This window comes from Idiomarina sp. ST10R2A5 (assembly GCF_051842325.1).
GTDB classification, from domain to species: domain Bacteria; phylum Pseudomonadota; class Gammaproteobacteria; order Enterobacterales; family Alteromonadaceae; genus Idiomarina; species Idiomarina abyssalis.
On sequence record NZ_JBNIEX010000001.1, the window covers coordinates 1 to 115,343 of the forward strand.

Below are 115,343 nucleotides of genomic sequence, written 5' to 3' on the forward strand. Positions count from 1 at the left end.
AGTGGTAGTTCAGTTGGTTAGAATGCCGGCCTGTCACGCCGGAGGTCGCGGGTTCGAGTCCCGTCCACTCCGCCATTTAGTACGCCCCCAAGAATTTTGCGGAGTGGTAGTTCAGTTGGTTAGAATGCCGGCCTGTCACGCCGGAGGTCGCGGGTTCGAGTCCCGTCCACTCCGCCATTATTCTGTTTAATCTCCCTGTTTTATAGATTTGCCTTACCATTTTATCCATTACAGTACGCCTGTATTTCCGTGATCACAGTTTGTTTCACATTTTTACCCTGCAGATCATGCTTTTTGCCGTTTAACTCTTGAGCCAAAGCTTTCCTGGGGCTAGAGTATTGTCACCAAAATCACAATGACATAACAAAGACAACGGGAGATACCCATGCGTAAAACTTTACTGGCTGTAGCTGTGGGCGCAGCAGTATCGTTGGGAGCTTGCAGTGATGCAAATAACTCATCAACTACTGAAAACCAAGCTGCATCTGCTGACAGCAGTCAACAAGCAACAGCATCAAACCCTTTCTTCGAGGCAAGCTCATTGCTTTATCAAGCTCCTAATTTTGATGCCATTGAGTTCAAACATTTTGAACCTGCATTTGAGCGTGGTATGGAAGAGCACATGGCCGAGATTGAGGCTATTGCGACAAACTCAGAAGATCCTACGTTCCAAAACACCATTGTTGAGATGGAAAAAGCGGGAGAAATTCTTAGCCGCGTAAGTTCAGTATTTTATAACCTTTCATCTTCTAACAGCAGCGATGAAATTCGTGAATTACAAGGTAAGTTAGCACCTAAGATGGCGTCGCACCGTGACAATATCATGCTAAACGCAGATTTATTTGCGCGGGTTAAGCAGTTATTTGATAACCGTGAATCATTGGAACTGGACTCTGAATCTGAGCGTTTGCTGGAAGACACTTATAAAGGCTTTGTTCGTGCTGGTGCGGAACTGAACGATGAGCAAAAGCAGCAAATTCGAGATATCAACAAGGAACTTTCAAGTTTAACCACTGAGTTCCAGAAGAGCTTGATGGCGTTGACGCAGGAAAACGTTATTGTCGTAGATACTAAAGAAGAGTTGGCCGGATTAAGCGACAGCCAGATTGCTTCTTTGGCAAGTGCGGCAGAAAGTCGTGATATGGAAGGCAAGTATGCAATTACTCTGACAAACACCACTCGTCAGTCAATTCTTACTGATCTGGAAAATCGCGAATTACGTCAGAAAATCTGGGAAACCTCAGCGAATCGTGGCTCAGGTAATACCGCGACTGATACTCGTCCTATGGTTCAGCGTTTAACTAAGCTTCGTGCCGATAAAGCAAAACTTTTAGGCTATGACAGCTGGGGTGACTACGTACTAGCCGATAACATGGCGGGTACTCCAGAAGCTGCTCAGTCAATGCTGCGTGACCTGGTTCCGGCTGTTGTCAGCAACGTAGAGAAAGAAGCGCAAGAAATTCAGGCAATGATTGAGGCCGAAGGCGAAGATTTTGAGTTGAAGCCTTGGGACTGGTTCTATTACGCTGAGAAAGTGCGTGAAGAGAAATACGCAATTGACGCAGACGAAGTAAAACAATACTTCGAATTTAACCGCGTATTAGAAGACGGTGTCTTCTACGCAATGAACCAATTGTTTGGTATCACCTTTGAAGAGCGCAACGACATTCCGGTTTATCATGACGAAGTGGTTGTATATGAAGTAAAAGACGTTGACGGCTCAAGTATTGGCTTGTTCTATGCCGATTACTTTACTCGCGACAGCAAGCGTGGCGGTGCCTGGATGAGCTCATTCCGTACTCAGTCTGAGCTGATGAACCAGAAGCCAGTTATCCTGAACAACATGAACATCACTAAAGCGCCGGAAGGTGAACCAACCTTAATCAGCTTTGATGAAGTATCAACTATGTTCCACGAAATGGGACATGCCTTGCATGGTATGTTCTCTGATGTTAAATACCCGTCTCAGGCTGGTACTTCAGTACCTCGTGACTACGTAGAGTTTCCATCCACTTTCCAGGAAGACTGGACACTGAACGAAAAAGTTATCGCGAAGTATGCGAAGCATTACGAAACCGGTGAGCAGATACCTGACGAACTACTGCAAAAAGTACTGGATGCACGTAACTTCAATCAGGGCTTTGATACCTTAGAGTATCTCTCTGCTGCATTACTTGACCTTGAATACCACACTGTGGAGCCAGGAACTGAGATTGACGACGTTGCGGCATTTGAGCAAGAGGCACTGGAGAAAAACGGTGTAGCCGTTGAAGCTGTACCACCACGCTATCGTTCGACTTACTTTGCTCACGTATTTGCCGGCGGTTATTCAGCGGGCTACTACGCATATATGTGGAGTGAAGTATTGGCTGCCGATGCGTTTAAGCATATGGGAAATAATGGTGGCTTAAGCCTCGAAAACGGTCAGGCTTTCCGTAAGGAAATTCTGTCGAAAGGCAGCAGCAAGGATCCTATGCAGCAGTACATCGACTGGCGCGGTCAGGAACCGACTGTTGAAGCTCTGCTTGAACGTCGCGGATTGACAGATCCAAGTATCGACTAAGTCATACTGAAATAATTTCGACTGAACAGTCGTTATCTAAAGCCACTGGCGTTATCATCGTCAGTGGCTTTTTTATTATCTGCAGATAGGCGAGGCACAAATGCAAGAACGGATTGTCATTGTTGGTGGTGGTGCAGGTGGACTGGAATTAGCGACCATGCTGGGGAGAAAGCTGGGTCGTAAAAAGAAAGCAAAGATTACCTTAATTGATCGTAATAGCACTCATTTATGGAAACCGCTATTACACGAAGTTGCTTCAGGTGCGTTAGATTCGCGCTTGGCTGAGCTGGATTATCGCGGGCAAAGCGCTCGCGAAGGCTTCCAGTTTCTGGTTGGCACTTTAGAGTCGGTGGATAAAGATGAAAAGTCGATTCAATTAGCGGCGATAAAAGATGAACAGGGTCATGAAGTGTTAGCGCCGCGAAGCATTCACTACGATAGATTAATTCTTGCGATAGGCAGTGTTACCGCGGACTTTGGAACCCCCGGAGTTGGCGAGCACTGTTATTTCCTGGATTCATTGCGCCAGGCAGATGAGTTTCACGAACACCTGCTAAATGAATTCTTACGGGTAAATCAGTCAATTGAAGATGGTAAGGAAACGAAATTATCCTTGTCTATCGTTGGCGGCGGCGCTACTGGAGTTGAATTGGCAGCGGAGTTAATTCACTCGGTTTCGTTGCTATCGATTTATGGTTTGTCTTATCTGGACCAAAAGCATTTTGAAGTACGTTTAATTGAAGCCGGTAAAAGATTATTGCCTGCTTTGCCTGAACGCCTGTCGAAGTCAGTGGAGAAAAAACTAAAGTCGCTTGGCGTCGAAGTTATTCTGGATAACCCAGTGACAGAGGTTAAAGACAACACACTAGTTCTGTCGGAAGGCGAACCGGTTCAGGCAAACCTAATGGTTTGGGCGGCAGGAGTCAGGGCGCCGGATGTGGTTAAGGAATGGGGCCTGACTGTTAGAAAAAATAATCAGATTGAAGTTAACGAGTACCTTCAGTCGGTATCTGAGCAAAGTATTTATGCCATAGGCGACTGCGCGGGCTGCAAAATCGATGATGAGCGCTGGGTGCCGCCCAGAGCACAGTCTGCGCATCAAATGGCTGAGTGTTTGTATGACAACATTGTTCGTGAATACAAAGGCAAGTCAGTCAAAGCGTTTGAGTATAAAGATCGCGGCTCGTTAGTTTCTTTAAGTCGCTTTTCTGCTGTTGGCAATTTGATGCAAAGTAAAAGTTTATCAATGTCGCTTGAAGGCACGCTGGCGCGTTGGGCTTACGCCAGTTTATACCGGATGCACCAGAGGGCCCTACATGGCTGGTGGAAAATGTTGCTGTTGTTGATGGTGGATAAACTGAACCATGTGGTAAAACCGCGCCTGAAGTTACACTGACGATATACTTCGAAAGCCGCTTAAGGCACAATAAAGGCCATAAAATGATAACGAAAAAAGCCAGACTGTATTCGTAAAATGACTGCACCAAATTTTGTTCACCTAAGAATTCATAGTGACTTTTCCATGATAGATGGCCTGGCGAAAGTTGGGCCCATTTGTGAAGCGGTTGCTGATGCTGGTATGCCGGCATTGGCCATTACTGACCAAATGAATTTTTGTGGTTTAGTTCGCTACTATGGCGCGGCGCATAAGCTTGGATTAAAGCCCTTAATTGGCTGTGATTTCTGGGTACAGGCAGAGTATCCTGAATCCGAGCTTTTCCGGCTAACAGCTCTGGCGATGGACAATGAAGGCTATCAGCAAATTACACAGCTGATTTCCAAGGCGTATTTAAGAGGTAATATTAAAGGTAAGCCAGTTATCGACAAGGACTGGCTCAAAGAGCATAACGAAGGCATTATCCTTCTGTCGGGCAGTCGGCAAGGTGATGTTGGACAGGCTCTGATTAAAGGGCATGACAGCCAACTTGATCTTGCTCTGGATTTTTATCAGCAGTACTTTCCAAATCGCTATTATCTTGAGTTGGTGCGTACAGGGCGCCCTCAGGAAGAAGATTACCTGCATAAAGCGGTTGCCTTAGCTGGTCAAACGGAACTCCCGGTCGTAGCAACTAACGAAGTTGTTTTTCTTAAAGAAGAAGACTTCGATCCGCACGAAATTCGCGTGGCCATTCATGACGGTTACCAGCTAGAAGACAAGCGTCGTCCTAAAAAATATTCTCCGCAGCAATACCTCCGCTCCAGCGAAGAAATGATAGAGCTGTTTTCTGATATTCCTGAAGCAATAGAAAACACGGTTGAGATAGCCAAACGCTGTAATGTTACTGTGCGTTTAGGGGAGTATTTTCTTCCCAAGTTTCCAACGGGCGACCTGACTACTGAAGCATTTCTCATCAAAGCTTCAGAAGAAGGTCTGGAAGAGCGTTTAGAGTTTTTATTTCCAGACGCAGAGGAGCGGCAACAAAAGCGTCCTGAATACGATGAACGGCTGAAACGCGAGCTGGGCGTTATTAACGATATGGGCTTTCCCGGTTATTTTCTTATCGTTATGGAGTTTATTCAGTGGAGTAAAGATAACGGTATACCCGTAGGCCCGGGCCGGGGCTCGGGTGCGGGCTCTTTAGTGGCTTATGCGCTTAAAATTACCGATCTTGATCCGCTTGAGTTTGACCTGCTTTTTGAACGATTTTTAAACCCAGAACGGGTTTCCATGCCCGATTTCGATGTCGACTTCTGTATGGATCGCCGTGACGAGGTTATTGACCACGTAGCTGATCTTTACGGGCGTGGAGCGGTCTCGCAGATTATTACTTTTGGCACCATGGCGGCTAAAGCGGCCATCCGTGACGTTGGCCGGGTGCTGGGCCATCCTTACGGTTTTGTCGACAGAATTTCAAAGCTGGTACCGGGTGACCCGGGCATGACTCTGGCTAAAGCCTTTGAGGTAGAGCCTCAACTTGGTGCTGCATACGAGCAAGACGAAGAAGTTAAGGCCATTATAGATATGGCCCGTATTCTGGAAGGTGTGACCCGTAATGCCGGTAAACATGCTGGTGGTGTGGTTATTTCTCCAACCAAAATAACTGACTTTTCGCCACTGTATTGTGACGACGAAGGCAACAACCCGGTTACTCAATTTGATAAAGACGATGTTGAATCAGCGGGTCTGGTTAAGTTTGACTTCTTAGGCCTCAGAACGTTGACCATTATCCAATGGGCTGTGGACATGGTAAACCGGCGCCACGCTAAAAGTGGCAAAGACCCTATAGATATTACAGCAATTGATTTAACCGATCCGGCTTGTTTTAAATTATTGAAGAAGGCCGAAACAACGGCGGTCTTCCAGTTAGAGTCTCGTGGCATGAAAGAGCTGATTAAAAAGCTTCTGCCGGACTCCTTTGAAGACATTATCGCTTTGGTTGCGCTGTTTCGTCCAGGGCCATTGCAATCGGGAATGGTTGATAACTTTATCGACCGAAAGCACGGTCGTGAAGAAATCTCTTACCCGGATGTTAAGTATCAGCATGATAGCTTGCAACCGATACTGGAGCCTACCTACGGGGTTATTCTGTATCAAGAGCAGGTAATGCAGATAGCGCAGGTTCTGGCAGGTTACACGCTTGGTGGTGCAGATTTACTACGTCGCGCAATGGGTAAGAAAAAGCCAGAGGAAATGGCCAAACAGCGCGAGATTTTCCGTGAAGGGGCCGCTAAAAATAACATCGACCCTGAACTGGCCATGAAAATCTTCGATTTGGTTGAGAAGTTTGCCGGTTATGGCTTTAACAAGTCGCACTCTGCCGCTTATGCGTTGGTTTCTTACCAGACTTTATGGATGAAGACCCATTACCCCGCAGAGTTTATGGCTGCGGTGATGTCAGCAGACATGGACAATACCGATAAAATTGTCACTTTAGCTGATGAATGCGAACGCATGGGGCTTGATTTATTACCACCCGATGTTAATAAAGGTGAGTACAAGTTTACTGTCGACGAGCAGCAGCGAGTTGTGTACGGCATTGGGGCCATTAAAGGTGTCGGTGAAGGGCCAATTGAATCGATCATTAAGGCGAGACAAGAGGGTGGTCCGTTTCGGGATTTATTTGATTTTTGTTGTCGGGTTGACCTGAAGCGTATGAATAAGCGTATTCTCGAACGCTTAATTCGCGCCGGCGCAATGGACAACCTTGGACCGCACCGTGCGGCGTTGATGGCAACGTTGGAAAAAGCGATTCGCCAGGCAGAGCAGCACCTTAATGCTGAGAAAATTGGTCAGTCTGACATGTTTGGGGTTCTGACGACCGAACCTGAAGCGGTTGAACAAGAGTTTGTCAGCGTGCGCAAATGGTCAGAAGCGGTATGGTTAGAGGGTGAGCGTGATACTCTGGGGTTATACTTAACCGGACACCCGATCAATCGCTTTCGTAAAGAGCTCAAGCACTACATTAATAGCACGCTGTCCAATGTTACTCCTACGCGCAAAGATGAAAGTATCGCAATTGCGGGGCTGGTCATCGATATTCGCGTATTGACCAATAAACGTGGTCAGCGTTTTGCTATAGTTACTTTAGATGATAAAACAGCGCGCATGGATGTGCGTTTATTCAGCAATGAGTACGAAAGTTATCAAGAATTGCTAGAAAAAGACCGAATTTTGTGGGTAAAAGGTGAGGTCAGATTTGATAACTTCAGTAATAGCAATACAATGACAGCCAGAGAAGTGATGGCAATTGAGCAGGCTCGGGAAACGTATCTCAGACATATAGCAATTACAGTCACGGATGAGCAGCTCACTAATGGCCTTGCCAGCAAACTGGAAAAGCTATTAAAACCCTTTGCTGAAGGGACTTGCCCGATAAAAATGCGGTATCAGTCGGAACGTGTTGAAGCCACTTTAAATGTTGGCGCACAATGGTATGTGAATCCGTCTGATGAACTACTATACGAATTACAGAACTTGTTGGGAACTCAGCAAGTTTCACTCGAATTTTAAAGGAAATGACAGCGAATGAGCCTTAATTTTCTGGATTTTGAACAGCCGATTGCAGAACTTGAAGCGCAGATTGAAGAACTGAAATCTGTTGGTGACCGCGGGCAACTGGATCTCAACTTAGAAGAAGAAGTCCAGCGGCTGACCACAAAAAGTCAGGAGCTGACAGAGAAAATCTTCTCTGATCTCGGTGCGTGGCAGGTAGCACAACTGGCGCGTCATCCGCTACGTCCATACACGCTTGACTATATCCGTATGATCTTCACCGAATTTGATGAAATGGCGGGTGATCGCTCTTTTGCTAATGACGAAGCAATTGTCGGTGGTATTGCACGTTTGGATGGCAAGCCGGTGATGGTTATTGGTCAGCAGAAAGGGCGTGAAACGAAAGAAAAAATCCGCCGTAATTTTGGTATGCCAAAACCGGAAGGTTATCGGAAGGCATTGCGGCTTATGGAGACGGCTGAACGTTTCAATATGCCGGTAGTAACTTTTATTGATACGCCCGGTGCGTATCCTGGAATTGGCGCTGAAGAGCGCGGGCAAAGTGAAGCAATTGCTCGTAACTTAAAAGTTATGGCTCGTTTAACCGTTCCAATTGTTTGTACTGTTATAGGCGAAGGCGGCTCGGGTGGAGCACTGGCTATTGGTGTTGGCGACCGGGTTAATATGCTGCAGTACAGTACCTATTCGGTTATTTCTCCTGAAGGTTGTGCCTCAATTTTATGGAAAAGTGCCAGTAAAGCACCTTTAGCCGCAGAAGCTATGGGGGTAACTGCGCAGCGTAGTAAAGAGCTCGGTTTAATCGACGCTATCATTCCTGAACCTCTGGGCGGTGCGCATCGCCATCAGGAAGAAATGGCAACGCGACTGAAGCAGCAGTTGGTGTCAGACTTAGAAAGTCTAAAAGATCTAAGCCACGAAGAGTTGCTGGACCAGCGTTATCGTAAACTGATGTCTTTCGGTTACTGCTAATTTCCAATGACAGTTGACGGTCTATATGACCTATTTTGTGACGCTTTAGAATCTCTCGCTTTAAAGCCGGGGCAGCAATTGGTTGTTGCCCTTGGTGGCGGGGCCGACTCGCAAACCGTTCTTGATTTGCTGATGCGTTATCGCCGGCAGCATCCTCAGTATGACTATCTGGCGATTCATTTAGATCACAGTTTCCACCCAAGCTCTGCTGACTGGTCCTCGACCATAGAGGAAGCAGCAAAGGCTTACGGTATTCCAACTATTTTCGAGCCACTCGACGTTCCTGTTGCAAACAGGCAGAGCAAAGAAGCCGCAGGTCGTGAAGGGCGCTACCAACGGATGGCTGAACTGACTCAAAATGACGCCGTGCTGCTGCTTGGTCAGCATCGTAACGATCAAATTGAAACCTTTTTTCTGCAGTTAAAGCGTGGTAGTGGTCCTAAGGGCTTATCTTCTATGGCACGTATTCAGGCGTGGGCAGGAAAACGTCGATTATGTCGACCTTTGCTGAGTGTCAGTAAAGAGCAAATTTTAGATTACGCAACGCAGCGTAATTTGACCTGGATAGAAGACGATACCAATTACGATACAAGCATTGAGCGAAATTTTCTCCGACATGATGTCGTTCCTGTACTGGAACAGCGTTGGCCTCAGTTTGGTCAAAGTGTTTTGCGCGCCGCAAAGCTTTGTGCTGAACAACAGCAGGTTATGGATGAACTGTTGTTAGAAAAATTACATAACCAACAGAGCCATATCTATCACTTTCCTATCTTGTTACTAAATCAACGCTCAGAAGCAATGCAACGTGCATTGCTACGTACTTGGCTGCAAGAGCAGAAAAAGCCGTTACCAAGTTACGAGCAGCTAGAACAAATCCGCCGTCAGGCACTTACAGCAAGCGATGATAGTCAGCTCCAAATACATTGTGACGGTTACGTTGTACGGTATTTTCAGCATGCGCTTTGGTGTGACGTTAAGGTAGCCGAATTACCCGGTGATTCTTTAGTAACTGAAACGAACGTCGACTTGGGCAAGTGGGGTAAACTGACTGTTCCGACTGAGCTTGTCAACGGCAGTAATCAGCTAAAACTAACCTTTTCATTGCCCGCGGAAAAACTGGCAAAGCCCGGACGTCAGGGACGAAAAAAACTTAAGGAGTGGCTAAAGCAGGCCGGTGTTCCGCCCTGGTTAAGACAAAGACGACCCATACTTGAACTCAATGAAAAATACCTTTGGGTTGCCGGTATGGGTTGGTTCAGTTTCCAGACCGAAGAAAGCATAAGCCTGCCGGAACCGGTGTGGTTTAACTCAGATGCTGACCTTTTCCCGCTACTTTAGCGGCGTAAAGACGTCTGTCGGCTTCATCAATAATGTCTTGTGCGCTGTGAAAGCTTTCCATGGCCAGACTGCCGGCACTGACACCAATGTTAAAAGTGGCAAGTTTAATGTCGTTATTAAGCGCATTACGTATACGTAGGAATACTTCCTCTGCTTGTTCCGGCTGAGTGTTTTCGAGTATGAGTACGAATTCGTCACCACCGTAACGAAACACTCGGTCGGTATCTCGCAGCTGATGTTGTAGTAATTGACCAAACTGTTTAAGTACTTCGTCACCTTGTTGGTGACCGTGGCGATCATTAACCGCTTTGAAGCCGTCCATGTCCAATAGCATGACAATATGAGACTGGCTGTTGTCCCGTTTTAGGCGAGCACTGAGGTGTTCCAATGTCTCGTCTAAAAGAGCTCTGTTGCCTAAGCCGGTTAAATGGTCGCGCACCGCAACTTTCCGTAAACGAGAGAAGTGTATTGCATTTCTCAGCGGGAAGGTCAGTTGCTTATGCATTTGCTCCAGCCGCATTTTGTTAACGTAAGAAGGGGTGCGTTTAAATTGATAAACCATTTGTCCTAAGTATTCGTTATCAGCGTAAAGCATGACCGAGTACTCACTATTTTGGTCCTGGTAATTACCAACCAAGTTAATAATTTGGTCGTCTGAGATGAATTGTAATGCGCTAACAGGCAATCGTTGCAGCATATAGTCGGCATAAATTGACAGCACTTGATTTAAGTCGAGAGAGGTTTGCAGACGCTCGCTGAGCGGAGCCGACTTGGACTTTAGTTCTGTTGATGATGTTAATTGACTGATAATCGCCTGAGTTTTGTTCTCAGTTGTTTTAGTCTCAGCTTTAGCGACAGCTCTGTTTAACATGACAAACCTTTGTGCCTGAATTTAATAATTGAAATTAACCTTGCAAAATTTGCGCCAAAATAAAAATCTTTATAATTTACAAAACTTTATAAGAGCTAGTTTTTCTGAAACAAAAGAGTGTTACTATTTTGACACTACAAAAACAAAACGACTCAGGAGCTTCTGAATGAACGGTACTTTTTCCAGTCTGCTGCTTTTATTAGCCGTTGCTGTGATTCTGGTCTGGTTGTTCCGGAGAATTAAGTTACCCGCAATTTTGGCTTACTTAGTTGCAGGTATTATCGCAGGCCCAGATGTAATGGGTTGGATAGCCGATCCCGATGATTATCATCTGGTCGCAGAACTGGGAATTGTGTTGCTGTTGTTCTCGCTCGGCCTGGAGTTCTCGTTGCCTAAAATGATTGCAATGCGACGCTGGGTATTCGGATTAGGAGCCGCGCAGGTTCTTGGTTCATTGCTGATATTCTTGCTCATAGCCTTTATTTGGTTAGATGAATGGGCAGCTTCGTTAGCAATAGCCGGTGCGCTCGCTCTGTCATCGACGGCGGTTGTTATTAAGCAGTTGAAAGAAAGTGCACAAACCTCCACCCGGCGAGGGCAGATGAGTGTCGCTATTCTGCTTTTTCAGGATATAGCCGTTGTTCCTCTGCTTATTATCATTCCATTATTAGCATCCGATGACGGCAATATTGGAGCCACTTTATTGTTTGCCTTAGCTAAAGGTGCGGCGGTTATTGCTGTACTTATGACCATTGGGAAATGGGTATTACCTTACTTATTTAAGGAAATAGCTAAGCAAAGAACCGATGAGCTTTTTGTTCTTGCTACCTTACTGGTTGCTCTGGTCGCCGGCGGTATGACGCATATCTTTGGGCTTTCCATGGCGCTGGGGGCTTTCCTTGCAGGTATGATGCTGGGTGAAAGCCAATATAAACATCAGCTAGAAGCCGATATTCGTCCCTTTCGTGACATTTTGATGGGGCTCTTTTTTACTACCATTGGTATGCAGCTTCAGCTTTATGGTTTTGTTCAAAATTTTCACTGGATACTTCTGGCGCTGGTTATTATGGCGGTGATTAAAATTGCCCTGATAAGCTCGGTTGCACGCTTTATGGGTGAGCGAGATGAAGATGCCTGGGGCAGTGGTATTTCGCTGTTCCAAATGGGGGAATTCGGTTTCGTTATTGTGGCATTAGCAAGCACTCATGGTTTACTGAATAAAGAAATTGTTACCAGCATGATAGGTATTGGCGTGCTGAGTATGGCCATGACCCCCATAATCATTCATCGTCTTAAACCCCTGGTTAACCTAGTGGTTCGTCACCCTGATCCGCTAGTCGATATAGAGAAGCAACGCACAACGAGTGGCGAGGGGCTCGAAAATCAAGTACTCATTTGCGGTTTTGGTCGGGTTGGTCAAACCATGAGCCGGTTCTTGGATGCTGAAGGAATTACACATATTGCCGTTGACAATGACCCTATGAGGGTTCAGGAAGCAGTCGCCGGTGGCGCCCGGGTTTATTTCGGAGACAGTGCCCGTAAAGATATTTTACGAGCCGTAGGAGCTGAAACGGTGGACTTGATTATTATTAGCTTCGCCGATGATCTACGCGCCCTGGATGTATTGAAAGAACTGCGTCAATTGAACCCTGATGCTTACATTATTGTGCGCAGTAAAGATGATATGAGATTGACTCAGCTGCAGGAAGCAGGCGCTTCTCAGGTGGTACCGGATACATTGGAAGCAAGCCTAATGCTTATTTCTCATGTGTTGAACCGTAGCGGAATTCCGATACGCCGTATTCTTGCCCGGCTGGATAAAGAACGTCGTAACCACTATGGAGAGATGCACGGTTTCTTCCAGGGTTCGGAAACCGATATGGATCCTGAGCTCTCTGATAAGCTGGAGTTTCTGAAAGCGTTAACTTTGCCGGAAGGTGCCTGGGCTATAAGTAAACGCATTGATGAGCTCGACTGGGACAAGCATCAGGTTCAGTTGAAAGCTTTGCGACGTGATGACGAGGAGTTTCCTGAGCCCGACAGTGATACTGAGCTGCAATCGCAGGATGTGGTTCTGTTAATGGGTAAACCGCGTTATGTAGAGGCTGCTGAACGTTGGTTACTGGAGGGTTGAAACAGTCCGTTACAACTTTCCTGGGTATTAACACAACTGGCAACAGTTAACGTCTAACATTTTACAATATTAACAGCGATAATAAGGCTGTGAATTAATCAATAAGAGCAGAACAATAAAATGAAATTTCCAAAACGCGCCTTTATTCCACCTTTAATCATTGTGGGTGCTATTGTTTTATCAGTCTTGGCCAGTATGACTGCTGAGCCTCCAAAGCAACGCGACCAGACAAAGCCTGCAGCAATGGTTGAGGTTCTCGAAGTCAGTCCCCGCGACATGACTTTTATTGTTGATTCCCAGGGAACAGTAAGACCTAAGCATTCCACTATGCTGGTGGCTGAGGTTACCGGTCAGATTGTAGATGTGGCCGATAACTATAATGCCGGCGGTTTCTTCAAAGAAGGTGATATGCTGATTCAGGTGGATCCTTCTGATTACGAAGTCGCTGTCCAACAAGCTCGGGCAGCATTGTTGCAAGCTCAATCGGAACTTGAGCAGGAGAAAGCACGGGCAAGAGTTGCAGAAGAAGAATGGGCAGCATTTGAAGAAGGTAAGGCCCCCGAATTAGGTTTACGTAAGCCGCAACTGGCCAGTGCTATCGCGGCGGTTGAATCTGCAGAGGCAAACCTTGCAAAAGCAGAGCGTGATTTAGAACGTACAACCATTAAGGCACCATTTGACAGTGTATTAAGAAGTAAAGAAGCAAATTTAGGGCAGTTTGTTTCAACCGGCAGCCAAATAGCCTTGGTGTTTGACACTCGGAGTGCAGAAATTCGCTTACCTCTGAGCGACCTTGATATGACTTATATTCTGGATCCGGCAATTGCCGAAGAGAAGCCTCGCGTTCAGCTAGAGTCGCTCGTCTCGGGTCAGTCGGCGACGTGGCAAGGCAGACTGGTTCGTACCGAGGGCGTATTAGATGAAAACAGCCGTGTCATTTATGGCGTTGTTCAAATCCCTGACCCTTATAACTTAGAGGGTGAAACACACCAAGTGCCATTGCGCTATGGCAGATTTGTCCAAGCCCAGGTTGAAGGCAGATATGCGCAAGGTTTAATGGAAGTTCCTACCTATGCTTTGAATCCAGATAGCTCTGTATGGATTGTTCCGGAAAGTCGTGAACTGGAAAAACGCGATGTAGAGGTAGTGCGTACTCAAGGTAACAAGAGCCTAATAAGTTCTGGTTTGGAAAGTGGCGACAAAGTGGTGCTTACTCAGCTCAAAAATGCCTTACCGGGTATGAAAGTGCGTTTGCCGGGCGATCCTTTACCAGAACAAATGGAAACAGCAGCCAAGTCAGATAACGGTGACAAAGAAGACACTGACTCTGAAAATGTAGGCGGGTAAGTATCATGACGACAGAAAAACAGACTGGCCTGATTGCGTGGTTTGCACGCAATACAGTGGCCGCAAATCTATTAATGATCATTATTCTGGTTGCTGGCGCGTTATCGGTGTTTAGTGTACGCAAGCAAATGTTTCCAGAAGTTGAATTAAATATTATCAGCATTCAGGTGCCATTTCCCGGCGCCGCACCTCAGGAAGTTGAACAGGGTGTGATTATGCTGATAGAAGACGCTATTGAAGATGTTGACGGTATTGAAGAAATGACATCGCAGTCCAGAGAGGGCGGCGGTAGCGTCACGTTAGAAGTGGAGCCTGATTATGATGTGCAGGTTGTCATGGATGAAGTCAAAATGCTGGTGGACGCTATTCCTAATTTCCCTCAGCAAATTGAGAAGCCGAATATTTACCGGGTTCGACCTCAGCGACAAGTTATCTGGATGTCAGTATACGGTGACCTGGATGAGAGGGGGCGCAAAGAACTGGCCAAGGAAGTTCGCGATGAACTGAAGACGGTGGGCGGCATTACCAAAGTTGATGTTGTTGGTGACCGTGATTATGAAATTTCAGTCGAAATTTCGCAGCAAGATCTTGAGCGTTATGGACTGACTTTCTCGCAAATAGTTGAAGCGGTGCGTGGTACCTCAATTGATGTGGCTGGCGGCTCAATTAAAACGCCTAATGGCGATATTCTATTGCGCGCGAATAACCAGGCTTATGTTGGTGGCGAGTTTGAAAAAATCGTTTTGTTAAGTAGGGCTGATGGTACTCGTTTAACTTTGGGTGATATTGCTAAAGTGCAAGACGGCTTTGTGGAAGAGGAGTCTTACACTCGTTTTGACGGTAAGCCGGCAACCTTTGTTCGGGTGCAGTCTGTTGGTGATCAGAATGACCTGAAAATTGCTGAGTATGTTCGCGGTTACGTTGAACGCAAAAACAAAGAGTTACCGGATGCAGTTCAACTGGCGCAATGGGGAGATTCCTCTTATTACCTCCAGGGTCGCTTAGATCTTATGCTAAACAATATGTGGATGGGTGGTTTGCTGGTCTTCCTCATGTTGTCGCTTTTCCTGCAGTTGCGTTTGGCGTTCTGGGTCATGATAGGTATTCCTGTCTGTTTCCTGGGAACCATTGCATTAATGCCACTCCCCATGTTTGACGTTTCTATTAATATGATATCGCTGTTTGGCTTCATATTAGTGCTAGGGATAGTGGTGGACGATGCCATAGTCATAGGGGAGAGTGCTTACACCGAAATAGAAGAAAACGGCAAGACAGTTGATAACGTTATTGCGGGGGCTAAGCGAGTTGCTATGCCGGCAACCTTTGGCGTGTTGACTACCATGGTTGCGTTCGTACCCATGTTAACTGTTGAAGGTGGTATGGGCGCAATCTGGGAGTCTATTGCCTGGGTCGTTATTCTTTGTTTGGCGTTTTCATTGGTCGAATCAAAGCTGATTCTGCCTGCGCACATCAGCAAAATGAAATACTCCAAGCAAGAAGGTGAAAAAGCGAATGCGTTTCAGCGATTCCGCAATAAATTTGCCGGTGCCATTAAATCTTTCGTAGAAAATTATTACCGGCCGTTTCTTAAAAAGTGCCTGCATTATCGCTATACAACATTAGCGAGCTTTGTTGGTCTGCTGATTTTAATGATAGGCCTTATGAGCGGCGGTATCGTTCGCTGGGTTTTCTTCCCGGATATTCCGAGTGACTTTGTTCAGGCAAATGTAGAAATGCAGCCTGGTACGTCAGAAACACGGACTATTGAAGTTTTGAATAGTGTGGAGCAGTCTCTGACGGCAGTTGATAATCGTATTAAAGAAACAGAGGGTGACGGAGCTGTCAGACATACCAATATCTGGATGAACGGCACTACAGCAGGTACGGTTTTTGTTGAGTTGAAAAAAGGCGAAGATCGCCAGATAGACGGTTTTGAAATTGTAAATCAATGGCGTGAGGCGGTGCCTGAACTGGCCGGTGTAAGAGCGCTTAACTTCCAGGGAAGTATAGGTGGAGGTAGTGGCTTTGACATTGAATTTCAGCTAGTAGGTGAAGACCTGAACGAACTAAAAGCCGCAGCGGATGAACTGAAGCTCGTACTTGCCGAATACGATGGTGTCTTCGATATAGAAGATACCTTTGGGGACGGTAAAGAAGAGATTCTCTTACAGACTAAGCCATTGGCTACAGCCATGGGTATTAATCTGGCTGAGTTGGCTACGCAGGTTCGCTACGCATTTTATGGGGCTGAAGCACAGCGTATCCAGCGGGGAGACGAAGAAGTAAAAGTCATGGTTCGTTACCCTCGTGATCAACGCGAGTCTGTTGGTAACTTACAGGATATGAAACTGCGCGCTCCGGACGGGTCTGAAATTCCATTTACCGAACTGGCGGATATTGAGTTTGCTGAAGGTTACAGCACCATTACTCGTATAGACCGTCAACGTTCTGTGAATGTTCGTGCTCGTGCGGATAAAGATAAAGTTGAGCCTTTCCGCATTGTCGAAGAGGTTCGTAAAGAGAAAATCCAGACTATTCTGGATAAGTATCCAAGTGTCAGCTTTGAATTACAGGGCGCTACTCAAGACGAGGCGGAAGCAACTGGTTCGTTGGCAATTGGTGGTTTGTTGGCGATGTTTGCAGTCTATGCGCTAATGGCTATTCCATTGAAATCATACAGTCAGCCGTTGATCATTATGTCGGTGATACCTTTTGGGGTTATCGGTGCGGTTATCGGGCACTGGGTAATTGGTATGCCGGTTAGCATTTTGAGCTTGTTCGGTATCATTGCGCTGGCTGGGGTTGTGGTAAACGATAGTTTGGTTATGGTCGACTATGTTAACCGTGCACGTGAAGTGGGAACCGACTTACGTAAGGCTGTTCTGGATGCCGGTTGTCGCCGTTTTCGGGCCATTACCTTAACCTCGTTGACCACCTTCTTTGGTTTGCTACCGATTGTACTGGAGAAGAGTCTGCAGGCGAAAATAGTGATTCCAATGGCGATATCTTTGGCATTCGGTATTATCTTTGCCACCGTTATCACCTTATTGTTGATACCTTGCCTGTATCTCATTCTGGCCGATAGTAAACGGGGCTTGCGTACTATGTTGTCCTGGTACGGGTTGGCAAAACCGCCGGAACCCAAAGATATGAGTACGAAAGAGGCATTAGAAAACTACTAAGTGCCTGAGAAGAGAAAATAAAGCCGGAGCTAAGTCTCCGGCTTTATCGTATGGGCGGTCATAAACTGGTAAACTAATGTCATTACACTATTTAATAAATGGATCATTTCATAGGAAACGCTGACATGTTGCTGTCACTTCTTGATCTTAGCGCTTTACTGTTTTTCTTTTTTTGCTGGATAGGCTACTCATTGTTTGCACGTAAGCGTGCCAGAACCACTCACTGCCTATCGAGTATCCTGTGTTCATTACGAATTGATTGGTTTAGTGCCGTGATGCACAAGGACAACCAGGTTGCCGATGCGTCTTTAATTGGCAATGTGGAGCGTACAGTGACTTTCTTCGCATCTTCTACGATTTTGGTGCTGGCTGGTGTCATTACTGTATTAGCTCATGCCGATGAAGTCGTTTTGGTCTTAAATGAAATTCCAATGAGTCCGGATACGGTTCCTATTTTAGTGCAGTTTAAGCTGTCGGTTCTGGCGCTCATTTTTATCTATGCCTTTTTTAAGTTTACCTGGTCAATTCGTCAGTTTGGCTTTGTATCGGTGCTGTTAGGAGCTTCAGTCGAGTACCATCAGGAGAATAAACCTGAGGAGGAGCGTCAGCGTTTTGCTATGCATGCAGCCAAAGTACTGGATCAATCAGGTCACGAGTACAATAAAGGCTTACGTACCTACTACTTTGCTTTGGCCTATTTATCCTGGTTTCTACACCCCGTCATGCTGATCATTTCAAGCACTATTGTTGTTGCAGTTCTGTATCGTCGTGAGTATCGTTCGCGCGTATTACGCGAGTTATTGGCGACTAAAGGTTATGTACCGGGAAAAAAATAATAGGAGAACGTTGTGATTAAGGTCTTTTCTGATTTTCTTGCCTGGACTCGCGAGCACGAGTGGGGCTGTGATGAAAGTCATGATTTAACGCTTGCCGATGGCACGAAATTGTCGGTTTGGGACAGTGGCGTACTAGAAATTACTCCAAAAAATCCAGGCCGGAAGGACATTATTTTATCTTGTGCAGTGCATGGTAACGAAACGGCTCCTATCGAAATTTGCCGTGACATTATTAACGATATTATTAATGAAAAGCAGACAGTGACACATCGCACTCTGTTTCTAATTGCAAACCCGGCTTCAATTAATAAAGGCGAACGCTTTGTTGAAGAAAACATGAACCGGTTATTCAGCGGTGCGCATAGTAAAGGTGATACCCAGAACAAAGAACGAGAGCGGGCGGCCAAAATTGAGAGTTACGTAGAGCGGTTTTACCTGGAAGCCCCAGATGGCTCCCGAGAGCGACTGCACTATGATTTGCATACAGCAATTCGGGACTCGAAACGCGAGAAGTTTGCCGTGTATCCGTTTACACACGGAGCACCTTATAGTCGGAAGCAGCTTCAGTTCTTACTGGCCTGTGGGGTCGATACCGTTTTATTAAACCAGGCGCCGACAACCACCTTTTCTTACTTCAGTGTCAGGCAGTTTAATGCGCAGGCATTTACGGTTGAATTAGGTAAGGTGCGTCCATTTGGAGAAAATGACCGTACTCAGTTTGCCGCCGCCGAAAATTCCCTGCGTAAATTGATTTCTGAAATGGAGCTGGAATTTGGTCCCTTTGAGCCAGAACAACACTATGTATTTAAAGAAGCACAAACCATTAACCGCACTCAGCAGGACTTTGAGCTAAACTTTGCGGATAATGTTGCTAACTTTACCTCTTTTAATAAAGGGGATTTACTAGCACGGGACGGTGACAAAAAACATTACGCTCAGCACGATGGTGAACATATTATTTTCCCCAATGCCAAAGTGGCGCTGGGACATCGGGCGCTATTAACTGTGGTACGGGTACCGACAGAATCGCTCGACTTGGTCTGAGACTCACTGGTCTAAGTAGTCAGGCTTTGTTGTTATTACTGTTCGTTTCTATTTACACTTAGCGCACTCAGTTTTCATTAGTGTGTGGTTTGCATGTCACTTTACGTAAAGGTAAAGTAGCGGCAATTTTCCACCCAGCTTAAAACCGAAAGAGAAGGTTATGGCCAAGGATAAAAAACACAACACAGAGATTGTGACCAAACCGAAATGGTTTGATAAAGACTCAGTCACAATTCCAATGCTGCAAATCTTAAAAGAAGATGGCAGTTTCCATAAAGATGCCGATATGCCGGAGTACGATAAAGAGCTGATCGTGAAAATTCACGACACTATGCAATTTATCCGTATTCTTGATGAACGCATGATTGCCGCTCAGCGTCAGGGTCGTATCAGTTTTTACCTGGCCTCCCGGGGTGAAGAAGCCGAAAGCGTGGCTTCTGCCGCCGCGCTGGATGCCGGTGACATGATCATGGGCCAGTACCGTGAGCAGGGCGCTTTAGCATATAGAGGTTTTACCGTTGAACAGTTTATGAATCAGCTGTTTTCTAACGAGAAAGACTTAGGTAAAGGCCGTCAGATGCCGGTTCACTACGGTTGCGCTGACTTAAACTTCATGACCATATCGTCGCCTTTGGGAACGCAAATTCCACAGGCAACAGGTTATGCGTTTGGCCAGAAAATGGATAAAACCGAAAAGTGCACTATCTGTTACTTTGGTGAAGGCGCAGCATCTGAAGGTGACTTCCACGCCGCTCTGAACATGGCATCAGTTTATAAAGTGCCGGTTATCTTTTTCTGCCGTAATAATGGTTACGCTATTTCTACACCAGCGCAAGGCGAGCAGTATGCTGGTGACGGTATCGCACCGCGTGGTATTGGTTATGGTATGAAAACCATACGTATTGATGGTAACGACGTTTTCGCTGTGTTGAAGGCAACGCAGGAAGCTCGTCGTTTAGCTGTAGAAGAAAACGAGCCTGTATTGATTGAAGCTATGTCATATCGTATGTCAGGTCACTCTACGTCAGATGACCCTACAGGTTATCGTACTCGTGATGAAGAGGCAGACTGGCAGGCCAAAGACCCACTTGATCGTTTGCAGAAGTGGATGATGAATGAAGGCTGGTTGGATAAAGATCACGTCGAAGAGCATCACGCAGAAGTAAAAGCGAAAGTTCTGGCAGCATTAAAAGAGTCAGAAAAAGTACCGGTCCCGCACATTGATGAACTGATCAATGATGTTTACGACGAACCGACTGACATGCTGAAAGAGCAGTTAGACGAGTTAAAAGAGCACATCCGCAAATACCCGGATGCCTACAGTAAAACGTCGGGGAGACTGGACTAATGGCTAAAATGAATTTACTACAGGCCATCAACAGCGCGCTAGACCTGGCGATGGCCAAACATGACAACGTATACAGTTTTGGTGAAGATACTGGTGGTTTTGGCGGTGTATTCCGTGCAACCTCAGGTTTGACCGAAAAATACGGCAAACATCGCAACTTTAATACACCCTTGGTTGAACAAGGCATTATTGGTTTTGCCAATGGTCTTGCTTCGCAGGGTAGCTTTGCTATTGCTGAAATTCAGTTCGGTGACTACATATTCCCGGCATTTGACCAAATTGTGAATGAGACGGCCAAGTTCCGTTATCGTTCAGGTAATGAGTTCAACGTTGGTGGTTTAACCATTCGTACACCGTACGGTGGCGGTATCGCCGGTGGTCATTACCACTCACAGTCTCCGGAAGCCTACTTTGCGCATACGCCGGGTATAAAAATTGTGACTCCACGTAACCCTTACGAAGCAAAAGGGTTACTGCTGAGCGCTATTTTTGATAAAAACCCGGTGTTATTTATGGAGCCGAAGAGGTTGTACCGTGCGTCAACAGGCGAGGTTCCTGAAGAAGAATACACTATTCCATTAGGCAAAGCTGACGTGGTCAAAGAAGGTACAGATATTACCGTTCTTGGCTGGGGCGCGCAGATGGAAATGACCGAAAAAGCAGTTGAAAAAGCCGAAGAAGATGGCGTTTCATGCGAAGTGATTGACTTGCGCACCATCTCCCCGTGGGATGTTGAAACTGTGACTCAGTCAGTTTTGAAAACTGGCCGCTTGGTCATTAGCCAGGAAGCACCTATTACCGGTGGTTTTGCCAGCGAAATCGCGGCAACCGTTCAGGACAAATGCTTCTTGTATCTTGAGTCTCCAATTGCCCGTGTTTGCGGTATCGATGTACCGTATCCGCTGTGTCATGAGAAAGAGTACATGGCTGATCATTTGAAGATTTATGAAGCGATCAAACGCTCAATGAACTACTAAGGACCCATCGACATGAGTAAAGATTTTATTCTACCCGATATCGGGGAAGGGATCGTAGAGTGCGAAATCGTTGAGTGGCTGGTTGCCGAAGGTGACGAGGTTAAAGAAGACCAACCTGTGGTTGAGGTAATGACCGATAAAGCCATGGTTGAGATCCCGGCTAAAGACGACGGCGTTGTAGAAAAGCTGTATTACCAGAAAGGTGATATCGCTAAGGTCCACGAACCGTTATTTGCCATTAAACCAGCTGACGGCTCTTCTGATGAGTCGCCGGCCAAAGAAAAAGACAGCGCGCCGGCTAAAAAAGAAGAATCGAAAACTGAGCAAAAACAATCCTCGGCCGGTGGCGATACAACCGACTTTATTTTGCCGGACATTGGTGAAGGTATTGTTGAATGCGAAATCGTTGAATGGCTGGTGTCTGAAGGCGATGAAGTAAAAGAAGATCAGCCGGTTGTTGAAGTCATGACGGACAAAGCAACGGTTGAAATTCCTGCTAAAGACGACGGTACCGTGGTTAAGCTGTATCACAAGAAGGGTGATATTGCGGAAGTGCACAAGCCGTTGTTTGCGTTGAAGCCTGCTGGCGGCGTTCAAGAATCGGGTTCAAATGCTCCGCAGAGTCATCTTGAACCTGAGTCTAAGACTCCGTCATCTGATTCCAAAGCAGAAGCTGAACCGCCAGCCAAAGCACGTCAGGGCAAAGCCATTGCAAGCCCGGCAGTACGCCGTCTGGCACGTGAAAACGACATTAATATTGCGGAAGTATCGGGTTCAGGTAAAAAAGGCCGGGTTCTGAAGCAAGATATTGAAGCCTTTAAGTCAGGTGACCAGAAAGCGCAGAGAACAACTGATAGTCAGCAGTCACAAAAAACGGCTACTAGCGGTGGTACTCGCACCGAAGCGATACGCGGTGTGAAAGCGGCTATGGCTAAGCAAATGATGAGCTCGGTCAGCACCATTCCTCATTTCACTTACGCGGATGAGTTTGATGTTACTGAGCTAATCGCACTGCGTGAAAAGCTGAAAGAGCAGTACAAAGAGAAAGGTATTCGTTTAACTGTAATGCCATTCTTCATTAAAGCCCTTTCGCTGGCACTGAAAGAATTCCCGGTGATGAATGCACAGGTGAATGAAGACTGTACAGAGATCACTTACTTTGATGATCACAACATTGGTATGGCCGTTGATACCAAAATTGGCCTGTTAGTACCTAACGTCAAACAGGTACAAAACAAGAGCATTATTGATGTAGCCAATGAAGTCACTCGTCTGACTCAGGCATCGCGCGAAGGCAAGTTGCCGCAAGCCGATATGAAAGGCGGTACTATCAGCATTTCAAACATTGGTGTTATTGGCGGTACGGTGGCAACACCTATTATCAATAAGCCGGAAGCTGCGATTGTGGCTTTAGGTAAAGTGCAGGAACTGCCGCGCTTTGATGCTAACGGCAACGTGGTTGCCCGTAAGATAATGACGGTAAGCTGGTCAGGCGATCATCGTATTATCGATGGCGGTACCATTGCCCGTTTCAACAAACTCTGGCAGGAATACCTCGAAGACCCAACCAGCATGCTGGTTAACATGGTCTGAGATAAAGGCTGAGGCTCCTACGGACATTGCGCTCCGCTAGGAGCCAAGACCCTCTGCTACAGGAGACGCTACGAGCTCATCCATGAGGGCTTGACGAAGGCCATCCTTGGCCTTCGACACTCCTGTATCAGAGGGTCTTAACTCCTGGCGCTACACACAATCCCCGTAGGAGCCTTAACACTTCCTTTCTATTTATTATTTTTAGCTGTGCTATGGTTTTCTTATCTGAGAAGCATTGAGAGCCAGCATGTTTGAAACTATTTACCTTTCTTTAGCGGTATTGTTGATGGTGCTCACATTGGCTCCGTTATCGTGGTCGCAGGTTTGGTGGATACGGGGTCTGGACTTTCCGCGTTTGCAGCTGTCGGTGTTATTAGTGGCCTTGCTGGTTGTGGGTCTGGTTGTTATTCGTGGCTGGACGTCTGTTACTGCTATTGCTTCGGGGCTCCTCATTGGTTGTTTAGTTTGTCAGCTATGGTGGGTTGTGCCTTATACGTTTTTCTTTCCTAAGGAAGTTGAAGCTGTCCGGGCGGGTAGTCATTACGAGCGTCTGCGCATTATGACGGCCAATGTTCTTACCCCTAACCATAATAGCGATGGCTTGATTAAGCTTGTTCATGATTTTACGCCAGATGTACTGGTCACGCTTGAGTCGGATGACTGGTGGCAGGAACGGTTAGATGTAATTGAAAAGGATTATCCGTATACGGTAAAGGTACCTCTGGACAACCTCTATGGCATGCATGTGTATTCTCGTTATGTTTTGTCTGACGTTAGTGTCGAGTATTTGGTAGAAGATGATAAACCCTCAATACATTGTTTTATCGAACTGCCTTGCGGACAGAGAGTAAAAGCGCATTTTGTGCATCCGGCGCCACCGAGTCCTTCTGAGAATGAAGAGTCGGAAGAGCGGGATGCCGAACTGGTGCTGGTTGCTCGTAGGGTAGAGCCGGAGAAATACCCAACCATAGTCACTGGAGACTTGAACGACGTTGCCTGGTCACGTACCACGCTTCTTTTCAGGAAAATCAGCAGCTTGTTAGACCCTCGAATTGGGCGCGGTATGTTCAATACCTTTCATGCGGAATATTGGTTTGCCCGCTGGCCGCTCGACCATATTTTCCACAGCCACCATTTTGCTTTGGTCTCAATGACGCGTTTACCGGGCTTTGGTTCCGATCACTTTCCGTTACTGACGGAACTTGCTTTGGCACCGGGAGAGAACGGTGTGGATGACGGCCCTTCACCAGATGAAGAGGACAAAGAAGCCGCCGATGAGATTGTGAACAAGGCTATGGCTTAAGCTTACGCCGAAAGTGAATACGTTGAACTAACAGCCCGAAGATAATCAGCATAAGGCCAACAAGGGTGCTTGGATAAATGGTTTCGCCAATCACTACTGAGAGCAGCAACAGCGAGATAAAGGGCGAAATAAAAATTAGATTACTGATAAGCGCAGTATTGGTGGCTGTCTTCATGGCTTTTAACCAGAATAAAAAGGTTATTCCCATTTCAAATAGGCCTACGTAGCTTACCGCTGCCCAGCCCTGCCAGGGTATTGCAGACCAGTCACTCCAGATAAAACTAGCGACAATGAGTATGGGTAAAGCCAGGCCGAAGGAAAGCACTAAGCTCACGACGGAGTCGGCGTTGCGGCGTGTATTCAGGATCCAGTAACCAGCCCACAAGAAAGTGGAAATTAACGCCAGTGTAACGCCCCAGGGGTCACTGAAGCTAAGAGCCAGCACATTACCTCGTGTGGCAATAACCAAAACGCCAAAATAACCTAAGGCGCAGGCAATCCAGTCGCGACGACGTATGCTTTGTTTTAAAAACAGCGCGGCCATAATACTAAGGGCAATGGCCCAGGTGTAATTAAGTGGCTGGGCTTCGGAAGCCGGCAATAGTTTATAAGCCTGAAAAAGCACCAGGTAGTAAATTAGTGGATTAATAAGCCCCATCAGCAGGTAATACAGAGGCATTTTACGCAGCTCAAGTATCAGCTCAGAGGTTTTTTTCTGAATAAAGCAGACCAGCGCTAGAATGATAAAAGATACCGTGCTGGCGGCCGTGACCATCTGCAGTGGTGTCATGTACTGAAGAGTTATTTTAAATGCAGTAGCGACCGTTGACCATAACAGTACGGCGATGATCGCATAAACAAAAGCTTGTTTATCAGCGGCTATGGTGTGATGGCATGGTGTCCCCTTAACTCATACGTCGATGAGCACTGCAGCTTGTTGATGTTCAATCCAGACCAGCGCATTCTGCTGGTACTCTCGTGCCAGGTCAATGGCTGTTTCCAGACTGAGTCCTAAAATCATAAAGCTGGCTTCCGGCGGCCATTGTTGTTCGCGGTCCTGTCCTGCACCAGAAAAGCAGTAAACTTGGCTGAATTTCTCTAAATGAGTCGCTAATTGTTTGTTTCTGCGTTTATTTTCGTCATCTTTGAGCAGTTGGCTTCGCGGGTTACAGGCGGTGATAAAAGCACCCGTAGTGCAGCCGAAACGTTCACATAAGCGGTCAAAGTCATTATTCTTCCGCCCTATATTCAGAGTGATTGTCTTGTCATCAACTGTGAACCAGTAATCTGTATTCTTATAATGGCTTAGCAGTTCTTTATCCATGTTTTGACCGGAGTATCAATGTTGATTAGAGTACATTGTAAGAGTTTAGCCTTAATCGTGAAGAGGTTCTATGAACCCCAGTATTAGTGTGATCACCTTAGGCGTTGATGATTTGAAACGTTCGTTGGCGTTTTATCAGGACGGCCTGGGTTGGGAAACCGACGGCATTATAGGTGAAGAGTTTGAGCATGGTGCCGTGGTGTTCTTTAAATTACCCAGTGGGCTCAGATTGGCGTTATGGCCACGTAAAAGTATTGCGGCAGAAATGGGCGTTGATGTCGCTCGTGCGGCTAATGAAGTTCTGCTGAGCCATAATGTCAGTTCCCGGAGTGCGGTTGATGAAGTTATGGTGGAAGCGGAACGAGCAGGAGCTGAGATTATTAAACCTGCAAAAGACTTATTCTGGGGCGGCTACGGGGGCTTTTTTAAAGACCCGGATGGGCATATTTGGGAAATTACCTGGAACCCTGCCTGGAATTAAAACCGGTAAGAGAACTCACCGGTTAGCCAACATTTTTCTGAGTAAACCCGGGAAGAATCGTTGTAGTAGCGGTGCTACTTTGCTCATGCCTTTGCCGCTAATGACTTCCGCTTTATTGCTTTCAATAGCGCGGATAATATCGGCGGCGCATTGCTCAGGACTAATGCCGCTGGCGTTGTCCTGGTCTTCTTTACCTCTTAAAGAGCCGTCGCCGGTCAATGCGTTGTGCGCTATTTGTGTATGTACAAAGCCGGGAAGCACCGTGGTGCAACGCACATTGTGCTCGGCCATTTCCGCTCGCAGGCAGTCCATATAGCCAATGACTGCGAACTTAGCGCCTGAATAACCACTGCGTAGTTTGGTTCCAACTTTACCTGCCACACTAGAAACGGTGACAATATGGCCATTACGGCGCTTTACCATGTCAGCTAATACCACCTGGTTTAACGCCACTACCGAGAAGTAATCGACCTCCATCAGCGTTCTGTATACAGTGAGATCAGTTTCCATAGCCGGGCTGCGCTGAGAAACACCGGCGTTATTAATAAGTATATCGACCGGTGTATTTCTCAATGCCGCAGACGCTGTTTCTTTGGCTTTCTCAGGCTGATTTAAGTCCAGAGCTAATACCTGATGCTGTTCGCTGTTTGGAAGGCTTTGTCGTAACTCTTCCAATTGTTGCTCACGGCGTGAGGTTAAAATCAGTCTGGCACCCTGATTGGCTAACTGACGTGCCAAAGCCAGACCGATGCCCGAAGAAGCACCGGTTAGCCAGACTGTTTTATTGTTAACAGAGGTCATGAGTTTAGCCCGCCGGGTAAACGTAGTTAGCCTGAATACCGAGTGGGAACCCAAGTGTCCAATATAAAATCAGGAACGCTGACCACAAAATCAACAGAGCGATAGTGTATGGCAGCATCATCGCAACCAATGTGCCAATGCCGGTGCCTTTTACGTAACGTTGGCAGTAAAGCACAACCAGCGGGAAGTAGGGCAGCAACGGAGTAATGATATTACTGGATGAATCACCGACACGATAAGCAGCCTGAGTTAAATCCGGTGAGTAACCCAGCTGCATTAGCATAGGTACAAAAATTGGTGATATCAGTGCCCATTTTGCTGAAGCTGAACCCACAAATAGGTTGATAAAGGCTACCAGAATGACGATGCCGACCATGGTAACTCCACCGGACAGCTCCAGGCTGGCCAAGAAGTTCGCGCCTTTAACGGAAATTAGCGTACCGAGCTGAGAGTCACCGAAGGCTTTAATAAATAAGGCACAGAAGAACGCCATGACCATATAGTAAGCCATACCTTCCATCGACTTGGTCATTGCGCCGATAACGTCCTGCGAGTTGGTAAAGTTACCGGAAACGTAGCCATGAACAATGCCCGGAATAATAAACAGCAGGAAAATAAGCGGCACAATCATGCCCATAAGAGGGGCTGAGTAGGATGCCAATTCACCCGTTGCCGGGTCAGCTAATGGTGTATTTTCAGCCGTTGCGGAAAAATACAATAGGGCCAAACCTACTGCCATGGTGATTACGCCAGCGTAAAACGCTTTGCGGTCACGCGGGGAAACATCATCCAGTGCAGGCATGTCATCGGCATCACCGTCAATTTCGGCACCGCGTAAACGAGGTTCAACCACCTTATCGGTCAGGAACCAGCCAATAGCGACAACGATAACTGACGAAGCGGCGGTAAAGTAATAGTTGTTTAATGGGTTTAACTGCATATCCGCATCAATAATTTGTGCGGCACTTTCAGTAAAACCTTGCAGTAACGGGTCGATAGCGGAAGGAACAAAGTTGGCACTGAAGCCACCGGAAACACCAGCGAAAGCGGCGGCGATACCGGCCAATGGATGTCTACCAGCAGCGTAGAAAATAACACCACCCAAAGGAATAACCAGTACATAGCCGGCATCAACGGCGGTATGGCTGACAATAGCAACCAGAATCAGCACTGGCGTCAGCAACATTTTGGGCGTGACGTTCAGCATTAACTTAATGGCGACATTAATAAAACCTGAGCGCTCGGCTACGCCGACACCTAACATGGCAACCAGCACAACACCTAAAGGCGCAAAGCCCATAAAGGTGTCAACCATATTGGCAAGGAATGCGGCCATTTCGGTACCACTTAATAGGTTAGTAACGCCTATTGTGTCCCCGGTTAGCGGGTGTTTTTCGTCAAAGCTGACGCCGGATAATAGCCAGGACATTGCCCAGACAATAACGAGCAGGCCAAAAAACATAACGGCCGGGTCAGGTAGTTTATTACCGACCTTTTCAACGCCATCAAGAAGGCGGTTAAGCAGACTGTCCGGTTTTTCCTTTTGCGAACGGTCTGGTTGTGGAGATTGAGCCATGGTGTAACCCCTGATTGTTATTTTATTGGTCTAATTATTATGCGCAGGTATCATAACCATTATTGTGCAGCGGAACAAAGCAAACAGGGTGAAAAAAGTGTCAATGATTTGTGGTACAGATGAAGCCGGTCGGGGGCCTATTGCAGGGCCGGTTGTGGCGGCAGCGGTGATACTGGATCCGGAGAATCCAGTTGAAGGGCTAAACGACTCGAAAAAGCTGAGCGAGAAAAAGCGCGAGAAGCTCAGTCTGGAAATAAAGGAAAAGGCGCTTTACTGGGCTATTGCTCAATCTGATCCTGATGAAATTGAGGCTATTAATATTCTCTGGGCGTCGATGAAAGCCATGCAAAGAGCCATTGAAGCACTTCCGGTTAAGCCTGACATGGTTTTAGTGGACGGTAACCGGGTGCCTGAATTAAACGTCCCTGCAAAAGCTGTAGTGGGAGGAGATGCGAGTGAACAGTGCATTGCGGCAGCATCGATTTTAGCGAAAGTGGAACGGGACAGACAGATGCTAAAGTGGCATGAACTCTACCCACAGTATGAATTTGACAAGCACAAGGCTTATGGCACTCCCAAGCACCTTGAACTATTAGAAAAATATGGGCCGTGCCCTATACATCGCAAGGGCTTTAACCCGGTGAAGCGTGTGCTCGCAAACTTGTGATTTAACCTGAATATTCATACAATACAGGCCTATTCATTGAGCTCTTTTAGGAAGTTGGAAGCCACCATGCAGTCTATCCCGCACGTTGATATGCGTCGTTACCATGACGACTTTGATGCCTTTACTCAAGATGTAGGCAACGGTTATGAGAAATATGGCTTTATTGCCTTAACTCAGCACGGAGTTGATACAACGCTTATTGAACGGGCACTGGATACCTGCCGTGAGCTTTTCGCGTTACCGGAAGACATTAAGAAGCAATATCATCGTCCGGGCGAGGGTGGTGCGCGCGGCTATACTCCTTTTGGTACCGAGGTTGCTAAAGACGCGACGCATGTTGACTTGAAAGAGTTCTGGCATGTGGGCCGGGAAGTGGAAGGTGAGCCGGCTTACCCACAGTTGTTACCTAACGTGTGGCCGCAGGAACTGCCTAAGTTTAAGGACGACATGCTCGCTATATACGCGGCATTAGATAAGCTGGGTAATCAGGTACTGGATGCTTTAGCCGTTTATTTAGGCCAACCGCGGGACTTTTTCCGAAATAAGGTCAACAACGGCAATTCAATTCTGCGTCCTTTGCATTATCCGCCTATTATTGATGAAGATACCCCTTCTGTTCGTGCCGGCGCACATGAAGATATTAACGTTTTAACCTTATTAGTGGGTTCGCGTGAGCCGGGGCTGGAAGTTTTAGCCAAAGACGGGACGTGGGTACCAGTAACAATTATCGAAGGTGCTATTATCTGTAATGTGGGTGATATGCTACAGCGGCTAACCAATCATGTGTTGCCATCCACGACGCATAGGGTAGTTAACCCTCCCGCACCATACAATGCTAAATCACGTTACTCTATTCCGTTCTTTTTGCACTTTAATCCGGATGTGATGATTACGCCTTTGGAAAGCTGTATTTCCGAAGAAAATCCGCAGCGCGATGAACCGATTACTGCGGATGACTATCTAATGCAACGCTTACGTGAAATTGGGTTGATAAAAGACTAAAAGGATCAGCTGGTGAAAACAGGCGAGTTTAATTTAAAACGTATGGTTCGAGGGTGGACGGCTGTTGCAGCTTCTGCGCTGTTAATCAGTTGTGCCTCTGCTCCTCAGGAGCCCCAAAGCAATAAGTTCCAATTAACGCTGTTACACATTAATGATCATCACTCCACTTTGGCGCCAAAACAGCAAACTCTGGTTTGGGGTGATCAGGAGTGGCAGGTTGAAGCAGGAGGTTTCCCAAGGGTCGCGGCTCAAATTAAGGCCCTGCGAGAAGCGAATAACAATGTGCTGACCCTGCATGCTGGCGATGCTCTTACTGGTAGCTTGTATTTTACGTTATTTGGCAGTGAAGCCGACGCCCGTATGATGAATAACGTGTGTTTTGATGCTTTCACGATTGGTAATCACGAGTTTGATAATGGCGATGCAGGGCTGGCCAAGTTTCTGCAGCAGTTGGGCACTGAACGTTGTCCGACAGCTAAGCTGGGGGCGAACATTAAGCCTAAAGTGGGTGACTCTCCTTTAACACCGAACCGTGATTGGGAGATGTTCAAACCCTATACCGTTGTTGAGCGTAATGGTGAGGAAATTGCCATTATTGGTCTGGATATCGCCAGTAAAACTAAAAAATCGTCACAGCCCGATGAAACTACTGAGTTTTTAGATGGACTGGAAACGGCGCGTAAATATGTTGCCGAAGTTCAACAGCAGGGCATTGAGAAAATTGTCCTGCTGACTCATATTCAGTACGAACGTGACAAAGAGCTGGTGCAGCAACTGCCTGGCGTCGATATCGTCATTGGCGGTGACTCACACACCTTACTGGGTGATTTCAGCGGTTTTGGAATGGAATCTGATGGACCCTACCCAACTGAGTTAACAAATGCCGATGGCGACAAAGTTTGTCTTGCTCATGCTTACCAGTATTCACTCGTAGTTGGTGAAATGCAGGCGTTTTTTGACGGTGACAAAATTGAAGAATGCGGCGGCCGGCCACACTACCTTTTGAATAATGATATTCAAGTGAGTGACGGCATTGTGACAACTTATGAACCCATCAAGACTGCATTGGAAGAAAGTGGTGTGTTCAGCTTTGTCGAGCCGGATGCTGAGCTGCAAAATATGCTGGAAGATTATCAAAGCAAAGTTGAGGACTTTTCTGCTGAAGTGTTAGCGCAAGTTCCGCAACAAATTTGCAGTCAGGAAATTGATTTACCACGACGCGACGGCTGCGCTGATGTAATGAGTTCAGGTGCTCATCGCCTGGTAGCCGAAGCCTTTTTGCATTCAGTGCCAGAGGCCGACTTTGCGATACAAAACGGTGGCGGTGTCCGTTCTGATATTCGTCAGGGAGATTTCACAGTAGGTGACGCATTTAACGTACTGCCTTTTGCGAATACGCTGGTGAAACTGGAGCTCAGTGGTTCTGAGTTCAAACAGGCAATGGAAGAAGCGTTAGCTTATTCCGTCTCTGACGGCGGCTCAACACGAGCTTACCCTTATGGTGCCGGTATTCGTTACTCGGTTGATTTAACCAAAGAAAAGGGCAGCCGTGTGTCTAATTTGCAGGTTTGGGATAAAGGCAGCAACAGTTGGCAACCAATGACGGCAAGGGCAACCTATGTCATGGTCACCAATAGCTTTATTGCCGGTGGTCAGGACGGTTATGATACGTTTTATCGTGTCAGTGAGCGAGGTCGGGCCCGCAATACAGGAATAGACTACGCTGAGTCTTTGGTGAATTACGCCCGTACTCAGGACGTATTAAAACGCCCACAGGATTTTGCAACACAGTCTTACGTTCCTGCCGGAGATAATTAGTGGCTCGACAGTTCGAGCCTGCACCTGTTTCAGATAACGCCAGATTTGGTTTTATTGTTGTCATTCTGGCGTTATTGACGGCTTTTGCCCCGCTTTCCATCGATATGTATCTGCCTGCATTCAGCGCTATTGCCTCTGATTATGCGACCGATACACATCACGTTGAATTATCGCTTACCGCTTTTTTCTTCGGTCTTTTTATTGGTCAGTTACTTTACGGTACTGCGACCGATAAGTTCGGACGCAAGAATCCGTTGTATATCGGGCTGGCAATCTACGTTGTGACGTCTATTGGTTGTGCTTTTGCCCCGGACATTCAGTGGCTTATTGTTTTACGCTTTTTCCAGGCTATTGGAGCCTGTGCCGGTATTGTTATTGCCCGGGCGGTGGTGCGTGACTTATACACACCACAAGCGTCAGCCAGAGTGTTTTCTTTTCTCATTCTTGTTATGGGCGTTGCGCCTATTCTGGCGCCGCTGTTTGGGGCTTATGTAACGGAATGGATGGGTTGGCGAGCCTTGTTTTTGATTGTGGCTGCATTGGGCGTTGCGTCAGCGGTAACCATTCACTTTGTCATGCCGGAAACGCGGGGGCGCCGCTACGATGTGCGTATGCGGAACACCGGCAGCACCTATTGGTCAGTGCTTCGCGATCCGTCTTTTCTTCGTTATTCGTTAACAGGCGCTATTGCTCAGTCAGGCCTGTTTGCTTACATCACTGGTTCGCCGAAAATGTTCATTGAAGTTTTCGGTCTTTCGCCAACTCACTATAGTTGGTTATTTGGTCTGAATGCTATTGGTATTATCGGGCTTTCTCAATTAAATGGTTGGTTGTTGAAGTACCATTCCTCTCGCAAAATTCTTAATGTTTCTTTGCCTATGCTGGCAATAGTCTCGGTCATAATGTGTGTTATGGCTTACTTAAATGCGAGCTTCTGGGGAATTTTGCTGCCTCTATTCGCCTATATTTCAACGCTTGGTTTGGTTTTCCCCAATGCTATGGCCGGGGCTTTGGCAGAACAAAAAGAGCGGGCGGGCTCAGCCTCGGCAGTGACCGGTAGCTTACAGTTTTTAATTGCGGGTTTGGTGTCTGCCGGAGTGAGTCAGGCTGGTTCTTTTACTGACTACGCTATGGCGTGGGTGATAGGTGTGGCCGGCTTATTAGCGGTTATTGCATACCGCGTAATGCGCCGGCCAGAATAGCTTTTTTAGTTATAGAAAGTTGGTGCTGCAGGCCCAACAGGGAAGCCGAACACAAACACCCACAGGAAGAAGAGTACTGACCAACCGACAAAGAAGACCATAGAGTATGGCAGCATCATGGCAATCAGGGTCCCTATACCCAGGTCTTTCTTATAACGAGCGGCGACTGCCAATATCAAACCGAAGTAGCTCATCATAGGGGTAATGATGTTCGTTACCGAGTCACCAATACGGTAGGCGGCCTGGATAACCTCCGGCGAGTAGCCAATCAGCATAAGCATAGGTACGAAGATAGGCGCAGTAATAGCCCACTGTGCCGAAGCCGAGCCCAGCATTAAGTTAACGAAGCCGCAAACCATAATGAAGAACAAGAAAATGATAGGGCCGGTCATGCCAATATTGGTCAGGAACTCGGCGCCGTTAATCGCAAAAATTGTCCCGAAGTTAGTCCATTTAAAGAAGTTGACGAATTGCGCGGCAAAAAATACCAACACAATGTACATGCCCATAGTACTCATACTGTGCGACATAGCGTCAATGACATCACGGTCGGTTCGCATGGTTTCAACGGTGCGACCATAAACATAACCCGGAATGGCAAAGAAGAAGAAGATGTAAACCACAACGCCCTTGAGGAACGGCGAACCTGCGACCTCGCCGGTTTCAGGGTGGCGCAGAATGCCCCAGTCAGGCACGACCGTTAACGCCAGAATGCCGGCGAGAATCAACACACTAATACCAGCGTAAATTAGCCCGCGTTTTTCCTGTTTGGTTAAAGGATCCATTGAAGATTGATCGGATAAATCAATAGAAGCTTCGTCTTTGTTGTATTTGCCCAGTTTTGGCTCAACAATTTTGTCTGTGATCAAAGCACCCATAATGGCAATTAAGAAGGTGCTGACCATCATAAAGTACCAGTTGGCTTCGGCGCCGACGGTATAGCTTGGGTCGATTATTTTAGCTGCTTCTTCGGTAATACCCGACAGTAAAGGGTCAACGGTACCAATTAACAAGTTGGCACTGTAACCGGCAGAAACGCCGGCAAATGCTGCGGCAAGACCGGCAAGAGGGTGACGGCCCAGCCCATAAAAAATCATGGCAGCAAGAGGTACCAGAACCACGTAACCAAGCTCGGCCGCGGTATTGGAAACGACACCGGCGAATACCACAACAATGGTAATAAGACGTGGTGGGGCTTTCATAACCAGTCCGCGCATGGCGGCTGAGATTAAGCCCGAACGTTCAGCAACGCCTACACCCAGAAGAGCAACCAAAACCGTACCTAAAGGCGTGAACCCGGTAAAGTTGGTGACCAGGTTGGTAACAATGCGTTGTATTCCTTCAGCATTCAGTAAGCTGACAGCTTTTATAACGGTTTCGCCGTCTCTGGGGTCTATTGCGCTGACACCGAAGTAAGCGGCAATGCCACTAATGAAAATAATGAAGAGACAGAACAGAGCGAATAGGGTAATTGGGTGGGGTAATAGATTACCGAGCCACTCAACGGTATCAAGAAAACGGGTAAACCAACCGCGCTTGCTGGTTGCGTTGTAGTCGTTATTGGGAGACTGCATAACTCACGCCTTTATTATAAGTTTTTAAACCAGCGCAAGATTCTAGCATAAAAAAAAGGCGCCGCTGAAAGCAGGGCGCCGTTTTTACTTAGAGGTTAGCGATTATGCCGCTTCACCTTTCTTTAGGTTTTTTAATGCGTATTCAAACGCTGCTTTACCGGCTAACAGATCTTCCGGAGCAAAGTCATCAACATTGATGGTACGTAAGCGACCCACTTCAGTGCGCTCTAGTAACGCAACTTCATCATCGCTCAGTACGCCCAGCTCTTTGCCTTTAGCACCAATTTGGTCTAACTGAGTAAAGGTAAAGCGTTTACCGGCTGCTTTGCAGACTTTGTCGTACAGCGGCTCGGCAGCAATGACGTCTTGCAGTGTTTGCTCAAGGAAACCGAAGTGACCTTCAGGGCTCAGGAACTGGCCTTCGCCTAAGCGTGTGCGTACGTCATTAGGTGACATTAGCATACGAGCTATTTGGTGGTCGTTCTTGTCTGAAGGACGTTTAGCAATGCGGCCTAACGGGTACATTACTGCACGCATGAAGCTACCAACACCACCAAAGTTTGCCAGCATTTCTAACTGTGCTTCCTGCAGCTTATGCAAGGTATCCTGCATAGCCCAGTGAACCAATGGCAGGTCTTCTTTAATGCGACCCTGGTCATGGAAACGTTTCAGAATACAAGAACCAATGTACAAGTAGCTAAGCATGTCGCCTAAGCGTGCAGAAACGCGCTCTTTACGTTTGAGGCTGCCACCCAGTTTACCCATAGCAATGTCTGACAATAATGCCATGTTGGCACTAAAGCGGTTCATCTGCTGATAGTATTTACGGGTTTCGTCGCTTGCCGGAACAGAGCTCAGACGGTGACCACCAAAGCCATAAAATACCGAGCGAACGAAATTACTCATGGCAAAGCCAATATGACCAAATACGGCTTTATCAAACTTTTTCAGAGCTTCAGGCCCTTGCTCCGCTGATGCTTCCATTTCTTTTAAAACAAATGGGTGGCAACGGATGGCACCCTGGCCGTAGATCATCATGCTACGAGTCAGGATGTTGGCACCTTCAACCGTAATAGCAACCGGAACACCCTGGTAACCACGGCCTAAGTAGTTATTCGGACCTAAACAGATGCCTTTACCACCATGGATGTCCATAGCGTCGTCCATGCAAGAACGTAACTTTTCAGTCATGTGGTATTTTGCAATGGCGCCGATAACCGAAGGTTTCTCGCCTAGGTCAATACCTTTGGTCGATAACATGGTGACCGCGTCCATCAGGTAAGCGTTACCAGCAATGCGTGCCATTGGCTCTTCAACACCTTCCATTTTACCGATAGGTAATTTGAACTGACGGCGGATGCGCGAATAAGCACCCGTTGCCAGAGCAATTGACTTGATGCCACCGGCGCTATTTGACGGCAGAGTGATTGAACGACCAACTGACAGACATTCAACCAGCATACGCCAACCTTTACCAGCGTTCTTCTGACCACCAATAATGTAATCTAATGGAACGAATACGTCGTTACCGCGAATAGGACCGTTCTGGAACGGGACGTTAAGCGGGAAGTGACGGCGACCGATTTCAACACCTTTGGTGTCACGAGGAATAAGGGCACAGGTAATACCCAACTCTTCTTCTTCACCAATAAGGTTGTCAGGGTCGTACATTTTGAATGCCAGACCTAGTACGGTAGCGACTGGCGCTAACGTAATGTAGCGCTTGTCAAAGTTCAGTCTGATACCGACGATTTCTTCGCCGTTCCATTCGCCTTTACAAACCACACCTGAGTCAGGAATAGCACCCGCGTCAGAACCGGCTTCCGGGCTGGTCAGTGCGAAACATGGAATTTCGTCACCGCTGGCCAGGCGAGGCAGGTAATGGTCCTGTTGTTCTTTGGTACCATAATGCTGCAACAGCTCGCCCGGACCTAATGAGTTAGGTACACCGACGGTTGAAGCCAGTACTGTACTCACGCCTGCCAGTTTCTGTAACACACGAGACTGCGCGTAAGCAGAAAACTCCAGACCACCGTATTCTTTCTTGATGATCATGGCGAAGAATTTCTCATCCTTCAGGTACTGCCAGACATGCTCGGGCATATCGGTTAGCTCGTGCGTGACTTCCCAGTCGTTCAGCATTTTGCAGACTTCTTCACATGGGCCTTCTAAGAAAGCTTTTTCTTCAGCCGTTAATTCGGCCTTAGGTACGTCGTGAAGCTTTTTCCAGTCAGGGTCGCCGCTGAACAAGTCACCATCCCACCATACGGTGCCGGCTTCCAGTGCATCGCGCTCGGTGTCAGACATTTCTGGCATTACCTTGCGATATGCGCTAAGAATAGGCTTAGTCAGCAGATTCAAACGAATCGGTGCTAAGTTGAGTGGTACCAGCACAATGGCTAAGATAACCCAAAGAACTGGGCCAACAATGTCGATTGCGCTACCAATAGCGAACATAATAACTAAACCGGCGCTGAACATGGCCAGGCTGGCTCGTTTGTAAATTAATGCAGCCGCAACTAAAACAGTAGCGACAATCCAAAGTGCAATACTCATAGTGTAATACTCCGACTTGGAGGTCTGACCAGTGATACTGTGCAAGTTAGATCAACGAGCGGTTATTTTCAAGCAAAAATTGAACGGGCGTTTGAATTTTGTTGTCAATATAAACGTCCAGTAGTGAATAAAGTGGAGAAGTGAAAGTGAAAAGGACAGTCAGTTGGCTGGTATCGAGCGTTTTAGTAGGCAGTATGACAATGAGCTCTGCCAGCGCCGATAACCATCAAAATGCCGAGCAGTCTATCGAACAGTCAATGAAACCTTATCAGGCTGATTATTTGATCACGCGTGGTGATAGCGAATATGGAGAAGGCTATCGTTACCTGGAAGTGTCGCCTGAGGACGAATGGCAGTTGCGAACGAAGTCCGACATTTCCTGGTTTATTTTGTCCGATACGCGTGAAGCTCGCTCCGTATTTATTGTGGATGAAAAAAATAGCCGATTGGAACCGCGCGAATTTATTTATATGAGAACCGGAACGGGGTCGGATAAGTCCTTTCATGGCGAATTTATAGCGGATGAGAAGAAAGTCCGTAACGTTGATACCGGGCGCATGCTGGATGTGAACTGGGAAGATGCCTTGTTAGATGAAGCCAACGTGACGGAGCAGTTGCGTGTTGATTTAGCCAATGGTTCTGAAGTCTTCGAATACCGGCTTGTTGATGAAAAAGGGAACGAAGATGAGTACCGTTTTGAGGTATTAGCGCGAGACCAGCAGTTATCTTTACCTTATGGTGAGGTTAAAGCAATAAAAGTAGGGCGCATAAGGGATAATAACCGGCGTCAGACCTTTTTCTGGTTTGCGCCGGAGCTAAACTATGTGATGGTTAAAATGCAGCAGTTTAAAGAAGGTGACGAGCAAGCGACCATGTCGCTTAAGAGCTTGTCTATGTAAATTAATCTGCTGCGTAGCCTTGGGCGCCTAGCACTTCGCCATCGAGGGTGACGCGCCCACCTTCCAGTTTCAGACGCCCCTGACAGAACCAGTTAACCACCAGTGGATAAATACGATGTTCCTGCTCGTGAACCCGGGCCTGAATATCTTCTACCGTGTCGCCTTCGAAAATAGGAACCTTAGCCTGCAATGCGACCGGACCCCCATCCAGCTCTTCTGTTACAAAGTGCACACTCACACCATGTTCGGTATCGCCTGCGTCCAAAGCTCTTTGGTGCGTATTCACCCCTTTGTATTTGGGTAACAAAGATGGGTGAATATTAAACATGCGGCCTTCGTAGTGGCGCGTAAATTCGCCTGTCAGAATACGCATAAAGCCGGCAAGTACGACCAGATCGGGCTGGTAACTGTCTATCAATGTCTTTAACTCAGCGTCATAAGCTTCACGAGAGTCAAACTCTTTGTGGCTTAACACTTCGGTATCAATGCCTTTAGACGAAGCTTTCTCTAAACCTTTAGCGGAGGCTTTATTGGAAATAACCGCAACAACTTTACCGGCGACTTTACCGTCTTCGCAGGCCTGTTGAATGGCCTGCATGTTACTGCCCGTGCCTGAAATTAGTACAACAATACGCTTCATTAGTGAGTCTCGTCGGCCAGAATGTCGACTTGCTCTTCACCTTCAGCTGCATTGGCAATACGGCCAATTTTCCAGGCGTCTTCGCCAGCATCGGTCAGAATGTGGATGGCTTTGTCTGCGTGCTCGTTTGGAACCGCAATAACCATACCCACACCACAGTTAAAGGTGCGGTACATTTCTTTCATGCTGACATTGCCGTTTTCTTTTAACCAGTCGAAGATAACCGGCCAGTCCCAGCTGTTGCCATCAATAACGGCTTTACTACCTTTAGGCAATACGCGAGGGATGTTTTCCCAGAAGCCACCACCGGTAATGTGTGACAACGCGTGTACCGGTACGTGTTTAATCAATTCCAGAACCGATTTCACATAAATGCGTGTAGGTTCTAATAGGTGGTCTGCCAGTGTTTTCCCTTGCAGGTGAGACTCTAAATCTGCGCCGCTGACTTCAATAATTTTCCGAATAAGCGAGTAACCGTTCGAGTGAGGACCACTTGATGCTAGGGCGATTAGAGCGTCGCCGTCGGCAACTTTAGTGCCGTCGATAATCTCTGACTTTTCGACCACACCCGTACAAAAACCGGCTAAGTCATAATCGCCGCCTTCGTACATGCCTGGCATTTCTGCGGTTTCGCCACCAATCAGGGCACAGCCTGATTGCTCACAGCCGTCACCGATACCGGCAACCACATCGGCTGCTACGTCAACGTCAAGTTTGCCTGTTGCGTAGTAGTCGAGAAAGAACAGAGGCTCAGCACCCTGTACAATAAGGTCGTTAACGCACATAGCAACCAAATCGATACCCACACCACGGTGACGTTTAAGATCGATAGCTAAGCGTAATTTGGTACCAACACCGTCGGTTCCGGAAACCAGAACCGGTTGCTTATAACCCGCCGGAATTTCACACAGAGCACCAAACCCACCAATGTTACCCATGACTTCAGGGCGGTGCGTGCGCTTGGTAACGCCTTTAATACGTTCAACCAATGCATTACCAGCGTCAATGTCGACGCCCGCGTCTTTATAACTTAAAGAAGGTTTTTTATCGCTCACAGAATAATCCCGACTGGCAAAATTTGCGCGCAAGTTTAACACGATTTAGGTGATAAAAGGTAGCTCATGCCGGCGCTTATTGAATCACTATTTTTGAGCAATAAATCGATAACCGACACCGGGTTCTGTTTCTATATACTGGGGATGTGCCGGGTCGTCTTTCAGTTTTTTACGAATCTGACTGACGAAAATGCGTAAGTAATGGGTGTCTTCGTGGTGAGTGTGTCCCCAAATTTTTTCCAATAGCTGTTGCTGCGTCACCAGTTTCTGTGGGTGGCTGGCCAGGAAGTCAAGCAGGGCGTATTCTTTACGAGATAAGTTAACGACCTGATGTTGCAAAAACACTTTATGTTGCTCACGGTCAATTAGCAGCTCACCAAAACGAAACTGGGTTTCAGCAGTGGGCTGTTGTTGATCTGAAAGGTCGCGCAGTAGAACATGAATACGAGCCATCAGCTCACGAATGCCAAAAGGTTTGGTCAGGTAATCATTGGCCCCGCCTTCCAGCAGTTTGACCTTCTGCAGTTCGTCATCGCGTGCCGTTAATACCAGCACGGGTACCTGACTCCATTCGCGCAATTGTTGCATCACTTCATAACCGTCAGCGTCCGGCAGACCTAAATCCAGAATAACCAAATGAGGATTCTGACTGGTAATTTGTTTTATCCCTTGCTCGGCAGTTGTCGCCTCCAGATAAGCATAGCCTTCGGCGGTTAGTGAAGCGCGCATAAAACGCCGTATCTGCGGCTCGTCGTCAATGACTAAAATGCGGGTTCCAACGGTGTTGGTTTGAGCATTCATTTGACTTCCTCGGTAATGATGGCCCACGGCAAAGCAATTCGGATTAAACAACCATTGTTGCTGTCTTCAATGCTAATTTGGCCATTATGAATATCGATAATTCCTTTCGCAACGGACAGCCCCAGACCTGTGCCGCCGGTGCCTGAGTCTTTTTCTCGAGAAGAATAAAAAACGTTGAATACTAATGCCCGCTTATTTGAATCAATACCGGGACCTTCGTCTTTAATATCGATAATGATAGAGCTATCAGTTTCGTATAGCTCTATAGAAACAGGGGCTGTGTCGCCGGAAAAGCGCAGAGCGTTATCAATGACATTAAAAAGAGCTTGTTCAAGCAATGAAGACTGCACTTCAACCATAGCGTATTGCAGGCTGTCATGGACTAATAGTCGCGACTGAGCGGGAAAACGAGCAATCGTTTTACTGATAACCGGGCGTATATCCTGTACTGCGTGCGTTAAACGAATTTCACCATGCTGTAGCCGCGTGGCTTGTAGCAGGTTTTCAATGTAGCGATGCAAACGGTCGCTTTCATCCAGAGCGCCCTGGAGAAGTTCAGCCCGCTCTTGTTCGGGTAAACGTTCCTGATAAGCTTGTAAAGTACTTAAGTTGCCTATGACGCTGGCAAGCGGCGTTCTCAAATCGTGTGATACTGACAACAGAATATTTGAACGTAGCTGAGCTTGACGTAAGCTCTCCTTCTGGAGTCTGAACGATGTCGCTAAGTGACTGGTAATAACGGCTACGGTAATAAAGACAATTGCTGTCACAATTTCATCGATGTCGGTCATGTGCAGTGAATAGCGAGGCTCAGTAAATAGAAAGTTGAACAACAGTAAAGCTGCAATTGCCGCCAATAAAGCAGCACGAAAGTTGGTCAAAAATGCGACCAATAATACGGCTAGTTGCAGAATCAATACCGTGCCCGATGTCGGTAGTAACCAGTGATCAAGCAAGTAAGAAAGGCCTGCAGCTATGCCGGTAATGACAATAGCTGCAATGTAGCCCAGCCAGGGTTGCCTACTCATTTGTTAATCTCATCTGTTAATCTCGCCAAAACTGAGGAAGTAGCAATGTTAGCAAAGTAAAGTATTCAAGGCGTCCTAAAATCATAGCCAGAGTTAGCACCCAAGTGCCACTATCACTTACTGGAATGAAGTTACTCGAAACTTCACCAAAACCCGGACCTAATACGTTTAAACAGGCTGAAACAGCGGTAAATGCTGAAAAGAAGTCGAGTCCCGTCAGCATAAGTATAACGGTGAATATTAAGGAGCTAATAGCAACTAATAACATAAAACTCATAACGGCCTGAATGACGTCTGTGGTAACTGCTTTACCCTGATAAACCACTTTTATAATGGCACGCGGATGTATTGCTTGTAGCATTTGGTGCTTGATTACGCGCATAGTAATGACATTGCGGATGAACTTATTGCCTCCTGCAGTTGAACCGGCACAACCTCCAAGATAGCTTGCGGTGACTAGAAAACCTGCTGTTGCAGCTGGCCAGACCGAAAGATCATCAGCTCCGTATCCGGTGCTGGTCATAAAGGAGATAACATGAAAAACCGCTTGGTTGAGTGATTGCGAGAACGAGTCGTGAGTTTGTGAGTTAAAAGCCAGAGCAGTGAGAATAACACTGAAAATGGCTAATGCGATTAAAAACCAACGGGTTTCCTCATCCTGCCAGTATCCGCTTAAAGCTCTACTTGAGAAAAGTTTATGGTGAAGTGCAAAGCTAATGGCACCAAGAATCATAAATACGTCTGCGACTATTAAAATAGCCGGTTGCTGAAAGTGACCCATACTCGCGTCGTAAGGCGAGAAGCCGCCGGTAGAGACAGTAGTCAGGCTATGGGCTATAGCGTCAAAAGCCGACATTCCGGCTAACCAGTAACTGCTGGCGCAACCTATTGTGAGACACAGATAAACCAGCCACAGGTAACGACTGGTGCTGGCAACTCGAGGAGCCAGTTTATCATTCTTAATAGGCCCCGGAGTTTCAGCTTTTAATAAGCGCATGCCGCCGACATTTAACATAGGAAGAATGGCGACCACAAAGATAACGATACCAAGCCCTCCCATCCACTGCAGGAATTGGCGGTATAGCAAGAAGCTTCTTGGCATCTCATCCAGACCGGTAAGAATAGTTGCACCGGTGGTGGTCATGGCACTTACGGATTCAAACACGGCATCGGTGAAACTGACACCCGTAACGGACATGATGGGCAGAGCACCTAAAACACCCATGAGGATCCAGGTAAAAGAAGCAAAGGCTAATGCTTCCCGGAAAAATATTTTTTTCTGTTCACCGCGGTCAGTCCGGATAAAGAGAAAAAAGGCCAGGATAAGACACAGCAACGAGGGGTAAATAAAGTCGGTAAAGGTTTTGTCCCTAAAAACAAAAACTGAGAGTAAAGCAAAAAAGAACTGAATAGAGGCTATCCAGATCATCGGCCAGGTCAGTAGGCGCAAAGTTGCTTTTAAATTCACGATAACCTCGTTTGCTGAACCTGATTGGTCTATTAATGACAATAATCTTTGCGCGCGTAAATTCTCTATACCGAAAACCTCTTTAGGCGTAAAATCTGCGTAAAATTAAGGGGTTTTTAATATGGCTTGTATTCAACCTGCGCGGAATGAGCATTTAGATGCGGTAACTGCGCTGGAAGCTCTTACTTTCCCCGAAGATGCTATTAGTAAGCGTAGCTTTCGGCGGTTCATAGAGTCATCCACTGCAGACTTTCATGTGTTGGTGGCCGATGCCCGGGTAATTGGCTATACCGTTGTTCTATATCGAAATAATACTAATCTGGCTCGGCTCTATGCGCTGGTTGTCGATGAAGGCTGCAGGAGTCGGGGGTATGGACGGAGTTTGCTACAAACTGCAGAAGAGCTCGCGGATAAGCGACATTCACTGTTTCTGCGCACCGAAGTAGCCACCTCTAATACGGTTGCGCAACAGTTGATGAATAGTGAAGGGTTCCGTGCGATAGAGCTGCGCGAGGCGTATTTTCCTCCTTCATCTTCACAATCCACCGACGCATTAGTTTTACAAAAGCTGCTTCCCCGATATGAAATGGGCGAGGACTCCGGTGTGGGGGCAACGGATGAATATGTTCCTATGCTGACTCAGTCGACAGAGTTTACCTGCGGACCAGCCAGCTTGTTAATGGCGATGGATTATTTCGGCCGGCCGAGCAGCGATCCGCAAGCTGAAGAGCTGGAAATTTGGCGTCAGGCAACCACCATTTATATGACCTCCGGACATGGTGGTTGTGGGCCACATGGGCTGGCGCGCGCGGCGTATCAACGTGGCTTGAAAGTACGGGTGGAAGTTAATACCGAGCAGCCCCTGTTTGTAGATTCAGTTCGTCAGGAACAGAAAAAGACTGTGATGCAGCGTATACAGCAGGCCGATATGACCTATTTACGTGAACATGATGTGCCCATTGTTGTACGTGATTATGACGTTAATTTAATAAAAGAAGATTTGAGTCAGGGTTGTTTAATTATGGCGCTGATTTCAACTTATCAGTTCGACGGTATTCGCGCTCCACACTGGGTTTTAATTTGCGCCGCAGACGATGACTTTATTTACATCAATGACCCGGATTACGATACGTTACCCTGGGAATCTCCAACTGAACGTCAATATTTGCCTGTGCCTATAAGTACTTTCAGCAAAGCCTTTGGCTACGGCGGTCGTAAGCAAAAAGCGGCGGTTGTGCTTTGTGCTAATTAGGTAACAAAGTGATCAATTGCCCTTGAATTATCCGTAATTATGCTCAAAGTCATGTAACAGTACCAGATGATAAAGGAATTCCTTATGAGCTCAGCATTTGATGATTTTGAACTAAAAGGCCACAAACTGGAAAACCGTTTTGTCGTCGCCCCAATGACACGAACCAGTGCCGATAAAAAAGGTAAGCCAACCGAGTTAATGGGTGAATATTACGAACGCTTCGCCAAAGGTGGCTGGAGTATGATCATCAGTGAAGGCGTTTACACTGACCGCCAGGCAAGTCAGGGTTACGAAAACCAGCCGGGTATTACCGATGCTCCTCAAACCGATGCCTGGAAAGAAATTGTCGAGCGTGTTCACAAGCACGATTGCAAATTCATTATGCAGTTGATGCATGCTGGCGCCCAGTTTCAACACAATGAATACACCGATACGCCAATTGCACCTAGCGAAGTAAAGCCTAAGGGCGAGCCATTAGATTTATATGGTAAAACAGACGGCTGGCCTGAAGTGAAAGCCATGGATGAGACCGATTTTGATGCTGTTATGAACGGCTTTGTTGGTGCAGTAAACCGCGCTAAAGAAGCTGGTTTTGATGGTATTGAGCTGCATGCGGCTAATGGTTATTTACTGAACGAGTTTTTGAGTGATTACTTTAACCAGCGCCCGGACCAGTGGGGCGGTAGCATGGCGAAACGTATGCACTTTCTTGAGTTGGTAGTTAAGGCGGCGAAATCGGCAGCCGGAGACGACTTCATTGTTGGTGTGCGACTCAGTCAAATTACGGTGACGGATTCAGAATATCAGTGGCCGGAAGGTGAAGACGCCATGATAAAAGTGGTTAAGGCTATGGATAAAGCTGGTGTGGATTACATTCATACAACAGACACTGATGTTATGCGTAAACCGTTTAAAGGTGGAAGCAATAAAACGTTGGGTGATGTTGTACAAGAGTTCTCAGATATTCCGTTAATTGTTAATGGCGGCATTAGTGAGAAAAACTATGAGCATGTAGCGGCACATTATCCGAATGCGTTACTGGCTATGGCGAAAACGTCATTGGCGAATCCGGATTTTCCAATTCGGATAAAGTCTTCTGAGCCATTACGCCAGTTAGATTTTGCCATGCTTCAACCAACCGCTACACTTGAAAATGAGTGGAAATGGCGGGACGAAAATGACGCGCACATTGAACTGGATTGAAGCGGTTTTTAAGTAGCGGACAGGAGGTTTCTACGATGAAAAAAGTAGCAGTTATTTTATCCGGCTCCGGTGTCTTTGACGGCGCCGAAGTGAACGAAACGGTATTGACGTTATTGCATATAGCGAAGCAAGGCGCAAGCTACGAATGTTTTGCGCCAGATATAGAGCAGATGCACACCATTAACCACCTTAAAGGTGAAGAAAGCGGTGATAAACGCAATGTGCTTGAGGAAGCCGCGCGCATTACCCGTGGTGAGGTCCGGCCGCTAAGCGATTTAGATTCAACTGAATTTGATGCGTTAATTTTGCCAGGCGGCTTTGGTGTGGCGAAGAACCTGTGTGATTTTGCTGTAAAAGGCGCCGATATGACGGTCAATGACGAGGTTTTAAAAGTTGGTAAGGCTTTTGTCGATGCCAAGAAACCTGCGGGCTATATGTGTATTGCGCCAGTGTTATTGCCGCATATTTACGGGAAAGGGGTCAAAGTCACCATCGGTAACGATGGCGAAGTAGCCAGCGCTATTAATAAAATGGGCGGCGAGCATGTGAACTGCGGTGTTCGCGATATTGTTGTGGATGATAAACACCAATTAGTTACCACACCAGCCTATATGCTGGCCGAAAACTTGCCAGACGCAGAAGAGGGCATCAGCAAATTGGTTGAAAAAGTCTTATATATGGCGGCCTAGTAGCTGAATTAAAGCCCAATAAATAACCGCTTGAGTGCGGAACTTATAGCACTTAAGCGGTGTCTGAGTTATAGTACACAGATTACGTAAGTAATAGCTTTGGGGCTGATCTGGATTCGACGGGATACACGAAACCCAAGGTGCATGCCGAGGTGAGGCAGGCCTCGTAAAAAGCCTCAACCTAATAGTTGCAAACGACGACAACTACGCTCTAGCGGCTTAATAACCCGCTAAGCCCATCCCCCGGCGCTTTGTCTGCGAGACCGGACCAGGATGGCTCAACCTAATGTAGACTCGCGTGGATGCTTTGTCCGGAGCTGAAGCGTTAAACTTAATCGGACTCGTCAGTTGTGAAGCCTGTCAGTCGGCGTCACACTGATTAACTAAAAGACTGACTAAGCATGTAGGACCGAGGATGTAGGTATTGCGGACGCGGGTTCAACTCCCGCCAGCTCCACCAATTCCATAAGAAGGCCGCTCATTTGAGCGGCCTTTTTTTATAGCTTTGGTTCTTTCCTAGCTTGGCATCTCACTTCAGATGCTGAACTATTGCCTTGTTTTCCACGGGCCAAATGCAATGAAATAGAGAAGGATAATATTGGCAAAGGGAATCAGAATTAATATTCCTAACGGGCCCGGATAACCGATGCGCTGACATATTCGCCATGCGGGAATGACGAAAATAATACCAATCACTAACATCCATAAAAATCCCATACCACCAAACATTTCGTGACTCATTGGATTTTCTCCTTGTTTAACATACGTATCAACCAAGTTAGACTCTAATTAATTAATTTGCAAAGTATAAGCTCTGCGTGCGTGCTTGTATTCTCAAGTAAGCGACTATAACGGCTGTACAGGCATGGCACTACGTCATTGTTCTGTAGTTTCGGTATTATTTGTGGGAGGAAACTAGGCAGTGAAGGTCTTTGCAACTACTTTATTAAAAAGCAGGAATGAATCTGGTAGGAGTATTATTTTAATTCGCTGATCGAATTAAAACCTAAAAGCTGGGATCCGATAATGACTGAGTACAGCCATGAACACGAAAATCAAGATGGTTACCGTAAGAATAGTTTAAGTCTCTGGGGTGCAGTTTCACTGGGAACCGGTGTGATGATTGGGGCCGGTATTTTTGCACTTACCGGACAGGTTGCTCAGCTGGCGCGTGAATGGTTTGTTTTGGCTTTTATTTGCGGCGGCATTATTGCCGGATTTAGTGCCTACTCTTACGTCAAATTAGCTCAGGCATATCCGTCGGCCGGGGGCATCGCAATGTTCCTTAGCAAAGCTTATGGTAAAGGCAGTATTACGGCGATATTTGCTCTTTTGATGTACTTCTCAATGGTAATTAATGAGAGTTTAGTTGCTCGTACATTTGCCTCGTACACGAGCCAGTTAATTCTTTTTGAAGCGCAATGGCTCATTCCGGCACTAGCCGTTGGCCTGCTAATTATCGCATTCCTGATTAATATTTTAAGCAATGAGTTTATTCAGACCTTTTCCTTTTTTATGGCGTTTGTTAAAGCTGCTGGCTTAGTTGTTTTAGCGGCAGGCGGGTTGTGGGCGTCTGGTGTTCAGTTTGAGTCAATATCAGCTATTCCGGAAGAGGCTTCAACAGGCGGCATATTAGCGGGCATCGCACTGAGTATTTTGGCCTATAAAGGGTTTACTACGATTACCAATAGTGGTGGTGAAATTGTTGATCCGAAAAGAAATGTTGGGCGTGCAATCATTATTTCACTTGCTGTTTGTGCTGTTATCTATGTGCTTGTAACCCTCGCCGTTGGCTCAAGCCTGTCAATAGACGAAATTGTGAAAGCTAAAGATTATGCGTTAGCTGAAGCTGCTCGCCCGGTTTATGGAGAGACGGGGCTATGGATTACAGTAGCCTTCGCAATTGTAGCCACGGTATCGGGAGTTATAGCCAGCGCTTTCGCCGTATCCCGAATGCTGGCAATGCTAACGAATATGAAGCTGGTTCCTCATAGCCATTTTGGCATGCCCGGATCAATTCAAAAACACACTCTTGTTTATACCATTGTTATGGCAATGATATTGGCGGCGTTCTTTGATTTGACCCGAATCGCTTCGTTAGGAGCTATCTTTTATATCGTTATGGATATCGCCATTCACTGGGGCGTATTGAGACACCTTAGAAAAGAGGTTAAGGCAAATGTTTTTATATTGCTGAGCGCAATTACTTTGGATATTATTGTTTTAGCAGCGTTTTTATGGATTAAGTGGAATAGTGACCCATTGGTTATTTGGGCTTCACTAATTGGAATGGCACTGATTACAGCCGGAGAAGTTTTGTTCTTACGTCGGAAACGTATTTAAAAATAGCGCTAAGCGCTCTTTTTAGAACATGGAAATAAACATCCAGACAGCCATTGCTACCATCATGATGTTTTCGGTTAATGATATAAAACCCAAGGGCACATTACCTGATCCGCCCACACACGCACATTTAAGTTCTCTTTTATCAATATATACAGCTTTGAATACTGATACAGCACCAATTGAGCCGATGAAAAATGCAACGGGAATAGATATAACGCTCGCAAATTCGGCAGCCATTAATAAACCGGCTAGGCCTTCAGCAAAAGGATAGATCTTTCCGTAAGGAACCCATTTTTTTGCGAGTAAATCGTAGTTTAGAAACATGGTTGAGAAAGCTTCTACGTCTTGTAGTTTGAGCAGTGCCAACACAACCATGGAAAAGCTAATAAACCACTCAACAGTTTGTATGGATAAAAAGCTGCCAAATGCAAGCCAAGAAGCAGCAATAGCAAGCAGGGCTGTCATTGCGAATAAAGCAATAACCGGTTGATAGCTTTTCTCGTCTGGATCCGGGAGAGGCTTTCCTAAGTGCTTCCGAACTTCTTCGTAACCTCCAATTCTTTTGTCATTAATGTAAACCTGTGGAGTCGTTTGTACATTTTGTTTTTCTTTAAAGCGGTCGGTTTCTTCACGGCTTGTTAATAGCTGATCATCGACAGTGTAGCCATTTGATTTCAACAGGTGTTTTGTCTTTAAGCCATAAGGACATTGATGCTCAGCCGTGGACATACGGTAGAGTGTTGCTTCTTTTTCTGTGTGACTCATAGGTAAACGCCTCCTTAAATGATTACTTTGAGGGTAGTAATCTTTCCTGCATTCGGAAAGTCTTGTAACTGTGGGAGTTAGGAGGTTGATTTGGGTCAAACGTTCTATGGCGAGATTGTCTATACTTAACTTGAACCCCCCTTTACTAGGAGTTTTTATGACAACCAAACGTGGGAACTGGACTGGTCTGCATGGAACCTCTGTGATTGTTCTAATCGGCGTAGCGCTTTACTTTCTCTTCGTGGAACACGCAAATCATGTTCTGCCCTATCTACCTTATTTCATCTTATTGTTATGTCCGTTGATGCACTTATTTATGCACAAGAGCCATAGCGGAAAGAAACATGACGATGCAGATCAGAGTATAAAAGATGCTTATCAACGAGGCCTGGAAGAAGGGCGAAAACAGTCAACTGAGAATTCCAAAGATTAAGTGAGATTTTAGCGAACGGCTATTCTTTGAGTTATCGCCTGAAGGAGAATTATGAACAGTCCAAAAAAAGATAACAGGAATCAGGTAAAACTCACTGTGCCGGGTATGGGCTCGGATCACTGCGCAGGTATCGTTCGGAAAACGTTGGAGCGATTAAAAGGTATCGAGCATATCGAAACGAGTATTGCCAGTCACAAGGTGTACGTGACATTAAGTGACAGCGGACCAGACGCTAAACAGCTTAAAGAGGCTGTGGAAAAGGCCGGCTATGATGTTGCTCAAGTATCGACCTCGAATGACAGTGAGCGAGATGAGGATGCAGCAATTGAAGAGGCGTATTTAACGAAGGCTGGAAAGCGACTGTGGATTGCTGGGATCCCCACCACGCTTATCATGCTGTTGATGGTGCCGCATATGTTTTGGCAACCGATCCCAGGTTATCTAGCCATTATAGCTGTACTGGCATTTCCTGTCGTATTTCTGTATGGCGGAGCTGCGACTCATAAGTCTACCTGGCGTTCGCTCACCAACCGAACATTTAATATGGATGTTCTGATTTCTCTTGGGAGTGTTCCCCCTTATATCATTGGTCTGGTCGGCTTTTTCTACACCATGACCTCATTTATCGAAATGGCTGCCACCATTATGACGTTTCATTTGCTGGGACGTTATCTCGAAGCAAAGGCTAAAGGGCGCGCGTCTCAGGCAATTCGTAAGTTGATAACCTTAGGTGCAAAAACTGCTCGTGTAGAGCGAGATGGTAAAGAGTTAGAAGTACCTGTTAAAGAGCTAAAACCCGGCGACATTATGGCGATAAGACCGGGCGACAAAATACCGACAGACGGTGAGGTTGTGGATGGTGAAAGCCATCTGGATGAATCCATTGCCACTGGCGAGTCAGTTCCCGTTTACAAGTCCGAAGGGGATACTGTCATTGGTGCAACGATTAATAAAGAAGGCCGTTTACGGGTAAAAGTTACCAAAGTCGGCGACGATACCTTCTTATCTCAGGTCATCAAGCTCGTTGAACAAGCCCAGGGCTCGCGGGTTCCTATTCAGGAATTTGCTGACCGTATGACTGGCCGCTTTGTCCCCATCGTTTTGTTCATTGCATTGGGAAGTTTCATTGTATGGCTGCTTGCGGCAGATACCTTGCGACCCATATTGGAATGGGGAGCCGGTTTTCTGCCCTGGGTTGACCCTAATGCCAGCAGTTTAGTATTGGCTATATTGTCGGCAATTGCGGTATTGGTTATTGCCTGCCCCTGTGCGTTAGGTTTGGCAACGCCCACGGCTTTGATGGTTGGGTCAGGCATTGGTGCAGAGCGGGGGATTTTAATTCGCTCTGGCGAAGCTATTCAAACCTTCAAGGATATTAAAGTCATAGTGCTGGATAAAACCGGTACGATTACCCGTGGCGAGCCTAAGTTGACTGAAGTAGTAGCCGCAAAAGGTATTAATGAGCAGGAATTATTGCAGTGGGCGGTGACAGTGGAAAACGCCTCCGAACACCCAATTGCCAGGGCCATTGTTGAAGGGGCAGGTGAGCGTAATGTAACGCCGGGAGAGGTTACTGAGTTTCGTTCAACGGGTGCGCGAGGTGTTTCCGGCAAAGTTGATGGTGGCTTTGTTTTAATTGGTAACCGTAGGTTGCTGGACGAAGAAAATGTTTGTGGTTTGACGGATTTAGATCCGGAGTTGAATGAACTGGAAGGCAAGGGGCGAACAGCCGTTCTGGTTGCGGTTGACGGCAAAGCATGCGGTATTGTTGCTGTTGCCGATACCATCAAGCAGGAGTCGGTAGCAGCCATCCGCGGTATGCACGAGCTTGGTCTTCATGTGGTTATGATTACCGGTGACAATGAGCGCGCGGCACGTGCAGTGGCTAACGAAGTGGAGATCGACGAAGTGCAGGCCGGAGTTCTACCCGCTGGAAAAGTTGATGCGGTGCGCGCTCTACAGGAAAAATATGGTAACTACGTTGCTATGGTCGGTGACGGTATTAACGATGCTCCAGCGCTCAAGCAAGCTAACGTCGGTATAGCCATTGGAGCCGGTGCCGATGTCGCGATTGAGGCTGCCGATGTAACTTTAGTACGGGGCGAGCTTACTGGTGTTGTAGACGCGATGCATTTGTCGCGGGGCACTTTCGGTAAGATTGTTCAAAATCTAATCTGGGCTAGCGCCTATAACGTCGCTGCCATTCCCATTGCTGCAATAGGCTTGTTGCACCCCATGATCGGTGTGGTTGCGATGACGGCCAGTTCGTTGTCAGTAATTGGTAATTCACTGTTATTAAAGCGGCAATTTTCAAGTAAAAATGAGCAGCGCTGAGTTTGGGGAGTCGTAGGAGATAAGCATGAGCGATAATGAACATCGTGTAGGAGTAAAAGAAGTCAATCTGGTGATACGTCATTTAAAGTTGGAGTCGACGAGTCCGGCAGATATAAAGGCTGCTATTGTCGAGATTGATAAGCTATTCGGTTTAGATGCTGTGTCGTTCGATGAAAAAGCGCAGGTTTTGAACCTGGCTTATGATGCTTCGCACCTAAGCCTTGATGCGATAGAGGATGTACTGCACCGTTTTGATATTGAAATAGGTCATGACTGGTGGACACATATTAAAGAGGACTATTACAAGTACGTAGACCAGAATGTAAAAGACAACGCAAGCCATACTCCCTGGAGTTGCCATCAAAGCCCTCCCGGAGCAGGTAGCAAGCGAAAATAGAACGCGGATGTAGAGGAGCAATATAATGCAAGTTGAAACAATAAGAGATGTGCTGAATTGGACGGTTTCGTTTCATCAGAATTTGAAGGACTGTTTAAAGCACTGCTCTAAGCAAAATAAGGATGAGCGTTCGCAAATGATTCTAAGCTACCTGGCTGAACACGAAGGCAGTTTAGAGCGTATGGTCAAAGGGTTTGAAAATACGGCTGATGAAAAGGCTTTGAATACATGGTGTTACGATTATATCGAAAAACATCCAATTGTTGAGCATGGCCATTGTGACTCTCCCTATAAAGAATTAGATATGTCGCACATTATGGAAAAAACGGTGAACCATCACGAGCAAGTAATTGAGTTATATACTCATTTATATTCTCGTGTTGATACAGACGGGGCGAAAGGGCTGCTTGATACCATAAAAGATGTTGAGGAAAACGAGATAAAACGGATGGTACAAACAGCTAACCGTTTTTCAGATATGTAGTTGGGAAAATCGAGCCTGGCCGACCAGGCTTTTTATCCGAAACGTTATGATCCAATTCCCCTTTATAAGAACTACTATTCAACACATGTTTTAGTTAAAGGACTGCGATCATGACTGATAAAATTAAAGCGTTAAGACTGAAAGAGCCATTCGGGCTTGATAATATTCAGGTGACAGAAATGTATGATCCAGGCCAGCCAGGGCCTGGAGAAATTCGTGTAAAAATAAAAGCGAGTTCGCTTAACTTTCATGATTACGGTGTCGCGGCCGGCTTTATACCGACCGAGGATGGGCGTATTCCTATGTCAGACGGAGCCGGTGTAGTGGAAGCTGTTGGCGACGGAGTGGAGGAGTTTAAGGTAGGGGACAATGTCGTTTCTACCTTTTTCCCGTACTGGCAAAGTGGGCCGGCGCCTGTTGGCGACTTCCGCAATACACCGGGTGATGGAATTGATGGCTACGCCAGGGAAGTCGTAGTGCGCCCAACTCAGTTCTTTACTCACCAGCCTAAAAATTACAGTCATGCTGAATCAGCTACCCTGACCACGGCCGGGCTTACTGCGTGGCGTGCTCTGGTGGTAGACGGCGGCATTAAACCGGGGAACACGGTGCTGGTACTGGGTAGTGGCGGCGTCTCCGTATTTGCCTGCCAGCTAGCAAAAAGCCTGGGTGCGACCGTATTTGCAACTTCGTCTTCCAATGACAAGCTGGAGCATTACAAGAGGTTGGGAGCGGATCACCTGATCAACTATAAAGAAGACCCTGAATGGGGTAAAACAGTTCGCAAATTGACCAATGGCCGGGGCGTTGACCACGTCATTGAAGTCGGCGGGCCGGGTACTTTGCCTCAGTCTATTAATGCTGTCGCTATTGCAGGTCATATTGCGCTAATTGGTGTGCTAACCGGAAGTGAAGGTGAAGTTCCAACTGCAAAACTCATGGCTAAACAAGCTCGTTTGCAGGGACTCATTGTAGGCAGTTGTGACCATCAAAAAGACTTTGTGCGCGCCTTAGAGTCCAATGGCGTTAAACCGGTGATTGATAAAACCTTTGCGTTGGAAGAGTTGGCTGACGCCTTTCGTTATGAGGAATCAGGCAAACACTTCGGTAAAATTTGCATAGAGCTTTAGGCTCAGATAGCTTTTGTGCACGCGAAAGCCCCTGAGATTCAGCCAGGGGCTTTTTTATATCAATTGAAAGCTTACTAATAAAGCTAACGCATACGAAACCTGAGTATGAAAACCCTATTGGCGGCTAGATAATATTTTAGTAGGATTGTTGCTAAAATGTTATTTTTTCACGCTAATGAATACATGGAGGTCGATGTGCGCTTTTTGGGTTTATTGCTGCTTGCGCTTGCGTTTACAAGTCATGCTGAAGTTACCGATTGGATCCCTTTTGAGTTAGACAGTGGTCACGTAAGAATTACCGTTGAAGTCGATGGCATTGAAGGCAATGCAATAATTGACTCAGGTTCTCAGCTCAATGTTATTAATAAAAAATTTATAGAAAAGCATGATTTAGAGTACGAAATTTCAACTTTTACGGGCGTTAGCGGCGTTCATCACAAGTCGCGTCAACCTATATATGAAAGCGTTCCGACCCAACTCTTTGGCTCTGAAATGGAGCTTAACCTGGTTGGTGCAGACTTTGGTCACTCCGGTAATGCTCTCATCATTGGTGCTCCATTTTTACGAAACTTTATTGTGCAGTTTGACTATCCTAACGGGCGCTTACGCCTTGCCACTCGTGATGCTCTTAATCTGGATGAAGTTGCTAACTTGCCTATGAGAGCTCAAAAAGGGTCGGGTAGGCCATTGGTCCGGGTTACTCTTAATGATGAAAAAGATATTTGGATGATTCTTGATACCGGTAACAGCGGCGGAATTTATATGAAACGAGGCATTGCTGCCCGCAGGGGATGGCTCGATGAGTTTGCGCTGGGTAAGACCATGTCACGCGGTGTAAACGGTATTGCTTACACCGACACCTTTACTTTACCGTCCGTTATTTTTGGACCGTTCAAAGTGAAGAATGTGGATGTGGCTGTACCTGTTGCCGGTGAAGAAGCAGACTTTGGCGAACGTTACAAAATTCAACACAGTCGCATAAGAGGCGTTAAGGTTGAGGGGCTAGTCGGCTATGGTGTCTTTAAACACTTTGTCGTTACGCTTGACTATCAAAGTGGCAAAGGGCACGCAGAGCTGCCCTAATTACCTGATGTTCGGCTAACGAACCGAATGCTTCATTATTCGAGCCTTCTGGCGTTGCCAGTCGCGCTCTTTAATGGTGTCGCGTTTATCGTGTGATTTTTTACCCCGGGCTAAAAAGACTTCCACCTTTGCCCATGGACCTTTCCAGTACATAGTTGTTGCTACTATGGAATAGCCTTCACGCTCTGAAGCGCCAATAAGTTTATCGAGCTCGCGGCGCTTTAAAAGCAGCTTACGGCTGCGGTCGGGTTCGCAATAAACGTGGCTTGAGGCTTGGTTCAGTGGCTGAATTTCGGCACCCAAAAGGTAAGCCTCGCCATTTTTAATAATGACGTAGCTGTCGCTAATGTTGACCTTGCCAGCCCTTATGCTCTTAATTTCCCAGCCTTGCAAACTAATACCTGCCTCGAACTTGTCTTCAAGGAAGTATTCATGCCGCGCTTTTTTATTACGAGCGATGGTATTGGACGATTGTTGTGGTTTCTTTTTACTCATGGCGGCTATTATACCTATGCGCACTGAAAAGAAAATTGCTTTAAGGGCTTCAAAGCGTTTCTGGTTGCGTTATTATTGCGCAGTTGATTTTTGTTGTAGGGAAAAAAATGCCCAGTATCCAAAAAAGTGCCTTAGTTTCGTACAGCGCCAAACAAATGTTTGATCTTGTTAATCATGTTGAAGCTTATCCGGAGTTTGTTCCCGGTTGTGCTGCGTCGCGTGTGCTGGAGTCATCTGGCCAGCAAAAAGTGGCTTCGCTAGACATCAGTAAAGCGGGTATCAGTAAAACCTTTACGACCCGAAATACGCTGCACGAACCCGAACGTATTGATATGGACTTAGTAAACGGACCATTTAAAAAATTGACCGGTGGTTGGGTGTTTACACCACTGGCAGATGACGCCTGCAAAGTTGAACTTAAGCTGGATTTTGAATTTTCGAGTCGTTTGCTGGGTATGGCCTTCGGTAAAATATTCAGTGAGGTAACCTCGCGCATGGTTGATGCTTTTGTTAAACGAGCCGAGCAGGTTTACGGCAACCAACATGGATAAGAAGTTAACCATAGAAGTGGCTTATGCGACGCCCGAAAAGCAGGTGTTACTGACGGTGCACCCAAAAGAGGGCGCGACGGTGGAAGAGTGCATTAAAATGTCGGATGTGTTCGAACACTTTCCGGAAATTGATCTTGAACAGCAAAAAGTGGGTATCTGGAATAAGACGGTGAAATTAGATGCAAAGCTAAGAGACGGCGATCGCATTGAAATTTACCGTCCGCTAATTGCCGATCCCAAGGCTGTACGTAAACGCCGTGCGGAAGAAGCCAAGCAGTCAGGTCGTGCTGATCGTGTTACCGGCGGCAGACCTGATGCAAAACGCCGAGCGCAGGCTGAGGAGTCTAAGCCAGAATGAAGCTGTATATCATGCGTCATGGTGAAGCGAACTACCCACAGGGCAGTTATTCTGACCGCGAACGCCGTTTAACAACCAACGGTGAACGCGAAGTAATGACAACAACCACCTGGCTGATAGACAAGCAGCCAGAAGTTGACTGTGTTTATGTCAGTCCCTACCTGCGGGCCCAGCAAACGGCTTCTATTTTACTGTCACACTTGAAAACCGGGCAACGCCAGGATTGCGATGACATTACGCCCGACGGCCATGCTGCTTCGGTTGTCAGTTGGCTTGCTGCGGAAATTCAGGAGCATAACTTTAACAGCGTTGTGCTGGTGTCGCACATGCCATTAGTGAGTTACTTGGTGCATGAACTGGATGCCAGCGTACAGCCGCCTATTTTTCCAACAGCCGGCATTGCCGTTGTCGATTTTTCGCCGGAAACCTTACGCGGTAAATTTCAGCAGTTATTAATAGCGGAGCGCTGTGCGGGTTAAATGTTAGCTCGCAACTTTTAACAAAACCAGCAACGAGGCTGCGCCACCCCATTCCAGTGGCGCCTGATGAAACGCCCGAACATGCGGGTGTTGCACTAACCAGTGCGGCAGTTGTTGTTTTAACTTACCACTGCCGTGCCCGTGCATAATGCAGCAGCAGTCTATATGTTCGCGCTCACATGCCAGTAATAATGCCGCCAGCTCCTGGCGTGCCGTGGCCAGTGTCATACCGTGTAAGTCCAGCAACAACTCGGGCGTGTAGTCTCCCCGACGCAGTTGTTTTACCAAATAAGCAGACTCACCTTCCGCAGCAAAACGCACGGGGCCTTCACCAAAATGAGCTTCAAAATCATCGGAAAAGTAGTGGCTGGCAGAGCGGCTTGTGTCTGCAATCTGTTGCGCGCTGGGGTGTTGTGATAATTGTCGACGTTTGCGCAGCTCTGCAATCTTTGGTGACTCGGGTGGCAGTTTATCCTGCTTAATACGGGCAGCACCTTTCGCGGCTTCACGAAAAAGCTCAATATCGTCTTCAGAAAGTGATGAGGACTGACGTTTGTTTGCAACCATGATTGATGAAAACCGCGCTGAATTAAGGTATCTTTAAGGCATTAAGTTTATTCAGTATAAAACATTCAGTGGTCGGGAGACAGCCTTTGCAAGTGCGTAATCTGGAACAAGCCATTCAAGAGTTAGTGAGTATTGATGACATTATCCGCTGGAGCGTAACACAGCTGAACCAGTCCGATGTGTATTATGGCCATGGCACGGACAACCCAATTGACGAAGCACGGGCTTTATTAAGCTATGTATTACAACTTACCACTGTTCAGCTGGCTGACATGGGTCATTGCCGACTGTTAACTGCTGAGAAGCACGAGTTTACTGAATTGCTGAAGCAGCGTATTGAGCAACATATTCCGGCAGCTTACCTTACGCATCAGGCCTGGTTCGCGGGTTTGCCCTTTTATGTTGATGAGCGAGTGCTGGTACCACGCTCGCCAATAGCTGAGCTTGTCGAGAACGGCTTTCAGCCGTGGCTGACGCAACAGCCGCGCCGCGTTTTAGATTTATGTACGGGTGGAGGGTGTATTGCGATAGCCTGTGCTTACGCTTTTCCTGAAGCAGAGGTGGATGCGTTGGATATTTCGACCGAAGCCCTGGAAGTAGCGGAATTTAATATTGAGCAACACGGTTTAACCCATCAGGTAACGCCTATTCAGTCTGACTTATTTGAGGCGGTTAAAGCTGAGAAGTACGATTTAATTGTCAGTAATCCGCCGTATGTGGATGCAGAAGATATGGCTGACTTGCCGCCGGAATATCATCATGAACCTGAGCTTGGCTTAGCTGCAGGCAATGACGGCTTAATTCTGGTGGATAAAATGCTGTTAGAAGCACCTGACTTACTAAACGATGGTGGCTTGTTTGTCTGTGAAGTGGGTAACTCGATGCCGGCACTTGCCGAAAAGTACCCACGAACGCCTTTTACCTGGCTTGAGTTTGCCAATGGTGGAGACGGCGTTTTCCTTCTGACAAAAGAACAGCTTATTGAACATAAACAACGAGAGACTAAGGTCAGCTAATGCCAGGAAACAGTTTTGGGCAGTTATTTAAAGTAACCACTTTTGGTGAAAGTCACGGCCCTTCGCTGGGCGCGGTTGTGGACGGCTGTCCGGCTGGCCTGGCGCTGACGGAAGCTGATTTACAAGAAGCACTGGATCGCCGTAAACCGGGTCAAAACCGTTACACCACGGCTCGCCGCGAGTCTGACCAGGTAAAGATTCTTTCCGGTGTTTTTGAAGGTGTCACAACCGGCACGCCTATTGGTCTGCTGATAGAAAATACCGATCAACGAAGTCAGGATTACTCTGATATAAAAGATACTTTTCGCCCGGGTCATGCCGACTACACCTACCAGCATAAATACGGTGTAAGAGATTATCGGGGTGGCGGTCGTTCTTCCGCCCGTGAAACCGCAATGCGGGTAGCTGCGGGTGCTATAGCGTACAAACTGTTGCAGCAGCAGGGCATTGAAGTTCAGGCCGCGTTGACACAAATGGGTGATGTTGTGGCCAGTAACATTGACTGGCAGCAAGTACGTGATAATGAACTGTTTTGTGGCGATGCCAATGCGGTAGAGCCTATGCAGGATCTTATTCGTCAACTGAAAAAAGAAGGCGACTCGGTTGGCGCAAAAATTCGCGTTCGGGCCACCGGTGTTCCGCCGGGTTGGGGAGAGCCGGTTTTTGACCGGTTAGACGCTGATTTAGCCAAAGCTCTCATGAGTATTAATGCGGTGAAAGCGGTCAGTATTGGCGACGGTTTTGACGTGGTCAGTCAGCGGGGCAGTGAACACCGTGATGAAATGACGCCGGACGGATTTTTGTCGAACCATGCTGGCGGCGTTTTAGGTGGTATTAGTAGTGGGCAACCTGTGTTTGCCGATATTGCGTTAAAGCCGACATCCAGCATTGCCATTAGTGGCCGGACAATTGACCGCTGGGGCAAAGAGCAGGCTATCGTCACCAAAGGCCGTCATGATCCTTGTGTTGGTATACGTGCGGTTCCTATTGTTGAAGCTATGACCAGCCTGGTCCTGGCGGACCATTGGTTACGTCAGCGCGCGCACAACTTGTTAGCACAAACTGAAACGCCGGATATTAGTCGTTAAGCGGATATGAGTCAGAAGTCAGAACATCATTACCAGCGCTTAATTCAGGTGTTTAAGCGCTGTTTCAAAGAAGATTACAACACCTTATTGGTTGCAGGCGAGGACGAGCCTTATTATCAACCAGCAAGGCATGAAGGCGAGTATAACCAGGTGGTGTTCGCGCATGGTTTTTTTGCTTCAGCACTGCACGAAACGGCTCATTGGTGCATAGCCGGTGAAGCTCGGCGCAAGCAGTTTGATTACGGCTATTGGTATGAACCCGACGGACGAAATGAAGCCCAGCAAAAGTCTTTTGAGCAGGTTGAACGAAAACCGCAAGCGTTGGAATGGTTATTTTCATTATGCTGTGACTTTCCTTTTCAAGTCAGCGTAGATAATCTCAATGGCGTGGAAGTAGACAGGCAGGCTTTTACCGAAAAGGTGGCAGAGCAACTCACTCAATTGCTGGAAACTGAGGCGCTACCAAAGCGTGCGGTAACGTTTGCAAAAGCGTTGTGTCGGGAGTTTAATTGTAGCTGGCCTAACCGCCAAAAAGTTCGTATTCATTATTAGTTAATAACAAGGAGTTACTTATGTTCTTAAGAGCGTTATTAGTTGCTATAGCGGTATTAGGCTTATCTGCCTGCGAAACGATAGAAGGCGCGGGGCGTGACTTAGAAAAAGCAGGCGAAGCGATTCAAGATGAGGCTAACGACGAATAAATAATGGAAGTGAGCAGTAAGCTGACCGTTGGTCTCATTATAAACCCCTATGCGGGGATTGGCGGCGCCTTAGCTTTGAAAGGAAGCGATGGCGCCGATATTCGCGAAAAAGCATTATCTGCCGGCGCTGAAAAAAAGGCATCGAAACGCGCAGAAACCGCATTACAATTACTCCAACCATACAAGCAACAGTTGAATTTTGTCACCGCTGAGAATGAAATGGGGGCAGACAGTCTAAATACCCTCGGTTTCTCTTTTGAGTCGGTTTATTCAGCTGCAGAATCGCCATCTTCGCCTGAAGACACTAAAAAGGCAGTGTCAGCAATTATTGCTCATAAGGTCGATATCCTTTTATTTGCCGGAGGTGACGGTACCGCGCGCGATATTTATGAAGTGGTGCCTGAACAACAACTGGTATTGGGTATACCCGCTGGCGTAAAAATCCATTCTGGAGTTTATGCTATTAGCCCTACAGCCGCGGGGCGAGTTATTGAGAAAATTCTTCAGGGAGAGTTATCAAGTATTCACAATGCCGACGTTATGGATATTGACGAAGAGGCTTTTAGAAAAGGTACGGTAAAAGCCAGACGTTTTGGTGAAATGTCTGTACCGGCGGAGCTGGAATACGTTCAGGCAGTAAAAATGGGCGGCAAAGAAAGTGATGAACTGGTTCTGGACGATATTGCTGCAGAGATTATTGAACGGGTTGATGATGAACTTTTAGTAATGGGGTCGGGTTCTACAGTGGAAGCCGTTATGCAGGCAATGGGGCACGAGAACACTTTACTTGGCGTTGACTTGGTTCAAGACGACAACTTATTAGCCAGCGATGTTACTGAAAGCCGTTTGTATGACGAAGTGAGCCAGCATAAAACGGGAAGCATTAAATTGGTTATTACCCTAATAGGCGGGCAAGGTCATTTATTTGGCCGGGGTAATCAGCAGTTGAGTCCTAGAGTTATTCGCCATATTGGTAAAGACAATATATGGGTCGTTGCTACTAAGACTAAGCTACAGGCACTGAACAATAAGCCGTTGCGGGTCGATACGGGCGATGCTGAATTAGACAGTTCGCTTTCAGGAACTATCCGGGTAATTACCGGCTACCACGACGAAGTTCTTATGCCGGTGGCAGCCGTCAATTAGTCTCTCTAATCTATTTAGAACTGAGACTTAGGCATATGAACAACTAAGCCGTCCAGCTCGTCAGTTATTTCTATTTGGCAGCTAAGCCGACTGTTTTCCTGTGGCTCCATGACCATATCGATCATATCTTCTTCCTGCTCTGACGGAGCAGGGAGCTTATCCTGCCACTCAGGCGGAATGTAGCAATGGCAGGTTGCACACGACATAACGCCGCCGCACTCTCCAATAATGCCGTCAATAAAGTTCTCGACTGCGGCTTCCATAACGTTGGTTCCCGAGTCGACTGTGGCTTCAAACTGATTCCCATCGGCATCGACGAAATAAACGGTTGGCATGATAAATTCTGTATCCTGTTTAAAAAATAAAAAGTGAACAACAAATTACGCGGCAATTAGGATAAAATACCTGCCTTTTAACCACAACGCCAAACTTTCAAGGTTTCTCATGCTGGAAAAGCTGTTTTCAATTAAAGCAAGTGGTAGTTCTGTTAAGTCAGAGATTATTGGTGGACTGACAACTTTCCTGACCATGGCTTACATTATCTTTGTTAACCCGTCTATTTTGAGCGAAACGGGTATGGATTACGGCGCTGTATTTGTCGCCACTTGTTTAGCGGCAGCTATTGGTTGTCTGATTATGGGGTTGTGGGCGAACTACCCAGTAGCACTGGCGCCGGGAATGGGGTTAAACGCCTTTTTCACTTACACCGTTGTATTTAGCATGGGGTATACCTGGCAAACGGCATTGGGAGCTGTATTCTTCTCCGGTTGTTTGTTCTTTTTACTTTCTGCTTTTCGGGTGCGCGAGTGGATAATAAAATCCATTCCTACCACCTTACGTTTGGCTATAGCCGCCGGTATTGGTGCATTTTTGGCGTTAATTGGCTTGCAGAATGCGAACATAATTGTCGCCAACGACGCAACAATGGTGAGCTTAGGCTCTTTATCTGAACCCTCTGTGCTGCTGGCAGCCGCAGGCTTTTTTCTAATCATTGGGTTAGTTGCGCGACAAGTACAGGGAGCGGCGTTAATCAGTATTTTGCTGGTCACACTTATTGCTTGGGCAACGGGGTTAGTTGAATATAATGGCATTGTATCGGCGCCTCCAAGTCTGCTTCCAACCTTTATGCAAATGGACTTAGCGGCAGCTTTCGATATTGGTATGCTGTCCGTTATTTTTGCATTTCTGTTCGTGGACTTATTTGATACCTCAGGCACTTTGCTGGCCGTTGCACAAAAAGCGGGTCTGGCAAAGGCTAACGGTGAAATGCCCCGGCTGAATAAAGCACTAATGGCGGACAGTACTGCCACCGTCGCGGGGTCAATGCTGGGTACTTCAACCACCACCAGCTACATAGAATCTGCAGCAGGAGTTGCCTCAGGCGGCAAAACCGGGCTTGCTGCGGTGGTGGTCGGTATTCTCTTTCTTTTGGCAATGTTTTTCGCGCCGTTGGCTGGTATGATCCCAGCTTACGCAACGGCCGGGGCAATAATTTACGTTGCTGTTTTAATGTTGTTTACACTGAAAGACGTAAAGTGGGATGACATTACGGAGGCCGCACCTGTTGCTGTGGTTTTATTGATGACACCACTGACATTTTCAATAGCAGATGGTATTGCGTTAGGTTTTATCAGTTACGTTGTGGTGAAATTACTCGGCGGACGCTATCAAGATTTAACACCGAGCGTAATTTTCTTAGGCGCGCTTTTTGTCGCTAAATTTATTTGGTTAGGGTAACGAAATTATGGGATGGCATTCAAACCGCGAGTTTTTTGTATCATGGGAAGAGTTGCATCGTGCGACGCGTGAACTGGCGCGCCGTCAATTACCGGCGGAGCAATATAAAGGTATTATTGCGGTAAGCCGTGGCGGCTTAGTGCCAGCGGCTATTGTGGCGCGTGAGCTAAATATTCGTGTGGTCGACTGTGTGGCGGTGAGTTCCTATGATCACACCGAGCAACGAGACGACTTACAGGTAATGAAAGACGTTACCGCAACGACTGATGGTGAAGGCTTTTTGGTTGTAGACGATTTAGTTGATACGGGCAATACCCTGAAGTTTTTACGTGACCGCTTACCAAAAGCAAAGTTTGTTACGGTTTATGCAAAACCGGCAGGAATGGAGTTGGTTGATGATTTTGTTGCTGATTTAGCACAAGACACCTGGATTCACTTCCCCTGGGACATGCACTTACATTACATTGAGCCGTTGGCAGGGCAAGAATCTTAAAACTCGCTCTGTTAAGGTAAAAAGGCCTGATAGTTTTGCTATCAGGCCTTTTACTTTATTTATTGAGCTTAAAACTGCTGTTTAATGAAGTTAACGCAGTCGTCTAAACTGACTTTTTGCTTCTCGCCGCCTTTACGACTCTGGTACTCAACCTGGTTTTCATCCAGGTTACGTTCACCAACAACAACCTGATGTGGAATACCTATGAGCTCCATGTCCGTAAACATGACCCCAGGACGCTCTTTACGGTCGTCAAACAGAACATCAATACCTTGAGCCTTCAAGTCTTCGTAAAGCTTCTCAGCGGCCGCCTGAACACGTGCTGACTTATGCATGTTCATTGGCACAATAACGACCTGGAAGGGCGCCAGGGCATCTGGCCAGCATATACCACGATCGTCGTTATTCTGTTCTATTGCTGCAGCAACAATGCGCGATACACCAATACCATAACAACCCATAGTCAGAGTTTCATGTTTACCGGTTTCAGACAGTACACCAACTTTCATGGCATCACTGTACTTTGTGCCGAGCTGGAAAATATGGCCGACTTCAATGCCTCGGGCAATTTTCACTTTACCCTGACCACAAGGGCTTGGGTCGCCGGCAACAACATTGCGAATATCCACTACGGTAGAGTCCGAAGTGTCGCGCTCCCAGTTGACGCCCGTCAGCCAATGACCATTTTCATTGGCGCCACAGGCGAAATCGGCCAGGTGAGCGGCACTGCGATCAACCAGCAATGGGAGCTTTGACTTAACTACGCCAATGTAAGGCGCTTCTATACCCGTTGCTTTTTCAGTTTGAGTCAGTATTTCCAACGGAGCCGCGACTTGTTCGAGTTTTTCCGCTTTTACTGTATTCAGTTCATGGTCCGCGCGTAATACAAGTTGAATGTACTCGGCTTCAATGTCATCTGATGCTTTGACAATAACGGACTTAACAGCTTGCTGACTTTCTACAGATAGTGGCTGTAATACAGCGGCCAGTTCATCACCATGTACTTGATGTTTTTCCATTTTTTGCGTTGCAGCAGGGCGTTCTCCTGCAGGGGCCAAAGCTTCGGCCATTTCCACATTGGCGGCATAATCTGATGAGTCAGAAAATGCGATAGCGTCTTCGCCGGAGCTGGCCAAAACGTGGAACTCGTGCGAGTGACTTCCGCCAATAGAGCCTGTGTCTGCAATAACCGGACGATAATCCAGACCCAGGCGCTCAAAAATACGGCTGTACGCTTTGTACATGTCATCGTAAGTTTTTTGCAGCGACTCGTCAGTGAGATGGAAAGAGTAAGCGTCCTTCATCATAAACTCACGTGCACGCATAACGCCAAAACGAGGGCGAATTTCGTCGCGGAATTTTGTCTGGATCTGGAATAAGGTTAATGGCAGTTGCTTATAGCTACTGACTTCCTTGCGTACCAACTGACTGATAATTTCCTCGTGGGTTGGGCCCAATAAGAAGTCACGTTGATTGCGATCCTTGATACGCAATAACTCCGGGCCATAATCATCCCAGCGTCCAGATTCCTGCCAGAGATCGGCCGGTTGTACCATCGGCATTAAAATTTCCAATGCGTTAATGGCTTCCATTTCCTCACGGACAACATTCTCAACTTTACGTAGTACACGCAGGCCGGTGGGAGTCCAGGTATAAAGTCCGGCGGCGACCTTACGGATCATGCCTGCCCGCAACATAAGCTGATGACTCACGATCTCAGCGTCAGAAGGTGTTTCTTTAAGCGTAGATAATAAATATTGGCTGCTGCGCATAGTCCGGCATCTCTGCAATTTATAGTGGTCAAAAATTAGAGCGAAGTTTAGCAGTGTCTGACTCAGCTCAAAAGCCTTTTACGGCTGTTTTAATGAGATTTCTTCAACAAAAACGGTGTTTTGTTGTACATACCAACGAATATTATAGTTTAAAAGTGCGGTGCCGTAAGTTCTCTGGGGTGACTGCGCTTTGTGATAGGCCGGCCTAGGGTCCTGATTAAGTACCTCAGTAACCAGTGTCCTTAGGCCGGAAGAGCTCGAATGTGCGCTTTTCAACACTGCCTCGGCGGCGTCCGAAAATTGTACTTTCATACGAGACTCAGGCTTTTCTTGTGCAAATCCCGCTCGGGCATCGGTAATAGAGTCAACGTAGGGAATATACGGCTTTATATCGACAATTGGCGTTTTATCGACTAAATCTGCTCCGCGAACAGTCAAGACGACATTAGGTTCCGTTTGTACCGCAATCAGCTCGACAACGGACAAACCCAACTGGTTAGGCCGAAACGGAGAGCGTGTGGCAAATACCCCTAACTGTTGGTTACCTCCCAGACGCGGCGGCCGGACTCTTTCCTGCCAGGTATCGTGCTGATGAAACTCGAAAGTTAGCCAAAGGTGTGAAAACTGCTCGATGCCTTCTATGGCTTGTGCGTGTTGGTAGTCACCAACCAGTTCCACTTGAGCGAGTGCAGAAGGAACCAACCCCGGCTGTCGGGGAACGCTGAATTTCTCAGGAAAAGGCGTACGGATAACCGCAACCTGTGTCAGTTGTTGCTGGCTTTTCATATCGCCTCCGTTAGTGAACACGCGAAATACAGGTAGCCAATTTCACCACATAGTTAGCTATTTCGCTAACTGATTACTTTTCGATTTATTTAAGCATTTGATATTAAAAGGTTTTAATCTTTGGCATAAGCGTTGCAGAGCTAATCAATAAATTACATGACGTGCTTTAGAGTTTGGCATGAACGGTTTTAATAACAATAGGAAAAGAAAAATGATGAAACATAAAATTTGGCCTTTAACTTTAGGCTTTATCGGCTTAGTTACGCTTAGCACAGCGGCTTTCTCTGCAAATGATCGCGAGCGCACTCTGACTGACAGCTATATTGTCAGCAGCGATACAGAAATTCGCCTGGATGCAACGGTCGGGACTGTTGAGCTAAGAATTACTGAAGGTGAGGCGGTTGAAATTGAACTGCGCGTTGAATCTGATGATGACGGCTGGTTTGCCAGTGGTGGTGATTTGTCAGAGGTGCTCATAAAAGGGGAGCGTAGCGGTAATCAGTTGGAAATATCCGCCACGCCGCACGATGATATGTCTCAACATTGGAAGGTGTCAGTTCCTCGCTCACGGTTATTAGAAGTAAATTTGGGTGTTGGCGAAATATCCGGTGACTTGCCATTCAACAATGTAAAAGTAGATTTGGGCGTAGGCGATGTGTCACTGAACCTTGCCAACGGTGAGTATGGTTTGGTTGAAGCTTCAGTAGGTGTTGGCGATACCAGCTTGAGAAACTTCGGTAATACTCAGGAAAACAGAATGTTAGTAACTTCGGAATCCAGTTATCGGGGTAATGGTTCGACGGATGTTCAGGTTGAAGTTGGGGTAGGTGACGTGACGTTAACCAGAAGCAACTAATCACGCCACCGAATTGCACGGCCTACACAGCTGACTTCACTGTAACAGATGGAGTCGGCTTTAGGTTTTAATGAAAAACACTGGGTTTCAATGACGGCATGTGCTTTAAATCGAACAGCGTCGACCCGTAGAGCTTGAATAGCTTTGTTATCTGACGCCGGTTCACCGTTAAATTGCCGCTGGCAGCTTTCACCATTTACAACACTAACGAGCTCGTACGCCCGCGATGGCGTGTCGCCTGTATGGTAAATTCTGATGTCACCCGAGTCGATTTGATTAAAGCCTCCTGGCATCTGAGGTAAGATGCTGCAGGCAGAAAGGCCGAATAATGGCGTTAATACGAATGCTATGAAACGATAGCGCAATGTCGATCCTTGCCAGTTTGAATTTTCTATAGCCTAATCAAGCTGAGTCTATTGTTCAACAAAAAGCGTAGTCTTGATTAATTATTCATCGCGACTACGCATAAATTCGTCTTATTACTTAATTAAAAAAGACTCTAAAGGTTTGCCATTATCAATCGCTGTTTTCATAGCTTTTGGCATGCGCCCCTGACCGGTCCAGGTTTGCTTTTCACCATTTTCATCAGTGTATTCGTATTTAGGCGGCTTAGGCGCTCTTTTCTTGCGAGTTGTTTTAACAATAGGCTCTCCACCCAGCTCTTGCTCTAATATGTCTGAAAGCTCGATACCGGCGTCTGCCATTGCACTTTTAAACTCTTCAATTTTCTTTTGTTTGGCTTCATGCTGGCGCAGTTTCTCAGCTTCTTCTTCACGACGCTGAGCGATAACCGAATCGAACTTTTCTTTAATGCTTTCCAGTTCATTTAAGTTAAGTTCTTTTAGTGCAGCTTTTAAACGACGCTCATGACGCAGAATATTAATGAAATCACTCATTGATTCTTACCTTATTTGATTGACTTAAATTTCATGTTGATTTGTATTCATTATAGCGAGATAAAGTATTTTAATTGAAGTTTATTATTAATTAAAAATTATGTGTCAAACGGAAAAAGCGGATCATTGATCCGCCTTTTATACACTCAGTTATTAACAATTAATTGTTACCATTGTCGTCATCGTTATTATCGTCGTCTTTGTCTTCACTCTTATCTGAGTCGTCAGACTTATCTTTAAGCGATTGGCGTTTTTCTTTCATTTTTTCTTTTTCTGATTTACGTTTCTCTTTCATCGATTTCCATTTCTCTTTTTTCTCAGCTTTGTCTTCCTTGCGCTCTGCTTTTTGTTGTTTCCGTTCCTCTTTACGTTCTGCCATTTTCGCTTTTTGCTCGTTGCGCATAGCTTCCATTTCAGCTTTTTGCTCGTTTCGCATGGCCTCCATGTCAGCTTTTAAGTCGTCTTGCTGCTTGCGAACTTCTTCGCTGCGCTCTTGTTCTTCATTGTTATTATCTTCAGATTGCTGAGCCAGAGCGAAAGGGGAGGCTAATAAAGATAATATTGCTAAGGACGTTAATAGTTTCATAATACACCTCGTTTAAGGGACACTTAGGACTTAAATAAGTCGACAGGTTAAAAATTTACAAGTTCCTAAAATAAAAAAAACACCAAAACATTTAGCATGCTTTGGTGTTTTTTGTTATGAGATTTACACTTTACTTACATATTAGGATAAGTTGGTCCGCCACCACCTTCCGGAACAACCCAGGTAATATTCTGACTGGGATCTTTAATGTCACAGGTTTTACAATGTATACAGTTTTGAGCGTTAATCTGGAAAACTTGTTTCCCGTCCTCTTCAACAACCTCATAAACGCCGGCGGGGCAATATCTTTGCGCGGGCTCGGCGTATTTCGGTAAATTAACCTCTAAAGGAATATCAGCGTTTTCCAGCTTTAAATGACAAGGCTGATCTTCAGCATGGTTAGTATTAGATAAAAAGACAGATGATAAACGATCAAATGTGAGTTTATTATCAGGTTTAGGATAGTCAATTGCCTTAAAATCTTCGGCTTTACCGGTGGCTTTATAATCCGGTGTCCACTCTTTAAATTTAAAGGGTAATTTGCCGCCAAACCAATTTTGGTCAACCATGTTGTATGCGCCGCCTAACATGGTACCTAACTTATGAACAGCGCCGCCAAAGTTGCGAGAGCGGTATAACTCATCAAATACCCATGAGTTTTCAAAGGCGTTTTTAAAGCTACTGATGTCGTCGTTGGCTTTGCCATTTTTAAGTTGTTCAAAGACGCATTCAGCGGCAACCATGCCCGACTTCATGGCAGTATGGTTACCCTTAATTTTGGCAAAATTCAAAGTGCCGGCGTTACAGCCGACAAGTAAACCACCCGGGAATGTCATTTTCGGCAACGAGTAATAACCACCTTTGGCAATGGCTCGAGCCCCGTAGGATACGCGCTTACCGTTTTCTATCACGTTTTTAATTGCAGGGTGTGTTTTAAAGCGTTGGAACTCCTGAAAGGGGTTCAGATAGGGGTTTGCATAGTTGAGGTCCACAATTAAGCCTAAATACACTTGCCCGTCTTCAGCGTGATAAAGGTAACCACCACCGCTGGCATTACTATCGGTTAGCGGCCAGCCTGCGGTGTGAACCACTTTCCCGGGTTCATGCAGCTCTTCTGGTATATCCCAAATTTCTTTAAAGCCTAAACCGTAGTGTTGAGGTGTACTGTCTTTATCCAGTTCAAACTTATTAATCAGCTCTTTACCTAAGTGTCCACGGCAACCTTCTGCAAACAAAGTGTATTTAGCACGCAGTTCCATACCTGGCATGTAGCCATCTTTTTCACTGCCGTCTTTAGCAACACCCATGTCACCAGTTTGAATACCGGCAACGCTGCCGTCTTCGTTGTATAGGATTTCTGAGGCCGCAAAGCCCGGGAAAATCTCTACACCTAGTTGCTCTGCCTGTTCTGCCATCCAGCGACAAAGGTTACCCATACTGGCAATATAATTGCCTTTATTATGGAAGGTTTTTGGCACGGTAAAGTCAGGTAGACGAGTGTGACTATCTTCGTCTTTTAACAGCAGAATATCATCGCCGGTGACTTCCGTATTAAGCGGCGCGCCGCGCTCTTTCCAGTCAGGGAAAAGTTCATTTAAGGCACGTGGTTCAAAAACGGCACCTGATAAAATATGCGCGCCAATATCGGCGCCTTTTTCAACAACGCATATCATGAGCTCTTGCTCACTTTCTTGTGCGAGTTGACCGAGTCGACAGGCGGTTGCCAGCCCAGAAGGGCCTGCACCAACAATTACGACATCAAACTCCATACTTTCGCGTTCCACGTTAACCTCCGCTATATTCAGGCAATCTGGATAGGGATAAGCCCTTTATACTGCTGTAATAATTGGGTGATTTGTCGTGCCGGTACGGGTTTACTAAAAAGGAACCCCTGGCCGGTACTACATTCACGCTGTAATAAAAATTCGACTTGTTCTTCTGTTTCAATACCTTCTGCAACCAGTTGAATATTCAGGTTGCGTGCAAGACTAATAATAGCCTGCGTAATGGTTGCGTCATCTTCGTTGTGGGGCAGGTCTTTAACAAAGGAGCGATCAACTTTTAATGAAGTCACCGGGAAGTTCTTAAGATACGACAATGAAGAGTAACCGACGCCAAAATCATCGATTGCCAGTGACATTCCGTGTTCACGTACCGAATGCATAAAGCGGGTATGTGACTGAATATTTTCAATAAAGACTTGCTCAGTAAGCTCTAGTTCGACTTTGTTTGGTGGTATCTGAGCTTCATTTACGCGCTCCATAATATCATCAACCAGCTCAGGTAAGTGTAGCTGCTTTCCTGAAATATTGATCGCGATACTGAGCTCTTCAAATCCGATATCGTGCCATTGCTTCAACTGGAGAAACGCTTCTTCCATAACGTATTCCGATATCGGAATAATCAAACCGGTATCTTCAGCCAATGGAATAAACTCATCCGGTGGAATAATGCTGCCGTCGTCGTCAACCCAGCGCACCAAGGCCTCAAGGCCGCTGATACGGCGACTGCTTAACTCAACCTTAGGTTGGTAATAAACCGTTAATTGTTGTTTAGAAACAGCATGGCGCAGTCGTTTAACGAGTTCCAGCTTCTTGGTCAAGTCTCTGTGTATGGCTTTATCGTACACTTTATAAGTGTTACGGCCATGCTCTTTAGCCTGGTAAAGCGCTGTGTCGGCATTACGAATAAAGTATTCAGCGTTAAAGTCGGCATCCTCAGCAAAGGTAATACCAATGGATGCACTAATAAATAACTCGTACACATCAACAAAGAAGTGGGTGTCGAGAGCTTGCAGTAACTGTTCAGATAGCTTTATAACGCTCTTGCGACTGTCCGGCTCTGCTATAGCGAGTAAGAATTCATCACCACCAGCCCGGGCAAGAACACTGGACTTAGGAGCCAGCTTCGTAATACGGCGCGCAACTCTGCGTAAGAGTTCGTCACCAACGGTATGCCCCAGCGCGTCGTTAACTTCTTTAAATCTGTCTAAGTCAATGAAAAGCAAAGCTGCTTTCTTATGCGGTGATTCAGTTTCCAGCCATTCACCCAAAATACGTTTTAGCGCATTACGGTTTACCAGTCCAGTGAGCGAGTCGTGTTCGGCCAGGTATGCCATTTGCTTTTCAATGCGCTCTCGCTCGTCAATTTCACTATAAAGCTCAATGTTTGAATCGGCCAGTTGTTGCGCCTTAAAGCGGCTTTGCCCCAGAATATAAAGCACAAAAGTCAACATACTGGTAACCAGGAGCCCGGCAATTAAGGCCGCTACTGAGATACCACCGCGCAGCTGTTCCAAATGATTCGTCGTAGGCCAAACCGAAAGCTCCCAACTGTTGCCGACCAACTGTAATGAGTGATAATGGGACCATTCATCACGTAACGAAGAGTCTCCGGCAAACTGGAAAAGGACGTCGTCTTCACTTCGTACACTCAGTTGAAAGCCTTCACTAATATTACTGCGAACAACATTGCTGAACAGACTCTGTAGGCTAATGATGAACCCCAGAAAGCCTGGATTTTGCTCTCGTTCAACCCGGACGAAAATGGCAATGTCGCTGCTAATACGACCGAGATTTCCGGCAGGCCCCATCATGGCATGCCTATTACCTTCAGATGCTTCCAGTTTTCCAACCAGTGAAGTTTTAGAGAAAGAGGTGCCTAATAACTCCGGCTGTTCATTTTGGGGATAGATTAATTCAATGTTGAGGTCGTCATTAAGCCAGGCGATACCTTGCACGTTTTGATAGTACAAGGTAACGATATCGGCATTTTCCTTCCAGCGTTCCTTTATGGTCAGATCACTGCGTTCCCACTCTCTCGCCAGAAGTTCAGCGACAAATAAATGTGAAACCAGACTTTGCCGGATATCACGCTGTAAGCTGTAAGTTTCAGCTTCCAGTGCGTCGTGGACAACTTGGTTTTCTTGGTAACGCAAATAGCTAAAAGCGGTAACCGTAATAACCAGGCCTACAATGGCTGCTACGACCGCCTGCCGTGATCCGTGCAGGAACATCATGGATTAACGCAACTCCTCTCTATCACGGAAGTAATCCAGTGCTTCTGGGTTTGCCAGAGCATCTGTGTTTTTAACAGGCTCACCGTGAACCACATTACGTACCGCTAATTCAACTATCTTACCGCTTATAGTACGGGGTATATCGTCAACCTGCAAAATTACAGCAGGAACGTGACGTGGAGTCGCGTTTGCACGAATGGTTTTTGCAATGGTTTGACGCAGCTCGTCGTTAAGCTCTATACCTTCTCTTAGCTTAACGAAAAGAACGACACGCTCGTCATCGTGATATTGCTGACCAATAGCGATACTTTCCAATACTTCATCAACTTTTTCTACCTGACGGTAAATTTCAGCAGTGCCAATACGCACGCCGCCAGGATTAAGAACCGCATCAGAGCGGCCGTAAATAATCACGCCATCGTTCTGAGTTAGCTCGGCGAAATCACCGTGGGCCCAGGTATTTTCAAAACGGGCAAAGTAGGCGTTGTAATAGCGCTCGCCGTCATCATCTCCCCAAAAGCTCACTGGCATGCAAGGGAAGGAATTTTCGCAGACAAGTTCGCCTTTTTCGCCACGAACCGGCTTGCCGTTATCGTCATAAACATTCACGGCTAAACCAAGCCCGCGGCACTGCAATTCACCACGGTAGACAGGCAGAATAGGGCAGCCAAGGGCAAAACAAGAAACAATGTCAGTACCACCCGATATAGACGAAAGACAAAGGTCTTTTTTAATGTCGCGATATACGTAATCAAAGCTTTCTGGCGGTAGTACAGAACCGGTTGTTAAGATACTGCGCAGTTTTTCCAGGTTGTGACTTTCTCTTGGTTTAACGTCGGCTTTTTCAAGTGCCGCTAAGTATTTTGCGCTGGTACCAAATACGGTAATGCCTTCTTCGTCTGCAACGTCCCATAAAAATTCAGGTTCCGGTGCAAAAGGAGAGCCATCAAATAAGGTGAGGGTAGCGCCAACAGCTAAACCGCTGACTAACCAGTTCCACATCATCCAGCCACAGGTGGTGAAATAGAATAGGTTATCGTCACGGTCTAAGTCGGTATGCAGGCCGTGCTCTTTTACATGCTGCAATAGCGTGCCACCGGTACCGTGAACAATACATTTAGGTACGCCCGTGGTGCCAGATGAAAACATAATATAGAGCGGATCATTAAAATTACGAGGAACAAAGTCTATTTGTGTTTGTTCGGCATCGCCAAAATCATTCCAGGCAAAAATATTTTCACCTTTAAGGCGGTCTTTTTGCTGACTGAAATTGACCACAACGGTGGCTTCAATGCTTTTTATTTCTTTTATAATATCCGCGGTTTTGCTTTTTATGTTGAGGTTTTTGCCATTATAAAAATAGCCGTCAACGGTTATCAGTACTTTGGGTTCAATTTGACCAAAGCGGTCAAGCACGCCCTGAACACCAAAGTCCGGAGAGCAGGATGACCAGATAGCACCGATACTGGTAGTTGCCAGCATACCAATAATGGTTTCAATGCAATTGGGCATCATGGCAGCAACACGGTCACCAGCTTCGACTCCGCGTTGACGCAAGCCCGCGGCAAAGGCGGCCACTTCGTGGTTTAGTTCAGCATACGTGAGTTGTTGTCTTACGCCGTTTTCACCACGAAAAATAAGCGCAATGTGATCATCTTTATGGCGTAATAGGTTTTCAGCAAAGTTTAGTTTGGCTTCAGGAAACCATTTGGCACCCGGCATTTTTTCTTTATCGGTAACGACGGTAGAACCTTTTTCGCCAATAACATCAAAGTAGTCCCATACCATCGACCAGAAGCTTTCGTCGTTGTCGACCGACCACTGGTAAAGGTCATGATAATTGGCCAGTGCTACATTTTTTTCTGTATTCACCTGTTGCAGGAAATCCGTCATGCGGGCATTGGCAATGGTATCTGCTGACGGTTGCCACAATGCTTCTGAAGTCATGTTTAATCCCCTTGTTTTGCCAATTCTGCTATCGCGACTTGTGAACGGGGGCCATGCGCTAAATGCTGACAAATATCGGCCCCGGCTGCGATTAACTTGTCCAGATCAATACCGGTTTTAATTCCCATACCGTTTAGCATGTACACCACATCTTCGGTGGCAACGTTACCACTGGCACCTTTAGCGTAAGGGCATCCGCCTAAACCAGCAACGGCCGTATCAATAGTGGCAACGCCTAATGGAAGGCAAGCCATAATATTAGCTAAAGCCTGTCCGTAGGTATTGTGAAAGTGCAATGCAAGCTTTTCCATGGGCACTTTTTCGGCTACCGCAGCGAGCATTTCCTGTGCTTTTAAGGGGGTTCCGACACCTATGGTATCGCCAAGTGAAACCTCGTAGCAGCCCATGTCATAAAGTGCCTCAGCAACTTTGACAACATTTTCCAGCGGCACCTCACCCTGATAAGGACAACCTAAAACACAGGAAACATATCCCCGAACGGGGATGTTTTTTTCTTTGGCGGCTGCAATTACCGGCTTAAACCGCTCCAGCGATTCATCAATACTGCAGTTTATGTTTTTTTGTGTAAAGGCTTCCGACGCCGCACCGAATACGGCAACTTCGTCCATATTAGCCGCAACGGCTGCTTCAAAGCCTTTCACGTTGGGTGTTAAACCCGCGTAGGTGATGCCCGGGCGGCGCGTTATTTGTTCCATAACGGCACTGCTGTCGGCCATTTGTGGCACCCATTTAGGGCTCACAAAGCTGGCACTTTCAATGTAGGAAACGCCAGCATCAGCCAGCGCTTCAATCAAAGCAACTTTTGCATCGACAGAAACGGCCGTTTCATTTTGTAAGCCGTCACGCGGACCTACTTCGACGATCTTTATCTTGTCTGCAAGGGTCATTGTTACTCCGCTTCATTAACTGCTATAAGCTCGTCACCGTCACTGACTAAGTCACCAGCGGCGAAGAAAATGTCGGTCACCTCACCTTCATGCCCGGCGCGAATGGTGTATTCCATTTTCATGGCTTCCATGATGACAAGCGGTTGGTCTTTTTCAACAGTATCGCCTTTTTCTACCAGCACTTCCATGATGGTACCGTTCATTGGCGCAACATGGCCACCATGAGCGGCGTCATCGGAAAGGGTGTCTGCCACACGGTGCCGATGGAAAATGACAGGGCCGTTGTCAGTAAATACGGTAATTTGCTGATCATCGGCGCTGACATAACGATGATAACGCATACTGCCCGCAGTCAGCGTGAGCTTGTCGTCGGTTAAAGACGCCTGCCAGCGAATGCTTTCCTCATCAACTTTCTGCAGGAATTCGCCTGAGGCAGTTTCAATGAGCGATATCGCATAGGTTTCTTCGCCAAATTGCAGTGGAACTGTATGTGTAGCTGCTGAGTTCATTCTAAACGCATTACCACTTTGCCATGGTGAACTGCCACGTTGCTGCTGACGCTGACTAATATCAAATAAAGCGGCTTCGGTCGCAATTTGTTGATAATTCACTGAGCTATCGGGCAGCAGGTCTTCCTGATATTGCTGGATAAACTCTGTTGTCAGGTTGGTTTTCACAAATTCTGGGTGTGAAGCCAAACGATGCAAAAAGTCGACGTTCGTCGTCAGGCCGGTTAAACGGTACTCACGTAAGGCCTTTTGTAAGCGCAGCAGAGCACGAGTACGATCCGTGTCCCAGACAATCAGTTTCGCAATCATAGGGTCGTAGAAGGCGGAAATTTCATCGCCTTCTTCAATACCTGTATCAATGCGAACGCCGTTTTCTTCTGCCGGAGTGCGCAAGTGTTTAATGGTACCGGTGCAAGGTAAAAAATCGTTGTCCGGATCTTCTGCGTAAATACGTGCCTCAAACGCGTGACCGTTTACCTGAATGTCATTCTGAGCCAGAGGTAGTGGTTGGCCTGAGGCAACCAGGAGCTGCCATTCGACCAAGTCCTGCCCGGTGATCATTTCCGTCACCGGATGCTCAACCTGTAAGCGGGTGTTCATTTCCATGAAGTAGAATTCACCACTTTGGTCAAACAGAAACTCAACCGTACCGGCGCCAACGTAGTCTATTGCCTGAGCGGCGCGAATGGCGGCTTCACCCATTTCGGTGCGCGTTTTTTCGGTTAATGCCGGAGCCGGAGCCTCTTCAAGCACTTTCTGGTGACGACGCTGTACCGAACAATCGCGCTCTGCCAAATAAACAGCGTTACCGTGTTCATCGGTAAACACCTGAATTTCTACGTGGCGAGGGTTACGAATAAAACGCTCCATCAGCATTTTATCGTTACCGAAAGAGGACTTAGCTTCGCGTTTCGCCGAATTCAGAGCTTCATCAAATTCGCCCATGTTTTCGACCACACGCATACCTTTACCACCGCCGCCGTACGCCGCTTTCAGCAGTAGCGGAAAGCCGACTTTTTCAGCTTCTGCTTTTAAGGTTTCGATGTCTTGCTCGCTACCATGATAACCCGGAACCAGTGGAACGCCGGCGTCCTGCATAATAGATTTAGCCGCGCTCTTAGAGCCCATAGCAGCAATGGACGATACCGGCGGGCCAACAAAGATAATGTCATTAGCCTGACATTGGTCAGCGAAGTCTTCATTTTCCGAAAGAAAACCATAACCGGGGTGAATAGCTTCGGCACCGGTTTGTTTAGCCGCAGCAATGATTTTGTCGCCCCGGAGGTAACTTTCAGTACTTGCTGCCGGACCAATATGTACAGCCTGATCGGCCAGTTTAACGTGGCGCGATTTGCGGTCGGCGTCAGAGAATACCGCTACGGTGCGAATTCCCATTTTTTTAGCTGTGGCAATAATACGACAGGCAATTTCACCACGGTTCGCAATCAATAATGTTTTGATCATAATGAGACCTGTTGTTAACTCTGTTTAAGCCAGGCGGCGGGGCGTTTTTCAAGAAACGCACTGAGGCCTTCCTGACCTTCGTCCGACACGCGAATTTCGGCAATGGCTTTAATGGTGTGTTCACGTACGCCTTTATCGATTGGTCGTGAACCGACATTGCGAATCAGTTTCTTACAGGCACCTACCGCTTGTGGACTGTTCGCTAAAAGCGCTTCCAAAAGTTTGTTCAGGGGCTCATCGAAGTCTTCAACAACGTCATTAACTAAGCCCAGTTCCTGCGCTTTATCGGCAAAGAAACGTTCTGCTGTCAGCATATAGCGACGCGACTGGCGCTCGCCAATGGTGCGGACAACATAAGGACTGATAACGGCAGGAATCAGTCCAATTTTCACTTCACTCAAACAAAAGCTACTGCGCGGTTGCGCCAGTACAATGTCACAGCAGGCAGCAAGGCCTACGGCACCGCCGAAAGCGGCACCCTGGACTAAAGCAATGCTGGGCTTGCTGAGCAAGTCCAGACGCTCCATTAAAAGCCCAAGCTCTCCGGCGTCATCAACGTTTTGTTGGTAGTTTTTATCAGCCATGGAGCGCATCCAGTTGAGATCAGCCCCAGCTGAGAAGTTTTTGCCTTCTGAGCGAAGTACCAGCACGCGCGCGCTATCACTTTCCTCAACTTCTGTTAATGCCTTCAGGAGTTCCGCAATCATCACATCGTCAAAAGCGTTGTGAACATCCGGGCGGTTTAACGTCAGCGTCGCAACGCCTTGGCTGTTGATATCAAGCTCTGTGTATTTTGCCATGATTAACAACCTCCGATTACATGCGGAAGACGCCGAAACGGCTGTCTTCAATCGGTGCATTTAATGAAGCAGCAAGGCTTAGTGCCAGAACTTCGCGTGTTTGTGCCGGGTCAATAATGCCGTCGTCCCATAAGCGGGCAGACGCATAATACGGATGACCTTGTTTCTCGTACTGCTCAACAATCGGCTTTTTCAGCGCTTGTTCTTTTTCTTCACTCAGGTTTTCGCCTTTACGGGCTAAATTATCTTTGGTGACCTGCGCCATAACGCCTGCAGCTTGCTCACCACCCATTACCGAGATACGGGCATTTGGCCACATGAACATCATGGTCGGGTCATAAGCGCGGCCACACATGCCGTAGTTACCGGCGCCATAGCTACCACCAATTAAGACGGTAAACTTAGGAACTTTCGCACAGGAAACGGCCATAACCATTTTCGCGCCGTGTTTGGCAATGCCTTCGGCTTCGTACTTTTTACCGACCATAAAGCCGGTAATGTTTTGTAAGAACACCAGTGGAATTTTACGTTGCGCACAAAGCTCAATGAAGTGAGCACCTTTTTGTGCTGACTCGGAGAACAAGATGCCGTTATTCGCGACAATACCAACGGGGTAGCCGTCAATGCGGGCAAAACCCGTCACCAGCGTATTACCGTAGTTGGCTTTAAATTCATCAAAGTCAGAATCATCAACAATGCGTGCAATCACTTCGTGGACGTCATAAGGCTTGCGCAGGTCGGTACCGACAATGCCGTACAGCTCTTTTGCGTCGTAACGCGGTGGTTTTGATGGTTGACGATCCAGCTTAGTTGGCTCGCCTCGGTTAAGGCGTGCTACCGAGCGGCGTGCTAAAGCTAAAGCATGCTCATCGTTGTGAGCAAAATGGTCGGCAACACCGGAAATACGTGTGTGCACGTCGGCGCCGCCAAGCTCTTCGGCTGAAACTTCTTCACCCGTTGCCGCTTTAACCAAAGGTGGACCTGCCAGGAATATGGTGCCTTGCTCTTTAACAATAACGCTTTCATCCGCCATCGCGGGTACGTACGCACCGCCAGCAGTACAAAGGCCCATAACCACCGCAATTTGAGGAATGCCTTTGGCTGACATATTCGCCTGATTAAAGAAAATGCGGCCAAAGTGCTCTTTGTCAGGGAATACTTCGTCCTGACGGGGCAGGTTGGCACCGCCAGAGTCCACCAGGTAAATACAGGGCAAGTGACAACGCTCGGCAATTTCCTGAGCGCGCAAGTGCTTCTTCACGGTCAGCGGGTAGTAGGTGCCGCCTTTCACAGTGGCATCGTTGGCGATGATCATGCACTCAGTGCCTTCAACCTGACCTATGCCAGCGACAACGCCGGCAGCAGGAACGTAATCTTCATAGCATTCCCAGGCGGCAAACTGGCCAATTTCTAAAAATGGCGAGCCAGCGTCCAGCAACTTATTAATACGGTCACGAGGCAGTAATTTACCACGGGATAAGTGGCGCTCCTGATACTTAGGACCACCGCCCTGATGAATCTTTGTCGCTTTTTCTTGCAAGTCGTTAACGACGTCCTGCATAGACTCACTGTTAGCCGCAAATTGTGCATCGCGGGTGTTGATTTTACTGGATAAAATCGCCACGGCGTTGCCTCCTTATTATTTTGATTCAGTGAACAGTTCGCGACCAATAAGCATACGACGAATTTCCGACGTACCGGCACCGATTTCATAAAGCTTCGCGTCGCGCAGCAGGCGGCCTGTCGGATACTCGTTAATGTAGCCGTTACCACCTAATAACTGTATAGCGTCCAGCGCAAGCTGAGTCGCTAATTCGGCTGCGTAAAGAATTGCGCCTGCGGCGTCTTTACGGGTAGTTTCACCACGGTCACAAGATTGAGCCACTGCGTAAACGTAAGCACGCGCGGCATTAGTGCGAGTGTACATATCAGCAACTTTGCCCTGAATCAGCTGGAATTCGCCGATCTCTTTACCGAACTGTTTGCGATCGTGAATATAAGGTACGCAAGTATCAAGGCAGGCCTGCATAATGCCTAAAGGGCCAGCAGCAAGAACAGCGCGCTCGTAATCAAGGCCGCTCATCAACACTTTAACGCCTTCGTTAAGTTCGCCCAGAATGTTCTCTGCAGGCACTTCGACATCTTCAAACACCAGTTCACAGGTGTTTGAACCACGCATACCAAGTTTGTCGAGCTTTTGTGCCTGGCTGAACCCTGGCGTGTCTTTTTCAACAATAAAAGCGGTGATACCACGAGAGTTCTTTTCGGGTTCGGTTTTTGCGTAAATAACAAAGACGTTCGCTTCAGGACCGTTTGTGATCCACATTTTGTTGCCGTTCAGAATGTATTTATCGCCTTTTTTATCGGCGCGTAGTTTCATACTGACAACGTCAGAGCCGGCGTTAGGTTCACTCATTGCTAAGGCACCAACGTGTTCACCAGTACATAACTTAGGTAAGTATTTTTGCTTCTGTTCTTCATTACCGTTGCGATGAATCTGGTTCACACACAAATTGGAGTGTGCCCCATAGCTCAGGCCAACAGAGGCTGATGCACGGCTAATTTCTTCCATAGCGATAACGTGCTCAAGGTAGCCCATGCCAGAACCACCATACTCTTCGGCAACGGTTAAACCGAGCAGACCCATATCGCCAAGCTTGCGCCATAAGTCGCTGGGAAACTCATTTTTCTCATCGATTTCAGCGGCGCGAGGGGCAATTTCGTCACGCGCAAAGGCATTAACTTGCTCACGGATCATGTCGGCTGTTTCGCCGAGCCCAAAGTTAAAGGTGGTGTATTGACTGATCATAACGACTCCTGAGAATGAACTTCTGAAACTGATGAGCTAATGGTCTTAAGCTCGTCCTGACAACGTTGCTCAAGACCGCTTAACTCGGTCAGTAACACATTAATATCTTCCATCTGTTGTTTGAGCGAGAGCTTTTTCTCACCGATGAGCTCAAGTACTTTTTGTAACTGCGCCGCGCTGCTGTTATCTGCATCGTACAACTCAAATAAACGGCCGGTTTCAGCCAGAGAAAAGCCCAGCCGTTTACCGCGTAGAATCAGCTTTAAACGAACCCGGTCTTTATTGGTGTAAATGCGCTGTTGGCCCTGGCGTCTGGGAGAGAGCAGACCTTCGTCTTCGTAAAAACGAATGCTGCGAGTGGTAATGTCAAATTGTTTTGCCAGTTCACCAATACTGTAAGTTACTTTATTGTCCATCGGTACTTGCTTTTTGGTTGCTCTGGGATCTAAGCTTAGAGGAAGTTTACGTTAACGTAAAGTGCATTTGGAGGAAAGATGTCAAGCGATTCCATCGTGATTGTGGCGGCCAACCGTACGCCAATGGGCGGTTTTCAGGGTTGTCTGAGTGAAGTTTCTGCTCCTAATTTGGGTGCAGTAGCCATTAAGGCAGCACTGAGTAACAGCGGTTTGAAAGCCGATGATATTTCGGAAGTTATCATGGGTAATGTTTTGCCGGCAGGCTTAGGTCAGGCTCCGGCTCGTCAGGCGATGCTTTATGCTGACTTACCTCGTTCGACCGGCGCTACAACGATAAACAAGGTTTGTGGCTCGGGCCTAAAAGCCGCGATGATGGCTCATGACTTAATCAAAGCCGGTTCTGCTGACGTTGTACTGGCGGGCGGTATGGAAAGCATGTCCAACGCGCCGTATATGCTACCTAAAGGTCGCAGCGGCTATCGCATGGGGCATGGACAAGTGCTGGATCACATGATGTTCGACGGCCTTGAAGATGCTTACGAGAATAAAGCCATGGGAAGCTACGCGCAAAGTACTGCTGATGAGTACGGTATTGATCGTGAAGCAATGGATGAATTTGCGATTCATTCTTTAACCAAAGCGCAGACAGCCATTAAAGACGGCTTGTTTAAAGATGAAATTACAGCGGTGACTTACTCAACTCGTAAAGGTGAAGTTACCGTAGATACCGATGAACAGCCGGGTAAAGCACGACTGGATAAAATTCCTCAGTTACGTGCGGCGTTCAAAAAAGACGGTACTATCACCGCGGCTAACTCAAGCTCTATTTCTGACGGTGCTGCGGCGCTTATCTTAATGCGTGAAAGCGAAGCAAAAGCCAAAGGTATGCAGCCGTTGGCCCGGGTGATGGGTCACACAACGCACTCGCAGGCACCGTCTGAATTCACTATTGCACCTATTGGCGCAATGAATTCATTGTTGAGCAAGCTGGACTGGACAAAAGACGACGTCGATTTATGGGAAATTAACGAAGCCTTTGCCATGGTAACCATGCTGGCAATTCAGGAAATGAAACTGGATGCGAGCAAAGTGAATGTGCATGGCGGAGCTTGCGCGTTAGGGCATCCTATTGGCGCAAGCGGTGCACGTTTGCTGGTAACGCTGTTGCACGCCTTAAAACAAAAAGGCCAGAAACGAGGCATTACTTCGTTGTGTATCGGTGGCGGCGAAGCTGTCGCTCTGGCTGTGGAAATGATGTAGTCGGGCTTTGCCGGTATAGGCTAGCCTGCGGGTTTCAGCTTTTGAACCCGCCCGGCTAGCCAAACGGCAAGCACTATGATCAAAGCACCAATGCTTAAACGGGTGTAGTCAAAGGACTGTTCCCAGAATAAGACATTAACCAGAATTCCGGCGGGAATTAAGGCATTGTTCATAGTGGCAAGCTGTCCGGTGTTGACCCATTTACTGGCAAGGTTCCAGCCAAGGTAACCAAGGCCTGAGGCGACAATACCAAGCCACAGTAAAATGCCCCACTGGAGGTTAGTTGCAGGCATCATGTTTAGGTCAGCAAAAAGCAAAACACCCAGGCCGGCAATAACACTGGCACCAAAGAAAAACGCAGCAAACTGCTGACTTTGTGCCAACGTCTTACCGGTCGGTAAACGTTTATAAGCAACTTGACCTAAGGCAAAGCAAGCATTAGCTGCCTGAATTAAAAAGAAACCAGTGATGAAATCATCCGACAGCGGTTGATACCGAATTATGGCAGCGCCGCAAACGGACACTGCCGCAGCAATCCACCATAAAAGAGGTAAATGCTTGCGGTTAAGTATGAGTTCGTCAATGAGGGTTATGTAGAGCGGTGTAAAAATAGTGAACAAAAGCACTTCGGCAACGCTCAAATACAAAAACGCATGGTAAAGAAACAAATACATGGCGCCAATTTGTATAGCGCCAATAACGGCCAGTTTAGCCAGTTGAGGTAGCTGCCCACTTTTGGGAGACAAATGCCGCCAACGAAATAACGGTAACACGGTTATCAGTGCTAAAATCATGCGGATAAACACAACAATATAACCGTCAACCTGGCCGGCAAGATAAACGCCGATTAGCGAAAAACTGGCGGCCCAAAGTAAAGTAATCAGAATTAAGAGGGTCACGTTAAGGCTCACTTAACTAAATTTAGCTCATCAATAGATGACAAAATAACACAATAAGAAGGTGAATTATGTCTAAGAAAGTGCCTCTGTATATAGATGGCGAATTTGTCGCCTCGAAGTCAGAACAGTGGATTCCTGTCACCAATCCTGCGACACAGGAAGTTATCGCACAAGTGCCAGTTGCTACCCAGAGTGAAATGGAAGCAGCGGTTGAGAGTGCACGCGAAGCTTTTAAAACCTGGAAAGAAGTGCCTGTTTCTGAACGCGCTCGTGTCATGATGCGTTATCAGGCCTTGTTAAAAGAACATCAGGAAGAAATAGCAGAAACTCTGGCGCAGGAAACCGGCAAAACTTTTGAAGATGCAAAAGGTGACGTCTGGCGTGGTATAGAAGTGGTTGAACACGCAGCCAATATTCCTTCGTTATTAATGGGTGAAACTGTTGAAAACGTTGCCCGTAAAATTGATTCTTACAGCTACACTCAGCCACTTGGGGTTTGCGCAGGTATTACGCCATTTAACTTTCCGGCCATGATCCCACTGTGGATGTTCCCGCTGGCAATTGCTTGTGGTAACACCTTTATTCTTAAACCTTCTGAGCAAGATCCATTAACGCCAAATCGTTTGGTGGAATTATTTGAACAAGCTGGCGCGCCTAAAGGTGTGTTGCAGGTCTTGCATGGCAATAAAGATCAGGTTGATTTTCTGCTGGATCATCCAGCCGTTCGTGCCTTGTCATTCGTTGGTTCTGTGCCGGTTGCAGAGTACATCTACCGTCGTGGTACAGAAAATGGTAAGCGCGTACAGGCCTTTGCTGGTGCGAAAAACCATTGCGTTATTATGCCAGATGCCAATAAACAGCAAGTGATCAACAACATGGTTGGTTCTTCTGTTGGTGCAGCGGGTCAACGTTGTATGGCGATTTCTGTCGCAGTATTTGTTGGTGCGGCAAAAGAGTGGATTCCTGAAATTGCTGAAGCCATTGCGAAAGTTCGTCCGGGCGCATGGAATGATGAAAATGCCGCTTATGGTCCGGTTATTAGCCCACAAGCAAAAGAGCGCGTTGAAGCTTTGATTACTCAGGGTGAAAAAGAAGGCGCGAAATTGTTGGTTGATGGTCGTAATTGCAAAGTTGATGGCCTGCCAAACGGTAATTGGGTTGGTCCAACAGTATTCTCTAACGTAACGCCGGATATGGAAATCTACAAAACGGAAATTTTCGGTCCGGTATTGTGCGCCACGGAAGTAGACAGCTTAGAAGACGCTTTAGAGCTGGTTAACAACAACCCATACGGTAATGGTACGTCTATCTTTACTGCAAGCGGTGCAGCAGCGCGTAAATACCAGCACGAAGTTGAAGTGGGTCAGGTAGGAATTAACATCCCAATTCCGGTACCACTGCCGTTCTTCTCATTTACCGGCTGGAAGCGTTCATTCTTTGGTGATCTTCATGCTTATGGTAAGCAGGGCGTTCGTTTTTACAGTGAAACGAAGACAGTAACGGCGCGTTGGTTTGAGAGCGATCTGGAAGATCCAGCCGGCCCTAACATGTCAATTAACCTAAGGTAGTAGGGGATGGCGATGAATTTCGAATTGACAGAAGACCAGCAAGCCTTTGTTGATACGGCTAAAGCGTTTGCTGATAAAGAGCTGGCGCCTAATGCGGCTAAGTGGGATGAAGAACACCACTTCCCAATTGAAGTGTTCCGTAAAGCCGGTGAAATGGGCTTTATGGGCATGTACACGCCGGAAGAGGCTGGCGGCTTTGGAATGAGCCGCTTAGATTCAGCGCTTATTTTTGAGCAACTGGCAGGTGGTTGTACCGCAACAACAGCCATGATGACCATTCACAACATGGTCACCTGGATGATTGGCTCGTTCGGCCAACAGTCTGTGATTGACCAGTGGGTACCAGAGTTGGTTACCGGTGAGAAGCTGGGCTCTTACTGCCTGACAGAACCTGGTTCAGGTTCAGACGCCGCCAGCTTACGTACCAGTGCGAAAAAAGATGACGACGAGTATGTTCTGAACGGCTCTAAAATGTTTATCTCCGGTGCCGGTGAAACTGACGTTCTGGTGGTTATGGCACGCACTGGCGAAGATGGTCCTAAAGGCATTTCTGCCTTTGCTGTACCGGCCGATGCCAAAGGTGTTATTTACGGTAAAGCCGAAGAGAAAATGGGCTGGAACGCCCAGCCAACTCGCTTAGTAACGTTTGAAGACGTTCGTATTCCGGCAGAAAACTTGCTGGGTAAAGAAGGCGAAGGCTTTAAGTTTGCCATGATGGGCTTAGACGGTGGACGCATCAATATCGCCGTTTGCTCTGTCGGTACCGCACAAGCGGCGCTGAATACCGCTAAAGCCTACATGCAGGAACGTACGCAATTTGGCAAGCCTCTTGCGGCATTTCAGGCGCTACAGTTTAAGTTAGCCGATATGGCCACTGAACTGGTGGCAGCCCGCCAAATGGTGCGTTTGGCAGCCAGTAAAGTTGATAACAACGACGCTGACAAAACCACCTATTGCGCTATGGCGAAGCAGTTTGCGACCGATGTTGGTTTTAAGGTGTGTAACGACGCACTGCAACTGCACGGTGGTTATGGCTACATAAAAGAGTATCCATTAGAGCGCCATGTGCGTGATGTTCGTGTTCACCAGATTCTGGAAGGCACGAACGAAGTCATGCGTATGATTATTGGTCGCCGTATGTTGGCGGATAACGACCGCGAAATCTTGTAAGGAGACTCCATGCAAGACGTTGTACTTTTTGAAGAACTAAACGCCGGTGACAAAGTCATCGGCGTTGCTACATTAAATTCCGAAAAATCACTGAACGCTCTGAGTCTGGCAATGGCTGAAAAGCTGCTACCACAGCTCAAGAAATGGGCAGATGACGACAAAGTGGCTTGTGTCTGGTTGCAGGGCGCTGGTGAAAAAGCCTTCTGTGCCGGTGGTGACATTGTCGCTATGTATAAAGCTATGCAGGCCGAGCCAGGTAAATTAGTGGAAGAGGTTGAAAACTTCTTTACCCAGGAATATCAGCTTGATTACTTTATCCAGACATTCCCTAAGCCCTTCATTTGCTGGGGTGACGGTATTGTCATGGGCGGTGGTATGGGCTTAATGAACGGGGCCAGCCACCGTATTGTGACTGAGCGCTCGTTACTGGCCATGCCGGAAGTGACGATTGGCTTGTATCCGGACGTTGGTGCTACCTACTTCCTTAATCGCATGCCACAAGGCTGTGGTTTATTCTTAGGTATTACGGGTGCAACGATGAACGCAAATGATGCGTTATATCTGAACCTGGCAGACCATTTCGTGGGTCACGAAAGTAAAGAAACGATTCTGACTCAGCTTAAAGAAATGGAATGGGGTAATACCTCCGCACTGAATAAGCAGAAAGTGACCGACTTATTAAGTTCAGTTGCCAGCAACGACACAACGGCCTTACCTAACCCTCAGGTTGAGCCACACCAGTCGCTTATTACAGAATTAACAGCCGGCAATGACATTGGCGATATTGTTACACGTATTGTGAATGATGAAACCGATGATAAATGGCTGGCGCGGGCGCGTAAGAATCTGGCAAATGGTTGCCCGTTTACTTCGCACCTGGTCTGGAACCAACTGCAGCAGGGCTCTGATCTGTCGTTGGCGGATTGTTTCCGGTTAGAGCTGACCTTGTCTTGTAACTGTGCGGTTCGTGGTGACTTTGCAGAAGGTATTCGGGCATTGCTGATTGATAAAGATAAGAACCCACAATGGCAGCATAGCTCGGTAGGCGAAGTACCAGCAGAAGAGGTTGATGCATTCTTTTTACCGCCCTGGGGCGAGCGAACGCATCCATTAGCCGATCTTGATAAATAAAACGAATTAACAAGAAGGAGTGCCTGTATGGCAACCGTAGGATTTATTGGACTGGGAAACATGGGTGGCCCTATGGCCAGCAACCTGGCAAAAGCAGGCCACACCGTTAAGGCTTTTGATTTATCGGAAGACGCGCTGAAAGCTATAGTTGCGGACGGTGCACAGGCAGCGAAAACAGCGGCTGAAGCCATCGACGGCGTTGAGTTTGTGGTGTCTATGCTGCCGGCAGACCGCCACGTAAAAGCTGTTTACCTTGGAGACGACGGTTTAATTAATAAACTGACCAAAGATCAGCTCGTTATTGATTGCAGTACCATTTCATCAGATACCGCTATGTATGTGGGTGAACAGCTCGAGAAAGCCGGTATTGCCTTTATTGATGCGCCGGTTTCTGGTGGTGTGGGTGGCGCGAAAGCCGGCACCTTAACCTTTATTTGCGGCGGCACAGAAACCAATGTGGACCGCGCTCGCACCGTGCTTAATGACATGGGGAAAAATGTTTTCCGCGCTGGTGATGTCGGTGCCGGACAGATTGCAAAAATTTGCAACAACATGCTGTTGTCGGTGTTAATGGTGGGTACTTCAGAAGCTCTGCAATTAGGTAAGGCGAACGGGCTGGACCCGAAAGTTTTATCGGAAATTATGCTGGCAAGCTCGGGTAGCAACTGGACTTTACAGGTTTATAATCCGTGTCCTGGCGTAATGGACAACGTGCCTTCAAGTAACGACTATCAGGGCGGCTTTTTGGTTGACTTAATGGCTAAGGATTTAGGCCTGGCGCAACAAACCGCGTTAGAAAGTGGTGCAGCAACGCCTATGGGGTCACTGACTCGTAATCTTTACCATAGCTGGTCTGAGCAAGGCCACGGTCGTCAGGATTTTTCCAGTATTTTTAATTATGTGGCACCTAAGTCACAGAAGTAACCTAAGAAACGAGGAAGCACATGCAAATTAAAGACAGTGTTATTGTTATTACCGGTGGTGCCCAGGGGCTGGGCCTTGCAATGGCTGAAGATTTCGCCAAACAAGGCGCTAAACTTGCACTTATCGATATTAACGGCGACGTATTAGGTGAAGCTCAGGAGCACTGCGAAAAGCTGGGTGCTGCCAAAGTAGTTGGCTATGAAGTTGATATTACTGACGAAGAGTCGGTAGAAACCGTGTTTGAACAAATTCAGCAAGAGTTTGATGGTATTGATGTGCTGGTAAACAACGCAGGCCTGCTGCGTGACGGCCTGCTGATTAAATTCAAAGACGGCGAACTGAAACAGAAGATGCCACTGCAGCAATTTCAGTCGGTTCTGGATGTGAACCTCACCGGTACCTTCCTATGCGGCCGTGAAGCCGCAGCGCAGATGGTAAAAGCTGGTAAGAAAGGCGTTATCATCAATATTTCCAGTGTCGCGCGTGCCGGCAACATGGGACAGACTAACTATTCCGCAACCAAAGCCGGTGTGGTTGCCATGACAGTCACCTGGGCTCGTGAATTGGGTCGCTACGGCATTCGTTGTGGTGCCATTGCGCCTGGCTTTATCGAAACCCCAATGACGGCGCAGATGAAACCTGAAGCGGTTGATCGCGCGTTATCTATGGTTCCGTTGAAACGTTGGGGGCAGCCAAATGAAATTGCTCACAGCGCTCGCTACATTATTGAAAATGACTTCTTCAGCGGCCGTGTGGTCGAGATTGACGGCGGCGTTCGTCTGTAAGTCACATTAGTTAAAGTAATGATAAATAGCCGAACAAAGGGCGTCTCTGTTATAGTGGTGGTTATCTACTAAACAGAGACGCTTTTTAGTTAATGGCATGCGGAAATTACCTCCCTTAAACGCACTTAAATCATTTGAAGTGGCAGCGCGTCACCTCAGTTTTACCAAAGCAGCCGAAGAGTTATTTGTGACCCAGGCGGCCGTCAGTCACCAGGTAAAAGCGTTAGAAGACTTTCTTGAGCTTAAGCTTTTTATTCGACGTAACCGCTCGCTGTTGCTGACCGAAGAAGGGCAGGAATACTACTTAGAATTACGGGATATTTTTGAGCAACTGGCGCAGGCTACCGATAAACTTCGGCTAGTGTCTGAGCGTGGGGCTTTGACCGTGTCGGTTCCACCCAGCTTTGCTATTTTATGGTTTGTCCCACGGCTCAGTAGTTTTCGCGAAGAACACCCTGATATGGACATACGCATTAAAGCCGTGGATGAAATTAGTGGGTCTTTGACGGACGATGTTGATGTTGCTATTTACTATGGTGATGGCCGCTGGCCCGGCGTAAAAGCTTACCAGCTGCATGAAGAATATTTATGGCCAGTCTGTTCTCCTTTGTTGTTAGACAAAGCCAATATTCAAGAGCCGATAGATTTATTCAAACAAACGCTGCTGCATGATGAAACCCGAAATGCCTGGAAGGATTGGTTTCAGTTGGTAGGATTGCCCCAGTATAAAGGCGATAACGGACCGGTATTCAGCCATTCCAGCCTGGCTTTGCAGGCGGCGGTTCACGGACAAGGCATTGCATTAGCGAATAATGTGCTGGTTAAATCCGAAATTGACAGCGGACATCTGGTTCGTATTTTTCCTCAGGCTTTGCAGCGGAATAAAGCCTTTTATCTTGTTTGTCGTGACAATCAGGCGGAGATAGGTAAAATCGCGACTTTCCGTCAATGGCTACTCGGTTTGGTTCAAAAAGAAGAGCAAGAGTTTAATCAATAATGCGCTATCAACAGCAGAATTTGAACGGAACCTTTCGTATTGTTTTTTTGCACGGTTCAGGCGGTGGACCGGATACAGAGTTTATGGATTTTTTTGCGGAGCAGGGTGCGGTGCTTGGCGCGGAAGTTGTGCGGCCAGATTTTCCTTATTGGGAAATGGTCCGGGAAACCGCTAAGCAACGACCTCCTAATAAAATGCCGGTATTGGTCGATGCAATTGACGAGCTGCTGAGTGAATTACAGAAAGATAGTAAGCCGTTAGTTTTGATGGGTAAGTCATTAGGAAGCAGGGTGATGTTGCGCTTAGCTGACAAGTACAGCGCGAAAGCAGTAATTGCTTTGGGTTTTCCGTTTCATCCGCCGCATAAGCCGGAAAAGTCACGTTTGGAAGAGCTGGAAATGACACAGGCTCCGGGCCTGATTTTACAGGGCACTCGGGACCCGTTTAGTAAGCCTCTTTTGAAAAGAGCGGAGCATGGGCAATGCGTGGAGCTACCGCACAACTGGCAGTTACAATGGCTAGAGGGTGCCGATCACGGTTTTGCCGCCACAAAAGCCAAAGCGGCGAATACGCCTAAGCTATGGCAAGAGGCGGCAGATGCTATTAAGGAGTTCATTCAATGAGTCAGTTATTTTTGATTGTGGCGGCCATTTTAGGTGGTACAGGCGTTATGCTGGGGGCTTTTGCTGCCCATGGGCTTAAATCGAAGTTAAGCGAAAACTTGTTAAGCGCATTTGAAACTGGTGTTACTTATCAGTTTTATCACGCCCTGGCATTATTTGCCTTAGCACTTTGGTTAAAGCAGTCACATTCGGTTTGGTTTGTTGCCAGCGGTTACTTATGGTTGGCGGGTGTAATTTTGTTTTCGGGCAGTTTGTATGCGTTAGCGTTGACGGGCATTAAATGGTTCGGGCCAATAACGCCGCTCGGCGGATTGTTATTTATTGCCGGTTGGCTCAGTTTGTTAGTTGGCGCAGTGAAGTTAGGAGCAGGTAGTTAATGAAAGACATCGTTAGCGGCAAAGGCAGTGGTATTGTATTACTGTGTCGCGCTGGGTTTGAAGGCGATTGTGCGGCTGAAATTCAGGATAAAACGGCAGAGCTGGGTGTTTACGGCTACTGTCAGACTCAACCTGATCAGGCCTATGTCACTTATAACTGCCAGCATGAAGAAGCGGAACACATTGCCCGTAAGCTGTCGCTTAAAGACCTTGTTTTTGCACGAGAAATGTTTGCCTTACTTGGTCCGGTAAAATTGGCCGGTATTGAAGATCGTGCGTCCGAAGTTATTGATGTGCTGAAACCTCACAGAGAAACTTTTGGTTTAGCGGGTGAACTGCGAGTAGAAACGCCGGATACCAACGAAGCTAATCAGCTATCAAAGTTTTGCCGGAAGTTCAGTGTTCCACTGCGCCAGGCCTTGCGTAAAGAAGAGCTTTTAAGTAATAAGCCTTTGGCTAAGCGACCTATGTTACACGTGTTATTTGTTAACTCGGCACATGCGCTGGTGGGGTATTCTTATAGCTATAACCAGACAGTGCACGAAGGCGGCATTGTTCGTTTACGTATGCCCAAAGAAGCACCTAGCCGGTCAACTCTGAAACTGGACGAAGCTTTCCAGGTGTTTGTACCTGAAAATGAGCAGGAAAAACGTGTTCACTCGGGCATGAAAGCCGTGGATTTAGGTGCTGCTCCAGGCGGATGGACTTATCAGTTAGTACGTCGTGGCATGATGGTGCAGGCGGTCGATAACGGGCCTATGGCAGAGTCTTTAATGGAGACGGGTCAGGTTAAGCACATTAAAGAAGATGGTTTTAAGTTTCGTCCTAAACGTAAGAATATTAACTGGTTGGTTTGTGACATGGTCGAAAAACCGGCGCGTGTCGGTGAGTTGATGACCAGTTGGTTATTGGAAGGTGACTGTGAAGAAGCCATTTTTAACTTGAAGTTGCCAATGCGACAGCGCTATGCGGCGGTGAAAGAGTATTTGAGTCAGATTACCGATAAGCTTCAGACTGAAGGCACCAAGCCTTTTGAAATTCAGGCTAAACACCTTTATCACGACCGTGAAGAAGTCACTGTACACTTACGTTGGCTGCCACGGAGCTAGCTCGTTTCGGCATAGCCATGAGAGCCATGGCCATGCCGAAAATCTTAAAGCCGGTCAATAACCGCCTGAGTAAAGTCTGTGGTGCCGTGTGAACCGCCTAAGTCGCGAGTTGTACGGTCGCCGCTGGCAATGACGTCGGCCAGTGCTTTGGTGATATTGGTTGCTTGTTCTTGCATTCCCAAATACTCAAGCATTTGAATCGAAGCCAGAATTACTGAGCTTGGGTTTGCCAGGTTTTTACCGGCGATATCCGGAGCTGAACCATGTACGGCTTCGAAAATGGCGCAGTTTTTACCAATGTTAGCGCCTGGTGCCATACCTAGCCCACCGACCAAACCAGCACAAAGGTCAGATAGAATATCGCCGAACAGGTTTGTGGTAACAATCACATCAAACTCTTCCGGGTTCATTACCAGACGCATACAAGCCGCATCGACAATCATTTCTGTCGACTCGATATCCGGGTATTCTTCTGCAATTTCACGAGCAACTTTAAGGAATAAGCCTGACGTTGACTTCAGGATATTGGCTTTGTGAACTGCCGTAACTTTTTTACGACCTTCGCGGCGCGCTGTTTCATAAGCAAACCGCACGATACGCTCTGCACCTTCGCGCGTGATTTTGCTCATAGCTTCAGCTTCATTACCATCTTCAGAGACTTTTTGTCCTAAACCCGAGTACATACCTTCGGTATTTTCGCGGATGGTGATGATATCAATATCTTCATAGCGGGCCTGAGTCCCTTTAAAGGACAATACAGGGCGCACATTTGCGTAGAGAGAAAAATGTTTGCGCAGGCTGACATTAATTGAAGTAAAGCCTTCGCCAACTGGGGTTGTTAATGGCCCCTTTAAAGTAACACCGTTACGTTCAATCGCATCAAGAGTATTTTGCGGTAATAGCTCTCCGGTTTTTTCCAAAGCAGTCAGGCCGGCTTCTACGTATTCATACTGAAAGTCACAACCCGCTTTATCTAAAATTGCGGTTGCTGACTTAACGATATCCGGGCCTATGCCGTCACCTGGAATAACTGTGATGGTTCTACTCATGAATTGCTTCCTTTAAACCGTGTTACAACAAAAAACAGGAACGGTCATTCTACCACCGCGTTGATAATACTGACTAGCTCTGTACTATTCACCACGCGAATAAGCACTATAACGGTGAGTAACAATGACTGTCGAAGGCTGCTTTTGTTTTAATTTTTGTCAATTGATCAGCATCGATTTTTAATTGCTGACAACTGGATTTTAGCAGGGATTTGACTGAGCTGCTTAATGATACATCGGGGTAATAAGTGCTTAAGGTCAAATAGTGTGACAAAAAGAAAAGGGCACTTAACTCATCATTTTCTTCTTTATCTGGATCTAATAGGCGCTCAGTAGCTGGAGGCAGCTGCCAGCGTTTGACCAACTGCTTACTCCGGCGAAAATCACTAATATCCAGCGCTGAGCCTACCCAACTGGTGCTGTAGCAATGCTCAACGTATTTAGGCCGAGGCCATTTAGCGGACTTTATCAGCTCTGGGTGTCGAAATAAGTCGGAACCTGAAAGTAAAGCCAGTAGCGGCGCCGGTGTGGGTAAATTAATGCTTGTGGTATCTGATAAACGCTGCAATAAAGTGGTTAATAAGCCGAGCTTTTGCATCAAATTTTTATGCAAAGGAATAGTGTTTAAAGAAAACTGGTGCTGCAGGAATGCAGTGGCCAGAATTACGGAAGCTCGCTTAGAACCCAGCCACAAGTATGCCTGTTTTAAATCCATACGGCTCGCTTCGCTGTAACCAATACGCTCACTTTGTTGGACTGCAGCGTGCAGACTATTGGCTAAAAAAGGAAGCTGGTTTACCTGTTGAATGACGGCATTCAAGGCGCCATTTGCATTTGCGTATCGATTAATCGCTTTTAACAGTGAACGCGGTGTTTGCTGTACTGAGCTCTGTTGCTCTTGTTTCATTAAGCGATGGCTACTCAGAGCGTTGAGTTGTTCATTCGTCAGAGCTCGATTGTTTATTTGCCAATTTCCTGACTCTTCCGGGCTCAGGTAAAATGGACTGTCCAACTTATGAATTAAGGCTACGACGGCATGCTTGCCTTCAAAGCCCAGCAATACGGCAGTTTGTTTGTTTTGTTCATTCGAAAACTTCTGGCCTGTCAGCCGCACTGAGAAGGTGTCTTGCTGGGTTAGAAGCGCCCAGAAACGATAGCGAAAGTCTCCATTTAATAACGGAAAAAACGCCAGGCTGGGTTCGATTCGTTTTAGCTGCACTTGAGTCAGTGCTTCAACCCAGTATCTAAATACAACGATATCGGGTGAGCTTAACGTCAATGTCTCTAAAGCAGAAAGCCACAGTGACTGTCGCAGCTGACGCTGTTTCCAATAGCCAGGGTCGGGATTAAGTTTTGCACTGATACAGGCCGCAGCCAGAATTCGGCGATAATGGGTGTGTAAAGACCACTGATAACCGCACTTTAAGGCGTTAACGCAAACGGCAAGTATCTCACTTATCGCGTGGTTGTCTTCCGGGTACTGTTGCTCGGCATAAATTGGAAGAAGCTCCGGCCAGCGGTTTTGCTGGTATTCCTCATCAATAAACTGAACTAAACGATAAAGCTGACGAATATCGTGTTGTTTCAGTAAATTACCGGCTTTTTCACAACACTCCGTCAGTTTATTCATTCGCGCCTCTGATTATCCTGATAGTCGCGGTATGAATCGTTACCCCAGGCGATGAGCTCATTGTCTCTGAAAACCAGAGGGGTACACTCATCTTTCGTAGTGATACCGTCAGAAGTCACGTGATGTGTACGATAAAACAATACTTGCATGTCACCTTTGGGTGAGGCTTTTGCTTCGTTGATATCCGGGGAGCCCAAAATTCGGATAACGCTGTCTTTGGACATACCGAGATCCAACTGACCAATTTGTCTGGCGTTGTAGGTTTCCCGTTCCTGCCACTGCAAATCGGCGGGGTCAGCCTGATAAAGCATCAGTACTGCCCCGACAATAGCCAGATAACTTACGGCACCAATAGCAAGTATGACAAAGACTTTATTTTTCATAAATCCTTCAGTCAGTAACAACCTTATAACAAGGATGATACACCGAACCCGGCAGTTTCATACGACCCTGTTCGACGAATGCTCTTAACAATACGTCAAGTCGCTTCATTAACTGTTTTTCACCATGAATAGTAAATACGCCTTTTTCTCTAATTTGGCGAATACCATCGTCTTTCACATTACCGGCAACAATGGCAGAGAAAGCGCGACGTAAATCAGCGGCAAGTTCTTCTTTGGGCTGCTCTGGATGCAGGTTAAGCGATGAAACATTTTCATGAGTCGGATAAAAAGGACGCTGAAAGTTTTCATCGATAAAGAGGGTCCAGTTAAAGTAGTAAGCATCGCCTGAGTCACGGCGATACTGTTTTACCGCCGCCATGCCGGCGTGCATGTGCTGAGCGACACCGGCAGGGTCTGCGATAATAATACGGTAAAAACCGCGGGCGTCTTCGCCTAACGTATCGACGATAAAAGTATCTAAAGCATCAAAGTAGTCTTTAGAGCTTTCGGGACCTGTCAAAATTACGGGCAAACTTTGTTGTTGGTTTTTCGGGTGCATCAAAATGCCAAGTAAATACAACAGTTCTTCTGCTGTACCCGCGCCACCCGGGAAAATCACAATTCCGTGCGCGCAGCGCACGAAAGCTTCCAAACGTTTTTCAATATCAGGCAGAATAACCAGCTCATTGACAATAGGATTAGGTGGTTCTGCTGCAATAATCCCGGGTTCTGTAAGGCCTAAGTAACGGCCACTGCTAATACGCTGTTTAGCGTGTCCGATAGTAGCGCCCTTCATTGGACCCTTCATTGCTCCGGGGCCACACCCTGTACAGATGTTGAGGCCTCGTAAACCGAGTTGATAACCCACTTCTTTGGTGTATTTATACTCGTTTTCGCTAATAGAGTGGCCGCCCCAACACACGACCATGTTAGGTTCTTGCATGGCCTGAATGGTACGTGCGTTTCGCAGGATATCGAACACAACGTGGGTCAGAGTTGCACTGTCAGCGTCTTTTAACTCTTCTTCAGAATAGCGTTCGCCGGTAAAAAGAATGTCACGTAATACAGACTCGAGCAGTTCACGTATTCCGACAATCAGTTCGCCGTCAACAAAGGCTTCGGCGGGTGGTTCTATAAGTTCAATTTTAATGCCGCGCTCTTTGCGAATAATGTTAACTGCAAAGTCTTTGTATTTATCGTAGATTTCAGCACTGCTGTCGGTGTTACTACCGGCATTTAAAACCGCAAGACAGCAGTTACGGAATAATTTATAAAGTTGGCTGTTTGAGGACTGCTTTAAACGCTCTATTTCGAGCTGTGACAAAAGAGACATACTGCCTCTTGGAGAAATGCTTGCTCTCATTATGTTTTCATACTCCTGTAAAAACGATGACTCGGCGTCATCCTTGTGCCGGCGTTGGTCGTGCGTCTTGTTTCTATTTCGCTTTCATGACCTTATTGCGCCCGCTATTTTTTGCATCATATAGAGCTTTATCTGCTCTTTCGAAAACCGCTAATGGCGTATCTTCGTTGTATTGACACTTCGCTATTCCTGCTGAAATAGTAATACGAATGTCTTCACTTTTAAATTTAAACGGAATAGTTGCAACTTTTCCCCGTGCATTTTCGATGTGCTGATAAGCTTCCCGATCATCCGAACAGAATATAATAGCAAACTCTTCGCCACCGTAGCGACAGACAAAACCAGACTCTTTGAGTGCTTTGCTGAGGGTTCCAGCAATAACTTGCAGAGTTTTATCGCCGGCAATATGACCGAAGTTATCGTTAATATTTTTAAAGTGGTCGACGTCTATTACCGCGATAGTAAGCTGTGTCTCACCTTTTACCCAACGCTCAAACTCAAGGTTCAGGCGTTCCTCAAAAGCCGACCGGTTTGGTAACTTGGTCAGATTATCCTGTAAGCTACGAAACTGCTGTTTTGCTAATTCTTTTTTGTAGTACTCGACCTGAGCTTCGGTATCCCTTAGCTGCTGCTTTATTTCCAGCGTGTTGCTGTTAAAGTTTTCACGCTCTTCATCATGCAACTTCAAGTGTTGATTCAGCGTTTCACTTAACGTCTGTAATTGCTTGCCAACGGACTCTTTTAAATCATAAAGCTCACAGGCATCGGTGACACAAGCACTAATTTCTGAGACGCCATTTTTCAGTTTTTGATTCAGATGAACGCGTTGGTCAGCGTAGTCTGAAGAATGATTAATAGTTTTACCCAGCACACTTTGAACCGATTCCAGCGAAACATTCAGTTGCTTTAAGAAATGCTGTGCCGATTTTCGTTCATCATTAATGTTACTGAAAACTAACCGCATGATTTTTAAAGTGATGGCGAGCAGAGTTTCACTTGTCTGCGGTTTTTGCAGGGCAACTTTCATTTGTCGCAGAGTATCGGCAGCGTTTCCTGAAAATTCAACTTCGCTTAGTAAGTCGAGCAATTGGCTCTGGTACTGACTAACCTGTGTCTCTGTCTTAACAGCAGGCTGTTGATAAGAAAGTGCCAGTAACTGGTTCATCAACGGAAGATAGTGAGAAACCGTCATTGTCGGTTGCTCAAATTCGCTGGCGACACGCTGCAGTTTAGAGCGGCTGTTATTATCGTGCGGTTTAATTGAAGTCAGCGCCTGGCAGATGCTTTCGTTGGTTAGCTTTAGCTGTGTCTGCAAACGAATGGTATGCTGCGATATTGCGTCGCTAAGCTTCTGCATAATTGGCTCGAGAACGGCCGCAGAAGCATTCTGCTGCAGGTGTCCGCGCAGCTTATGCAGCAGAGTGTCCAGCTCCGTATCAACACCACTTAACGCTAAGCAAAGATCATTCACAAAATTTGAGTATCTTTGTGAGTCACGTAAATAGTCATCTTCTAATTGCTTACGAGACTGGATGCTCTGTTGCAACTTTTTGCTAAGATGCTGAATCTTTTCATGTGGTGTTTCAGGTACTGCCAATGCTCACCTACCCAATACTGAATGCAATAGCTATGATACGAAAATTATTACTATAAAGTCTAACCTATCTGAATTTATTTACTATTGGTGAATTGTGGTAGTCTTTGCAAAAACAGACTAACAAAAAACTCGAAATTAACGGAGACTGACTGTGCGTAAGAGCTTATTGGCTGTTGGTGTTATGTTAGCCCCTTCAGTAGTATTGGCAAATACCGATTATAAAATTGACCTGACGCAACCAGAACACCATAAAGGTGAGGTTTCAATTACTTTTCCGGCCAGCGAAGAAAAGTTCCTGGATATAAAAATGCCAGCCTGGAGAACAGGTTATTACCGAATTTTAAACTTGGCGAATGGCGTGCGCGACTTTGAAGTGCGCAGCAATGGTGAAGAACTGCGTTGGGAAAAAGTTGATAAAAGTACCTGGCGCATATACCTGCCAGAGCAAAGCGGTGAGGTTACCGTTGATTACGAAATCTATGCGAATCAGTTGGGGCGTCGTAGTCGCCATATAGACGACACTCACGCTTATTTGGATGCATCTGCCGTATTTATGTATGCCGACGCGTGGCGCAATGAACCAATTTCAGTTTCTCTTGACGTTCCTGAGAACTGGAAAAGCTACTCGGGAATGGAGCGCCAGGGAGATCATCAGTTTACTGCCCAGAATTGGGATGTATTTGTTGATTCCCCAATAGAGACCGGTATTAACACGCACTATGCATTTACTCAGGATGAACGGAACTACGAAGTGGTGTTCTGGGGGGAAGGAAATTACGATGCTGAAAAGACGGTTTCAGATTTAAAAAAGCTGGTGGGAACTGGTGATTCTATATGGAGTGATTATCCGTTCGAGCGTTATGTGTTCATGATCCACGCAACAACTGGTGCCGGTGGCGCAACGGAACACAAGAACTCCACGGTAATTCAGCGACCACGTTATAGCTTTGCCAGCCGCGATGACTACCTGTCTTTTATGTCGACAGCATCGCATGAGTTTGTTCACACCTGGAACGTAAAAGCATACCGCCCCAGTGGTTTAGTTCCTTATGACTATCAAAAAGAAAACTACACAGATTTATTTTGGATAGCAGAAGGCTCCACCAGTTATTTCCAGAATCATCTGTTGTTACACGCAGGCATTATGGAACCGTCAGAATACTTTGAACGTGTGGCCACAAGTATTGATCGGCACAAAGCGAAACCGGGGCGTGAAGAGATGTCGGTAGCTGAGGCGTCATTTGAAGCATGGATAGACCAATACGGTGACAGGGCTCATAACGACTCAGTTAATATTTATTCAGAGGGGGCGCTGGTTTCCTGGATGCTGGACAGTGAACTTCTGGAAACAACTGAAGGTGAAGTGAGTTACCGCGATGTTCATAATGAACTCTATCAGCGCTTTGATGCTGACCATGAAGGTTTTACTGCCGCGGATGTATTAACCATTCTAAAAGAGCTGACAGGCCGCTCCTGGCAGAACTGGTGGCAGAATAATGTTGAAACGCCTGCCGATATTCCGTTTGAAACCATGTTGGAACGAGTTGGTTTGGAACTGGTTTATGAGAAAGATGACGAGCCAGAAGTGTGGGCAGGCTGGAATGCTAATGACACAAGCGGCGGTATGGAACTGACTCGTGTTAGTAAAGGAAGCCCCGCGTGGGAAGCTGGCTTTACCCCCGGTGACGTTATTATCGCCTTTGACGGACACAAAGTGGTTGATGGTCGTTTCAGCGATGCTTTTAAAGAGTATGAGGCAGGAGAGTCTATAACTGTTACGTTCTTCCGTCGTGACCAGTTGCATGAAAAAACCTTGAGCGTGAAAGCCAAACCCGCCACAGATGCGAAAATTGAGCCTGTGGATGAGCCAACGGCTGAGCAACAGGCCCGGTTTCTTCAATGGTTACAAATTCCTCATCCTAATGCCTAAGGTTTTATTGTCGAGCCATGCGCTGCATCTGCAGCGCTGGTTCGAAGTCCGAACGAAATGGGTTTATGTCGAGGCCTCCGCGGCGAGTATAGCGGGCATAAACCGTCAGTTTTTTCATCCCCAGCGCCTTTAAGTCCTGATAAATACGTTCAACGCATTGTTCGTGGAATTCATTGTGGCGCCTGAATGAGACCAAATACGCCAATAATGACGCATGATCCAACTTGGGCCCCTGGTAATGAATATAGACGGATCCCCAGTCGGGTTGGTTCGTGATAAGACAGTTAGACTTCAACAGGTGACTGTGTAGCTTCTCTTCTGTCTCATTATGCTCCGTTATTAATAATGACGGCTGGTAGTCATATTGCGAAATTGTGATGTCCTGCTTATCAATACAAAGACCGGGAAAGGTTGCAATGGATTCACCTTCTAGCTCAGACAAGGGCTTTAAGGTAACACTGACCCTGGCTCCGGCACATGCAGATAAGTCCTTTTCCATAACTACCTGAACCTCTTGCCAGGAGCCAAAATGAGAGTCATTGAAACTGTTTAAATAAAGCTTAAAGGACTTTGATTCAATGAGATTCGGACTTTCCGCAGGCACTTCAAAGTAACCGACAGCGACTTGTGGCAAGCCATTTGAGTTCAGCCAGGATATTTCGTAGCCAGTCCATAAGTCGACACCGGAAAAAGGCAGCTTACCAACAAGACCAATGGGCTCACGATTCAGCGAGCGGGGGACAGGTTGTAGCTGCTTCGGGTCATATTCACTCGGGTAGTCTGTGCTTTGCCCCAGCGATAAGTGGTCGAGTGCGTGCTTCTTTGGCATTTAAGTCGCTCCGTAAGTACAATGCCCTTATTGTAAATTTTCTTAGGTGTAAGTGCCAGATGAAGACGTTAGAAGAAACTATCGATGCCTTAATGGAGCGTTATCAAAATCAGGTTCCTGTCCGTTATACGGAGTATGTAGAAGAGTGGAGCAGTCCAATATATGGCGAGGTTATTGATGACGATACGGTTGAATGGACACCGTCTTTACAAGCTAAGCCTCTGGCTTTTGATGAGCTGGAAAAAGCCTTAGAAACAACCTTCCATGACAGCATTAAAGCGCTATTTGGGCGCTGGTATGCGGGCGACCTGGCGCTTTCTTATCAGGGACATCCGATACATTTATTACAGATCCAAAGTGAAGAAGATGGTGAGCGGTTGTTGGCAAATATAACCGGACATATTTTAATGAAACGCCGGTTAAAACAGCCAGAAACGGTGTTTATTGGGTTAGGAGCAGATAACGACGACTTATTGTTGTCGATAGATAACCACAGCGGTGCTATTGGACTTGAATGGGTGGGGAAGGAACAGCATGAAGTCCTTGCCGACTCTTTGTCTGGGTGGCTCAATGAATGCGAGCCTAAAATTAGTGAAAATAACGATTAATTAGCAAATTAGCAAAACCTGAAAAATATAAAAAGAATAAAAACATAGAGTTACGTTTTGGCCTGAAGCTTGCTTTAAATGAACTGCTGAAAATATATTGAAGCAAACTTATTAATAAAATAATCAGGAGAACATGAAGCATGCTGACGGTATGACGACCCGTGATGAGTGCACGGCTATTGTGTTCATTGACGATACCCTGGCAGGTACCGGAGAAATGGCTCTCGACAGGATCCCGAAAAATGGTTAACTTGGTGTTATAAAAAACTAATCAGTGGTTGTTATGCAAGGCTTAACCGAAAAAACAGAAAGTGAAATCGATAAGGCAAGTGAGAACAGCAGCGAGCATATTCAGGGAGAGCTTGTCTATCTTGTTGCCGAAGATCTTAAATTAGCGGCTTCGCTTTTGTTTCAGACTTACTATGACGATGAATTGTTGCAAAAGATTTTTCGGGCCGATAAGCCGGATTACGAAAAGCGTCTACGAGCCGCAATTCGTGAAGATCTGAATGCGTTTTGGGAAAGTGGACAACCCATTATTGGTATCCGTGACGGCGGCACACTATTAGGTGTCGCCTGTCTCACCCGTCCTGGTAAGAGCTTTGGTCCTGGTCGTTTTTGGCATTGGCGCATTAGTATGCTGCTGACTGCAGGTTTTTTAAGTACCCGACAGGTGCTTGAAAAAGAGCGTCTTATTCAGCAAGCGATGCCCGATGTTCCCTACCATATGTTAGCTTTTATTGCCGTAGCGCCGCAGTATCAATCTCAAGGGGTAGGGCATTTATTGGTTGAGGCTGCTAAAACGGTATTTGAAGAAGATCCTGAATCTCAGGGCATTGCAGTTTACGTCACCCGCTCTGATTATCAGGCATTTTTCAAGAAGCGCGGTTACCGTTTGCAGGCCCAGATAGAAGTTGAAAAGCTACCCGGTGAAGTACTCTTTTACCCTAGGCAAGAAGATTAAAGCTAATGAGTTATTCCAGTTTTAAAGAGTTTTACCCTTACTACTTGCAAGAGCACTCTGACAAGCGTTGTCGGATCCTACATTATATTGGCAGCACCCTGGTGTTGGCTGTGTTAGTTTACGCTTTGGTTAGCGCTAACTATTGGTGGTTGCTGGCTTTGCCGATTATTGGTTATGGATTTGCCTGGCTGGGTCACTTTGTGTTTGAGAAGAATAAGCCAGCCACTTTTCAGTATCCTTTATATAGCTTACTGGGTGACTGGGTTATGTATAAAGATGCCTGGGTTAAATTATTGACCGGGAATTCGAAACGGCGGTAACTCAACACCAACTAAGCGCTGGTTATGAAGGGTTAGTTCTCCTTCATAACGAGTTTCTCCGTCGCTGCTAAACCCCATTTTAAATGTACTTCGCCAGCCCGGCTGGCTTCCTTTAAAAGACCATCGGGTATCCTCACGACGAATATCCAGAAACTGCAAACCTTGCTGTTTACAATAAAAAACAGCGTGTTTCTGCGCGCTTTCCGACTGCTGGCGATGTTGCCAGAAAACCCATACTGCGGTTGCCAACCCGAGAAAAACAATAACATCAAGTAAGTTCATCAAGCGCTCCGGGTTTGCTGTTTTAATCGGTTTAAAGCTTCGCCAACGGCTTCCGACTGTTTCTGCTGTGCCAATATAGACAGAAGCAGGGGACGTATATCCGGTAAGGCAATAATGTCCTGAAATAACGCATCAAACAGGGCGTTATCCAGTGAAGCGATTGCATCTAAATAGCTTAACAAGCTGTGCTCATCGTTAAGTACGGGCCATAATCGGGCGGCGACAACAACCAGTTGGTCAGCGTTTGCATCAGGAATGGTCTCGTTGACGGACTTTTGTACGCGCGGGTGAGCTGCAACGGAAGCTAACGCTCTCAGGCTGTCTGTACAAAGCAGTGCATCATTGCTCTTAACATGCTCAAGCAATGAATCTCGTAGTCGTGGCGTGATGTTTTGCTGTTCAAGGGCAACGGCGAGCGGCTGTCTTACCGCTTTAGGGTAAGTCGAAAAATGTGTTGCTATGGCTTCGCTCAATTCTGGCAGTTGCTCTAACCGGGCTGCACAGTCGTGCAGGCCTTGTAAGCCAATTTGCTGCCAGTCAATGTCAGCTTCCGGTTGTTTTAAGTAAGCTTCCGCGGTCTCAAAGTGAATTGACGGTGACAGCTTTAGCTGACGCTGAACCCGTGCATGCAACGCAGCCCGCTGATGCTCATTAGGTGTGAGTAAATAAGGATTCTGCTGCAGTTGCTTTTGTTGCTCCTCGGTCATCTCACCGGTAATTTCGTGGCCCAATGCGTTAACCACATATTCAAGGTATTGATTACGTGCCGCTAAATTTAAAAGCCCGCGCTCATCCAGAGGGAACTGCAAAAACCAGATGAAAGGCTGCTGATCATGCTGCTTATGCTGAAACAATATCGCCAGTTGAGCCTGTCTGGCTATCGGGTAGGGGTAAGGACGTTGCTGGTGCTCAATAGCAGCAAAATCATCCTGAGACAGTTCAGTAAGGCATCTGCCAATATCAAAAATTTTGTACTCTGCTTGGCCGGCTTGCAAAAACTCACCCAAGGTGGTGATGGTCGGTGCTGACACAGGCGCTCCCTTTTTGCTTGAATTTTAAGGCGTATTAAATCACTATGGCGCCATTATATCGGTTTATACAATGATGTGGTAACGGAGTCTGATATGGAGCAGTATCAGAAAGCCGCTCGATTACTTGATAGAATAGAGCGCGAACTGAACAGTCTTGGCTTATGGCAGTCTCACCAGCCTCCCGTGCAGGCTTTGGAAAGTCAGCAGCCTTTTGCTGTTGATACGCTGGAGTTTCATCAGTGGCTGCAATTTATTATGTTGCCGCGGATGTGGTCTCTGGTCGACAGTCAACGACCTTTGCCTGAGGGCGTCGCGGTTAGTCCAATGGCTGCTCATACCTACCGTAACGAGCTTGAACAATACGAACAACTTATCGCTTTAATCCGTGAGTTTGATGTGCTGCTAAGTGGCACTGACCCTCTGCAGGAAGACGTCTAACGGTGAAGCAGTTAGAACTTGTTTACCAAGACGAACATTTAGCTGTTATTAATAAACCCAGTGGCTTACTGGTTCACCGAAGCCGCATAGCAAGCGGTGCCCGTGAATTTGCTATGCAAATGCTGCGAAACCAATTGGGGCGTCATGTCTACCCTGTGCATCGGCTGGACAGGCCAACGTCAGGGTTACTCACCTTTGCTCTTAGTAGTGATATCGCACGAACTTTGACTGAACAGTTAACCGCTCGTGAGGTAAGAAAAACCTATCATGCGGTCGTCAGAGGTTATGTAGCTGAAAGCGGTACTATTGATTACGCGCTAAAAGAAGAACTGGATAAATTAGCGGACGCTGACGCGGATACCGATAAAGAAAAACAGCCGGCGGTGACGCATTATAAATGCTTAAAGCAGGTTGAATTGCCTTATAAGGTCAGCAAAAAACACGATACCACGCGTTATTCATTGGTTCAGTTACAACCAGAAACGGGACGTAAGCACCAGTTACGCCGACACATGGCACACATTCGACATCCCATTGTTGGTGACACCAACCATGGGGATGGCCGGCACAACAACTTCTTCCGCTCTCACTTCGATATTAATCGTCTATTACTGGCGGCAACTGCATTGAGCTTTAAACATCCGGTCAGTGGCGAACCCGTTAACCTGGAAATACCACTGCCGGATGAGTTTCATCGGCCATTTACTGAATAATGACTATTCCGCGCTGCGTAGCAGGGCATTGATACCCACTTTGGCACGAGTTTTAGCATCAACCCGCTTAACAATGATGGCAGCGTAAAGGCTGTGCGTTCCGTTTGCAGAAGGCAATGAACCTGGTACAACAACGGAACCTGAAGGTACACGACCGTATAGAATGCGATCATTTTCGCGGTCATAAATGCGTGTGCTCTGGCCAATGTAAACGCCCATTGAAATAACAGCGCCTTCCTCAACAATAACGCCTTCAACAATTTCTGAACGCGCACCAATAAAGCAGTTGTCTTCGATGATGGTCGGGTTGGCTTGCAGTGGCTCTAATACACCACCGATACCCACGCCACCTGAAAGGTGCACATTTTTACCGATTTGTGCGCAGGAGCCGACAGTAGCCCAGGTATCAACCATAGTGCCTTCGCCAACATAGGCTCCAATATTCACGTATGACGGCATAACAACGACATTGCGGCCAATAAAGGCGCCTTTACGCACCATAGCCGGCGGTACAACACGCATGCCTTCGGCACGGAAACGAGCACTGTCATAATCAGCAAATTTAGCCGGAACTTTGTCCCAGAAACGTGTTTCGCCGCCTTCAATTAGGTCATTGTCGTTTAAACGAAACGACAGCAGAACGGCTTTTTTCAACCATTGATGAACAACCCACTCGCCCGAAATTTTTTCAGCGACTCGCAACTCACCGCGGTCAATCTCGTCAATGACGTAGCGAACTGCTTCACGCAAGTCGTCATTTTCAGTATGGGCGTTGAGCTGGTCACGTTGTTCAAATGCATCGATGATGCGTTGTTTTATGTTTTCCATGATAAGAATTTAAAACTCCAGGTCTTTGATAATTTGTTTTTTTAACGTTTGTTTCTGCTTGTCGTCCAAAGCGGTTTGTTGCTCCGTGGTGACAATGAATAAATCTTCTGCCTGCTCGCCTATGGTGGTAATTTTTGCGGCAAGTAAGGTGACATTTTGTTGCTGTAAAATAGCCGCAAGTTTAGCAATAAGGCCGGGTCTGTCCAGAGTTACTAGCTCAAAGGTTGTGCGACCGTGATGCTTACTTGGTATAAATGTCACTTCTGTGGCTACTGAAAAGTTTTTCATGCGCCGTGACAAGGGGCGTTTTGTACTGGGGACAGGTATGCGTTTATGCAGAACGTCCAGCAATTGTTGTTTGACTTCTTCAATGCGCTGCGGTTCTGTCAATGGCTTGCCGTCCCGTTGCAGTACAACGAAAGTATCCATGACAAAACCGTCACGGGTGGCAAGGATTTGTGCATCCAGAATATTTAACTGCTGGCTATCCAGAACACCGGCAACAGACGCAAACAAGTGGCTTTCTTCATGATGATAAATAAACAGCTCGGTTGTACCATAGTTGTTTTCATCACCAATTAGAATCAGTGGTAACTGGTCGGTCGGCAAGTTTAATATATGCTGTGAATGCCAGCTGATCTGCTCTGGCGTATGCCGGAAGAAATAATCGGCAGTAAAACGGCCCCACAAAGCGAGAATTTCTGACTTTTCAAACCCGGCACTTAACAGCAAAGCCATTGCATTGGCTTTGTTTTCGTTTATTTTCTGGCGAATATCCAGAGTTGGTTTATTACTGTCTTGTTGCAGCAAATAAGATGTTGCGTTGTATAGCTCTTCCAGCAGGGTTGCCTTCCAGTTATTCCAGAGCGACTGATTGGTTGCGCGAATATCGGCCACCGTAAGACAATAAAGGTAGTCCAGCCGCTCGAGCGTTGAAACCTGATTAGCAAAGTCTTGTATAACCTCAGGATCATGAATGTCACGTTTCTGCGCGGTAACTGACATGGTTAAGTGGTGTCTTACCAGCCAGGCAACCAACTCAGCGTCTTCTTCGTCATAACCATGCTGATGACAGAAGTTGCGCGCGTCCATTTCGCCTAATTCAGAGTGATCACCTCCGCGGCCTTTGGCGATATCATGGAAAATACCCGCTAAATAAAGGCAGTAACGACGATCCATCTGTGCTACCAGCTTTTCGCATAAGGGAAACTGGTCCTGGTAGTCTTCGTCGCTGAAGCGGTATAGGTTTCTCACCAGACGAAAAGTGTGTTCATCAACAGTGTAAGCGTGGAACAGATCAAACTGCATTTGCCCCACAATTTGTTGCCACTGGGATAAATAACTGGCCAATACGCTGTGGTGATGCATAAGTGCAAACGCCAGGCCACAGCCACGGGGATGCTGAATGAGCTGGTTAAACAGGTTTCTGCATTCAGGGTCATGGCTAAGAGGCTCGGTTAACTGAGCGCGCGCGTTTCTGAGTAAACGAATGGTATTTGAATGGATGCCTTTTATCTGTGGGTGTTCGGCAATGCAGACAAAAGCCCGGACAATATTGCAGTGGTCGTCGAATACGTTGTCATGTCGTGCGGTGAGCAACTCATTTGAGACCGCAAAGTCATCGCTAATATGCTCTGCGTGTTGTAAGTCCTGTGTGCCCAGTATGGCCTGATGAAAGAATTGCAGTAACATCTGGTTGAGCTCGCTGACACGAAGAACCACTTTAAAGTAATCTTTCATCATGGTTTCGACGGATGCTTTACCGTCATTGCCATAACCCAGGCGAACCGCTACGCCGGGCTGAAAGTCAAATAAAAGGCGGTCTTCGCGTTTACCAGCTTCAAGATGGAGGGCAAAGCGGATGCGCCATAACCAGTTCATGCAGTCACGTAGCTCGACGAACTCATCGGCCGTCATATAACCGTATTCAACCAGGTTTTCATCTGAATGGGTGCGGAAGTGACGCTTAGCAATCCAGCCAACGGTCTGGATGTCACGCAGTCCACCGGGGCTTGATTTGATATTAGGCTCGAGATTATAGGACGTACTGTGATATTGCTGATGTCGTTGTTTTTGCTCATCAAGTTTGGCTTGATAAAAGTCTCGGCTCGACCATGGAAAGTCATTCAATAATTGTTGATGAAATTCGTTATAAAGATCCTCAGAGCCATGAAGGTAACGGCTCTCAATAAGGTTTGTAGCAATAGTAATATCGTTTTCTGATTGACTAAAACATTCGTCGATGGTGCGTACCGAATGGCCAATATCTAAATGAAGATCCCATAAAAAGGTAATAAGCTGACTGAGCTTTTCAGACAACCTGGTTTCAGCGTCTTCGCTCTGGGGGGCAATTAAAATGAGTAAATCGATATCTGAACCCGGATGCAGTGTTTCACGGCCATAACCGCCAACAGCTAATATAGTGGCGGGTTCATTGTTAAGTTTAAACTGTTGCCACAATTGGCAAATGAGCTGATCAAAAAATGTCGAACGGTGATGAACAAGCTCATCAATGTCGGCCGTAACAAAACGCGCCGCAGACCAGTTACGGTAGCTCTCCAGAAGTGCTTTATAGTCTTTAATGCAAGGGGTATGAGTTCTGTCAGGCCAACGGCCATGGAAGTCTTTATCCTGTTCAACATCAGCCATAATACCCCCTGAAGTCAGTTAGTTGTGCTCGATAACTCGCGCTAAGTCAGGTTCGTCATTACGTAATGTGAGAACCTCTACACCGTTATCCGTGACTAATAGAGTGTGCTCCCACTGTGCACTCAGACTGCGATCTTTGGTAAGTACGGTCCAGCCGTCTTTCATCAGTTTCGTGTGGCGCTTGCCAACGTTAACCATAGGCTCGATAGTAAAGCACATTCCGGCTTTTAACTCTTCGCCGGTACCTGCCTGGCCATAATGAAGAATTTGTGGATCCTCATGAAACACGGAGCCAATACCGTGTCCGCAGTATTCGCGGACAATTGAGTAGCCGTGGCTTTCCGCGTGCTTTTGAATAACTTCCGCAAAGTCGCCGAGCTTGATCCCTGGCTTGACCATTTCTATCGCTTTGTAAAGGGACTCCTGGGTCACTTTAATCAAACGTTCTGCCATAATAGTAGGCTTACCTACCACAAACATTTTTGAGGTGTCGCCGTGGTAACCATCAAGCTTTACGGTGACATCAATGTTCATAATATCGCCATCTTTAAGCTTTTTGGGACCAGGAATACCGTGGCAGACACAATGGTTAACAGAGGTGCAAATGGACTTAGGGAACCCATGGTAATTTAACGGAGCAGGGTAAGCGCCATGGTCAGTAATATACTTGTGGCAGATATCGTCCAGCTCTTCTGTGGTTACACCGGGTTTTACGTATTCACCAATCATTTCAAGAACACTAGCGGCAAGCTTGCCTGCAGCGCGCATTTTTTCGATTTCTTCGGGTGTCTTAATTGAGATGGTCATTCTCTTCCTGTCCGTGACTGCTGGAAAAGCCGACAGTTTAACAGCGACTGATAGAATTCGCTATCTTTGAGGCGGGTTAAAACATAAGTTAAGTAACGTTTTTTGTTGTGTAAGTGTGCTCGTTATGGTATAAAACGCACGCTTTTTTGGCCTTATGCCAACAAAGTAAACTTGTATGTAAATGATAATCCACACATACATCGACACATAAGGCGGGGTGCTTGTCTAAGAACAAGTCGGCTTATGGGATGTATGGAGGCTTAACCCCCTAAAAAGGAAAAATATTATGGCTAACGTGTCAATGCGTGACATGCTGAAAGCAGGTGTCCATTTCGGTCACCAAACTCGTTTCTGGAATCCAAAAATGAAACCTTACATTTTTGGTGCTCGTAACAAAATTCATATCATTAACCTCGAAAAAACTGTGCCTATGTTCAACGATGCGTTGAGCTACATGCAGCACGTTGCTTCAAACAAAGGTAAAATCCTGTTTGTTGGTACTAAGCGCGCAGCAGCAGAAGCGGTTAAAGAAGCAGCTATTAACTGTGGTCAGTACTATGTAAACCACCGTTGGTTAGGCGGCATGTTGACTAACTGGAAAACAGTTCGTCAATCAATCAAGCGTCTAAAAGACCTTGAAACAATGAGCCAGGACGGAACATTCGACAAACTAACCAAGAAAGAAGCTTTGGTTAACACTCGTGAAATGGAAAAGCTGGAAAAAGGCTTAGGCGGTATCAAAAACATGGGCGGCTTACCTGACGTTCTTTTTGTTATCGATGCTGATCACGAGCACATCTCTATTAAAGAAGCTAATAACCTGGGCATTCCAGTTGTTTCTGTTGTGGATACAAACTCTGACCCTGACGGTGTTGATTACATTGTTCCGGGTAACGATGACGCGATCCGTGCAATTCAATTGTATTTGAACACTGCTGCAGAAGCGGTAAAAGAAGCACGTACAGCGCAAGTTGAAGCAAAAGACTCTGACGATTTCGTCGAAGCAACTGAATAATCGAGGAATAGAATCATGGCAATTACAGCAGCTCTAGTAAAAGAACTGCGCGAGCGCACAGGCGCTGGCATGATGGACTGCAAAAAAGCATTGCAGGAAGTCGACGGTGATATGGAAGCGGCAATTGACCTGATGCGTAAAAGCGGTCAGGCCAAAGCAGCGAAGAAAGCAGGCCGTGTTGCAGCTGAAGGTGTTATTTTAGTTAAGTCTGAAGGCAACCAGGCAACGTTAGTTGAGCTAAACTGCGAAACTGACTTCGTAGCACGTGACGACAGCTTCCTGGCATTTGGCGATAAAGTCATTAACGTTGCATTTGCTAACAAAGAAAATGACGTTGAAGCGTTAAAAACGACTGACATCGGTGGTCAAACGGTTGAGAAAACTCGTGAAGACTTAGTGGCTAAAATTGGTGAGAACATGAACGTTCGTCGTGTTCAAACTCTTGAAGCTGGCGATGTTGTTGCAACTTACACTCACGGTGCTCGCATCGGTGTTGCAGTTGCTCTTACCGGTGGTGATGAAGACTTGGCTCGTGACTTATGTATGCACGTTGCAGCAAGTAATCCACAGTTTGTTAAGCCTGAAGACGTTGAAGCTGAAGTTGTTGAGAAAGAGCGTTCTATTCAGGTTGATATCGCAATGCAAAGCGGTAAGCCGAAAGAAATCGCTGAAAAGATGGTTGAAGGCCGTATGCGTAAGTTTACCGGTGAAATCAGCCTGACTGGTCAGCCTTTCGTGAAAGATCCATCAATGACTGTTGGTGAGTTACTGAAGAAAGCTGGTGCCGATGTTGTTACTTTCGTTCGCTTTGAAGTGGGTGAAGGTATTGAACGTAAAGAAGAAGATTTTGCTTCTGAAGTTCAGGCACAAGTGGCGGCAGCGAGCAAAGGCTAACAGCGTGGTCTCGACCAGCCCCATGAAATAGAAAATTATAAACCGCGTCTTGAGCGTTCAGGACGCGGTTTTTTTTAAACTAAAGGAAAGAGTAGAGGCAATGATGAGCACCCATCCGAAACCCAGTTATCGACGCATATTGTTAAAACTCAGTGGTGAAGCCCTTATGGGGGACGAACCATTTGGCATTGATGCTAAAGTGCTTGATCGTATGGCACAGGAAATTAAGGAATTAGTTGAACTTGGGGTTCAGGTAGGCTTGGTCATTGGCGGCGGTAACTTATTCCGTGGAGAAGGTTTAGCCAAAGCTGGTATGAATCGTGTTGTGGGCGACCATATGGGTATGTTGGCAACAGTGATGAATGGTCTGGCAATGCGTGACGCTCTGCATCGTGCTTTTGTTAACGCTCGCTTAATGTCAGCTATTGAATTAACGGGTGTTTGTGACAGCTATAACTGGGCAGAAGCTATTAGTTTATTAAAGTCAGGTCGGGTGGTGATTTTCTCTGCCGGAACTGGCAACCCTTTCTTTACGACAGACTCAGCGGCGTGTTTACGCGGAATTGAAATTGAAGCTGAAGTTGTTCTTAAAGGAACGAAGGTTGATGGGGTTTATTCGGATGATCCTGTGGGTAATCCGGATGCAACCTTGTATAAGCATATTAATTACGATGATATACTGGAAAAACAGTTAAAAGTAATGGATTTAGCGGCATTCACTCTGGCGCGAGACCACGCTTTGCCTATACGGGTGTTTAATATGAATAAGCCGGGTGCTTTACGAGCCGTGATTATGGGTGAAGAAGAAGGTACACTAATTAGTAAAGACGCAGAGTAATTGCCGCTATTGAATAGAAGGGTATAAGACAGTGATAAAAGAAATTATAGAAGACGCTAAAGATCGCATGGAAAAAAGTGTTGAGTCATTGCGTAGTCAAATGTCGAAAGTACGCACGGGACGAGCTCACCCCAGCATTTTAGATAGTGTTATGGTGAACTATTACGGTACTGACACTCCGCTGAAACAGTTGGCTAATATCACCACCGAGGACTCCAGAACTTTAGCGTTGACCGTATTTGACAAGTCGGCTTCAGCTGCGGTTGAAAAGGCAATTATTAATTCGGACTTGGGGTTAAACCCGGCATCAGCCGGAGCTGTTATTCGCATCCCTTTGCCACCATTGACTGAAGAGCGTCGTCGCGACCTGGTTAAAATTGTGCGCGCGGAAGCAGAGCAGGGGCGAGTGGCGGTACGCAATATTCGTCGTGACGCGAACAGCGATATTAAAGACCTTCTGAAAGAAAAAGAAATTACTGAAGATGAAGAACGTAGTGCTGAAGATGAGATTCAAAAACTGACGGATAAATACGTCAAGCAAATTGATGAATCGTTGAAAGCAAAAGAAGAGGACTTGATGGAAATTTAACCATCAAACCTTACCTACGTTGGTCTATGACGCCGTGTCAGGTATACTCGCACGGCGTTTTTTAATGTTTACGGCAGATTGAATGAAAGAATTACCGTCAATAGAGCAGTTAGTTCCCAGACACGTCGCCATTATCATGGACGGTAATGGTCGTTGGGCGAAACAACGCGGTAAAATACGAACTTTTGGGCATAAGGCCGGAGCAGAAGCTGTGCGCAGAGCGGTCGCTTTTGCTCGCCGTAACGGTATAGAGTCTCTGACTTTATTTGCATTTAGTAGTGAAAATTGGAAGCGTCCCGCTACTGAAGTATCGGTACTGATGGAGTTGTTTATGTCAGTATTGAAAAGCGAAGTAAAAAAGTTAGACGATAATGATATTCGCTTGCGCATTATTGGCGATAAAGGTGCTTTCTCAAAGCGTTTACAAAAGCGAATACAAGAAGCCGAAGAAAAGACTCAGAATAATAGTGGGCTAAATTTAAATATCGCTGCAAACTATGGTGGTCAATGGGATATCACTCAAGCCAGTCGTAAGTTGGCTGATAAAGTGAAAACCGGCGAGATCGAGCCTTCAGAAATTACCGAAGAGGCAATATCCGGTGAACTTATGATGGCCGATCAGCCATTACCGGATTTACTCATCCGAACGGGGGGTGAGCGTCGTATTAGTAATTTTCTATTATGGCAGTTGGCTTATGCAGAGCTGTACTTCACTTCAACATTGTGGCCCGACTTTGACGATGCCATTTTTGCTAAAGCTATAACGGATTTTGCTCAACGTGAACGTCGCTTCGGTTTAACCAGCGAACAATTGACCGTGCTTATGCAAGGCATAGAAACTCGGATAGAGGAATAACACTTGCTAAAACAACGTATTATTACAGCATTATTGCTGGTTCCAGTGGCACTATACGGGGTTTTTATGCTGCCGCTTTGGGGCTTTTCTCTGTTTATTCAGGCGGTTTTAATGCTGGGTGCCTGGGAATGGTCTCCTCTAATGGGCGTGCGTCGCACATCAGCGCGTATTGCTTATACTCTGTTTGTTGGAGCTATAATTGGTGTGCTTTCATGGCTGGCACCGTATGAACACTTATGGCGCGATGGCGAGCTTTCTAAACTGATTTATTACACTATCCTTGCCGGTGGCATCTGGTGGGTCGTAGCTTTGGCAATGATAGTTAACTACCCCTCAAGTCGCCGTATGTGGTCGCGAACCCGCGCCATTGTTGGTGTTTTTGGGCTGCTGATTTTTATTCCTACATGGGCTGCCTTAGTCACGGTCCGCTCTATCGATATTGATGAGTCACGCTTCTTTGGTGGCTGGGTTGTTCTCTTTATTCTCCTTTTAGTCTGGGCTGCCGATGTCGGTGCGTATTTTGCCGGCGTTCGTTATGGGCGCAACAAAATGATGCCAGCCGTAAGTCCGGGCAAAACGATGGAAGGTTTATGTGGCGGGGTAACTCTGGCTTTTGTGGTGATGATGGTTGTGGCGCACTGGACTAAAGTGCCAGCTGATCAATTTACCGGTTATTACTTAACCGGGTTGTTTACTGTAGTGGCGTCGGTATTCGGAGATTTAAACGAAAGTATGTTTAAACGCAGTGCCGGAGTAAAAGACAGCGGATCAATTTTACCGGGGCATGGGGGAATTCTTGACCGTATTGACAGTCTTACAGCTGCAGTGCCTATTTTTACCTTAGCTTATCTGGAGTTTTTGCATTAAACCTATGCGTCGAATTACGGTTTTGGGAGCAACAGGCTCCATTGGTCAAAACACTCTGGATGTTGTTGCACGACACCCGGAAGGCTTTGAGGTTTTTGCGCTAACCGCTCACAGCCAGGTTCAGGTAATGGCTGAGCTGTGTTTGAAGCACCATC

108 protein-coding genes, 1 tRNA gene and 1 other RNA gene (1 of these 110 running past the window's edge) are annotated in these 115,343 nt (G+C 46.7%); 67 read left to right on the forward strand and 43 right to left on the reverse strand.

What is annotated here, in order from left to right; genetic code table 11:
• Window positions 1-100 precede the first annotated feature (100 nt).
• The 6 genes from ACP7FG_RS00005 (at window position 101) to tilS (ending at window position 9,824) form a co-directional block, all read left to right on the forward strand.
• Window positions 101-177: transfer RNA gene (locus ACP7FG_RS00005), tRNA-Asp, on the forward strand.
• Between the two features lie 208 nt (window positions 178-385).
• On the forward strand, window positions 386-2,563 hold the full coding sequence (locus ACP7FG_RS00010; RefSeq protein WP_224797247.1) for a M3 family metallopeptidase: 2,178 nt from the start codon (window positions 386-388) through the stop codon (window positions 2,561-2,563).
• A 100-nt stretch (window positions 2,564-2,663) separates the two neighbouring features.
• Window positions 2,664-3,959: an NAD(P)/FAD-dependent oxidoreductase gene (locus tag ACP7FG_RS00015; RefSeq protein WP_439225154.1), complete on the forward strand. Its 1,296-nt coding sequence runs from the start codon at window positions 2,664-2,666 to the stop codon at window positions 3,957-3,959.
• Between the two features lie 78 nt (window positions 3,960-4,037).
• Entirely contained in the window at window positions 4,038-7,514 is a 3,477-nt protein-coding gene (gene dnaE, locus ACP7FG_RS00020) for a DNA polymerase III subunit alpha (RefSeq protein WP_439225155.1), read from the forward strand.
• 15 nt (window positions 7,515-7,529) lie between these two features.
• A complete protein-coding gene (accA, locus tag ACP7FG_RS00025; protein ID WP_054488314.1) occupies window positions 7,530-8,486 on the forward strand; it encodes an acetyl-CoA carboxylase carboxyl transferase subunit alpha in 957 nt (318 codons plus the stop codon).
• 6 nt (window positions 8,487-8,492) lie between these two features.
• Window positions 8,493-9,824: a tRNA lysidine(34) synthetase TilS gene (gene tilS, locus ACP7FG_RS00030; protein ID WP_224797250.1), complete on the forward strand. Its 1,332-nt coding sequence runs from the start codon at window positions 8,493-8,495 to the stop codon at window positions 9,822-9,824.
• Here tilS and ACP7FG_RS00035 read toward each other — a convergent pair.
• On the reverse strand, window positions 9,790-10,695 hold the full coding sequence (locus tag ACP7FG_RS00035) for a GGDEF domain-containing protein (RefSeq protein ID WP_224797251.1): 906 nt from the start codon (window positions 10,693-10,695) through the stop codon (window positions 9,790-9,792). The two genes, tilS and ACP7FG_RS00035, sit on opposite strands and share 35 nt — an antisense overlap.
• A 166-nt stretch (window positions 10,696-10,861) precedes the next feature.
• Between ACP7FG_RS00035 and ACP7FG_RS00040 the strand changes: the two genes are divergently transcribed.
• The 9 genes from ACP7FG_RS00040 to ACP7FG_RS00080 all read left to right on the forward strand — a co-directional run bounded on the left by ACP7FG_RS00040 (window position 10,862) and on the right by ACP7FG_RS00080 (window position 24,459).
• Entirely contained in the window at window positions 10,862-12,829 is a 1,968-nt protein-coding gene (locus ACP7FG_RS00040; protein ID WP_439225157.1) for a cation:proton antiporter domain-containing protein, read from the forward strand.
• A 120-nt stretch (window positions 12,830-12,949) separates the two neighbouring features.
• Window positions 12,950-14,176: an efflux RND transporter periplasmic adaptor subunit gene (locus ACP7FG_RS00045; RefSeq protein ID WP_439225158.1), complete on the forward strand. Its 1,227-nt coding sequence runs from the start codon at window positions 12,950-12,952 to the stop codon at window positions 14,174-14,176.
• Window positions 14,177-14,181: 5 nt separating this feature from the next.
• Window positions 14,182-17,358 (forward strand): efflux RND transporter permease subunit, encoded by a 3,177-nt coding sequence (locus ACP7FG_RS00050; RefSeq protein ID WP_224797254.1) that lies wholly within the window; start codon window positions 14,182-14,184, stop codon window positions 17,356-17,358.
• A 125-nt stretch (window positions 17,359-17,483) separates the two neighbouring features.
• Window positions 17,484-18,194, forward strand: coding sequence for a DUF599 domain-containing protein (locus tag ACP7FG_RS00055; protein WP_054488304.1), 711 nt, complete (start codon window positions 17,484-17,486; stop codon window positions 18,192-18,194).
• 12 nt (window positions 18,195-18,206) lie between these two features.
• The gene (astE, locus tag ACP7FG_RS00060; protein ID WP_439225159.1) at window positions 18,207-19,238 is read left to right on the forward strand and encodes a succinylglutamate desuccinylase; all 1,032 of its coding nucleotides are present in this window, start codon (window positions 18,207-18,209) and stop codon (window positions 19,236-19,238) included.
• Window positions 19,239-19,398: 160 nt separating this feature from the next.
• Complete coding sequence (locus ACP7FG_RS00065; protein ID WP_199494570.1) at window positions 19,399-20,586, forward strand: thiamine pyrophosphate-dependent dehydrogenase E1 component subunit alpha; 1,188 nt, start codon at window positions 19,399-19,401, stop codon at window positions 20,584-20,586.
• On the forward strand, window positions 20,586-21,563 hold the full coding sequence (locus ACP7FG_RS00070) for an alpha-ketoacid dehydrogenase subunit beta (protein ID WP_054488299.1): 978 nt from the start codon (window positions 20,586-20,588) through the stop codon (window positions 21,561-21,563). Before ACP7FG_RS00065 ends, ACP7FG_RS00070 begins: the two co-directional genes overlap by 1 nt.
• 12 nt (window positions 21,564-21,575) lie before the next feature.
• Complete coding sequence (locus ACP7FG_RS00075) at window positions 21,576-23,156, forward strand: dihydrolipoyllysine-residue acetyltransferase (protein ID WP_439225160.1); 1,581 nt, start codon at window positions 21,576-21,578, stop codon at window positions 23,154-23,156.
• 247 nt (window positions 23,157-23,403) lie between these two features.
• Window positions 23,404-24,459 (forward strand): endonuclease/exonuclease/phosphatase family protein, encoded by a 1,056-nt coding sequence (locus tag ACP7FG_RS00080; protein WP_224797257.1) that lies wholly within the window; start codon window positions 23,404-23,406, stop codon window positions 24,457-24,459.
• Here the strand turns inward: ACP7FG_RS00080 and ACP7FG_RS00085 are convergent.
• Together ACP7FG_RS00085 and ACP7FG_RS00090 are read right to left on the reverse strand one after the other, a co-directional pair.
• Window positions 24,449-25,342: a DMT family transporter gene (locus tag ACP7FG_RS00085; RefSeq protein WP_439225444.1), complete on the reverse strand. Its 894-nt coding sequence runs from the start codon at window positions 25,340-25,342 to the stop codon at window positions 24,449-24,451. The genes ACP7FG_RS00080 and ACP7FG_RS00085 overlap by 11 nt on opposite strands.
• A gap of 27 nt (window positions 25,343-25,369) precedes the next feature.
• Window positions 25,370-25,783 (reverse strand): DUF3293 domain-containing protein, encoded by a 414-nt coding sequence (locus ACP7FG_RS00090; RefSeq protein ID WP_439225161.1) that lies wholly within the window; start codon window positions 25,781-25,783, stop codon window positions 25,370-25,372.
• A 70-nt stretch (window positions 25,784-25,853) separates the two neighbouring features.
• Between ACP7FG_RS00090 and ACP7FG_RS00095 the strand changes: the two genes are divergently transcribed.
• Window positions 25,854-26,264, forward strand: coding sequence for a VOC family protein (locus tag ACP7FG_RS00095; RefSeq protein ID WP_273022942.1), 411 nt, complete (start codon window positions 25,854-25,856; stop codon window positions 26,262-26,264).
• 15 nt (window positions 26,265-26,279) lie between these two features.
• Here the strand turns inward: ACP7FG_RS00095 and ACP7FG_RS00100 are convergent, their stop codons facing one another.
• Both ACP7FG_RS00100 and ACP7FG_RS00105 read right to left on the reverse strand, forming a co-directional pair.
• On the reverse strand, window positions 26,280-27,065 hold the full coding sequence (locus ACP7FG_RS00100; RefSeq protein WP_417436950.1) for an SDR family oxidoreductase: 786 nt from the start codon (window positions 27,063-27,065) through the stop codon (window positions 26,280-26,282).
• A 4-nt stretch (window positions 27,066-27,069) separates the two neighbouring features.
• Window positions 27,070-28,641: an AbgT family transporter gene (locus ACP7FG_RS00105; protein WP_271331258.1), complete on the reverse strand. Its 1,572-nt coding sequence runs from the start codon at window positions 28,639-28,641 to the stop codon at window positions 27,070-27,072.
• 103 nt (window positions 28,642-28,744) lie between these two features.
• Here ACP7FG_RS00105 and rnhB point away from each other — a divergent pair, with 103 nt between their 5' ends.
• The 4 genes from rnhB to ACP7FG_RS00125 all read left to right on the forward strand — a co-directional run bounded on the left by rnhB (window position 28,745) and on the right by ACP7FG_RS00125 (window position 33,330).
• The gene (gene rnhB, locus ACP7FG_RS00110) at window positions 28,745-29,308 is read left to right on the forward strand and encodes a ribonuclease HII (protein WP_439225445.1); all 564 of its coding nucleotides are present in this window, start codon (window positions 28,745-28,747) and stop codon (window positions 29,306-29,308) included.
• A gap of 66 nt (window positions 29,309-29,374) precedes the next feature.
• Window positions 29,375-30,310: an isopenicillin N synthase family dioxygenase gene (locus ACP7FG_RS00115; RefSeq protein WP_271331259.1), complete on the forward strand. Its 936-nt coding sequence runs from the start codon at window positions 29,375-29,377 to the stop codon at window positions 30,308-30,310.
• A 12-nt stretch (window positions 30,311-30,322) separates the two neighbouring features.
• Window positions 30,323-32,128 (forward strand): bifunctional metallophosphatase/5'-nucleotidase, encoded by a 1,806-nt coding sequence (locus tag ACP7FG_RS00120; RefSeq protein ID WP_439225163.1) that lies wholly within the window; start codon window positions 30,323-30,325, stop codon window positions 32,126-32,128.
• Window positions 32,128-33,330 (forward strand): multidrug effflux MFS transporter, encoded by a 1,203-nt coding sequence (locus tag ACP7FG_RS00125; RefSeq protein ID WP_439225164.1) that lies wholly within the window; start codon window positions 32,128-32,130, stop codon window positions 33,328-33,330. Before ACP7FG_RS00120 ends, ACP7FG_RS00125 begins: the two co-directional genes overlap by 1 nt.
• Before the next feature lie 5 nt (window positions 33,331-33,335).
• On the opposite strand, the gene ACP7FG_RS00130 is transcribed toward ACP7FG_RS00125, so the two are convergent.
• Window positions 33,336-34,904, reverse strand: a complete 1,569-nt coding sequence (locus ACP7FG_RS00130) for an AbgT family transporter (protein ID WP_439225165.1) — start codon at window positions 34,902-34,904, stop codon at window positions 33,336-33,338.
• Window positions 34,905-35,006: 102 nt separating this feature from the next.
• Window positions 35,007-37,460, reverse strand: a complete 2,454-nt coding sequence (gene fadE, locus ACP7FG_RS00135; RefSeq protein WP_439225166.1) for an acyl-CoA dehydrogenase FadE — start codon at window positions 37,458-37,460, stop codon at window positions 35,007-35,009.
• A 146-nt stretch (window positions 37,461-37,606) separates the two neighbouring features.
• Here fadE and ACP7FG_RS00140 point away from each other — a divergent pair, with 146 nt between their 5' ends.
• Window positions 37,607-38,359 carry a DUF3108 domain-containing protein gene (locus ACP7FG_RS00140; RefSeq protein ID WP_439225167.1) on the forward strand — a complete coding sequence of 251 codons (753 nt, stop codon included), beginning with the start codon at window positions 37,607-37,609 and terminating at the stop codon, window positions 38,357-38,359.
• 1 nt (window position 38,360) lies between these two features.
• Here the strand turns inward: ACP7FG_RS00140 and purN are convergent, their stop codons facing one another.
• The 5 genes from purN to ACP7FG_RS00165 all read right to left on the reverse strand — a co-directional run bounded on the left by purN (window position 38,361) and on the right by ACP7FG_RS00165 (window position 43,351).
• A complete protein-coding gene (purN, locus tag ACP7FG_RS00145; protein WP_224797268.1) occupies window positions 38,361-38,999 on the reverse strand; it encodes a phosphoribosylglycinamide formyltransferase in 639 nt (212 codons plus the stop codon).
• Window positions 38,999-40,054 carry a phosphoribosylformylglycinamidine cyclo-ligase gene (gene purM, locus ACP7FG_RS00150; RefSeq protein WP_199494580.1) on the reverse strand — a complete coding sequence of 352 codons (1,056 nt, stop codon included), beginning with the start codon at window positions 40,052-40,054 and terminating at the stop codon, window positions 38,999-39,001. The genes purN and purM overlap by 1 nt, the downstream gene beginning before the upstream one ends.
• 87 nt (window positions 40,055-40,141) lie before the next feature.
• Entirely contained in the window at window positions 40,142-40,855 is a 714-nt protein-coding gene (locus ACP7FG_RS00155) for a response regulator (protein WP_439225169.1), read from the reverse strand.
• Window positions 40,852-41,883 carry a sensor histidine kinase gene (locus ACP7FG_RS00160; RefSeq protein WP_224797270.1) on the reverse strand — a complete coding sequence of 344 codons (1,032 nt, stop codon included), beginning with the start codon at window positions 41,881-41,883 and terminating at the stop codon, window positions 40,852-40,854. Before ACP7FG_RS00160 ends, ACP7FG_RS00155 begins: the two co-directional genes overlap by 4 nt.
• 16 nt (window positions 41,884-41,899) lie before the next feature.
• Window positions 41,900-43,351, reverse strand: coding sequence for a TrkH family potassium uptake protein (locus ACP7FG_RS00165; RefSeq protein WP_224797271.1), 1,452 nt, complete (start codon window positions 43,349-43,351; stop codon window positions 41,900-41,902).
• 121 nt (window positions 43,352-43,472) lie between these two features.
• Here ACP7FG_RS00165 and ACP7FG_RS00170 point away from each other — a divergent pair, with 121 nt between their 5' ends.
• The 4 genes from ACP7FG_RS00170 to ssrA all read left to right on the forward strand — a co-directional run bounded on the left by ACP7FG_RS00170 (window position 43,473) and on the right by ssrA (window position 46,955).
• On the forward strand, window positions 43,473-44,603 hold the full coding sequence (locus ACP7FG_RS00170) for a peptidase C39 family protein (protein WP_224797272.1): 1,131 nt from the start codon (window positions 43,473-43,475) through the stop codon (window positions 44,601-44,603).
• 84 nt (window positions 44,604-44,687) lie between these two features.
• Window positions 44,688-45,806, forward strand: a complete 1,119-nt coding sequence (locus ACP7FG_RS00175) for an NADH:flavin oxidoreductase (protein WP_222235495.1) — start codon at window positions 44,688-44,690, stop codon at window positions 45,804-45,806.
• 35 nt (window positions 45,807-45,841) lie between these two features.
• On the forward strand, window positions 45,842-46,495 hold the full coding sequence (gene elbB / locus ACP7FG_RS00180) for an isoprenoid biosynthesis glyoxalase ElbB (RefSeq protein WP_054488264.1): 654 nt from the start codon (window positions 45,842-45,844) through the stop codon (window positions 46,493-46,495).
• A gap of 101 nt (window positions 46,496-46,596) precedes the next feature.
• Window positions 46,597-46,955, forward strand: a transfer-messenger RNA (tmRNA) gene (gene ssrA, locus ACP7FG_RS00185).
• Between the two features lie 86 nt (window positions 46,956-47,041).
• Here the strand turns inward: ssrA and ACP7FG_RS00190 are convergent.
• Window positions 47,042-47,236, reverse strand: a complete 195-nt coding sequence (locus ACP7FG_RS00190; RefSeq protein ID WP_439225170.1) for a hypothetical protein — start codon at window positions 47,234-47,236, stop codon at window positions 47,042-47,044.
• A gap of 285 nt (window positions 47,237-47,521) precedes the next feature.
• On the opposite strand from ACP7FG_RS00190, the gene ACP7FG_RS00195 reads away from it, so the two are divergent.
• Entirely contained in the window at window positions 47,522-48,838 is a 1,317-nt protein-coding gene (locus ACP7FG_RS00195; RefSeq protein ID WP_439225171.1) for an APC family permease, read from the forward strand.
• Between the two features lie 21 nt (window positions 48,839-48,859).
• Here the strand turns inward: ACP7FG_RS00195 and ACP7FG_RS00200 are convergent, their stop codons facing one another.
• Window positions 48,860-49,606 (reverse strand): MauE/DoxX family redox-associated membrane protein, encoded by a 747-nt coding sequence (locus ACP7FG_RS00200; protein ID WP_439225172.1) that lies wholly within the window; start codon window positions 49,604-49,606, stop codon window positions 48,860-48,862.
• Window positions 49,607-49,763: 157 nt separating this feature from the next.
• Between ACP7FG_RS00200 and ACP7FG_RS00205 the strand changes: the two genes are divergently transcribed.
• From ACP7FG_RS00205 to ACP7FG_RS00230, 6 genes are all read left to right on the forward strand, one after another.
• Complete coding sequence (locus tag ACP7FG_RS00205; protein ID WP_439225173.1) at window positions 49,764-50,039, forward strand: DUF2933 domain-containing protein; 276 nt, start codon at window positions 49,764-49,766, stop codon at window positions 50,037-50,039.
• A 51-nt stretch (window positions 50,040-50,090) separates the two neighbouring features.
• Complete coding sequence (locus ACP7FG_RS00210) at window positions 50,091-52,373, forward strand: heavy metal translocating P-type ATPase (RefSeq protein WP_439225174.1); 2,283 nt, start codon at window positions 50,091-50,093, stop codon at window positions 52,371-52,373.
• A 25-nt stretch (window positions 52,374-52,398) separates the two neighbouring features.
• Complete coding sequence (locus tag ACP7FG_RS00215; protein ID WP_439225175.1) at window positions 52,399-52,770, forward strand: cation transporter; 372 nt, start codon at window positions 52,399-52,401, stop codon at window positions 52,768-52,770.
• Window positions 52,771-52,795: 25 nt separating this feature from the next.
• Window positions 52,796-53,254, forward strand: a complete 459-nt coding sequence (locus ACP7FG_RS00220) for an ATPase (protein WP_439225177.1) — start codon at window positions 52,796-52,798, stop codon at window positions 53,252-53,254.
• Window positions 53,255-53,364: 110 nt separating this feature from the next.
• Window positions 53,365-54,384: a zinc-dependent alcohol dehydrogenase family protein gene (locus ACP7FG_RS00225; protein WP_439225179.1), complete on the forward strand. Its 1,020-nt coding sequence runs from the start codon at window positions 53,365-53,367 to the stop codon at window positions 54,382-54,384.
• A gap of 156 nt (window positions 54,385-54,540) precedes the next feature.
• Window positions 54,541-55,467, forward strand: coding sequence for an aspartyl protease family protein (locus ACP7FG_RS00230; RefSeq protein ID WP_439225180.1), 927 nt, complete (start codon window positions 54,541-54,543; stop codon window positions 55,465-55,467).
• A 15-nt stretch (window positions 55,468-55,482) separates the two neighbouring features.
• On the opposite strand, the gene smpB is transcribed toward ACP7FG_RS00230, so the two are convergent.
• Window positions 55,483-55,962, reverse strand: a complete 480-nt coding sequence (smpB, locus tag ACP7FG_RS00235) for an SsrA-binding protein SmpB (protein WP_054488260.1) — start codon at window positions 55,960-55,962, stop codon at window positions 55,483-55,485.
• A gap of 107 nt (window positions 55,963-56,069) precedes the next feature.
• Here smpB and ACP7FG_RS00240 point away from each other — a divergent pair, with 107 nt between their 5' ends.
• The 3 genes from ACP7FG_RS00240 to sixA are packed head-to-tail and all read left to right on the forward strand — an operon-like array spanning window position 56,070 to window position 57,350.
• The gene (locus tag ACP7FG_RS00240; protein WP_054488258.1) at window positions 56,070-56,513 is read left to right on the forward strand and encodes a type II toxin-antitoxin system RatA family toxin; all 444 of its coding nucleotides are present in this window, start codon (window positions 56,070-56,072) and stop codon (window positions 56,511-56,513) included.
• Window positions 56,506-56,871, forward strand: a complete 366-nt coding sequence (locus ACP7FG_RS00245) for an RnfH family protein (protein WP_054488256.1) — start codon at window positions 56,506-56,508, stop codon at window positions 56,869-56,871. The genes ACP7FG_RS00240 and ACP7FG_RS00245 overlap by 8 nt, the downstream gene beginning before the upstream one ends.
• The gene (sixA, locus tag ACP7FG_RS00250; RefSeq protein WP_054488255.1) at window positions 56,868-57,350 is read left to right on the forward strand and encodes a phosphohistidine phosphatase SixA; all 483 of its coding nucleotides are present in this window, start codon (window positions 56,868-56,870) and stop codon (window positions 57,348-57,350) included. The genes ACP7FG_RS00245 and sixA overlap by 4 nt, the downstream gene beginning before the upstream one ends.
• A gap of 3 nt (window positions 57,351-57,353) precedes the next feature.
• Here the strand turns inward: sixA and smrB are convergent, their stop codons facing one another.
• On the reverse strand, window positions 57,354-57,917 hold the full coding sequence (smrB, locus tag ACP7FG_RS00255; RefSeq protein WP_439225182.1) for an endonuclease SmrB: 564 nt from the start codon (window positions 57,915-57,917) through the stop codon (window positions 57,354-57,356).
• Window positions 57,918-58,003: 86 nt separating this feature from the next.
• Here smrB and prmB point away from each other — a divergent pair, with 86 nt between their 5' ends.
• Genes prmB through ACP7FG_RS00280 form a run of 5 tightly spaced genes read left to right on the forward strand, consistent with a single transcriptional unit; the run spans window position 58,004 to window position 61,868 of the window.
• The gene (gene prmB / locus ACP7FG_RS00260; RefSeq protein WP_222235488.1) at window positions 58,004-58,933 is read left to right on the forward strand and encodes a 50S ribosomal protein L3 N(5)-glutamine methyltransferase; all 930 of its coding nucleotides are present in this window, start codon (window positions 58,004-58,006) and stop codon (window positions 58,931-58,933) included.
• Entirely contained in the window at window positions 58,933-60,021 is a 1,089-nt protein-coding gene (gene aroC / locus ACP7FG_RS00265; RefSeq protein WP_417434990.1) for a chorismate synthase, read from the forward strand. The genes prmB and aroC overlap by 1 nt, the downstream gene beginning before the upstream one ends.
• A gap of 6 nt (window positions 60,022-60,027) precedes the next feature.
• Complete coding sequence (locus ACP7FG_RS00270; RefSeq protein ID WP_287818135.1) at window positions 60,028-60,573, forward strand: elongation factor P hydroxylase; 546 nt, start codon at window positions 60,028-60,030, stop codon at window positions 60,571-60,573.
• A gap of 20 nt (window positions 60,574-60,593) precedes the next feature.
• A complete protein-coding gene (locus tag ACP7FG_RS00275; RefSeq protein ID WP_074930774.1) occupies window positions 60,594-60,722 on the forward strand; it encodes an entericidin A/B family lipoprotein in 129 nt (42 codons plus the stop codon).
• Between the two features lie 3 nt (window positions 60,723-60,725).
• Window positions 60,726-61,868, forward strand: coding sequence for an ATP-NAD kinase family protein (locus ACP7FG_RS00280; protein WP_439225183.1), 1,143 nt, complete (start codon window positions 60,726-60,728; stop codon window positions 61,866-61,868).
• Between the two features lie 14 nt (window positions 61,869-61,882).
• Here the strand turns inward: ACP7FG_RS00280 and ACP7FG_RS00285 are convergent, their stop codons facing one another.
• Window positions 61,883-62,203 (reverse strand): 2Fe-2S iron-sulfur cluster-binding protein, encoded by a 321-nt coding sequence (locus ACP7FG_RS00285; protein WP_054488243.1) that lies wholly within the window; start codon window positions 62,201-62,203, stop codon window positions 61,883-61,885.
• Window positions 62,204-62,312: 109 nt separating this feature from the next.
• Between ACP7FG_RS00285 and ACP7FG_RS00290 the strand changes: the two genes are divergently transcribed.
• Entirely contained in the window at window positions 62,313-63,605 is a 1,293-nt protein-coding gene (locus ACP7FG_RS00290; RefSeq protein WP_199494212.1) for an NCS2 family permease, read from the forward strand.
• A 7-nt stretch (window positions 63,606-63,612) separates the two neighbouring features.
• Window positions 63,613-64,098, forward strand: a complete 486-nt coding sequence (gene gpt, locus ACP7FG_RS00295) for a xanthine phosphoribosyltransferase (RefSeq protein WP_054488237.1) — start codon at window positions 63,613-63,615, stop codon at window positions 64,096-64,098.
• A 68-nt stretch (window positions 64,099-64,166) separates the two neighbouring features.
• On the opposite strand, the gene ACP7FG_RS00300 is transcribed toward gpt, so the two are convergent.
• A complete protein-coding gene (locus tag ACP7FG_RS00300) occupies window positions 64,167-65,870 on the reverse strand; it encodes a proline--tRNA ligase (RefSeq protein ID WP_439225184.1) in 1,704 nt (567 codons plus the stop codon).
• Window positions 65,871-65,948: 78 nt separating this feature from the next.
• The gene (gene tsaA / locus ACP7FG_RS00305; RefSeq protein WP_439225185.1) at window positions 65,949-66,656 is read right to left on the reverse strand and encodes a tRNA (N6-threonylcarbamoyladenosine(37)-N6)-methyltransferase TrmO; all 708 of its coding nucleotides are present in this window, start codon (window positions 66,654-66,656) and stop codon (window positions 65,949-65,951) included.
• Between the two features lie 211 nt (window positions 66,657-66,867).
• Here tsaA and ACP7FG_RS00310 point away from each other — a divergent pair, with 211 nt between their 5' ends.
• Window positions 66,868-67,512 (forward strand): hypothetical protein, encoded by a 645-nt coding sequence (locus ACP7FG_RS00310; RefSeq protein ID WP_439225186.1) that lies wholly within the window; start codon window positions 66,868-66,870, stop codon window positions 67,510-67,512.
• On the opposite strand, the gene rcsF is transcribed toward ACP7FG_RS00310, so the two are convergent.
• The 12 genes from rcsF to ACP7FG_RS00370 form a co-directional block, all read right to left on the reverse strand.
• Window positions 67,509-67,877 (reverse strand): Rcs stress response system protein RcsF, encoded by a 369-nt coding sequence (gene rcsF, locus ACP7FG_RS00315; RefSeq protein WP_224797288.1) that lies wholly within the window; start codon window positions 67,875-67,877, stop codon window positions 67,509-67,511. The genes ACP7FG_RS00310 and rcsF overlap by 4 nt on opposite strands.
• 114 nt (window positions 67,878-67,991) lie before the next feature.
• Complete coding sequence (locus tag ACP7FG_RS00320) at window positions 67,992-68,408, reverse strand: H-NS family histone-like protein (protein ID WP_054488227.1); 417 nt, start codon at window positions 68,406-68,408, stop codon at window positions 67,992-67,994.
• A gap of 160 nt (window positions 68,409-68,568) precedes the next feature.
• Complete coding sequence (locus ACP7FG_RS00325) at window positions 68,569-68,994, reverse strand: hypothetical protein (protein WP_287817577.1); 426 nt, start codon at window positions 68,992-68,994, stop codon at window positions 68,569-68,571.
• A 134-nt stretch (window positions 68,995-69,128) separates the two neighbouring features.
• Window positions 69,129-70,778, reverse strand: a complete 1,650-nt coding sequence (locus ACP7FG_RS00330; protein WP_439225187.1) for an electron transfer flavoprotein-ubiquinone oxidoreductase — start codon at window positions 70,776-70,778, stop codon at window positions 69,129-69,131.
• Between the two features lie 17 nt (window positions 70,779-70,795).
• Window positions 70,796-73,012, reverse strand: a complete 2,217-nt coding sequence (locus tag ACP7FG_RS00335) for a putative bifunctional diguanylate cyclase/phosphodiesterase (protein ID WP_439225188.1) — start codon at window positions 73,010-73,012, stop codon at window positions 70,796-70,798.
• Between the two features lie 3 nt (window positions 73,013-73,015).
• Window positions 73,016-74,959, reverse strand: coding sequence for an acetoacetate--CoA ligase (locus ACP7FG_RS00340; protein WP_439225189.1), 1,944 nt, complete (start codon window positions 74,957-74,959; stop codon window positions 73,016-73,018).
• Window positions 74,960-74,961: 2 nt separating this feature from the next.
• A complete protein-coding gene (locus tag ACP7FG_RS00345; protein ID WP_439225190.1) occupies window positions 74,962-75,867 on the reverse strand; it encodes a hydroxymethylglutaryl-CoA lyase in 906 nt (301 codons plus the stop codon).
• A 2-nt stretch (window positions 75,868-75,869) separates the two neighbouring features.
• The gene (locus tag ACP7FG_RS00350; RefSeq protein WP_278354604.1) at window positions 75,870-77,840 is read right to left on the reverse strand and encodes an acetyl/propionyl/methylcrotonyl-CoA carboxylase subunit alpha; all 1,971 of its coding nucleotides are present in this window, start codon (window positions 77,838-77,840) and stop codon (window positions 75,870-75,872) included.
• A 14-nt stretch (window positions 77,841-77,854) separates the two neighbouring features.
• Window positions 77,855-78,640 carry an enoyl-CoA hydratase/isomerase family protein gene (locus ACP7FG_RS00355; RefSeq protein WP_439225191.1) on the reverse strand — a complete coding sequence of 262 codons (786 nt, stop codon included), beginning with the start codon at window positions 78,638-78,640 and terminating at the stop codon, window positions 77,855-77,857.
• A gap of 16 nt (window positions 78,641-78,656) precedes the next feature.
• The gene (locus ACP7FG_RS00360) at window positions 78,657-80,264 is read right to left on the reverse strand and encodes a carboxyl transferase domain-containing protein (protein ID WP_439225192.1); all 1,608 of its coding nucleotides are present in this window, start codon (window positions 80,262-80,264) and stop codon (window positions 78,657-78,659) included.
• Between the two features lie 15 nt (window positions 80,265-80,279).
• Complete coding sequence (locus tag ACP7FG_RS00365) at window positions 80,280-81,449, reverse strand: isovaleryl-CoA dehydrogenase (protein WP_199494901.1); 1,170 nt, start codon at window positions 81,447-81,449, stop codon at window positions 80,280-80,282.
• Entirely contained in the window at window positions 81,446-81,865 is a 420-nt protein-coding gene (locus ACP7FG_RS00370; protein WP_054488207.1) for a MerR family transcriptional regulator, read from the reverse strand. The genes ACP7FG_RS00365 and ACP7FG_RS00370 overlap by 4 nt, the downstream gene beginning before the upstream one ends.
• Before the next feature lie 78 nt (window positions 81,866-81,943).
• Between ACP7FG_RS00370 and ACP7FG_RS00375 the strand changes: the two genes are divergently transcribed.
• The gene (locus tag ACP7FG_RS00375) at window positions 81,944-83,125 is read left to right on the forward strand and encodes an acetyl-CoA C-acyltransferase (RefSeq protein ID WP_439225193.1); all 1,182 of its coding nucleotides are present in this window, start codon (window positions 81,944-81,946) and stop codon (window positions 83,123-83,125) included.
• A 20-nt stretch (window positions 83,126-83,145) separates the two neighbouring features.
• Here the strand turns inward: ACP7FG_RS00375 and ACP7FG_RS00380 are convergent, their stop codons facing one another.
• Window positions 83,146-84,024 (reverse strand): EamA family transporter, encoded by an 879-nt coding sequence (locus ACP7FG_RS00380; RefSeq protein WP_199494899.1) that lies wholly within the window; start codon window positions 84,022-84,024, stop codon window positions 83,146-83,148.
• A 68-nt stretch (window positions 84,025-84,092) separates the two neighbouring features.
• On the opposite strand from ACP7FG_RS00380, the gene ACP7FG_RS00385 reads away from it, so the two are divergent.
• From ACP7FG_RS00385 to rlmM, 9 genes are all read left to right on the forward strand, one after another.
• The gene (locus ACP7FG_RS00385) at window positions 84,093-85,592 is read left to right on the forward strand and encodes a CoA-acylating methylmalonate-semialdehyde dehydrogenase (RefSeq protein WP_054488204.1); all 1,500 of its coding nucleotides are present in this window, start codon (window positions 84,093-84,095) and stop codon (window positions 85,590-85,592) included.
• 12 nt (window positions 85,593-85,604) lie between these two features.
• Window positions 85,605-86,762, forward strand: coding sequence for an acyl-CoA dehydrogenase family protein (locus ACP7FG_RS00390; RefSeq protein WP_439225194.1), 1,158 nt, complete (start codon window positions 85,605-85,607; stop codon window positions 86,760-86,762).
• A gap of 9 nt (window positions 86,763-86,771) precedes the next feature.
• Entirely contained in the window at window positions 86,772-87,893 is a 1,122-nt protein-coding gene (locus ACP7FG_RS00395) for an enoyl-CoA hydratase/isomerase family protein (RefSeq protein WP_222235475.1), read from the forward strand.
• A 27-nt stretch (window positions 87,894-87,920) separates the two neighbouring features.
• Complete coding sequence (gene mmsB / locus ACP7FG_RS00400) at window positions 87,921-88,817, forward strand: 3-hydroxyisobutyrate dehydrogenase (RefSeq protein WP_054488201.1); 897 nt, start codon at window positions 87,921-87,923, stop codon at window positions 88,815-88,817.
• 20 nt (window positions 88,818-88,837) lie between these two features.
• Window positions 88,838-89,602, forward strand: a complete 765-nt coding sequence (locus ACP7FG_RS00405) for an SDR family oxidoreductase (protein WP_054488200.1) — start codon at window positions 88,838-88,840, stop codon at window positions 89,600-89,602.
• 97 nt (window positions 89,603-89,699) lie between these two features.
• Window positions 89,700-90,599: a transcriptional regulator GcvA gene (locus ACP7FG_RS00410; protein ID WP_054488199.1), complete on the forward strand. Its 900-nt coding sequence runs from the start codon at window positions 89,700-89,702 to the stop codon at window positions 90,597-90,599.
• Complete coding sequence (locus tag ACP7FG_RS00415) at window positions 90,599-91,222, forward strand: alpha/beta family hydrolase (protein WP_439225195.1); 624 nt, start codon at window positions 90,599-90,601, stop codon at window positions 91,220-91,222. The genes ACP7FG_RS00410 and ACP7FG_RS00415 overlap by 1 nt, the downstream gene beginning before the upstream one ends.
• Window positions 91,219-91,599, forward strand: a complete 381-nt coding sequence (locus ACP7FG_RS00420; RefSeq protein WP_054488196.1) for a DUF423 domain-containing protein — start codon at window positions 91,219-91,221, stop codon at window positions 91,597-91,599. Before ACP7FG_RS00415 ends, ACP7FG_RS00420 begins: the two co-directional genes overlap by 4 nt.
• A complete protein-coding gene (rlmM, locus tag ACP7FG_RS00425; protein ID WP_054488194.1) occupies window positions 91,599-92,708 on the forward strand; it encodes a 23S rRNA (cytidine(2498)-2'-O)-methyltransferase RlmM in 1,110 nt (369 codons plus the stop codon). Before ACP7FG_RS00420 ends, rlmM begins: the two co-directional genes overlap by 1 nt.
• Before the next feature lie 44 nt (window positions 92,709-92,752).
• Here rlmM and ACP7FG_RS00430 read toward each other — a convergent pair whose 3' ends face one another.
• From ACP7FG_RS00430 to ACP7FG_RS00450, 5 genes are all read right to left on the reverse strand, one after another.
• Window positions 92,753-93,757, reverse strand: coding sequence for an isocitrate dehydrogenase (locus tag ACP7FG_RS00430; RefSeq protein ID WP_199494893.1), 1,005 nt, complete (start codon window positions 93,755-93,757; stop codon window positions 92,753-92,755).
• A gap of 106 nt (window positions 93,758-93,863) precedes the next feature.
• Window positions 93,864-95,387: a hypothetical protein gene (locus ACP7FG_RS00435; protein ID WP_439225196.1), complete on the reverse strand. Its 1,524-nt coding sequence runs from the start codon at window positions 95,385-95,387 to the stop codon at window positions 93,864-93,866.
• On the reverse strand, window positions 95,384-95,770 hold the full coding sequence (locus tag ACP7FG_RS00440) for a DUF3192 domain-containing protein (RefSeq protein WP_222235471.1): 387 nt from the start codon (window positions 95,768-95,770) through the stop codon (window positions 95,384-95,386). Before ACP7FG_RS00440 ends, ACP7FG_RS00435 begins: the two co-directional genes overlap by 4 nt.
• Window positions 95,771-95,777: 7 nt before the next feature.
• Window positions 95,778-97,133 (reverse strand): nucleotide 5'-monophosphate nucleosidase PpnN, encoded by a 1,356-nt coding sequence (gene ppnN, locus ACP7FG_RS00445; protein ID WP_271331281.1) that lies wholly within the window; start codon window positions 97,131-97,133, stop codon window positions 95,778-95,780.
• A gap of 73 nt (window positions 97,134-97,206) precedes the next feature.
• Window positions 97,207-98,730, reverse strand: a complete 1,524-nt coding sequence (locus tag ACP7FG_RS00450) for a diguanylate cyclase (protein ID WP_439225197.1) — start codon at window positions 98,728-98,730, stop codon at window positions 97,207-97,209.
• A 151-nt stretch (window positions 98,731-98,881) separates the two neighbouring features.
• Between ACP7FG_RS00450 and ACP7FG_RS00455 the strand changes: the two genes are divergently transcribed.
• Window positions 98,882-100,660 (forward strand): M61 family metallopeptidase, encoded by a 1,779-nt coding sequence (locus ACP7FG_RS00455; protein WP_439225198.1) that lies wholly within the window; start codon window positions 98,882-98,884, stop codon window positions 100,658-100,660.
• A 4-nt stretch (window positions 100,661-100,664) separates the two neighbouring features.
• Here ACP7FG_RS00455 and queF read toward each other — a convergent pair whose 3' ends face one another.
• Window positions 100,665-101,489, reverse strand: a complete 825-nt coding sequence (gene queF / locus ACP7FG_RS00460) for an NADPH-dependent 7-cyano-7-deazaguanine reductase QueF (protein ID WP_222235469.1) — start codon at window positions 101,487-101,489, stop codon at window positions 100,665-100,667.
• A 59-nt stretch (window positions 101,490-101,548) separates the two neighbouring features.
• Here queF and syd point away from each other — a divergent pair, with 59 nt between their 5' ends.
• The 4 genes from syd to ACP7FG_RS00480 all read left to right on the forward strand — a co-directional run bounded on the left by syd (window position 101,549) and on the right by ACP7FG_RS00480 (window position 103,381).
• Complete coding sequence (gene syd / locus ACP7FG_RS00465; RefSeq protein ID WP_224797298.1) at window positions 101,549-102,097, forward strand: SecY-interacting protein; 549 nt, start codon at window positions 101,549-101,551, stop codon at window positions 102,095-102,097.
• 133 nt (window positions 102,098-102,230) lie between these two features.
• Window positions 102,231-102,347, forward strand: a complete 117-nt coding sequence (locus ACP7FG_RS00470) for a DUF3192 domain-containing protein (RefSeq protein WP_439225199.1) — start codon at window positions 102,231-102,233, stop codon at window positions 102,345-102,347.
• Between the two features lie 33 nt (window positions 102,348-102,380).
• Complete coding sequence (locus ACP7FG_RS00475) at window positions 102,381-103,061, forward strand: GNAT family N-acetyltransferase (RefSeq protein ID WP_222235466.1); 681 nt, start codon at window positions 102,381-102,383, stop codon at window positions 103,059-103,061.
• Window positions 103,062-103,066: 5 nt separating this feature from the next.
• Entirely contained in the window at window positions 103,067-103,381 is a 315-nt protein-coding gene (locus tag ACP7FG_RS00480) for an Mpo1-like protein (protein WP_439225200.1), read from the forward strand.
• Here ACP7FG_RS00480 and ACP7FG_RS00485 read toward each other — a convergent pair.
• The gene (locus tag ACP7FG_RS00485) at window positions 103,352-103,663 is read right to left on the reverse strand and encodes a DUF3301 domain-containing protein (RefSeq protein WP_199494887.1); all 312 of its coding nucleotides are present in this window, start codon (window positions 103,661-103,663) and stop codon (window positions 103,352-103,354) included. The two genes, ACP7FG_RS00480 and ACP7FG_RS00485, sit on opposite strands and share 30 nt — an antisense overlap.
• Window positions 103,663-104,694, reverse strand: coding sequence for a DUF3549 family protein (locus tag ACP7FG_RS00490; RefSeq protein ID WP_439225201.1), 1,032 nt, complete (start codon window positions 104,692-104,694; stop codon window positions 103,663-103,665). Before ACP7FG_RS00490 ends, ACP7FG_RS00485 begins: the two co-directional genes overlap by 1 nt.
• Before the next feature lie 93 nt (window positions 104,695-104,787).
• On the opposite strand from ACP7FG_RS00490, the gene ACP7FG_RS00495 reads away from it, so the two are divergent.
• Window positions 104,788-105,132: a YqcC family protein gene (locus ACP7FG_RS00495; RefSeq protein WP_054488177.1), complete on the forward strand. Its 345-nt coding sequence runs from the start codon at window positions 104,788-104,790 to the stop codon at window positions 105,130-105,132.
• Between the two features lie 2 nt (window positions 105,133-105,134).
• The gene (gene truC, locus ACP7FG_RS00500) at window positions 105,135-105,845 is read left to right on the forward strand and encodes a tRNA pseudouridine(65) synthase TruC (protein ID WP_439225202.1); all 711 of its coding nucleotides are present in this window, start codon (window positions 105,135-105,137) and stop codon (window positions 105,843-105,845) included.
• Between the two features lie 3 nt (window positions 105,846-105,848).
• Here the strand turns inward: truC and dapD are convergent, their stop codons facing one another.
• From dapD to map, 3 genes are read right to left on the reverse strand one after another with little or no spacing between them, the layout of a single operon-like run.
• A complete protein-coding gene (gene dapD, locus ACP7FG_RS00505; protein WP_054488173.1) occupies window positions 105,849-106,673 on the reverse strand; it encodes a 2,3,4,5-tetrahydropyridine-2,6-dicarboxylate N-succinyltransferase in 825 nt (274 codons plus the stop codon).
• Between the two features lie 9 nt (window positions 106,674-106,682).
• Window positions 106,683-109,322 carry a [protein-PII] uridylyltransferase gene (gene glnD, locus ACP7FG_RS00510; RefSeq protein WP_439225203.1) on the reverse strand — a complete coding sequence of 880 codons (2,640 nt, stop codon included), beginning with the start codon at window positions 109,320-109,322 and terminating at the stop codon, window positions 106,683-106,685.
• Between the two features lie 18 nt (window positions 109,323-109,340).
• On the reverse strand, window positions 109,341-110,129 hold the full coding sequence (gene map, locus ACP7FG_RS00515; protein ID WP_054488170.1) for a type I methionyl aminopeptidase: 789 nt from the start codon (window positions 110,127-110,129) through the stop codon (window positions 109,341-109,343).
• Window positions 110,130-110,415: 286 nt separating this feature from the next.
• On the opposite strand from map, the gene rpsB reads away from it, so the two are divergent.
• From rpsB to ispC, 7 genes are all read left to right on the forward strand, one after another.
• Entirely contained in the window at window positions 110,416-111,144 is a 729-nt protein-coding gene (gene rpsB, locus ACP7FG_RS00520; RefSeq protein ID WP_054488169.1) for a 30S ribosomal protein S2, read from the forward strand.
• 15 nt (window positions 111,145-111,159) lie between these two features.
• On the forward strand, window positions 111,160-112,038 hold the full coding sequence (gene tsf / locus ACP7FG_RS00525) for a translation elongation factor Ts (protein WP_054488167.1): 879 nt from the start codon (window positions 111,160-111,162) through the stop codon (window positions 112,036-112,038).
• 103 nt (window positions 112,039-112,141) lie between these two features.
• Entirely contained in the window at window positions 112,142-112,876 is a 735-nt protein-coding gene (gene pyrH / locus ACP7FG_RS00530; protein WP_222237006.1) for a UMP kinase, read from the forward strand.
• Window positions 112,877-112,907: 31 nt separating this feature from the next.
• Window positions 112,908-113,465 carry a ribosome recycling factor gene (gene frr / locus ACP7FG_RS00535; protein ID WP_054488165.1) on the forward strand — a complete coding sequence of 186 codons (558 nt, stop codon included), beginning with the start codon at window positions 112,908-112,910 and terminating at the stop codon, window positions 113,463-113,465.
• 82 nt (window positions 113,466-113,547) lie between these two features.
• The gene (gene uppS / locus ACP7FG_RS00540) at window positions 113,548-114,321 is read left to right on the forward strand and encodes a polyprenyl diphosphate synthase (protein WP_199494885.1); all 774 of its coding nucleotides are present in this window, start codon (window positions 113,548-113,550) and stop codon (window positions 114,319-114,321) included.
• Between the two features lie 3 nt (window positions 114,322-114,324).
• Window positions 114,325-115,188 (forward strand): phosphatidate cytidylyltransferase, encoded by an 864-nt coding sequence (locus tag ACP7FG_RS00545; protein ID WP_222235461.1) that lies wholly within the window; start codon window positions 114,325-114,327, stop codon window positions 115,186-115,188.
• 4 nt (window positions 115,189-115,192) lie between these two features.
• On the forward strand, window positions 115,193-115,343 hold the 5' end (the start) of the coding sequence (ispC, locus tag ACP7FG_RS00550; RefSeq protein ID WP_439225204.1) for a 1-deoxy-D-xylulose-5-phosphate reductoisomerase. It continues 1,043 nt past the right edge of the window; the window shows 151 of its 1,194 coding nt (coding positions 1-151); the start codon lies at window positions 115,193-115,195; its stop codon lies off the right edge, out of view.

What these genes read in the sequence shown, in the direction of transcription:
- ACP7FG_RS00105 (WP_271331258.1), bottom strand. Translation starts at nt 28,641, where the DNA reads ATGGCTCAATCTCCACAACCAGACCGTTCGCAAAAGGAAAAACCGGAC.
- map (WP_054488170.1), bottom strand. Translation starts at nt 110,129, where the DNA reads ATGACCATCTCAATTAAGACACCCGAAGAAATCGAAAAAATGCGCGCT.
- ACP7FG_RS00015 (WP_439225154.1), top strand. Translation starts at nt 2,664, where the DNA reads ATGCAAGAACGGATTGTCATTGTTGGTGGTGGTGCAGGTGGACTGGAA.
- ACP7FG_RS00290 (WP_199494212.1), top strand. Translation starts at nt 62,313, where the DNA reads ATGCTGGAAAAGCTGTTTTCAATTAAAGCAAGTGGTAGTTCTGTTAAG.
- pyrH (WP_222237006.1), top strand. Translation starts at nt 112,142, where the DNA reads ATGAGCACCCATCCGAAACCCAGTTATCGACGCATATTGTTAAAACTC.
- dnaE (WP_439225155.1), top strand. Translation starts at nt 4,038, where the DNA reads ATGACTGCACCAAATTTTGTTCACCTAAGAATTCATAGTGACTTTTCC.
- ACP7FG_RS00055 (WP_054488304.1), top strand. Translation starts at nt 17,484, where the DNA reads ATGTTGCTGTCACTTCTTGATCTTAGCGCTTTACTGTTTTTCTTTTTT.
- ACP7FG_RS00350 (WP_278354604.1), bottom strand. Translation starts at nt 77,840, where the DNA reads ATGATCAAAACATTATTGATTGCGAACCGTGGTGAAATTGCCTGTCGT.
- ACP7FG_RS00485 (WP_199494887.1), bottom strand. Translation starts at nt 103,663, where the DNA reads ATGAACTTACTTGATGTTATTGTTTTTCTCGGGTTGGCAACCGCAGTA.
- queF (WP_222235469.1), bottom strand. Translation starts at nt 101,489, where the DNA reads ATGCCAAAGAAGCACGCACTCGACCACTTATCGCTGGGGCAAAGCACA.
- ACP7FG_RS00475 (WP_222235466.1), top strand. Translation starts at nt 102,381, where the DNA reads ATGCAAGGCTTAACCGAAAAAACAGAAAGTGAAATCGATAAGGCAAGT.
- ACP7FG_RS00470 (WP_439225199.1), top strand. Translation starts at nt 102,231, where the DNA reads ATGAAGCATGCTGACGGTATGACGACCCGTGATGAGTGCACGGCTATT.
- ACP7FG_RS00115 (WP_271331259.1), top strand. Translation starts at nt 29,375, where the DNA reads ATGCAGTCTATCCCGCACGTTGATATGCGTCGTTACCATGACGACTTT.
- rpsB (WP_054488169.1), top strand. Translation starts at nt 110,416, where the DNA reads ATGGCTAACGTGTCAATGCGTGACATGCTGAAAGCAGGTGTCCATTTC.
- ACP7FG_RS00215 (WP_439225175.1), top strand. Translation starts at nt 52,399, where the DNA reads ATGAGCGATAATGAACATCGTGTAGGAGTAAAAGAAGTCAATCTGGTG.
- ACP7FG_RS00130 (WP_439225165.1), bottom strand. Translation starts at nt 34,904, where the DNA reads ATGCAGTCTCCCAATAACGACTACAACGCAACCAGCAAGCGCGGTTGG.
- uppS (WP_199494885.1), top strand. Translation starts at nt 113,548, where the DNA reads ATGAAAGAATTACCGTCAATAGAGCAGTTAGTTCCCAGACACGTCGCC.
- ACP7FG_RS00440 (WP_222235471.1), bottom strand. Translation starts at nt 95,770, where the DNA reads ATGAAAAATAAAGTCTTTGTCATACTTGCTATTGGTGCCGTAAGTTAT.
- ACP7FG_RS00245 (WP_054488256.1), top strand. Translation starts at nt 56,506, where the DNA reads ATGGATAAGAAGTTAACCATAGAAGTGGCTTATGCGACGCCCGAAAAG.
- rlmM (WP_054488194.1), top strand. Translation starts at nt 91,599, where the DNA reads ATGAAAGACATCGTTAGCGGCAAAGGCAGTGGTATTGTATTACTGTGT.
- ACP7FG_RS00285 (WP_054488243.1), bottom strand. Translation starts at nt 62,203, where the DNA reads ATGCCAACCGTTTATTTCGTCGATGCCGATGGGAATCAGTTTGAAGCC.
- ACP7FG_RS00225 (WP_439225179.1), top strand. Translation starts at nt 53,365, where the DNA reads ATGACTGATAAAATTAAAGCGTTAAGACTGAAAGAGCCATTCGGGCTT.
- ACP7FG_RS00075 (WP_439225160.1), top strand. Translation starts at nt 21,576, where the DNA reads ATGAGTAAAGATTTTATTCTACCCGATATCGGGGAAGGGATCGTAGAG.
- ACP7FG_RS00240 (WP_054488258.1), top strand. Translation starts at nt 56,070, where the DNA reads ATGCCCAGTATCCAAAAAAGTGCCTTAGTTTCGTACAGCGCCAAACAA.
- gpt (WP_054488237.1), top strand. Translation starts at nt 63,613, where the DNA reads ATGGGATGGCATTCAAACCGCGAGTTTTTTGTATCATGGGAAGAGTTG.
- elbB (WP_054488264.1), top strand. Translation starts at nt 45,842, where the DNA reads ATGAAAAAAGTAGCAGTTATTTTATCCGGCTCCGGTGTCTTTGACGGC.
- ACP7FG_RS00095 (WP_273022942.1), top strand. Translation starts at nt 25,854, where the DNA reads ATGAACCCCAGTATTAGTGTGATCACCTTAGGCGTTGATGATTTGAAA.
- ACP7FG_RS00340 (WP_439225189.1), bottom strand. Translation starts at nt 74,959, where the DNA reads ATGACTTCAGAAGCATTGTGGCAACCGTCAGCAGATACCATTGCCAAT.
- ACP7FG_RS00040 (WP_439225157.1), top strand. Translation starts at nt 10,862, where the DNA reads ATGAACGGTACTTTTTCCAGTCTGCTGCTTTTATTAGCCGTTGCTGTG.
- ACP7FG_RS00035 (WP_224797251.1), bottom strand. Translation starts at nt 10,695, where the DNA reads ATGTTAAACAGAGCTGTCGCTAAAGCTGAGACTAAAACAACTGAGAAC.
- ACP7FG_RS00190 (WP_439225170.1), bottom strand. Translation starts at nt 47,236, where the DNA reads ATGAGTCACGAAATGTTTGGTGGTATGGGATTTTTATGGATGTTAGTG.
- ACP7FG_RS00300 (WP_439225184.1), bottom strand. Translation starts at nt 65,870, where the DNA reads ATGCGCAGCAGCCAATATTTATTATCTACGCTTAAAGAAACACCTTCT.
- ACP7FG_RS00365 (WP_199494901.1), bottom strand. Translation starts at nt 81,449, where the DNA reads ATGATCAGTCAATACACCACCTTTAACTTTGGGCTCGGCGAAACAGCC.
- mmsB (WP_054488201.1), top strand. Translation starts at nt 87,921, where the DNA reads ATGGCAACCGTAGGATTTATTGGACTGGGAAACATGGGTGGCCCTATG.
- ACP7FG_RS00175 (WP_222235495.1), top strand. Translation starts at nt 44,688, where the DNA reads ATGAGCTCAGCATTTGATGATTTTGAACTAAAAGGCCACAAACTGGAA.
- ACP7FG_RS00385 (WP_054488204.1), top strand. Translation starts at nt 84,093, where the DNA reads ATGTCTAAGAAAGTGCCTCTGTATATAGATGGCGAATTTGTCGCCTCG.
- ACP7FG_RS00010 (WP_224797247.1), top strand. Translation starts at nt 386, where the DNA reads ATGCGTAAAACTTTACTGGCTGTAGCTGTGGGCGCAGCAGTATCGTTG.
- glnD (WP_439225203.1), bottom strand. Translation starts at nt 109,322, where the DNA reads ATGGCTGATGTTGAACAGGATAAAGACTTCCATGGCCGTTGGCCTGAC.
- ACP7FG_RS00210 (WP_439225174.1), top strand. Translation starts at nt 50,091, where the DNA reads ATGAACAGTCCAAAAAAAGATAACAGGAATCAGGTAAAACTCACTGTG.
- ACP7FG_RS00270 (WP_287818135.1), top strand. Translation starts at nt 60,028, where the DNA reads ATGAGTCAGAAGTCAGAACATCATTACCAGCGCTTAATTCAGGTGTTT.
- ACP7FG_RS00435 (WP_439225196.1), bottom strand. Translation starts at nt 95,387, where the DNA reads ATGAATAAACTGACGGAGTGTTGTGAAAAAGCCGGTAATTTACTGAAA.
- ACP7FG_RS00310 (WP_439225186.1), top strand. Translation starts at nt 66,868, where the DNA reads ATGATGAAACATAAAATTTGGCCTTTAACTTTAGGCTTTATCGGCTTA.
- rnhB (WP_439225445.1), top strand. Translation starts at nt 28,745, where the DNA reads ATGATTTGTGGTACAGATGAAGCCGGTCGGGGGCCTATTGCAGGGCCG.
- ACP7FG_RS00355 (WP_439225191.1), bottom strand. Translation starts at nt 78,640, where the DNA reads ATGGCAAAATACACAGAGCTTGATATCAACAGCCAAGGCGTTGCGACG.
- ACP7FG_RS00100 (WP_417436950.1), bottom strand. Translation starts at nt 27,065, where the DNA reads ATGACCTCTGTTAACAATAAAACAGTCTGGCTAACCGGTGCTTCTTCG.
- syd (WP_224797298.1), top strand. Translation starts at nt 101,549, where the DNA reads ATGAAGACGTTAGAAGAAACTATCGATGCCTTAATGGAGCGTTATCAA.
- ACP7FG_RS00170 (WP_224797272.1), top strand. Translation starts at nt 43,473, where the DNA reads ATGGCTTGTATTCAACCTGCGCGGAATGAGCATTTAGATGCGGTAACT.
- fadE (WP_439225166.1), bottom strand. Translation starts at nt 37,460, where the DNA reads ATGAGTATTGCACTTTGGATTGTCGCTACTGTTTTAGTTGCGGCTGCA.
- ACP7FG_RS00320 (WP_054488227.1), bottom strand. Translation starts at nt 68,408, where the DNA reads ATGAGTGATTTCATTAATATTCTGCGTCATGAGCGTCGTTTAAAAGCT.
- tsf (WP_054488167.1), top strand. Translation starts at nt 111,160, where the DNA reads ATGGCAATTACAGCAGCTCTAGTAAAAGAACTGCGCGAGCGCACAGGC.
- ACP7FG_RS00480 (WP_439225200.1), top strand. Translation starts at nt 103,067, where the DNA reads ATGAGTTATTCCAGTTTTAAAGAGTTTTACCCTTACTACTTGCAAGAG.
- ACP7FG_RS00070 (WP_054488299.1), top strand. Translation starts at nt 20,586, where the DNA reads ATGGCTAAAATGAATTTACTACAGGCCATCAACAGCGCGCTAGACCTG.
- ACP7FG_RS00160 (WP_224797270.1), bottom strand. Translation starts at nt 41,883, where the DNA reads ATGAGTAGGCAACCCTGGCTGGGCTACATTGCAGCTATTGTCATTACC.
- accA (WP_054488314.1), top strand. Translation starts at nt 7,530, where the DNA reads ATGAGCCTTAATTTTCTGGATTTTGAACAGCCGATTGCAGAACTTGAA.
- smrB (WP_439225182.1), bottom strand. Translation starts at nt 57,917, where the DNA reads ATGGTTGCAAACAAACGTCAGTCCTCATCACTTTCTGAAGACGATATT.
- ACP7FG_RS00195 (WP_439225171.1), top strand. Translation starts at nt 47,522, where the DNA reads ATGACTGAGTACAGCCATGAACACGAAAATCAAGATGGTTACCGTAAG.
- ACP7FG_RS00415 (WP_439225195.1), top strand. Translation starts at nt 90,599, where the DNA reads ATGCGCTATCAACAGCAGAATTTGAACGGAACCTTTCGTATTGTTTTT.
- ACP7FG_RS00090 (WP_439225161.1), bottom strand. Translation starts at nt 25,783, where the DNA reads ATGGATAAAGAACTGCTAAGCCATTATAAGAATACAGATTACTGGTTC.
- ACP7FG_RS00375 (WP_439225193.1), top strand. Translation starts at nt 81,944, where the DNA reads ATGTCAAGCGATTCCATCGTGATTGTGGCGGCCAACCGTACGCCAATG.
- ACP7FG_RS00155 (WP_439225169.1), bottom strand. Translation starts at nt 40,855, where the DNA reads ATGAATGCTCAAACCAACACCGTTGGAACCCGCATTTTAGTCATTGAC.
- ppnN (WP_271331281.1), bottom strand. Translation starts at nt 97,133, where the DNA reads ATGAGAGCAAGCATTTCTCCAAGAGGCAGTATGTCTCTTTTGTCACAG.
- ACP7FG_RS00420 (WP_054488196.1), top strand. Translation starts at nt 91,219, where the DNA reads ATGAGTCAGTTATTTTTGATTGTGGCGGCCATTTTAGGTGGTACAGGC.
- ACP7FG_RS00200 (WP_439225172.1), bottom strand. Translation starts at nt 49,606, where the DNA reads ATGAGTCACACAGAAAAAGAAGCAACACTCTACCGTATGTCCACGGCT.
- ACP7FG_RS00050 (WP_224797254.1), top strand. Translation starts at nt 14,182, where the DNA reads ATGACGACAGAAAAACAGACTGGCCTGATTGCGTGGTTTGCACGCAAT.
- ACP7FG_RS00205 (WP_439225173.1), top strand. Translation starts at nt 49,764, where the DNA reads ATGACAACCAAACGTGGGAACTGGACTGGTCTGCATGGAACCTCTGTG.
- ACP7FG_RS00275 (WP_074930774.1), top strand. Translation starts at nt 60,594, where the DNA reads ATGTTCTTAAGAGCGTTATTAGTTGCTATAGCGGTATTAGGCTTATCT.
- ACP7FG_RS00280 (WP_439225183.1), top strand. Translation starts at nt 60,726, where the DNA reads ATGGAAGTGAGCAGTAAGCTGACCGTTGGTCTCATTATAAACCCCTAT.
- purN (WP_224797268.1), bottom strand. Translation starts at nt 38,999, where the DNA reads ATGAAGCGTATTGTTGTACTAATTTCAGGCACGGGCAGTAACATGCAG.
- tsaA (WP_439225185.1), bottom strand. Translation starts at nt 66,656, where the DNA reads ATGAAAAGCCAGCAACAACTGACACAGGTTGCGGTTATCCGTACGCCT.
- ACP7FG_RS00230 (WP_439225180.1), top strand. Translation starts at nt 54,541, where the DNA reads ATGTTATTTTTTCACGCTAATGAATACATGGAGGTCGATGTGCGCTTT.
- ACP7FG_RS00345 (WP_439225190.1), bottom strand. Translation starts at nt 75,867, where the DNA reads ATGACCCTTGCAGACAAGATAAAGATCGTCGAAGTAGGTCCGCGTGAC.
- ACP7FG_RS00370 (WP_054488207.1), bottom strand. Translation starts at nt 81,865, where the DNA reads ATGGACAATAAAGTAACTTACAGTATTGGTGAACTGGCAAAACAATTT.
- ACP7FG_RS00220 (WP_439225177.1), top strand. Translation starts at nt 52,796, where the DNA reads ATGCAAGTTGAAACAATAAGAGATGTGCTGAATTGGACGGTTTCGTTT.
- ACP7FG_RS00495 (WP_054488177.1), top strand. Translation starts at nt 104,788, where the DNA reads ATGGAGCAGTATCAGAAAGCCGCTCGATTACTTGATAGAATAGAGCGC.
- ACP7FG_RS00335 (WP_439225188.1), bottom strand. Translation starts at nt 73,012, where the DNA reads ATGATGTTCCTGCACGGATCACGGCAGGCGGTCGTAGCAGCCATTGTA.
- ACP7FG_RS00325 (WP_287817577.1), bottom strand. Translation starts at nt 68,994, where the DNA reads ATGAAACTATTAACGTCCTTAGCAATATTATCTTTATTAGCCTCCCCT.
- aroC (WP_417434990.1), top strand. Translation starts at nt 58,933, where the DNA reads ATGCCAGGAAACAGTTTTGGGCAGTTATTTAAAGTAACCACTTTTGGT.
- tilS (WP_224797250.1), top strand. Translation starts at nt 8,493, where the DNA reads ATGACAGTTGACGGTCTATATGACCTATTTTGTGACGCTTTAGAATCT.
- ACP7FG_RS00390 (WP_439225194.1), top strand. Translation starts at nt 85,605, where the DNA reads ATGAATTTCGAATTGACAGAAGACCAGCAAGCCTTTGTTGATACGGCT.
- ACP7FG_RS00430 (WP_199494893.1), bottom strand. Translation starts at nt 93,757, where the DNA reads ATGAGTAGAACCATCACAGTTATTCCAGGTGACGGCATAGGCCCGGAT.
- ACP7FG_RS00405 (WP_054488200.1), top strand. Translation starts at nt 88,838, where the DNA reads ATGCAAATTAAAGACAGTGTTATTGTTATTACCGGTGGTGCCCAGGGG.
- ACP7FG_RS00065 (WP_199494570.1), top strand. Translation starts at nt 19,399, where the DNA reads ATGGCCAAGGATAAAAAACACAACACAGAGATTGTGACCAAACCGAAA.
- ACP7FG_RS00410 (WP_054488199.1), top strand. Translation starts at nt 89,700, where the DNA reads ATGCGGAAATTACCTCCCTTAAACGCACTTAAATCATTTGAAGTGGCA.
- sixA (WP_054488255.1), top strand. Translation starts at nt 56,868, where the DNA reads ATGAAGCTGTATATCATGCGTCATGGTGAAGCGAACTACCCACAGGGC.
- ACP7FG_RS00395 (WP_222235475.1), top strand. Translation starts at nt 86,772, where the DNA reads ATGCAAGACGTTGTACTTTTTGAAGAACTAAACGCCGGTGACAAAGTC.
- ACP7FG_RS00045 (WP_439225158.1), top strand. Translation starts at nt 12,950, where the DNA reads ATGAAATTTCCAAAACGCGCCTTTATTCCACCTTTAATCATTGTGGGT.
- ACP7FG_RS00080 (WP_224797257.1), top strand. Translation starts at nt 23,404, where the DNA reads ATGTTTGAAACTATTTACCTTTCTTTAGCGGTATTGTTGATGGTGCTC.
- smpB (WP_054488260.1), bottom strand. Translation starts at nt 55,962, where the DNA reads ATGAGTAAAAAGAAACCACAACAATCGTCCAATACCATCGCTCGTAAT.
- dapD (WP_054488173.1), bottom strand. Translation starts at nt 106,673, where the DNA reads ATGGAAAACATAAAACAACGCATCATCGATGCATTTGAACAACGTGAC.